This window comes from Citrobacter sp. Ca225 (assembly GCF_030337175.1).
Classification (GTDB): Bacteria; Pseudomonadota; Gammaproteobacteria; order Enterobacterales; family Enterobacteriaceae; genus Citrobacter_A; species Citrobacter_A amalonaticus.
This window is the reverse complement of sequence record NZ_JAOWCD010000015.1, coordinates 1-94,383: the sequence shown is the minus strand read 5'-3', so window position 1 is coordinate 94,383 and position 94,383 is coordinate 1. Positions and strand designations below refer to the sequence as shown.

The following is a 94,383-nucleotide window of genomic DNA, read 5'->3' as shown; positions in this document are numbered from 1 at the left end:
AAATCGGCCCAGATCCGCGAAATTTTAATCAGCGAGTCAGCTTGGGAAGAAATGACCTGCTTATTCGCACCTTCCCTAAGTGACTGGGGTGAACGAACGTAGCCAACAAAGAAACAGCTTGAAAGTCGAAGGGTAATAATAATAAACGGAGACGCTATTACGATTAAATAAACGCATTCTGTACCCGCACCTATAAATAACAGATCAACTTGTTTTGGTGATAGCGAATTACACCAAGGCGGGATGGTTATTATCTTAAAATAAATTAATGCGCACATCTCTTCAGAATGCTCAATGCAAACTGAAGGATAAAACGTAAATGAGATAACCATGAACATGATAAAAAAACTTCCATTAGCCATGGCGGTCGTGGCCGCGCTTTGCCCGATTTCTGTACTCGCACAGGAATTTACGCAGGAACAAATCGACGCCATTGTCGCCAAAGCCGTAGACAAAGCCCTTGCGGAACGTCAGGCGAAAATGGACGCTGCTGTGGCGAAAAAAACCGATGTGATTGTTGAGCCGCAAAGCGCCGCGCAGTCACCCGATATGGCCATCCCGTTCGGTGTGAAATTCAGCGGCTATGCGCGTTACGGCGCGCACTTCCAGAGCGGCGATCAGAAGTACGTCGGCGTGGACGGTTCCTATAACGGCGCGTCCGCCATTGGTCGTCTGGGTAACGAAGGCAACGGCGGCGAATTCCAGCTTTCCAAAGCATTCAAAGGCGACAACGGTGCGATCTGGGATATCAACGTGATGATCGACCACTGGGGCGACGAGGTGAACCTCAAAAAGGCCTACGCAGGGGTGACCAACGTTCTGGAATCCAACCCGAACGCCTATATCTGGGCGGGGCGCGACTTCCACCAGCGTCCGCAACAAGGGATCAACGACTACTTCTGGATGAACCACGACGGCCAGGGCGCCGGGGTGAAGAACTTCGATATTGGCGGCGTGCAGTTTGACGTGGCGACCGTGGCCGCCGTGGAATCGTGCAGCCCGGAAGTGATGGAAGATGAGGCCAACCCGTCACGCATCACCTGTACCGGCGGTTCCGGCACCGGTGACAAAGGCAACTACGCCGTGACCTCAAAAATCCACGGCATGAAACTCGGTCCGTTAGATCTGGAAATTTACGCCAACTACGGCTTTGACTCGAAAGCGGTCGATAGCGACGATCGCCTGAAGGCCTGGCAGGGCGCGTTTGTCGTCAGCCACACCAATGACAGCGGCGTCAACAAAGTGATCGCCCGTTACTCTGACAACTCCGACAACAGCGTCTACAACAAAACCGACGATCTGACGGCGATTTACGCCAGTTTCGAAGGGAGTCATAAATTCACGCAACAGGCGCAGGTTGAATACCTGTTGGCATTCCATGACTACGACAACAGCGCCGATCAGAGTGAAAATCGCAAGAACTATGGTGCTATTGTGCGTCCAATGTACTTCTGGAACGACGTGCACTCCACCTGGCTGGAAGCGGGCTATCAGCGTGTCGACTATGATAACGGCGGCGATAACAAAGGCTGGAAGCTGACGCTGTCGCAGAACATGTCGATTGCAATGGGGCCGGAGTTCCGCCCGATGCTGCGCTTCTACGTCACCGGCGGCAAAGTGGATAACGACCGCACCGCTCGCGTGAACGGCACGGATGACGAAACGCTGGACGATTTCAACGTCGGCGCGATGTGGGAAGCGTGGTTCTGATGAGCCATATCGCGTTATGCCGGAAGGCGGCATAAATGCCTTATCCGGCCTACAGGTCTCCGTACCGTAGGTCGGATAAGCGCAGCGCCATTCGACAAACAGAGTGTGAGATCATTGCATACCCTTTATGCGAACTTTCGCTGCCACCAGAAGCGCCGTCAGCAGCATCAGGCTGCCGGAGAGCATCAGGGGCGACAGCAGGCCAAGGTTATCGAGTGCATAGCCTCCCACCGCGGCCCCACAGGTATTGGCAAGCTGGATCACGGCGACCTGGACGGATCCAGCCTTTTCTGCCTGATCGGCAAGCGACCGGGTAATCCATGTCGACCACCCCACCGGCACCAGCGCAAACGCCAGTCCCCAGATAATCGCAATACCCGCCGCCACAATCTTGTCGCTGCCCCACAACGTAAGCACCAACGCACTCAACGCCAGTACCAGCGGCGCACCGGCTAATGCCAGCTTGACCGAGCGTTTAAGAATCACAGACGACAGCGAGGTGCCAACAAAACTGGCGATGCCAAAGCTCAGCAGCACCAGCGTCAGGCCATCGACATCAAAGCCCGCCAGATTCATATACACCGGGCGGATATAAGTGAAGAACGCAAACTGGCCGGCAAAGGACATAAAGATGGCGATCATCCCTGCCGCAACACCGGGACGATTCAACAAGCTGAACATGTTTTGCTTCTGATGAGAAGGCTCACCGGGCAGCGACGGCAGTGATTTCACCACCCAGACCATACACAGCAAGCCCATCACCGCTGCGGCGTTAAAGACGTGACGCCAGCCAATAATGCCGCCTAAAAAACTGCCCAATGGCGCAGCAATCACCAGCGCGATAGAAACCGCGCCGAAAATCACTGACAGCGCTTTTGGCACGGTACGCGGCGGAACCAGGCGCATGGTCAGCGACGCCGACATCGCCCAGAATCCACCCAGCGCCAGTCCCAGACAGGCGCGTCCCACCAGCAATAACGCAAAGGAGTTGGCAAAAGAGACCAGCAGGCAGGAGAGGGTCAGTAACACGGAGAACAGAATCACCACATAACGACGATCCGTTGCCTGAATGATCTGCGTGATAAACAGGCTGGCAAACATGGCGACAAACGCAGTGACAGTCACCGACTGTCCGGCAACGCCTTCAGAAATCCCCAGGTCCTGCGCCATTGGCGTCAACAGACTAACAGGTAAAAACTCGACGGTAATCAAGCAAGCGACACAGAACGCCACGGCAAATACCGCCGACCAGTTCGGGCGGGCGACAACGTCAGCGCGGGTTTTCTCTTCGATACATTCACTCATTTATGCGACCTGCGTGGTGTTCTGGTGGAAAAGTCACGCAGTGTAACATTTTAATTGTGACGCATTTAACGTTTTGGCAACTATTTGTCCGATGGCTACACCTGCCTTACGCTTCACTTGCGTAACAACATTCGTATCCATATTGCTCTTAATGCAGCCAGTGCACGCCGTCTTCAGGCTGAAAAAAGGCGTTGTAGCGCATCTGGAAGGCGTTGATGTCCTGCATATCCGGATCAACCTCGCGTAAGAAACCGAGTGCCAGACGTACCTGCGCATCGGTGACTGGCGCAGCCAGCCTGGCCTTTTGCAGCAGGCGATGCCACTGCAACAGGTTCTGCTCGCTGCCGTCCACAATGACGCTCTGCCAGATCAACAAAACCTGAGCGGCATTTTGCAGATGTGACTCGTCGTGGCGATGGAGATAATGCATAAATGCCTCACCCTGCACTTTTCCCATCTGATCGATCATCGATTCTACCGCCACCACATCAATATTCAGGCGCTCGCTCAAGCGGCGAATCGCCCGCCGGGATCCGGAAGTGAGTACCCGAAACCCGATAACAAACACCACCGCCAGTGTGGCCAGCATTATCCAGATCATGCGTTCTCCTGCTTTATCAGCGCTCATGATATCTGGAAACGGTCCGTGAATACTAATCCACCAGAATGATTTTCAGCGCAAAAAGCACCGCGACCACAACGACGCACAGGTTCAGTTCCCGCCAGCGTCCGGTAAACACTTTCATGATGCAGTACGACATAAAGCCAAGCGCGATCCCCTCAGTAATGGAAAAACTAAAAGGCATCATCACCGTGGTGATAAACGCAGGAACCGATTCGGTTAAATCATCCCAGTTAACGCGGGAAAGGCTGGAGGTCATCAGCACACCGACAAAGATCAGCGCGCCTGCCGTTGCATAAGCGGGAACCATACTCACCAGCGGAGAAAAGAACATCACCAGCAGGAAGAGCACACCAACCACCACCGCCGTCAGGCCGGTACGCCCGCCAACCGCCACGCCCGAGGTACTCTCAATATAAGCCGTCACAGACGAGGTGCCGATAAACGCCCCAGCAACCGAGCTCACACTGTCGACATACAGTGCCCGCCTCATACCAGGAAACTTACCGTCGCTACCGATTAACCCGGCTTTATCCGTCACACCAATTAATGTTCCTGATGAATCAAACAAATTGATGAGCATGAAAGAAAAGATAATCCCTGCCAGATTAAGCGATAAAGAACCACTTAAATCGACCTCACCCATCACTCCGCTAATACTGGGAGGCACAGAATAAATGCCGCTAAAATGGACATCACCGAAAAATAACCCACAGCAGGAGGTGACGACAATAGAGACCAGCACCGCAGCATGAAAATGACGTGATGACAGCACGGTAATAATAAAGAAACCTAAAATACCCAGTAATACGCTGTGGGAGCTTAAGTTACCAATGGTCACCAGGGTGTCTTTATTTGCAATAATGACGCCCGAATTTTTTAATCCCATCAACGCAATAAATAAACCAATACCACTGGTGATGCCGATACGTAAATTAATCGGGATATTGGAAATCATCCAGTAACGGATGCGAAAAAGGGTGAGTAAAAATAGTCCGACCGCCCCCCAGAAGATAGCCCCCATTCCCGTTTGCCAGCTTACCCCCATTGCTCCCACCACCACAAAGGCAAAAAACGCGTTCAATCCCATCGCCGGCGCTAATGCAACGGGAAGGTTAGCGACGAGGCCCATCGCGATGCTGCCAATACCGGCGATGAGACACGTGGTGACAAACACCACTTTGGGGTCCATCTGCGCGGCCCCAAGTATTTGCGGGTTAACAAAAACAATGTACACCATCGTTAAAAACGTCGTCATCCCGGCAATCGTTTCGGTCCGCACGTCGGTGCCATGCTGGCGGAGTTTAAATAATCGCGAAAGGTGATTTGAATCATGCTGCACGTCATCACTGATATCATTATTCATTTTTCTCATCCATTTATGAAGATATAAGCAGGCCTCATTTAAAACATCTCCTGTCTTTAATTCAGTGATTGTAATCACAATGCAAATGCCCGTTAATCGATAAACTTAAAATAATTACCAGGTATTTCTTAATGATAAATAATAATCAAATTGATAAAATCAAAATGAGAAAAATATGAATAACAGCATAAGTCATAAATTTCATTATATTAGCCGTCAGGAACAGCAAGAATTGTTAGCCGTTGCACGCGGCGAAGCGGTTGCTGATTATATTATTGATAATGTCATCCTTCTCGATATTATCAATGGCGGAGAAATGACTGGCCCTATTGTGATCAAAGGGCGGCATATCGCGGGCATCGGGGCGGAGTATCGTGACGCTCCGGCATTACGGCGCATCGACGCCGACGGCGCAACGGCGGTACCCGGCTTTATCGACGCTCACCTGCACATTGAATCCAGCATGATGACGCCAGTGACCTTTGAAACCGCGACGCTGCCGCGCGGGCTCACCACCGTCGTGTGCGATCCTCATGAAATCGTCAATGTGATGGGCGAAAAAGGATTCTCCTGGTTTATCCGCTGCGCCGAACAGGCGAAGCAGAATCAGTATCTGCAGGTGAGTTCCTGCGTTCCCGCTCTGGAGGGATGTGATGTGAATGGCGCACATTTCTCCCTCGACCAGATGCTGGCCTGGCGCGATCACCCGCTGGTCGCCGGACTGGCCGAAGTGATGGATTACCCAGGCGTCATTGCCGGACAAGATGCGCTGCTCGACAAAATGGACGCTTTTCGCCATCTGACGCTGGACGGCCACTGCCCAGGACTGAGCGGTAAAGCGCTCAACGCCTACATCGCCGCCGGGATCGAGAATTGTCACGAGAGCTACACACTGGAGGAGGGGCGTCGCAAGTTGCAACGCGGGATGACGCTGATGATCCGCGAAGGTTCCGCCGCCCGCAACCTCGACGCGCTGGCACCGCTGATCAACGCTTTTAACAGCCCACAGTGCCTGCTCTGTACCGACGATCGCAATCCCTGGGAAATTGCGCATGAAGGGCATATCGACGCCCTGATTCGCCGGCTGATTTTACAGCATAACATCCCGCTACACGTCGCTTATCGCGTCGCCAGTTGGTCTGCCGCTCATCATTTTGGCCTGCGCCATCTTGGCTTGCTGGCCCCCGGCAAACAGGCGGATATTGTCCTGCTCAGCGATGCCCGCAACGTGACGGTACAGCAGGTGTTTGTCAAAGGAGAACCCGTTGACACCGAACGTCTGAAAGCCGACGAACCGGCAAGGCTGGCGCAAACCGTTCCGCCGTATGGCAATACCATTGCGCGCCACCCCGTTTGCGCCAATGACTTCCCGCTGCATTTCACCCCCGGCAAACGCTATCGGGTGATCGATGTTATCCCTAACGAACTGGTGACAGGCGCCAGTGACTGCGAGTGCACCGCGGAGGGCTTCGATCGTCATGATATTTGCTATATCGCTGTGCTTGAACGCTACGGTCGCCAGTCGCCCCCGGCCTGTAGCTTATTAGGTGGATTCGGACTGCGTGAAGGCGCGCTGGCGGCCACGGTCAGCCATGACAGTCATAATATTGTGGTGATCGGTCGCAGCGCTGAAGAGATAGCTCTGGCGGTTAATCAGGTGATTGACGATGGCGGCGGGCTTTGCGTCGTTCGTAACGGCCAGGTGCAATGCCACTTGCCGCTGCCGATTGCCGGGTTAATGAGCACCGACACCGCCGATTCGCTGGCGGAGCAGATCGATGCGCTAAAAGCAGCAGGGCGCGAATGTGGCTCTCTGCCCGACGAGCCGTTTATCCAGATGGCGTTTCTCTCCCTGCCGGTGATCCCCGCGCTAAAACTCACCAGCCAGGGGCTGTTTGACGGTGAAACGTTTACCTTCACTTCCCATGAGATCGCTGACTGATACCAGCCAACCATCGCCAAACACATGCATAAAAAAGCCCAGCGCGCAGGCTGGGCAAAATGTTACCAATTACACACTTAAGCGGTTCTTAACTGCTGAATTTTTCTTTCCCGGCGTATTTTGCGCTCTTCCATAACCGCAACCATCGCCATCAGGCAGATACAGCCGATAGCGGCGGCGTCCAGCGCAGCGAAGGTACCCGCCCAGCCGGTCAAACCAAACACTGGCGTACCGTCGGCAATCATCCCCAGACCTAACTTGGCAAAGCTATCGCCGATCAAGTACGCAAAGGTACCCTTGATACCGTCCGCCGCGCCAATGGCTTTTTTCGGAACAAAACCCACCGCCGCCACGCCAATCAACAGTTGCGGGCCAAACACCAGGAAGCCGAGCGCAAACAGTGACGCGAGATAGACATACTGGTTGCTGGCATGTTGGTACACGCCAAGCGTCGCGATGATCAGCGCCAGCGCCACGCAGGCCACCAGCGCACGGCGACCGTTCGCCAGATCCGAGAGCCAACCCCACAGCAGCGTACCGACCAGCGCCCCCACCTCAAACAAGGTAAAGCCCTGAATTGCCACCTCTTTGGACAGTTTCAGCTCCTGGAAAGCGTACACGGTAGACCACTGATCGATGCCGATACGCACCACGTACAGGAAGATGTTCGAGAAACAGAGCAGCCAGATCACTTTGTTTTTCAGCACGTATTCAACGAAGATCTGCCATTTGGTCATGTCATTTTCTTCGGTCTCTTTATCCTCTTCACTGATCTCTTCGCCGAACAGTTCTTCAGCTTTACCGAGACCATACGATTCCGGCGAGTCACTACCAAAGCGCAGACCGATAAAGCCAACAATCAGAGCGATAATCGACGGGAAGATAAACATCCCAATCACGTGTCCGTCGAACAGCACGTTCGCACCGAACAGCGCCACGCCTGCCGCACCTGCGCCGCCAAGGTTATGAGAGATATTCCAGAAGCCGAGGAAAGTGCCGCGCTTACGGCGAGGCGTCCATTTGGTGATAGTGGAATAGCTGCACGAGCCGCCGGTGCTCTGGAAGAAACCACTCAGGGCATAGAAGGCGATCATCAGGAACAGGCTTACGGAACCCGTTCCCATGCTGGCGCTGAAGCCGAGCATACAAATTGCAGAGAGGATCAGCATAAACGGCAGGAACTGCTTGGTGTTTTTGCCGTCCGCATAATAGGAAACCAGCGTTTTACCCACGCCGTAGGTGATGGAGAACCCCAGACCAATCATCCCCAGTTGCGTCATGCTCAACCCGTAGGTGGAAATCATATCGTTCTGGGCGATGTTAAAGTTCTTTCGGATCAAATACATAGTCAGGTAGCCGATGAAGACCACCAGATAAGACTGCATGAACGGTTTGAACCACATCTTGCGCCGCACATCGAGCGGCAGATCCAGGGTCGGTTTACGCACCTGGTTTAGAAAAGCCAGCATAGGACACTCCCGGGCTAATTTTTATACCTGCGAATGGCAGGCATTGTAAAAATCAGTCGGGAGACATGCCTGAGACAGCGTCCAGGCGAAACCGGGAAAATTTCTTAGTTTTGCCCCACTCGCGGTAAAAAAGTGAACTGCATCACGCTTCGCTGGCCTCACGTGGAGCCTGGGCGTTGAGGAATGGCAGTAACAGCAGGGCGGAGATCCCGGCAGCGATAGCGATGACCACGAAGAAACCGGTCCAGTGCCAGGTTTCCAGTACCTGCGCCAGCGGCCAGCCGGAAAGCGATGCACCGAGATAAGCAAACAGCCCAACAAACCCGGTAGCTGCCCCTGCCGCCTCTTTGTGCGAACACTCCGCCGCCGCCATACCGATCAGCATCTGCGGGCCAAAGACAAAGAATCCGGTGGTGAAGAAGCAGGCCGCCTGCATCACATAACTGGCAAACGGCATCAGCCACAGTGAACCCACCGAAAGCAAAATTCCGGCGGCAAAAATCAGGTTCATCGGCCCGCGATTGCCGTTGAACAGTTTGTCTGACCCCCAGCCCGCCACCAGCGCGCCGATAAATCCGCCCAGCTCGAACATCGTCACCGCCATGTTGGCGGACACCAGATCGACACCCAGCGTCTCGGACATATACAGATTGCCCCAGTCGTTGATGGCGGCGCGCACCACGTACACCAGCACATAACAGAGTGATAGCAGCCAGATATAAGGGTTGAGCAGCACGTATTTCGTGAGGATCTCTTTACGGGTCAGTCCCGCGCCCTCCTGTTGCTGAGCAATTTCCAGGGCATCGTGCTGCCAGTCGCCTACCGGTGGCAGCCCCACGGCCTGCGGACGGTCGCGCAGTCGCCAGCAAAGAAAAATCCCGACGACGATCGCCAGCATTCCGGCCATCATCATCCCGGCACGCCAGCCATAATGCAGTGCCGCAGCAGCCATGACGATCGGAATCAACGCACCGCCAACGTTGTGGGCGGTATTCCAGATAGCCCACCAGCCGCCGCGCTCGTTGCGCGAATACCATGCTGTCAGCAGACGTGCGCACACCGGCGCGCCCCATCCCTGGAAGAAAGCGTTCAGCGCCCACAGCAGGGCAAACGCCCAGAGCGAAGTGGAAAAACCAAACAGAATATTGACGATGCCGGTGGCAATCAGCCCTATCCCCATAAAATAGCGGGCGTTAGAACGATCGCTGACGATGCCGGAAACGAATTTCGACACGCCATAGGTGATGTAAAACAGCGTCGCCAGCAGGCCAATATCGCTGCGGGTTAACACGCCGTTGGCGAGAATGTCCGGGACGGCGGCGTTAAAACTTTTCCGCGTGAAATAGAACAGAGCGTAGCCCAGCCAGATGGTCAGCAGAATATGGCGACGCCAGTAGCGATAAAGATCGTCGATCTCGCGCTTGTCCGTTAACTGCGGCGCATTCGCCGGGGCGTTAAAAAAGGTTAGCATTGCCGCTCCTCAAACGTAACGCAGGGGTAGCGAGACGCTGACTCGCGTACCGTGCGTGCAGGAAATCGTCAGCGAACCGCCGAGCGCCGTAACGCGCTCGCGCATCCCGGTCAGGCCAAAACCCTGCTGACCGGAGCCCGGCGGCAGACCGCTGCCGTCATCCTCAATCACCAGCATCAGCCGCTCGTCCTGCTGCCAGCCCTGCAGCGTCACCGCGCTGGCGTTGGCATGTTTCACTATATTGTTCAGCCCTTCCTGACAGACGCGAAACAGCGTCACCCGCAAACCCTCGCTGAGCGCCGTCTCGTCGATCCGCCAGTCGAGATGGCTGACGATGCCGCGACTTTCCAGCTCCATTTCCCGCATCAACGAGCGGATCGCCTGTTCCAGCGTTAAATCATCCAACTGGCGCGGACGCAGGCGTCCCAGCAGGCGGCGCACGGAATCATAGACGCCCAGCGAAAGCTGTTCGATAAGCTGTCCGCTCTGCTTCACGCCGCCGTTTTCAACCGCCAGCCGCTGCACGATTCCGGCCTGAGTACGGATCGCGGTGATGGTCTGGCCGATATCATCGTGCAACTCACGCGCCACGTCGCGGCGTACGCTCTCTTCCGTTTCCAGCAGGCGCTCCGCCAGCCGGTGATTGCGCGCCAGTTCGTTTTGCAGCGACTGGTTCAGCTCGCGCAGACGCTGAATACCCGCGCCAAGCAGCAGTCCGGTCAGGCTTTGCGCCAACAGGGAGAGCAATAAATCTACGGGGTGATCGTGCCAGGTCTGGCTGGCAATCAGCGCGATAGCGTTCATCAGGGTTGCGATCAGTGCCCCCTGCCAGCCGTAATGCCAGGCCAGCGCAATAATCGGCAGCGCCAGACAGAAGGGGGTAAATCGCGAAAGCTCTGCGGGTAATCCCAACTGGAGCCACAGACTGACGCTAAACAGCAGCAGATACCAGATCAGGTGCCGACCGCGCCAGTTCACCGGTTGCGACACCAGCGCCGGACCCAACGGCAGCCAGGTCGTACTGGTCAGATAGTGCCAGAACACCAGGCAGATCGGTGCCAGCGTCAATCCGCCGGTCAGGGTCAGCAGCAGCGCATTCCAGGCTTCTTCCCCCTGTCCCAGCCAGGGTAGCGACTGCAACAGCGCTGCCGCCGTCAACGCCGCGCCCTGAAGCAGCAGCGTTCGCCAGTCACGCTGATGGCGATAACGGGAGATCAGCGCCACGGGCAGCAGCGTCAGCAGGCCGCCAATCAGCAAAAGGGGAAGATGCTCCAGCGCCACTTCCTGCGCCAGCCAGAAGGTCAGCAGCCATTCCGCGCCCAGCAATACCGGCCAATAGCCGCGTGGACATTGCAGCATCAGCCCCAGGCGCAAACCAAACGGGAACAGCAGTACCGCCAGTTCCGGACGCTCAACCAGATGCAGGCTGATGCTCCACAGACAAAACCAGGCGGCAGAGAAAATAAAAAAACAGGCGAGAACGGTGATAAACCGTGACAACAGGGTTTTCATTGCCAGCCGTCAAACATGCGCCGCGCCAGCTCAACGTCATTGCTGACGCCCAGTTTTTCCATCAGGTTTGCGCGATGGACGTGCACCGTTTTCGGCGATAGCCCCAACTCGACAGCAATCTCTTTTACCGCCATCCCCTGCGCCAGTTTTTCCGCCACCTGGCGCTCGCGCCGGGTCAGCGGATCCTGGCGGCCAGCCGCCAGTTTGACGGCGATTTCTGGCGTCAAATAACAGCCGCCGGTAGCCACGGTATGTACTGCGGCAATCAGTTCATCCGGGCTGCAGCGTTTGGAGAGAAAGCCGCGCGCCCCGGCGTTCAGCGCCTGTTCCACCAGCGCCGGGCTGTCGTGTACCGAGAGCATGATGGTCGCCATCCCTTTTGGCAACTGGCTCAACAGCTCCAGACCGGAGATATCCGGCATCGAGATATCGCAAATACACACCTGAACACCGCGTCCCGGCAATCCCGCCAGCGCCTCACGCCCCGAGCCAAACTCGGCGACCACCTGTAAATCGGCCTCCAGCCCAAGCAATTGGGCAAAGCCGGAGCGAACGATAAGGTGGTCGTCTATAAGGGCAACGGTAATCATGGCTCTGTCCTGGCGGGTAAAAAAAACGCGCTTACCTTAACGATAAGCGCGTTGCTGTTCAAGCCTTGAGCGATCAGGCGATACCCGTGGTGACCGTAAAACTCCGCGTTTGCTGCGGCGGCACGTCAAGTAATGAGCCATTTCGCTGGGCGGCGAGAAAGCCTTCCGGACGGCAGGTGGCGGGCAGGGCGAATGCTGCGACCTGCTGATCGCCGTTATACAGGATCCAGCGGGTGACATAGTTGAGTTCCGAACTGGCGAAACGGGTGACAAACGTGGTGCCATCCGGGGCGATCATGCGGAATTCGGGTCTATCCGTATACCTGTCCAGTTTGTCGGCAAAGAAGACGATTTCCGGATCGTAAAAGTCAGGTTCATTGAGCGCGGCCAGCGACGCGTCGCCTTGTAAGATCCGCTGATTAAACGCCAGCCACTGTGCGGTGGGTTTCACATGCGCCGGGACCGATTCGCGAAGCCGCAGCGCCTCATCCGGGATATTCTGGCTGAAAGTGGCTTCCGGTACGTACGCATAGTTCATGTGGCACATGTACTGTAACGGCATCGCGACGGATGCGAGGTTAGTGACGGCCATCTGAATATCAAACAGCGCGCTCGCTTTATGCATCACCACCGCAGGCTGCGCCTGATAATGATGACCGAATCCCATCACATACTCGTAGCGTCCGGTCACGCGCAGACTGTCGCCGTCCAGTTCCAGCCAGGCCTCGTCCATCGCGGCGCAGGCCATTTCACCGTGCAACGGGTGCGTATCTTCCGGCGACGGGCAGCCATTGGCCAGCAGGCCGGAATGGAAGGCAAAACAGCCATAGGTCGCCACGACTTCCGTTGCGGGTTTCGGCTGGCGGAACATGTTGCGCATGGTCAGATCGTGACCATCAAACCGGGCATCCCAGATCATCTGCCCCATCCAGGGCAGAATCACCAGATGACCACGACTGTTCTGCACCTTCAGCCCTTCCACACCGCTGGCATAACGAAAGGCAGTGACCGTGAAATCACAGTTCTCCAGCAGGACTTGAGGATGTTCACCAAAGAGCGTCCGCCACAGCGTAATACGTGTTGTCATCATCGTTCTCCTCAGGATGCAGTCGCTTCAGCCAGGCTGCGCACTTTGCTTTCACGCCAGAAGTAAACCCCTACGTAAACGAAGCACAGCATGGAGACGAGGAACGAGAGTTGTAGCGAGTGGAACATATCCGCCACATAACCCTGAATCGCCGGAACCACGGCGGCGCCAACGATGGCCATCACAATCACCGCACCCGCCATTTCAGTATGTTCGTTATCGACCGTATCCAGCGTACCGGCATAGATGGTCGCCCAGCAAGGTCCAAACAGAATGCTCACCAGTACCGCGACGTATACCGCGCTAAAGCTCGGAGCCAGCGAAACATAGGCAAGGAACAGCGCGCCGATAATGGAGTAAAGGATCAGCACCTTTTCCGGATTAAAACGGGTCATCAGGATGTTGGCGATAAACTTACCGATAAAGAAGCAGGCAAAGCTATAGACCATGAAGTTAGAAGCATCACGCTCGTTGATATCGCCCAACTCCAGCGCCAGACGGATGGTGAATGACCACACGGCAACCTGCATTCCCACGTACAGAAACTGCGCCACAATACCGCGGCGGAAACGGGCATTGCTCGCCAGATAGCGCAATGTGTCCATCGCTGACGGGCGTTTATGGTTGGCGGTTTGCGCTACTTTGCAGGTCGGGAAGCGGGTCAGCAGGAACAGTACCATCACCACCACCAGAACCATAATCATGTACTTATACGGCTCAAGGGTGTTTTCCAGCATCAACACTTTAAAGTTATGGATCTGCTCGGCATTCATCCCCGCCATCTGTTTTTCCAGACTGTCGCCTTCGGAAAAGACCAGATATTTACCCAGCAAAATGCCGGACGCCGCGCCAATCGGATAGAAAGTCTGACTGATATTCAATCGTAAGGTGGCGTAGGCTTTTGGACCGATCATCGAACTGTAGGTGTTCGCCGCGGTTTCCAGGAAGCTCAGACCAATGGCAATCGCGAAGATCGCCGCAAGGAACATGGTGTAAGTGGCCATGTGTGAGGCCGGGAAAAAGAGCGTACAGCCGACGATATACAGCGTCAGGCCGATTAATATCGCTACTTTATAACTGGTCTTTTTAATCACCAGGGATGCCGGAATCGCAATTAAAAAATAACCGCCATAAAAGGCGCTCTGAACTAATGCTGAGGCAAAGTTGCTGAGTGAAAATACGCTTTTGAATTGCGTAATCAAAATATCATTTAATGCGGCTGCGCATCCCCATAACGGGAATAAACAGGATAACAAAATAAACTGGAACAGAGGGGTCTTATTCAGATATCCATCGGGCATCTGAATGATGTTTTTATCGTTCATAGTGCTACCTTTTACAGTGCAGGAGTATTATTCGTTTAGGGTAAGAAATTCATTAAATTGTTCGATACTCGGATAAGAGGATTGTGTGCCTTTCCCGGTAACGCTAAACGCAGCGAAAAGGACGGCTTTCTTCATCGCGGCTTCGACATCTCCGCTCTGGACATAGTAATGGGCAAAGCAACCGATAAAAGCATCGCCTGCGCCACTGGTATCAACAGCATTAACGCGAAACGCCGGAACATGAACTTCCTGGTCACGCGTCATCCATAACGCACCTTTTTCGCCCATGGTGACAATAATATTGTTTAACCCTTTATCCACCAGGGATCGGGCGGCGGCACGAATATGATCATACGAGTCCACCGACATGCCGGTTAATATTTCCAGCTCGGTTTCATTCGGTACAAAGAAATCACATTTACAGGCGTACGACATATCTAATTCCCGCAATGCCGGAGCGGGATTTAATAACACTTCAATGCCATGTTTTTTGCCAAATTCAATGGCGTGATAAACCGTCTCCAGCTGAACTTCCAGTTGCAAGACAATAAGCTGACATTTTTTTAAATCTTCCGCAGCGCGATCGATATCTTCCGGAGAGAGGAATTTGTTCGCCCCTTTAATAATAAGAATGCTGTTACTGGAGTTCGCATTCACAAAAATCGGCGCCACGCCGCTACTGGTGCACGGGACTTTTTCGACATAGGTGGTGTTGATGCCCCAGGATTCGAGATTGCGAATCGTGTTATCCGCAAAGATATCGTCACCGACTTTGGTCAGCATCAGCACTTTCGAATTGAGTTTCGCCGCAGCAACAGCTTGATTCGCACCTTTACCACCGCAGCCGATTTTAAACGCTGGCGCTTCCAGGGTTTCCCCTTCTTTGGGCATCTGATTGGTGTAGGTGATGAGATCCACCATGTTAGAGCCAATAACCGCGATATCCATTTTACTACCTCTCAGAAACAATCACACAACAATGATATTAAAATAACATTATCATGTTACTTCCGTATCATTTGTGACTACGATCGCGATTGGAAGATCATTTCACTGTTTATTTATTAGGCGCATTATGCACATGCAATCACCCTTCCCCATCCATAAATAGTTACAATTAACTGAAATTAAACTAGTTATAATCAAAGAAACGCGAACGAACGCGCTTTTAATTCCTGCCTGCCGGACGTATAGTAATGCAGCAACATAATGTTCCAGTGAACACAAAAATGTTACTGATGGAACATACGCAACATGAATCGCGGAGAAGGTGAATGGAAACCAAGCAAAAAGAACGTATTCGACGTCTGATGGAACTGTTGAAGAAGACCGACCGCATCCATCTGAAAGACGCCGCGCGGATGCTGGAGGTTTCCGTGATGACCATCCGCCGCGACCTTAGTCAGGATGACGAACCGTTACCCCTGACGCTGCTCGGCGGCTATATCGTCATGGTGAATAAACCAGCCGCGTCCTCTCACGCCCCGCTGCCTGCGGTTAAAACCCATCATCGCGACGATTTGCCTGTCGCGATCCTGGCGGCCGGTCTGGTGAGCGAAAACGATCTGATCTTTTTTGATAATGGTCCGGAGATGCCGTTGGTGATCAGCATGATCCCGGACGAGATCACCTTTACCGGGATCTGCTACTCGCACCAGGTTTTTATCGCGCTCAATGAAAAACCCAACGCCACAGCAATCCTCTGCGGGGGAACCTATCGGGCGAAGAGCGATGCGTTCTACGATGCCAATAACCCGTCACCACTGGATTCACTGAATCCGCGGAAAGTCTTTATCTCCGCCAGCGGCGTACACGAGCACTTCGGCGTCAGTTGGTTTAACCCGGACGACCTTGCCACTAAGCGCAAAGCGATGGAGCGCGGACTACGTAAAATTTTACTGACGCGTTACGCCCTGTTCGATGAGGTCGCTCCCGCCAGCATCGGCCCGCTTTCCACCTTTGATGTCCTGATATGCGATCGTCCGTTACCGGCAGATTACGCCACCCACTGCCGGAACGGTTCTGTCAACGTGATTACCCCTGATTCAGACGGCGATTAATTTACTCAAAGAACACGGCAATTTTGTTGAACATCGTCGGGTCTGACTGATTACGTACCACTTTCACCACATCTTCCAGCTTATCGATTTGGCTAATCATCTGCTCCAGACGCTGATCGTCGTTGACCAGAAGCCAGATGCGGCTCTGGTCGCTACTCTGAATCGGCAGACAGAGGATGCCCTCGACGTTAAATGCACGGCGGGCAAAGAGTCCGCAGACGTGGGTCATAACGCCTGGGTGGTTGCGGACGGTGAGTTCCAGAATGACGTTCTCATGTGATTGTTTCTGCATGGCTTATTCCCCCACCATCTCTGTATTTGCCGCGCCTGGCGGTACCATTGGATACACTTTTTCTTCCGCATCAATGCGGACATGGATCAGCGCCGGTCCCGGCCGACTGATGATCTCCTGCAATGCCGCCTGCGGGTCCGCTTCGTTATTCAGATCGCAGGTATGCAAACCAAATCCGGCAGCAATCTGCATGAAGTTGATGGTTCCCGGATAGGTCGCCGCAAAAACGCCCTGCTTGTAAAACAGACTCTGCTGTTGATGCACCAGCCCCAGCGCTTCGTTATTCATCAGGATGATTTTCACATCCAGTTGGTTTTCGCTGGCGGTCGCCATCTCCTGAATGTTCATCATCAGACTGCCGTCGCCGGAGAAGCACAGTACTTTCTTATCCGGGTTCGCCAGCGCCGCGCCAATTGCCGCCGGCAGACCAAATCCCATGGTGCCCAGCCCGCCAGAGGTCAGCCACTGGCGTGGACGGTTCAGCGGATAGGCCTGCGCCGCCCACATCTGATGCTGGCCCACGTCGGTAGTGATAATCGCGTTGTCGTCCACACAGGCCGCCACGGCGTTGATCAGACCATAATGACTGAGTGGGTCGCTTTCCTGTGGAATGGTACACGGAAATTCACGTTGCAAATCGCTGACCAACTGGTGCCACTCTGCGCGCGGTTTCGCCTCAATTTGTGGAATCAGTTGCGCCAGCACGTCATCCACATCCGCCTGAATCGCGATGTGCGGCTGCTTGATTTTACCCAGCTCCGCGCGGTCGATATCGACGTGGATAATTTTGGCGTTCGGGCAGAACTGCTCGGTTTTGCCTATCGCCCGGTCATCAAAACGCGCGCCCAGCACGATCAGCAGATCCGCCTCTTGCAGGATGAAGTTGGTGCTGCGTGCGCCGTGCATCCCTAACATGCCTAACGACAACGGATGCGCTTTCGGCAGCATTCCCAGCGCCATCAACGTCATGGTGGTCGGCAACTGCGCCTTTTCCGCCAGTTCACGCACCCGCTGTGGCGCATTAATCACCCCGCCACCGAGGTACAACACCGGGCGCTGTGCAGCGTTAATCATTGCGGCTGCGTCACGAATGCTGTCTGCACTGAATTCCGGCGTCGCCATTTTCTGTGCCGGTTCTGGCATCTCGTCAATCTCGAGGACCGCCATCTGGATATCCTTAGGTATGTCTATCCACACCGGGCCAGGACGTCCGGACTGAGCAAGACGAAATGCGTCGCTCATCACCTGCGGGAGTTCATCGATATGTCTGACCAGATAGTTATGTTTTGTGATGGGGATAGAGATGCCGTAGGTGTCCACTTCCTGGAAGGCGTCGGTGCCGATCATGGAGGCCGGAACCTGCCCGGTGATACACACCATAGGGATAGAATCCAGGCGCGCATCGGCGATAGCGGTCACCAGATTGGTCGCGCCCGGCCCGCTACAGGCCATGCACACCGCCGGTTTGCCGTCGGTGCGCGCCATGCCCTGCGCAATGAACCCCGCTCCCTGCTCGTGGCGCGCCAGAATATGGCGGATTTGCGTGCTCTGACTTAAGGCATCATAGACGGGGAGAATCGATCCACCGGGAATCCCAGTGACAATCTTAATGCCCTGACGTTCCAGAAAATGAACGATGAATTCAGCGCCCGTAAAACGCGTACGCTGGGATGTTGATGTTGTGCCCGAACTTGCCATGCTCCAGTCCTTTTGTTCTGGGCCGACGCTCCGGACAGGTCTCTTAAACGAAAAACCCCGCCCGGTTTGCGCCGGCGGGGTTTTGGAATCGTGTGTTGTTCCGGACCCTACGGCGCATTGCCGACGACCACCACCACACGCACGACGACCGCTGCGCGAGATGGCGCAGTGTTTAGTAGGGTCGCAGTCAGCATGGAAGGGTTCATTAGGGACCTTGTCTGTTTAATGATTAACAGGATTTATACAAGCACAGCTTTCATAACCTGACAACGGAAAAATTTTCATCTGCGTAAAAATGCGTCGACGATCACGTTTCGCTAATAAAAACCCCTGAAAACAAAAAACCCCGCCGGAGCGAGGTTTTTTCAGCGGGATGCGGTTGGTTGCCGCAAAGCACACTGTGTTATGTCAACAGCAAAAGTATACGCGTTCTGCGAAGAACACGCAATTTCGGCACGGATTTTGACGCTTTTGAGTATGGATCAGAAGTTCGGTACTGTCCACAAATACCTGTTCATTCATACAGTATTTATCTATAATATCTCCGTACGCAGTGTGTCAGGTGGGGCCGCATCGTAAACCGGCGCAACAAAGTCCTGGCTGAAACGGGTGGTGCCGTCAGCGCCTTAACCCCCCCGGTGAGCACACTGTGTTATGTCAACAAAGGTGCTGATAACAGGCGGCGGAAAGGCACGTCAGCACCGTGCTCCTTTGCTAAAGGAGACGCGTATGAGCCTCGTGGATATCGCTATTCTTATCCTGAAACTCATTGTTGCAGCCATGCAACTGCTTGATGCTGTTCTGAAATACCTGAAGTAATTCAGATTCAAGTCGCACTAAAGGGGAGCGGGCAACCGCTCCCCTTTTACATCGCAGATGCTTATGCGGTGATGATATGTTACGTTTTTATGACATTCCCTGATGACGTCTGCGCTATGACCCTTACTGTTTTCTGCATTTTGCTGTTCGCCGCACTGCTGCACGCCAGCTGGAACGCCATTGTGAAAGCCGGGAACGACAAACTCTACGCCGCCATCAGCGTCAGCGGTTCCGCCGCCATTATGGCGCTCCTGTGCCTGCCCTTTGCGCCACCACCCTCAACCGCCAGCATCCCGTTTTTAGCGGCCTCGACCGCATTACAGGTGGTCTACACCGTACTGGTCGCCAGAACGTATACCGTTTCCGATATGAGTCAGACCTATCCGCTGATGCGCGGGACGGCGCCGCTACTGGTGGCCATCATCAGCGTACTTTTTCTTGGCGACAGCCTGTCCGCCCTGGCCTGGACGGGTATCGCGGTGATCTGCGCCGCCATCCTCGGCATGGCCTTTAACGGTCGGACTCGTTCGCAGCAAGGTATTGTGCTCGCCCTGATTAACGCCTGTTTCATCGCCGGATATACGCTGGTCGACGGCACCGGCGTCAGGCTCTCGGAAACCGCGCTGGGATACACGCTCTGGACCTTCTTTTTGAACGGTTCCTGCCTGCTGGGATGGGCGATGATGGCCCGTCGCCGTGAGGCATTGCGCTATCTGACGCAGCACTGGAAGAAGGGGATTTTTGGCGGCATTGCCACCATGGGCTCTTACGGACTGGCACTCTGGGCAATGACTCTCGCGCCGCTGGCTGTCGTCGCTGCACTGCGTGAAACCTCAATCCTGTTCGGCGCGCTGATTGCCTGGCTGCTGTTGAAGGAACGAGTGGTGGGGTTGCGCCTGGTGGCTGCTGGCGGAATTGCCGCTGGCGCCATTCTGTTACGCCTGTCCTAGAACTCAAACTCGGCAACATTTGTTGCCGCTTTTTGTTTACATATCCTGCCGTTCACTCCTTTTCCATTCCCGCTCACCATCTGGCCTTCTTTTTTTAGTGTGGTAGATTTCACTCGCATTTATGGGAATGCGTAGCACCTTATTCTTATTTTTTCTCTTTTTGAAAAGTATTCAGCGAAATGAAAAGGCAGAGAAACGTCAATTTGTTGTTGATGTTGGTATTACTTGTGGCTGTGGGTCAGATGGCACAAACCATTTATATCCCTGCCATTGCTGATATGGCACGCGAGCTTAACGTTCGCGAAGGGGCCGTGCAAAGCGTGATGGCAGCTTATCTGCTGACCTATGGCGTATCGCAACTGTTTTATGGCCCTCTGTCCGACCGCGTCGGACGCCGCCCGGTGATCCTCGTCGGGATGTCGATTTTTATGCTTGCCACGCTGGTCGCGATTACGACTCACAGCCTGACGGTGCTGATCGCCGCCAGTGCGTTGCAGGGAATGGGGACCGGCGTCGGCGGGGTAATGGCTCGAACCTTACCGCGCGATCTGTACGAAGGCACACAGCTGCGCCACGCCAACAGCATGTTGAATATGGGCATCCTGGTCAGTCCGCTGCTGGCCCCGCTGATTGGCGGGCTGCTGGATACAATGTGGAACTGGCGCGCCTGTTACGTTTTCCTGCTCGTGCTCTGTGCGGGCGTCACTTTCAGCATGGCGCGCTGGATGCCGGAAACGCGTCCTACCGGCGCGCCGCGCACGCGGCTGATTGCCAGCTATAAAACCTTGTTTGGTCACAGCGCGTTTAACTGCTATCTGCTGATGCTGATTGGCGGACTGGCAGGGATCGCGGTGTTCGAAGCGTGCTCCGGCGTGCTGATGGGCGCAGTGTTAGGGCTGAGCAGTATGGTGGTGAGCATCCTGTTTATCCTGCCGATTCCGGCGGCGTTTTTCGGCGCATGGTTTGCCGGTCGCCCGAATAAGCGCTTCTCCACGCTAATGTGGCAGTCGGTGGTGAGTTGTCTGCTGGCCGGGCTGATGATGTGGATTCCCGGTTGGTTTGGCGTGATGAATGTCTGGACGCTGCTGATCCCCGCCGCGCTGTTCTTCTTCGGTGCCGGGATGCTGTTCCCGCTGGCAACCAGCGGCGCAATGGAGCCGTTCCCGTTCCTCGCCGGTACAGCAGGTGCGCTGGTAGGCGGCCTGCAAAACATTGGCTCCGGCGTACTGGCGTGGCTTTCCGCGATGCTGCCACAAACCGGACAGGGCAGCCTCGGCCTGCTGATGACGCTTATGGGGCTGCTGATTTTACTGTGCTGGCTACCGCTGGCGGCGCGTTTTTCACACCAGGGACAGGCGATTTAATGACCGTGTGGCCGGGCGTTTCGCAGTCCGGCGCAATCATCGCCAGTAACAGCGGTTCGAGCGCGGGCCGCCATGCCCCCTCTTCCCCGTCGTAAAATTGCGTATCGGCGTTGATCGCATAGGGAATTTTCGCTTTCTTCAACTCGCAGGCCATAAACGTGGCAAAGGCCAGCTGTGAAGAGGACGGGGGATTCTTACTGGTTTCTCCCGTGGCCCAACCGCCAACCCAGCTGACATGCCCGCTTTTTTGTTGCCAGTGCACCGCGCTAGCGATGCGCGCGCGAATCGCCGCTTTCTCTGTCGCCGTCCCCGACGTCCAGGGGTATTTACCGTTATTTTTCACCGGTCCCCACGGGAAGATATGCCATTCCGCCAGGACATAGTTCTGGCTTTGCGGCGGCAGGCGTAGATTCGGCAGCTCTTCCGGCGCGGCGCGCAGACGCGGCGCGACAAAAATCATCCGTTGCGGATCAATAGCATGGATAGTGCGAATGGTCTTTTCGTACACCCGGTTCAGGGAGGCCAGATTATGATTCAGCTTACCGGCCGGTTCGTAAATCAGATCAAACCCCAGCAGCGGCGCGCGGTGAGCGAAATAGTGCGCTACTGCGACCCACCAGTTGGTCACCTCTTTTTCGTTGCTCGCACTGGGATCATTTTTATACTCGTCGGCCTGGTAGGCGATAACCGGAATGACGCCATACTGCTCGCAAGCTTCCACCAGCTTGCGCAGATGAATAAGCCGCGCCTCGGTGGGTTCTCCCGCCACCCGAATGCGTACATGGGTAATCCCTTTGGCGTGGAAGTCCCGCACCACCAGCGGGTCAAACTCCCGGATACCCTGTTCCGTGCGTGCCCAGTCGACGTCCATCCCCACACCGAGCTGCTGCGCATAATGTGTTGCCGTCAGCGGCGGTTGCGCTGCCCCCAGGGCGAAACTGACCAACACGAAGAGCGAGACGAGCGGTTTAATCACGATGACCCTCAGTAATGTTGCAAGCGCTATCTCGTATTTAGCACGCTTTTTTAGTTATCGCGTAGCAGTTTCGCTTTGGGTAAACGGCTTCGCCTGCTCACGCAGCCAGGTGATAAAGGCATCAATTTTCGGCCATTGTCTGCCGGGTAACGTCGTCATGTAGTAATGCTGATGACAGGTCAACGCCATCTCACCAAACGGGGCGACCAGCTCACCGCTTTCGAGCCGCTTCTGTACCAGCCGTTTACGCCCCATCGCCACGCCGATATGGTTCATGGCGGCAATCACCGCTAAATCAGAACGATCGAAGCCAATTCCTGACGATGTCGGCAAATTCACTGAAAAATGTTGTGCCCAACTATGCCATTCATCGGTTCCTGAATCATTGCTCCAGGCCTGACGGTCATGCAGCAGCGTGCAGTGCGGCAAATTCACCAGCGAGCCCATTAAATCAAAACGCCGGGCATAATCCGGGCTACAAACGGGAAGAATCGCTTCATCCATTAAAAAGTGATGTTCCAGTTGGGCAGATGGCGCATCGTCAAAGTAGAGTGCCAGATCGACCCCGGCGCGCTGCAGGTTTACGTTGTCGTTGCCGGTTAAGATCGTGAGCGAGATTGATGGATAGCGGCGGGTAAAGTCACCCAGCGCAGGCACCAGCCAGCACTGCGCGATAGACGGGCGAGAATAGACGGTCAACGTCCCGGAGAGTTCCTGATTTTTGATATCGAGGATCTCCTGGTTCAGCGTATCCAACGACGATTTCAGCGCCCAGAACACCCGCTTACCTTCATGGGTAAGTTCCACTTTGCGGTGCGAACGGACGAAAAGCTGGATCCCCAACTCCTCTTCCAGTTGGTTAATGCGGTGGCTGATAGCGCTGGGACTCAGCGACAGTTCGTCTGCGGCCATCGCAAACGACTGATGTCGCGCGGCCACTTCAAACGTGTACAGTTTCGATAATTGCCAGCCATTGAGGAGATGGTTTCTGACTTCGCGAAGGGGTTCCATTTATACCTCGGTGACTTCAGCTTCAGTCCGGCGAAGTGTAAAAAAAATCGCAGAAAAAATCAGCATAAAGATGAATGAGGGTGAACCATATCGCAAAATTGCGCGAATATTCGATGTAAATCACCTCTTTGATTCAATCTGATTCATGTGAGTGAGGATTTATATCGTTTGTCAGCCCACGCCGAATTTTTGTCCAATAGGGACAGGTTAATCACAGGGCAAGGTGAGATATGCACTCTCAAATCTGGGTTGTGAGCACGCTGCTAATTAGCATTGTGTTAATTGTATTGACCATCGTGAAATTCAAATTCCACCCGTTCCTGGCACTGCTGCTCGCCAGTTTCTTTGTGGGAACCATGATGGGCATGGGGCCGCTGGATATGGTCAACGCCATTGAGAGCGGGATTGGCGGTACGCTGGGCTTTCTCGCCGCCGTCATCGGTCTGGGTACGATTCTCGGCAAAATGATGGAGGTTTCCGGCGCAGCAGAACGCATCGGCTTAACGCTCCAGCGCTGTCGCTGGCTCTCTGCTGACGTCATTATGGTGCTGGTGGGGCTGATTTGCGGGATCACGCTGTTCGTTGAAGTTGGCGTGGTGCTGTTAATTCCGCTGGCGTTCTCCATCGCGAAAAAAACCAACACCTCGCTGCTGAAACTGGCAATCCCGCTGTGTACCGCGCTGATGGCCGTTCACTGCGTCGTACCACCGCACCCGGCAGCGCTGTTTGTCGCCAATAAACTGGGCGCGGATATTGGTTCAGTGATCGTCTACGGCCTGTTGGTTGGCCTGATGGCGTCGCTGATCGGCGGCCCGCTGTTCCTGAAATTTCTCGGCAATCGCCTGCCGTTCAAACCGGTTCCCGCTGAGTTTGCAGACCTCAAGGTACGCGAAGAAAGCACGCTGCCGTCGCTGGGCGCAACGCTGTTTACCGTCCTGCTACCGATTGGTTTAATGCTGGTGAAAACCGTTGCTGAACTGAACATGACCAAAGGCAGCACGCTGTACACCCTGCTGGAATTTATCGGTAACCCGATCACCGCGATGTTTATTGCCGTCTTCGTGGCGTATTACATCCTCGGTCTGCGCCAGCATATCGGCATGAGCACCCTGCTCACCCATACCGAAAACGGTTTTGGTTCTATCGCCAATATTCTGCTGATTATCGGGGCGGGCGGGGCATTCAACGCCATCCTCAAAAGCAGCGGTCTGGCAGACACGCTGGCGGTGATCCTTTCCAATATGGATATGCACCCGATTCTGCTGGCCTGGCTGGTGGCGCTGATTCTGCACGCGGCAGTCGGTTCAGCCACCGTTGCGATGATGGGCGCCACGGCGATTGTCGCGCCGATGCTGCCGCTTTATCCCAACGTCAGTCCGGAGATTATCGCCATTGCCATCGGTTCCGGTGCCATTGGCTGCACGATCGTCACCGACTCCCTCTTCTGGCTGGTTAAGCAATACTGCGGCGCCACCCTGAATGAGACGTTCAAATACTATACGACCGCGACATTCATCGCCTCGGTCATTGCACTGGCTTGCACATTCCTGCTTTCCTTTATCATCTAAGCGCAAAGAGACGTCCTATGGAAAACATACAAAAACTCATCGCCCAGTATCCTTTGGTGGAGGATCTGGTGGCTTTGCGAGAAACGACCTGGTTCAATCCCGGAACGACCTCTCTGGCGGAAGGTTTACCCTATGTAGGGCTGTCGGAACAAGACGTTAAGGGTGCCCACGCCCGTCTGGCGCGCTTTGCGCCGTATCTGGCCAAAGCCTTCCCGGAAACCGCTGCGAGCGGGGGAATTATTGAATCTGAGGTTGTTGCCATTCCGGCCATGCAGCAGCGTCTGGAAAAACAGTACGGCCAAAAAATCAGTGGCGAAATCCTGCTGAAAAAAGATAGCCATCTGCCCATTTCCGGCTCGATCAAAGCGCGCGGCGGCATTTATGAAGTGCTGACGCACGCCGAAAAACTGGCGCGGGAAGCCGGGATGCTGACCCCAGACGAGGATTACAGCGTTCTGCTTTCTCCGGAGTTCAAAGCCTTCTTTAGCCAGTACAGCATCGCGGTGGGGTCAACCGGCAACCTGGGGCTTTCTATCGGCATTATGAGCGCCCGCATTGGCTTTAACGTCACAGTGCATATGTCTGCGGATGCCCGGGCGTGGAAGAAAGCCAAACTGCGCAGCCACGGCGTCACGGTTGTTGAATATGAAGAAGATTATGGCGTGGCGGTTGAACAGGGCCGTAAAGCGGCGGAGTCCGATCCGAACTGCTTCTTTATCGACGATGAAAACTCCCGCACGTTGTTTTTAGGCTATGCCGTTGCGGGGCAGCGTCTGAAAGCGCAATTCGAACAGCAAGGCCGCGTGGTGGATGCCGATCACCCATTATTTGTTTACCTGCCGTGCGGCGTGGGCGGTGGCCCCGGCGGAGTGGCGTTTGGTCTGAAACTGGCATTTGGCGATAACGTACACTGCTTCTTTGCTGAACCGACGCATTCCCCTTGCATGCTGCTGGGTGTGTATACCGGTCTGCATGATGCGATCTCCGTGCAGGAGATCGGTATCGATAACCTGACGGCGGCAGACGGCCTGGCGGTAGGGCGGGCATCAGGCTTTGTCGGCAGAGCGATGGAACGCCTGCTCGATGGGTTATATACCCTCAGCGATCAGTCCATGTATGACATGCTGGGCTGGCTGGCACAGGAAGAGAACATCCGTCTGGAACCGTCAGCGCTGGCGGGAATGGCGGGACCTCAGCGTGTTTGTGCATCCACTGACTATCAGCAAATGCAGGGGATTAGCGCTGAGCAGCTCAATAATGCAACGCACCTGGTCTGGGCGACGGGCGGCGGCATGGTACCAGAAGCAGAAATGGCGCAATACCTGGCGAAAGGGCGCTAACGCCCGGCACGCAGCATCGCCATCAGCTCTGCCGGTGAGCGATGCTGCCTGATCAGATCACGCATCACGCGCATGTGCGGCGCGCTATGACGGATAAAGTCGCGGTATCCGGCGCACAGCATGCTTTTCCCGCTCTCATCCCGATGTTTAGGGCAATCACCATGACAAAAGCGCAGCAGCGAACAGGCCTGACATGCTGCGCTTAACGTGGTTCTTTTCAGCTCCCCAAAAGCTTTCGCCTGCGGACTGGCATTGAGCGCCTTCAGCGGCGTGTGATGAATGTTGCCCAGCCGGTACTGCGGATAAACATAATGATCGCACTGATACAAATCACCATTGGCTTCCAGCGCGAAAGCGTGACCACAGTCCTGACTTAGCGCGCACATCTGCGACGGATAGCCGCACCACACGCCCAGCGTCGAGTCAAAGAGCTGAATATACACACGGCCAATATCTTCCCGTACCCAGATATTAAATACCGATTTAAGAAACTGCCCCCATGCCTGTGATTCGACCGATTCCTCCGTCAGCCTGCCGTGCTCATCCAGCTCAACGAGCGGAATAAACTGTAAAAAAGGCGTCCCTAGCTGGCGAAGATAGTGATACATCCGCTCCGGCTGGTTGCTGTTGAGGCGATTCACCACCACCAGCAGGTTGAACTCCACGCGGTATTCGACCAGTTTTTGCAGCGCAGTCATCACTTTTTGATGGGTTGGATTGCCGCGACGACTGACGCGAAAGGCATCATGCAAATCAGCAGGACCGTCCAGTGAGAGTCCCACCAGCCAGTTATTGTCGTGCAGAAAGCGACACCATGCGTCATTGAGCAAAATACCGTTGGTCTGAAAAGCATTCTGGATCTGCTTTCCCGCGCCGAACTGCTTTTGCAACGCCACCACACGATGAAAAAAATCCAGACCGCAGAGCGTCGGTTCTCCTCCCTGCCAGGCAAACAGAACATCTGGCCCTGGCTGTGCGGCAATATGCTGCTGAATAAACGTCGATAACGTGATGTCATCCATCACCGGGTGGGCGGGTTTATCAATGTAAAAGCAGTAACGACAATCCAGGTTACAACGTGAACTGGCCGGCTTGGCCATGACCTGACATCCTGTCATGCTAAATTCCCGAGAAATACGATAAGTTGGCGAACGTGCGTTACAGCAAACAGTATTGCGAGAGATAACACCGCGAGGGAGATCATAAATTTGTCACGAACCGCGCGTGACTGGACAAAATCAATATGCGAGACATCCATCAGATTACGCTTGCGCGTATAGCGCCAGAGGATCACAACCACGATAGCCAGCACCGCGATAGAGACCCAGAACAAGAATCCCGCCTGATGCCAGTGATGTTTTATCGCCAGCGCCATCAGCGCACCGTAGCCCAGCAGCGTGCGAAACCATGCCAGCGATGTGCGCTCCGGCTGCAGTCCCGGATCGGACAGGCGACGGGCCTTACGGCTATCCGGCATACAGCACCAGCGCCATGACCACAATCGCCACAATGGTCAATATCAGACTGATGATCAGCAGGCTTCGGGTATAGGGCAAATCCTCTTTCAGCCGCATCGCCTTTTCATTGCGCAGCCAGCGCAGATAACCGTAAATCGCCAGACCGCCAGCGAACAAACAGAGCAGCAGCGCCAACAGCTCGCGGATCACCGGCGTGGCGAAGTCCGGCGCCAGTTGGTCAAGCCCAACGCCGGCGGCCAGGAAACCCAGCGCGGTGCGGATCCACGCCAGAAAGGTACGCTCGTTTGCCAGTGAGAAGCGGTAATCCGGGGCTTCTCCGAGGCGGGAAATCTTCATTTAACCCCCTACTGAATGCGTAAAAGTGCGTATGAAATAACCGCAATATTACCTGAGCACCTGGATAAATAGCATTAATAAACTCTGTAACTCAGGTCGATGCATGTAGCGTTTGCGAAACCAGTTTCATTTCTTCCATGGTGAATCGACAGAAGCATCTGGCGATGAATACGCAGTACCGCCACCGCAAAACCCTGGCGTTATCGCACGGCTAAAATGGGGATTGTGCACCTGTTGGCTGAAAATGACGTACTACGAGCATTTTCAACACCTGGGTGTGGAAAAACCGGACACCACAACGGGTTAGTAAGAAAGCGTGATGTGTTGAACGATGCTGACCGGCAACCCGATGGATGCCGGTCGATATGAGCAGATCTAACTTAATCCCCAGAAAATCACCGCCAGCAGTTGAGGCGTGATAATCCGCAGGAACATCACCAACGGATACACCGTCGCATACGACAGCGCCGCCGCGCCGCTGGTGGCATGAAGGTTGTTTGCAAACGCCAGCGCCGGTGGATCGGTCATCGAACCGGCCAGCATCCCGCACAGCGTCAGGTAGTTCATTTTGGCAAAAATACGCGCCAGTAAACCGACGGTGATAAGCGGGATAGCAGTAATAAAAATACCGTAGCCCACCCAGCTCAGACCATCGCCCTGCGTCAGCGTATCGATAAAATCACCACCTGATTTCAGCCCCACCACGGCCAGGAACAGCACAATCCCCAGCTCACGCAGCGCCAGGTTCGCACTTGGCGGCATAAACCAGTACAGCTTACCAATGCTACCGATACGCCCCAGAATCAGCGCCATAATCAGCGGTCCGCCCGCCAGCCCCAGCTTTAACGCCACCGGAAAGCCGGGAATAAAAAGCGGAATAGACCCCAGCAACACCCCCAGACCGATGCCAATAAACACCGGCAGCATCTGCACCTGCTGCAGTTTTTGCTGGGCGTTACCGACAACATTGGCAACGGCATCAATCGAGGCAGGTCGTCCCACCAGATTAAGGATGTCACCAAATTGCAGGCTGGCATCGCTGCTGGCCACCAGTTCAACGCCCGCACGGTTCAGTCGAGAAATCACCACGTCGTAACGCTCTTTAAAGTGCAAATCACGGATGCGTTTGCCGAGCACTTTTTCGTTGGTGACCACGACGCGTTCGACGCGCAAATCGGTGCCGCGGGTGGACAGTGAGGTGTCCACCTCCTGACCTATCACCAGTCGTGCGTTATGCAGATCGCCCGGCTGACCAACGAGGTGCAGCAAATCACCCAGTTGAATCACCGTTCCCGGCGACGGCACCATCAGCGTCTCTTCACGCTTCAGTCGTGAGCAGATGATTTTATCGCTGTTAAGGATCGGCACATCCTGAATCGCCATATTGTTGAGATTGGGGTTCTCAACGCGGATATTGATGGTCTGAATCAGCGAGTGACCGTTGGTGAGCGTCGATTCATGCTGTTGCGCTTCCGCTTCCACATTGACGCGAAATATCATGCGCATCAGCCACATGGTCAGCAAAATACCGCAAATCCCAAACGGATACGCCATCGCGTAGCTCATCCCCATCTGGTCCACCAGCTCCATTGGCGTACCCAGATCGCGCAGGATTTGTTGTCCCGCCCCCAGCGCCGGAGTATTGGTGACCGCACCGGAGAAAATCCCCAGCACCACCGGCAGCGGAATAGCAAACACTTTATGCAGGATAGCGGTAACCAGTCCTCCGATGATGACGATCAGAATCGCAAACAGATTGAGACGCAGGCCAGAAACCCGCAGAGAGGCGAAGAACCCTGGCCCCACCTGAATCCCAATGGTGTAGACGAACAGAATCAGGCCAAATTCCTGGATAAAGTGCAGCATATCGCCGCTCAGCGTCACCCCAGCCTGATCAACGAAGTGGCCGACGATAATGCCGCCGAACAACACGCCGCCGATGCCAAAGCCGACACCCCGCACCTTGATGTTGCCGATCCACAATCCGACAACCGCCACCAACGCCAGAACGCTGACCGTCAATGCTATATCACTCATTTTTTATTCCCTGTGAATAACATTTCAATTTACATGGATTATGACTGAACCGTTCAGGCATAGATGCAAGATGGCGCACATTCTCATGCTGCCGAAACGGTAAAGCACCCTTATGATGGGCGTTTCTTCCCCCTTTTTTCTTCATCGTAACCTGACGTTGCTGAATGCTTTCTTCTGGTAAGGGCATCATACCCTAAAACCCGGTGTTATCTTCGTGCACAAAAAAGCCCCGTCATTTCTGGCGGGGCAAAGGCAAGGAGCTAAATTAGCTATTTAATGCGGGACGTTCGCTGATGGCGATACGTTGCGGAGCAACCGCTTCCGGGACATTACGGGTCAAATCGATGTGCAACAACCCGTTGGTAAATGTCGCGCCGGACACCTCCATATTTTCAGCCAGGGTAAAGCTCAGGCTGAACGACTGGGTGACCAGCCCCTGATGCAACCATTTGGTCTCTTTTTCAGGCTGCTGCGGTGTGCCTTTTACGGTCAGGCGGGTGCCTTCCAGCTGAATATCCAGGTCTTCCTGACGGAAACCGGCCAACGCAAGCGTAATGCGATAGTGGTTATCGTCACTTTTTTCAATGTTATAGGGTGGGAAGCTCTGGCTTTCACCGGTGTTTTGTAACGCGTTGGCCAGTTTGTCAAAACCGATCCATTGACGCAGCAGCGGGGATAAATCGTAGTTACGCATAATCATTCTCCTTCTAAGAAGCGAGTTTTCACTACACCCTGCAACGCAAGCGGTTTAGGGCATAGTCGTACCTGCAAATCCGTAGATTTGCATAGGCCCCCTGTCGGCGAGCCCGGGATAACAGGCCGCGCAACGCGGCCCGTCAGAATTAATTGATTTCGATACGACGCGGTTTGTTCGCTTCCGGAATCACGCGCTCAAGATCGATGTACAGCAGACCATTGACCAGATTCGCGCCGCGAACATGGATGTTCTCAGCTAACTGGAACTTACGCTCAAAGTTGCGCTCCGCGATACCCTGGTAAAGGTAGGTCCGTTCTTTTTGCTCGTCCGCATGTGCGCCTTTCACCACCAGCAGGTTGTCTTGTGCGGTAATTTCCAGCTCGCTCTCGGCGAAACCGGCAACGGCGATGGCAATGCGGTAATGGTTTTCGTCTACCAGCTCAACGTTATACGGAGGGTAGCCGCCGTTACTCTGGCTCTGATTGCTTTCCAGCAGGTTAAACAGGCGGTCAAAACCAATAGCAGAACGGTACAGCGGGGATAAATCAAAGTTACGCATAATCAATAGCTCCTGAAATCAGCGAGAAGTTAAATGACCTTCCATCATGGACAGGTCCGGTAGTCAGAACACCCATCAGGCGTGCTCTTCATTTGCCTACACCATCAAAATGGGTCTGAATACGCACATTTCAAGCCGTCCAGGCTGACTTTTTTTTGCAGTTTGCTGTCTATTGCATAGACTGGGTGGGGACAGCACTAATCGTTAAAGTGCGATAGCCGCCACAGTGCGATGTGATGAGGATGTTATTTCTGGCAAGGGATCGCTATAACTCATCATGCAAACACCGATGATCAACAGATGAATAAATCATGATAAGAAATGTGTTGTTAACGCTGATGATGTGCAGTGGGATGGTTTTACTGAGTGGTTGCTCCAGCGTAATGTCACATACCGGTGGTAAAGAGGGAACTTATCCTGGCACCCGCGCCAGCGCCACGATGATAGGTGACGATGAGACAAACTGGGGTACCAAATCGCTGGCGATACTGGATATGCCCTTTACGGCAGTAATGGACACGATCCTGTTACCGTGGGATCTGTTCCGTAAAGACAATTCAGTCAGATCGCGTGTCGAAAGAAGCGAGGAGAGAACACGGATAACCAACTCCGTGATCCCTCCGGCGAAAATGCCCGCCCCCTGATTACCGCCCGGTTTCTGTCATCCACAGTTGACGGAAACCGTCTACATCTTCCATCCACGCCACAAACTGACCATCAGGCGAGAAAACCACAGCATCCCCAGAAGGCGGAGTGCCGTGATTCTGCGTTAAAAACGTGATCTCTCCGCTGCGCGCATCACAGCAGGCAATGCGGTTATCCACCACGCATCCCAGCCATTTTCCTGACGGATGCCAGTTAAACGCGGACTGAATCCCGGTAGCGTGATGGGTCAACTGGCGGGGCTCCCCGCCCTGTGGCGAAATCAACCACAGTTGCACGATACCAGCCTCATCGCGCATCAGGAACGCAATCTCCGTCGCCTGCGGATTACTGCGCACCCAATGACGCGGAACCGTTGCCAGTCCTGGGAAACGACGTGCATGGGTGAACGTCAGGCGGCGCTGTGTCACTCCGCGCGGCGGTGCGGGCAGCGTGGAATCCGTACCTTCCAGCGGGGCATCACCTGGCATTTTCCAGCCCGCCTCCGTCTGCGGGAGTTCAACCAGAAACAGCTCCGGTATTTTCTCGCCCTTTTCAGACATTGTGTCGCCGATAAACGCCAGCGCATGATTTCCCACCCAGCCCTCTTCGTAGGCGCGAGAAATCTCATCGCTGCCCGGCGTGGGTTCGGGCGTCGTCTGGCTGACCAGCACGCACCAGTGGCTGCCGCTGTATTCTCTTGGATGCTGCGCCGACACCGTCACCGGCCCATAAGGCAGTGCGACGCCCACGTTGCGTAAATCCAGCGCCAGCTCGCGTTCATGCATGACATGATCGTTGTAGGTAAAGCTGACAAACTCACCGTTCGGGCTGAAAACATGAACATGGCTGCCGCCGCGCAGTGCACCCGGCGTGTACGGTGAAGTGATATCCATCGCGTCCAGATTCGTCACTTTCCCCTGTTCGGCAATCACGCCGCGACGATGATGAAAGTCATAGTGCCACGTCGCATCCGGGTTTTCAGGCCCATGAATAAATACATATTTCTCCGCCAGCGGATGCACCGTTACCACACCGACATGCGCTCCCTGCGTCGCGCGATAAATCACCTCCTGCTCACCGGTATGGACATTCACCCTTTCAATGGTTTCGCCAGTGAAAGACGCTCCTGACGGGCGAACGTCAAACACCAGCCAACGGCTGTCCGCCGTCCAGGCCCGGGTATTGGTAAGCTGATGATTACGCGGCGTAAAGGTGATTTGCTTCATGGGATACTCAGGTCAGGAACAATTTCATCAATCATACTTCACAAGGACTTCACTTTCAGGCATTAGCGTAGTGCCATCTTCATTTTTTGCGGACAAAAAGATGGAACATTTCGACGTAGCGATTATCGGTCTCGGCCCGGCCGGCGCAACGCTGGCGCGTAAATTGAGCGGTAAAATGCGCGTGCTTGCGCTGGATAAAAAACGTCACTGCGGCAATGAAGGGTTCACCAAACCCTGCGGCGGTTTACTGGCACCGGATGCACAGCGTTCGTTTATTCGCGACGGCATTACGCTGCCGGTGGACGTCATCGCCAATCCGCAAATTTTCAGCGTTAAAACGGTGGATGTCGACACCTCACTGACGCGCAACTACCAGCGCAGCTATATCAACATCAACCGTCATGCCTTTGATTTATGGATGAAATCGCTGATCCCGGATGAGGTACAGGTGTATCACGACAGCCTGTGTCGAAAAATCTGGCGAGAAGAGGGGAAGTGGCACGTGATTTTTCGCGCCGACGGTTGGGAGCAACAGATTACCGCCCGCTATCTGGTGGGGGCCGACGGAGCAAATTCGCTGGTGCGTCGCTATCTTTATCCGGAACATCAGATTCGCAAATATGTCGCCATCCAACAGTGGTTCGCAGAAAGTCATCCGGTCCCGTTTTATTCCTGCATTTTCGATAACGCTGTGACGGATTGTTACTCCTGGAGTATCAGCAAAGACGGCTATTTCATCTTTGGCGGCGCTTATCCCATGAAAGACGGCCTGGCGCGCTTTGACGCGCTAAAAGAGAAAATGGCGGCCTTTCAGTTCCGCTTCGGCGAGCCGATGAAAAGCGAGAAATGTACTGTACTCTTTCCGTCACGCTGGGCAGATTTCGTCTGCGGTGAAGATAACGCATTTCTGATTGGCGAGGCCGCCGGGTTCATCAGCGCCAGTTCACTGGAGGGGATTAGCTACGCCCTGGATAGCGCGGAGATCCTCAAGGCTGTTCTGCTGCTGGATGCGCCGGAGAGGAACCGCGCTTACCGGAAGGCCACCCGCCAACTGCGCGTTAAACTGTATGGCAAAATCCTGAAGAGTCGTTGTTTGACTGCGCCCGTATTGAGAAGCGCGATTATGCGAAGCGGCATCGCGCATATCCCGCTAAGCCAGGATGATCAGCCCACCACAACGTCTGGCGGGCTGGTAAAGGAGTATTAACCTACGCGTTTTACATCACCCACCAGCAGGATGTAAGAGAGCGCGCCAATCAGGGCAACGGCTGAGATATAAACCAGCGCGGGACCAAAGCCATAGTCCTGCGCAAGGTAGCCAATCACCAGCGGAACCGTAATCCCGCCCAGTCCACCAACAAAGTTAAAAACGCCACCGGTCAGGCCGATGAGGCGCATCGGCGCCAGCGAAGAGACCAGTGACCAGGTGATGGAAGCAAAGCCGTTACCGAAGAACGCCACCGCCATCAGGGTCATAATCCACACCGGATCGTTGGTGTAGTTTGCACCCATGATGCAGGTGGAGATTAACAGACCACAAATAATCGGCGTTTTACGCGCCACGCCCAGCGAAAAGCCTTTTTTCACCAGCTTATCCGCCAGCCATCCGGAAAGCAGTACGCCAAAGAACGCCGCGAGGAACGGTACGGTGGTCATAAAACCCGCCTTCAGCGCGGTAATGCCTTTTTCCTGTGTCAGGTAGTTCGGGAACCACGTCAGGAAGAACCACAGCGTCGAGGTGACGGCAAACTGGCCCAGATAAACGCCCACCAGCTTACGGTGGAACACCAGTTTCCAGTCCGCTTTGGTCAACGGCTGACGCGCCTCTTTCTTAACGGGTGCATCACCATCCACCAGGCCGCCGCCGTCGCGAATATAGTCCAGTTCCGCTTTGGTGATACTTTTGGTCAGACGAGGCGGTTGATACACTTTAAACCAGACCAGCGACCAGATAATGCCAATCCCCCCGGTGACAATGAACACCCAGTGCCAGCTCAGCATCTCCTGGATCCAGATCAACAGCGGGGTCAGGAACGCCAGGCCGACAAACTGTCCGGAGGTATAAAAACCGACGGCGGAGGCACGTTCATGCTCAGGGAACCAACTCGTCACCATGCGGTTGTTGGTAGGGAACGCCGGGGCTTCGAATATCCCGGTAATGGCGCGCAGGCCAATTAACGACATCAACCCCGTGGCGAAGCCCTGGAAGAGGGTTGCCACCGACCAGCCAAATATCGCGATAAAGTAGGTCAGACGGGAACCGACGCGGTCAAGGAACCAGCCGCCCGGGATCTGGCATAGGGTATACAACCAGGCAAAAGCCGAGAAGACATAGCCCATTTCCGCTTTCGTAATACCAAACTCTTCCTGAATATGCGCCGACGCCACCGCAAGGTTGGCGCGGTCGACATAACAGATAACCACGGTAATAAAGATCATAATCAGCGTCAGGTAACGGCGACGCCCGGTTTTTGCAGCACTAACTGGAATATCCATCGCAATCTGTCTCCAGATTTAGGGCATAGCGAAGCCGCTCACCATGCCCGGTAATTTACAGAGGGTGTTTGTTTTATTTTTAAAATTAAAAAATTACGCTAATGCGCTAAATAATTCGTGCTGGGGGAAGGCGGCTAGTTTTCGCATCCCCGGGAGCATACAAAAGTATGTGACCGGGGTAAGAAAACGCAGCCAACGCACCACCAGCGCGAAGTATGACGCGCATTTACCACTCGGCGACCGAACCATCCTCATGACGCCACAGCGGATTACGCCAGTCCGGCGCATTTTTGCTTAGCTCAATGACTTTGGCTTCATCAATATCCACGCCAAGGCCCGGCTTCATTAATGGTTTAAAGAACCCGCCTTCCATGTTGAAATCGTCTTTGTTTTTCACAAAGTCGAGCAGTTCCGCGCCCTTGTTATAGTGAATCCCCATGCTCTGTTCCTGGAACACGGCATTACGTGAAACAAAGTCGACATGCAGACACGCTGCCAGCGCAATCGGTCCCAGCGGACAGTGCGGAGCCAGCGCCACATCATAAGCTTCCGCCATTGCGGCAATTTTGTAACACTCGGTAATACCGCCCGCATGTGACAGGTCCGGCTGCAAAATCGCCAGCCCGCCCGCTTCCAGTACCCGTTTAAACTCGAAGCGCGAGAACATACGTTCACCCGCCGCGATCGGAATATGGGTCTGTTCCGCCAGTTTCGGGTAGTACTCTGCCTGTTCCGCCAGCACCGGCTCTTCAATAAACAGCGGGCGATAAGGCTCCAGCTCTTTAATCAGCACTTTCGCCATCGGCGCGCTGACGCGTCCGTGGAAATCCAGACCAAACTCAATTTCATTGCCAAAGGCTTCGCGGATTTGCGCCACGGTGTTGACCGCGCGATCGACCGCCCGTGAATTATCAATCACGCCCATCTCTTCGCAGCCGTTGAGCTTGAAGGTGTCAAAGCCGATATTCCGCAATTGCTTAATGCCGTCGATCACTTCCGCAGGACGATCGCCGCCAACCCAGCTGTAGGCTTTGATTTTGTCGCGTACCAGGCCGCCCATCAGTTGCCAGACCGGCGCGTTCAGCACTTTACCTTTGATATCCCACAGCGCCTGGTCGATGCCAGCGATGGCGCTCATCAGTATCGGGCCGCCGCGGTAGAAACCTGCGCGATACATTACCTGCCACAGGTCATTAATGCGCGCCGGGTCCTGACCAATCAGGTAATCGCCCAGTTCATGCACCGCCGCTTCGACGGTACGGGCGCGGCCTTCAATCACCGGCTCGCCCCAACCAACAACGCCTTCGTCGGTTTCAATTTTCAGGAACATCCAACGTGGAGGTAAACGGTACGTGGTGAGTTTGGTTATTTTCATTTCACTGCCTCTCGATATGCCTTAACAAATGCTGCCGCCTGCTGCGCGGTGCGCGCTACGGACTGCCCGGCGCGATACAGATCGCTGCCCAGTCCCGCACCCACACACCCGGCTTTCATCCACTGCGCCAGGTTGTCTGGCGTTACGCCGCCCACGGCAAAGACCGGTACACTGGCGGGTAATACCGCTTTCAGCGCTTTGATGTAATCCGGTCCAAAGGCCGATGACGGGAAAATTTTCAGCGCCTGCGCGCCAGCATCCAACGCGGTAAAGGCTTCTGTGGCGGTGGCGCATCCCGGACAGACCGTCATGCCGTAACCCACCGCACGGCGAATGACCTCCGCATTGATATTTGGCGTCACAATGAGCCGACAGCCCATCTTCGCCAGGCGATCCACCTGCTCCGGTTGTAATACCGTTCCGGCACCGATCAGCGCGTTATCGCCAAACGCATCCACCACGGCCGGAATGCTCTTTTCCCACTCGGGGGAGTTAAGCGGGATCTCCACCGCGTCAAATCCGGCGTCGATCACTGCGCCAACGTGCTCAAGCGCCTCCTCGGGGGTAATGCCGCGCAAAATCGCAATAAGCGGAAGATTAGTTTGCCACTGCATGGGCGATGCTCCTTATACCTGCCTGAAATGCCGTATCGCCGGGGACCGCGGAAACGTCACGCCCCATGGCGTGGAACGCCTGCTGATAGCGTGATGTCAGCGATGCGCCTGCGACAATCGTGATGGCCTGCTCGTGCGCGATGAAATCACGCATGCTGGCGACCTCTGCGCCAATCAACAGGCCAGAGAGAAACTCACTGACCTGCTCGCGCGGGAGATTTCCCAGCACGTGCGAGGCACGAACCTCAAAAAGTTGTGGCAAAACGGCAGGGGAGTCGATCCCGCGCGCAAGCCCGGCGGCAAAGGCGTCTGAAGAGGTTTGCTGTTCCGGCAAACCAGCGCCCACCAGCGAGTGTTGCAGGAGCAAATGGTGTAGTTCACCGGTCATCACGGTACGAAAATCGTGAATTTGCTCTGCGTCAGCCTGCACCCATTTGCAGTGCGTCCCCGGCATGACATAGACAGAAGAAGGAGAAAGCGTGCGTGCGCCGAGCAGTTGTGTCTCTTCGCCGCGCATCACATTGTGGTTATCGTCGCGCGAAACACACAAGCCAGGAATAATCCAGACATTGTCGCCAACGGGCGTTAACTGCTCACCAATGGCAGCGAAAGAGGCAGGAACCGGCAGATACGGGGCAATCTTCCAGCCCACGTTGCTACCGACCATTCCGGCCATAACCACCGGTGTGGCGCTGTCGCGCCAGTTTTGTGTGACTTCTGCTAACACCGCCTCGGGGGATTTACCGTTCAGACGCGTAACGCCTGCTTCTGATTGCCTGCTTTCCAGGCATTTGTCGCCCTGGTAAAGCCAGGCGCGCAAATTGGTCGATCCCCAGTCAATTGCGATGTAGCGAGCTGTCATGTGATTTCCTTCAACCTTCGTGTCGAGCTGGCGATCATGGTCAGGGCCGCCTGCTCTGCCGCATTGCTATCCTGATGCCGTATCGCATCGAATAGCGCCTTATGTTCCTGGAGCGTTTTTGGCATGTTGGCTTCATCGCCCATCCAGGTCCGTTCAAATACCGCCCGCTGAAGCGAAGTGATTGCCACGCTCAGCTGTTGCAAAACCGGGTTATGCACTGACTGCAATACCGCCTCGTGATAGCGGATATCCGCTTCATTAAAGGCCTCCCGATCCTGGTTGTTGGCGATCATGTCATTGAGCGCCGATTCAATTTCAGCCAAATCACTCGAGGTCGCGCGTTCCGCTGCCCAGCGGGCAATCGCGGGTTCCACCAGATTTCGGACCTCGCTCATCGCACTGATGAGCCGCGGGTCGTAATCGTTTTCCAGTACCCATTGCAACACGTCGGTATCGAGGTAATTCCACTGATTCCGCGATGTGACAAAGGCACCGCGATAACGCTTCATTTCAATCAGCCGCTTTGCCATTAGCGAGCGGAACACTTCGCGAATGATATTGCGTGAGGTTTCAAACTCCTCACACAGCTCCGCTTCAGCAGGGAGTGCGGCACCCGGTACGTATTTACCGCTGACAATCTGTTTGCCCAGCGTGATCACGATGCGATCGGTTTTATTGAGAGTCATGGAGAGTCCTTGTGCTCTGGATGGTCCTCTCTACTTTACCGTTATCGCTGAAATTCGCCTCATTTTTGTAGTACTAACGTGATGCTATACAGTGTTGTTATGCACTCAATGTAGTACAACATAGATATGTTGTACTACAATTTAGATCACAAAAACGACAATTGGTAATAAAAATGTTATGAGGAGTAAACGGCGGGGATAAAAAAACCCGCGATCAACGCGGGTCATGGCAAACCATCCAGAGGGATTACTTCAGGACGTGCTGCTCAATGGCATACGCAACGCCATCGTCCAGATTTGATTTGGTGACAAAGTTGGCAATCTCTTTCACCAGGGGAATGGCGTTATCCATCGCTACCCCAAGCCCGGCATACTCGATCATCGCGATGTCATTTTCCTGATCGCCAATCGCCATAATTTCTTCCGGTTTGATGCCCAGCGCATCAGCCAGTGATTTCACACCAGTGCCTTTATTGACGCGTTTATCGAGGATTTCGAGGAAGTACGGCGCACTTTTCAGCACGGTATATTTCTCTTTCACTTCTGCCGGAATACGGGCGATGGCCTGATCGAGGATCGCGGGCTCATCAATCATCATCACTTTCAGGAACTGGGTTTGCGGATCCATCTTTTCCGCTTCGCAGAACACCAGTGGAATGGTCGCGACATAGGATTCATGTACGGTGTAATAGCTGATATCACGGTTTGCGGTATACAGCGTGGTACGGTCCAGCGCGTGGAAGTGCGAGCCGACCTCGCGGGAGAGTTTTTCCAGATAGCGGTAATCGTCATAGCTCAGCGCGGTTTGTGCGACAGTGCTACCATCGCCCGCTTTCTGCACCAGCGCACCGTTATAGGTAATGCAGTAGTCGCCGGGTTGTTCCATATGCAGCTCTTTCAGATAGCTGTGTACACCCGCATACGGACGACCGGTGGTCAGTACCACGTTTACCCCTTTTTCACGGGCTGCGGCAATCGCACGTTTAACCGCCGGTGAAATGGTGTGATCGGGTAACAGAAGGGTGCCATCCATATCGATAGCAATGAGTTTGATAGCCATGAATTCCCCGCATTCAATGAGTCCTGACTCATGCTAACGCGATTCCGCTCAAAAAACAGCAGCGAAAAGGGGGATAAGAAGGGGAATCACGATTCCCCTTTTGACGATCAATTGTAGGCCTGATAAGCAACGCGCCATCAGGCATCACGCAGGATCTTGCCGGATGGCGGCGTAAAACCGCCTTATCCGGCTTATAGACAGGGATTAGATATCGATATTTGCCGCTTTCAGGGCGTTCTCTTCGATAAACGCACGACGTGGTTCTACCGCGTCGCCCATCAGCGTGGTGAACAACTGGTCAGCAGCAATCGCATCCTTCACGGTAACGCGTAACATGCGACGGCTTTCCGGATCCATGGTGGTTTCCCACAGCTGATCCGGGTTCATCTCGCCCAGACCTTTATAACGCTGAATAGCCAGACCACGACGTGACTCTTTCACCAGCCAGTCCAGCGCCTGTTCGAAGCTGGCAACCGGTTGACGACGTTCACCGCGTTCGATGAAGGCATCTTCTTCCATCAGGCCGCGCAGTTTTTCACCCAGCGTGCAGATACGGCGGTATTCCGCCCCCGTTACAAACTCGTGATCCAGCGCGTAGTCGGTGTCCACACCGTGGGTACGCACACGCACGATCGGTTCAAACAGATTCTGTTCCGTATTGTGCTGGATATCGAATTTCCACTGGCTACCGTGCTGCTCTTTCTCGTTCAGCTCGGTAATTAACGCGTTCACCCAACGGGTCACGGTCTGCTCGTCTGAAAGATTGTCTTCAGTCAGCGTCGGCTGATACACCAGCTCTTTCAGCATTGCTTTCGGGAAGCGACGCTCCATACGACCAATCATTTTCTGCGTGGCGTTGTACTCAGAAACCAGTTTTTCTAACGCTTCACCAGACAGCGCCGGTGCGCTGGCGTTGGTGTGCAGCGTTGCACCGTCCAGCGCGATGGAGATCTGGTACTGGTCCATCGCCTCATCATCTTTAATGTACTGTTCCTGCTTGCCTTTCTTCACTTTATACAGCGGCGGCTGGGCAATGTAGACGTGGCCACGCTCAACAATTTCTGGCATTTGACGATAGAAGAAGGTCAACAGCAGCGTACGAATATGCGAGCCGTCGACGTCCGCATCGGTCATGATAATGATGCTGTGATAGCGCAGTTTGTCCGGGTTGTACTCGTCACGACCGATACCGCAACCGAGCGCGGTGATCAGCGTCGCCACTTCCTGCGAAGAGAGCATCTTGTCGAAGCGCGCTTTCTCTACGTTGAGGATCTTACCCTTCAGCGGCAGAATCGCCTGGTTCTTGCGGTTACGCCCCTGTTTTGCAGAGCCGCCCGCGGAGTCCCCTTCCACAAGGTACAGTTCGGACAGCGCCGGGTCGCGTTCCTGACAGTCCGCCAGTTTGCCAGGCAGACCCGCCAGATCCAGCGCCCCTTTACGACGCGTCATTTCACGCGCACGGCGGGCTGCTTCACGGGCACGGGCCGCATCAATAATTTTACCGACCACGATTTTGGCGTCAGACGGGTTTTCCAGCAGGTATTCGCTCAGCAGTTCGTTCATCTGCTGTTCTACCGCCGATTTCACCTCAGAGGAGACCAGTTTATCTTTGGTCTGCGAGGAGAACTTCGGATCCGGCACCTTCACGGACACCACAGCAATCAGACCTTCACGGGCATCATCACCGGTAGCGCTGACTTTCGCTTTTTTGCTGTAGCCTTCTTTGTCCATGTAGGCGTTCAGGGTACGGGTCATCGCCGCACGGAAACCTGCCAGGTGCGTACCGCCGTCACGCTGCGGAATGTTGTTAGTAAAGCAGTAGATGTTTTCCTGGAAGCCGTCGTTCCATTGCAGTGCAACTTCCACGCCGATACCGTCTTTTTCGGTGGAGAAATAGAAGATATTCGGGTGGATTGGCGTTTTGTTCTTGTTCAGATACTCAACGAACGCCCTGATGCCACCTTCATAGTGGAAATGGTCTTCTTTACCATCGCGCTTGTCTTTCAGGCGAATAGAGACGCCAGAGTTCAGGAACGACAGTTCGCGCAGACGCTTCGCCAGAATCTCGTATTCGAACTCCGTGACGTTAGTAAAGGTTTCGTGGCTCGGCCAGAAACGCACCATCGTACCGGTTTTATCGGTATCGCCAGTGACTGCCAGCGGTGCCTGCGGAACGCCGTGCTCGTAGATCTGACGGTGGATTTTGTTATCGCGCTGGATAACCAGTTCCAGTTTCTGCGACAGGGCGTTCACCACGGAGACACCCACACCGTGCAGACCGCCGGAGACTTTATAGGAGTTATCGTCGAATTTACCGCCTGCGTGCAGAACGGTCATGATCACTTCCGCCGCCGATACGCCTTCTTCCGGGTGAATACCGGTCGGGATGCCGCGTCCATCATCCTGTACGGAGACAGAGTTGTCGGCATGGATGGTGACAATAATGTCTTTACAGTGACCCGCGAGCGCTTCGTCGATAGCGTTATCTACCACCTCGAATACCATGTGGTGCAGACCGGTGCCGTCATCCGTATCGCCGATATACATACCCGGGCGCTTACGCACCGCATCCAGTCCTTTCAGGACTTTGATACTGGAGGAGTCATAAGAATTCGACATCAACGTTTCTCGCTCATTTAAACTTGGGTTAATCCGTTATTTTACCCTTTTCCACGGTGAACATCTTCGAATTTTTGTCCGACATGTCCAGAACGTGTTCAGCGCTGATTGCGCTGACAAAGACCTGTGATTGTGTCGCTTTTAATCGACTGGCTAACAGTCCGCGACGCGCATCATCAAGCTCTGAGGCAAAATCATCTATCAGGTAGAGACACCGCCGCCCGCTTTCACGGGTGAGGAACTCCCCTTGCGCCAGACGTAAGGCGCACATTAGCAGCTTTAACTGCCCACGCGACAAGGTATCTTCTACCGGCGCACCGTCGGCGCGAATGCGGAAATCCGCTTTATGCGGGCCGTGCGCGGTGTAAGCCAACATGCGGTCGCGTTCAAAACCACGTTCCAGCACCTCGGCATAATCAGTCTCTTTCTCCCAGCCGCGCTGAAAAGAGAAGGAGAGAGAAAATTCAGGAAGAAACTGCTGGCAAGTATCCGCCATATCCTGTGCGATACCGGCGCTGTACTCCGCGCGCCAGGTGCTGATTTGTTCCGCCAGCGGGATCAGTTCTTTATCCCACGGACGCAGTTGCTCGTAACGACTCACCTGGCGCAGCGCCGCATTGCGCTGCTTGAGCAGACGCTTCAGGTTGCTCCAGGCGGTGAAGAATCCAGCTTCATTGTGAAAGCATCCCCAATCGAGGAACGCTCTTCTGTATTTGGGGCCGCCGTTGAGTAAAGTAAACCCCTCAGGGGTGATCAGTTGCATCGGCATCAACAGCGCCAGCTCCGCCACCTTGTGGCCGTCAGTGCCGTCGATACGCACTTTACTGTCACCCAGCTTATCTTTGGTTAACCCAATCGAGGTTTCCCGCTCATTCCCCTGCAATCGCCCATGAAGAACAAACGACTCCTGCTCGTGACGAATGACGCGACCAATCTGCAAACTGCGAAACGCCCGGCCGTGGCCGAGCGTATAGATGGCTTCCAGAACGCTGGTTTTACCGCTGCCGTTCGCGCCAACCAGGAAGTTAAAGCCGGGGGATAACGCGAGATCCGCATTTTCAATATTGCGGAAATCTTTGATTAAGAGTCGGGATAGCGACATATTTCAGAGCATCATCCAGGGGGCGTGAGTGTCGCAGCCAGTTCGTTTACCGCCAGCGCGCAGAAAGCGGAGCGTACACGAAGTACGTGAGCATTTCGAGCACTGCCGGGAAACGAAATGGCAAGTAAACCAGCCCCTTTCAGATTCTACAATCTCATTGGCATAACAACGTAAGCCGCACTTTGCGACGCCGCATCTTCAATTTGTACGCTCGACACGGAGTCAGTCAGCATGATGCGCACGTTTTCACACTTCAGCGCATTCAGGACATCTAATACGTAGCTGACGTTAAAGCCGATCTCCATTTCAGTCCCCGGGTAGGTGACATCCAGAATCTCTTCGGCTTCCTCCTGTTCCGGGTTGTTCGCCGTGATTTTGAGCTGATTTTCACTCACATACAGACGCACGCCGCGGAACTTCTCGTTCGACAGGATCGCCGCGCGGGCAAAAGCCTGTTTGAGGATATCGCAGCCGGCTTCCAGATGTTTATCCGGATTCTTCGGCAGTACGCGACGGTAATCCGGGAAACGGCCGTCCACCAGCTTAGACGTAAAGATAAAGTCGCCAACGTGTGCGCGGATGTTGTTGCTGCCAATCTGCACGCGCAGCGGGTTATCGCCGCCGTCGAGCATACGCATCAGTTCAATCACACCTTTACGCGGCACGATCACCGAATGGTTGGGCAGCGACTGACCAACAGGCATAGAGCAAACCGCCAGACGGTGACCATCAGTTGCCACGGTACGCAACTCTTCACCTTCGGTCTCAAACAGCATGCCGTTTAAGTAGTAACGCACGTCCTGATGCGCCATGGAGAACTGCGTGGCTTCAATCAGACGCTTCATCGTCGCCTGCGGCAGGGTGAATTCTACCTCGCTCTGCCAGTCATCCAGATTCGGGAAGTCGGCGGCAGGCAGCGTGGACAGCGAAAAACGACTGCGGCCCGAACGTACCAGCATGCGATCGCCTTCCAGCTGGACGGCGATTTCCGCCCCTTCCGGTAGGCCACGGCAGATATCAAAGAACTTCCGCGCCGGGACAGTGGTGGCGCCGGGCTCATGCGGCTGAATCAACGCAACGCGGGCCACCATTTCCATTTCAAGATCGGTACCCGTCAGCGAAAGCGCACCGTCAGCCACCTGCAGCAACAGGTTGCCAAGAATAGGCAGCGTAGGACGACCACCCAGCGGACCGCTGACCTGCTGAAGCGGCTTTAATAAATGTTCACGTTCAACGGTAAATTTCATAGCGTCACGAAGATAATGTTCTGATTAAGTTTGAGAAATCTTCTTTAATATCATGGCTTTCTTCACGCAACTGCTCAATCTTACGGCAGGCATGAAGCACCGTAGTGTGGTCGCGGCCACCAAACGCATCGCCAATTTCCGGCAAGCTGTGGTTGGTGAGCTCTTTCGCCAACGCCATGGCCATCTGACGCGGACGCGCTACCGAGCGAGAACGACGCTTGGACAGCAAATCCGCAATTTTAATTTTGTAATACTCCGCCACCGTCTTCTGAATATTGTCGATGGTGACCAGTTTTTCCTGTAACGCCAGCAGATCGCGCAGCGCTTCGCGAACGAAGTCGATGGTAATCGCCCGACCGGTAAAGTTGGCGTTGGCAATCACACGATTCAGTGCCCCTTCCAGCTCACGCACGTTAGAGCGTAGACGCTTGGCAATAAAGAAGGCCACTTCACCCGGCAGACGAATATCATTTTCGTCTGCCTTTTTCATCAGGATCGCCACGCGCGTTTCCAGTTCTGGCGGTTCGATCGCCACCGTCAACCCCCAGCCGAAGCGGGATTTCAGACGATCCTCAACGCCGTTGATCTCTTTTGGATAACGATCCGAAGTCAAAATGATCTGCTGATTACCTTCAAGAAGGGCGTTAAAGGTGTGGAAAAATTCTTCCTGAGATCGTTCTTTATTAGCGAAGAACTGGATGTCATCGATGAGGAGGGCGTCGACGGAACGATAATAGCGTTTAAACTCTTCGATCGCGTTGTTTTGCAGGGCTTTTACCATGTCCTGGACAAAGCGTTCGGAGTGCATATACACCACTTTGGCATTAGGTTTGCGCGCCATAATGCCGTTTCCCACCGCGTGCAACAGGTGGGTTTTACCCAGACCGGTGCCGCCATAAAGGAACAGCGGGTTATAGGCGCCACCAGGATTGTCTGCCACCTGACGCGCCGCCGCGCGAGCCAACTGGTTGGATTTACCTTCAACGAAGTTATCAAACGTGTGTTTGACGTTAACGTTAGAGCGATAGGTGGGTTCTGCCGGCGCAGGCACATTGTCCCAGCCAGGACGCGCCGCGACAGGCGACGCGCGCTGCGGCTGAACCTGGTGCGCCACCTGAGCCGGTGCGGCGACGTTGTTGTTCACGGGCGCCTTCAGCGTCTGGCTGACGGGCTTCGTCCCGACCTCAAAACGCAGTTGCGGGGCATCTGCGCCGCAGAAGTTATTCAGCAGCCCATTGATATTGTTAAGGTACTTGTCTCTTACCCAATCGAGCACAAAACGGTTTGGCGCATACAAAGCCAGCGTGTTATCGCTCAGTTCCGCCTGCAAAGGGCGTATCCACATACTGAATTCTGTGGCTGGTAACTCATCCTGCAATCGGGCAAGACACTGCTGCCAAAGCGAAAGTGACACGGCGGACTCCACTCGAACAAAAGTCGATAAATGACAAAGGCTGAAACATTCATGATTGTTGACGCACGTCGGCTAGACCCTATGCAAAGGGTGACGTGCGAATTGCTATCTGCAATTTTAACCCGATCAGGATCCTTTGAAACGATCGGGACCGCGGATCATAGCGTAAACTGCGCAAGAGATCTTCTGTTTCTCACAGATTCTTCCCGATTTATCCACAGGCCTTCACAGGACCGGATAAGTGTAAACGATCCTGGAGAAGTGCTGCACGATTTCGCCCGCATATTGGAAAAATTAATGAGTAAAGACGCTATACTGCTAAAACGATCTCATAAAGATCCCGAGCGATCCTTGCGCTTTGTTCATCAGCCCGTATAATCTTTCCCCCGTCGCGCGATGCCCGTAACACGGTGTCAACGCTGCCTGTTTTTCACGCGAAAACGTGCGGAAATACGCGGGAAATAAGGAAAGAGAATTGACTCCGGAGTGTACAATTATTACAATCCGGCCTCTTTAATCACCCACGCTGAGGCGTTAGTCGTTCGAAACTCGTTCGGGTATACGCAAAAGTCAGTGAATTTATTCAAGTTTAGGTAGAAATCGCCATGAAACGCACTTTTCAACCGTCTGTACTGAAGCGCAACCGTTCTCACGGCTTCCGTGCTCGTATGGCTACTAAAAATGGTCGTCAGGTTCTGGCACGTCGTCGTGCTAAAGGCCGCGCTCGTCTGACCGTTTCCAAGTAATAAAGCTAACCCCTGAGTGGTTAAGCTCGCATTTCCCAGGGAGTTACGTTTGTTAACTCCCGCTCATTTCACTTTCGTCTTCCAGCAGCCACAACGGGCTGGCACGCCGCAAATCACCATCCTCGGCCGCCTGAATTCGCTGGGGCATCCCCGTATCGGTCTTACTGTCGCCAAGAAAAACGTTCGACGCGCGCATGAACGCAATCGGATTAAACGTCTGACGCGTGAAAGCTTTCGTCTGCGTCAACACGAATTGCCAGCAATGGACTTCGTAGTGGTGGCGAAAAAAGGGGTTGCCGACCTCGATAACCGTGCTCTCTCGGAAGCGTTGGAAAAATTATGGCGCCGCCATTGTCGCCTGGCTCGCGGGTCCTGATAGCCCTTATTCGGGTCTATCAACGCCTGATCAGTCCGCTGCTTGGGCCGCATTGCCGTTTCACTCCAACGTGTTCAAGCTACGGAATTGAGGCATTGCGCAGGTTTGGAGTGATAAAAGGCAGTTGGTTGACGGTGAAACGCGTATTAAAATGCCACCCTTTACACCCTGGTGGTGACGATCCCGTCCCGCCCGGACCATTTGATACCAGAGAACACTAACGATGGATTCGCAACGCAATCTTTTAGTCATCGCTTTGCTGTTCGTGTCTTTCATGATCTGGCAAGCCTGGGAGCAGGATAAAAATCCGCAACCTCAGACCCAACAGACCACGCAGACAACGACCACCGCAGCGGGTAGCGCCGCCGACCAGGGCGTACCGGCCAGTGGCCAGGGGAAACTGATTACGGTTAAGACTGACGTGCTTGATCTGACCATTAACACCCGTGGTGGTGATGTGGAACAGGCCCTGCTGCCAGCTTACCCGAAAGAACTCGGTTCCAGCGAACCGTTCCAACTGCTGGAAACCACGCCGCAGTTTATCTATCAGGCTCAGAGCGGTCTGACAGGTCGTGACGGCCCGGATAACCCGGCTAACGGCCCACGTCCGCTGTACAACGTCGAAAAAGACGCCTTTGTACTGGCTGATGGTCAGAACGAACTGCAGATCCCGATGACCTATACGGATGCCGCGGGTAACACCTTTACCAAAACGTTTGTCCTCAAACGTGGCGACTATGCGGTTAACGTTAACTACAGCGTGCAGAACGCCAGCGAGAAACCGCTGGAGATCTCCACCTTTGGTCAGCTGAAGCAATCCATCAATCTGCCGTCTCATCGCGACACCGGAAGCAGCAACTTCGCGCTGCATACTTTCCGTGGCGCTGCGTATTCCACGCCAGATGAGAAGTATGAAAAATACAAATTCGACACCATCGCGGATAACGAAAACCTGAACGTCAATGCGAAAGACGGTTGGGTGGCGATGCTGCAACAGTATTTTGCAACGGCATGGGTGCCACGTAACGACGGTACCAATAACTTCTATACCGCGAACCTGGGTAACGGCATTGCCGCTATCGGCTATAAATCTCAGCCGGTACTGGTTCAGCCGGGTCAGTCTGGCGCGATGACCAGCACCCTGTGGGTTGGCCCGGAAATTCAGGACAAAATGGCGGCCGTTGCACCGCACCTGGATCTGACCGTGGATTACGGTTGGTTGTGGTTCATCTCTCAGCCGCTGTTCAAACTGCTGAAATGGATCCATAGCTTTGTCGGTAACTGGGGCTTCTCCATTATCATCATCACCTTTATCGTTCGTGGCATCATGTACCCGCTGACTAAAGCGCAGTACACCTCCATGGCGAAGATGCGTATGCTGCAGCCGAAGATTCAGGCAATGCGTGAGCGTCTGGGCGATGACAAACAGCGTCAGAGCCAGGAAATGATGGCCCTGTACAAAGCTGAGAAGGTTAACCCGCTGGGCGGCTGCTTCCCGCTGATCATCCAGATGCCTATCTTCCTGGCGTTGTACTACATGCTGATGGGCTCCGTGGAACTGCGTCATGCGCCGTTCGCCCTGTGGATCCATGACTTGTCTGCACAGGACCCGTACTACATCCTGCCGATCCTGATGGGCGTAACGATGTTCTTCATCCAGAAGATGTCGCCGACCACCGTGACCGACCCGATGCAGCAGAAGATCATGACCTTTATGCCGGTCATCTTTACCGTGTTCTTCTTGTGGTTCCCGTCAGGTCTGGTGCTGTACTATATCGTCAGCAACCTGGTGACGATCATCCAGCAGCAGCTGATTTACCGTGGTCTGGAAAAACGTGGCCTGCATAGCCGCGAGAAGAAAAAGTCCTGATACTCTTCATTCTTCAAGCCGCAGGCGCGTTGGCTGCATTTGCTTGCCCCAGTCACTTACTTCAGTAAGCTCCTGGGGCTCACAAACTTGCCGCCTTCCTGCAACTTGAATTATTTCGAGTATTCACGGTAAAGTTAATGCCAGAGAAGGCGGTCATTAGACCGCCTTTTTTACATTTACGAAGAGACATATCATGAGCCATAACGACACTATCGTCGCCCAGGCAACCCCACCGGGACGCGGTGGTGTGGGTATTCTGCGCATTTCCGGCCTGAAGGCGCGTGAGGTGGCCGAAGCTGTTCTGGGCAAGCTGCCCAAACCCCGTTACGCCGACTATCTGCCGTTTAAAGATGCCGACGGTACCGCGCTGGACCAGGGGATCGCCCTGTGGTTTCCCGGCCCGAACTCGTTTACAGGTGAGGATGTGCTGGAACTTCAGGGACACGGCGGCCCGGTCATTCTCGACCTGCTGTTAAAACGCATCCTGACGCTGCCCGGCCTACGCATTGCCCGCCCCGGCGAGTTCTCTGAGCGCGCGTTTCTCAACGATAAACTCGACTTAGCCCAGGCCGAAGCGATTGCCGACCTGATTGATGCCAGTTCTGAGCAGGCGGCTCGTTCAGCGTTGAACTCATTGCAGGGAGCGTTTTCCACCCGCGTAAACCATCTGGTGGAAGCACTCACTCACCTGCGCATCTACGTAGAAGCGGCCATCGACTTTCCGGATGAAGAGATCGACTTCCTGTCGGATGGCAAAATTGAAGCGCAATTGAATGGCGTGATTGCCGATCTCGATGCCGTTCGCGCTGAAGCGCGTCAGGGCAGCCTGCTGCGTGAAGGGATGAAGGTGGTCATTGCAGGACGCCCTAACGCCGGTAAATCAAGCCTCCTGAATGCGCTGGCGGGCCGTGAGGCGGCCATTGTCACCGACATCGCCGGTACCACGCGCGATGTGCTGCGTGAGCACATCCATATCGATGGTATGCCGCTGCACATTATCGATACCGCCGGTCTGCGTGAGGCCAGCGACGAAGTGGAGCGTATCGGTATCGAACGGGCCTGGCAGGAAATTGAGCAAGCGGATCGCGTGTTGTTTATGGTCGATGGCACTACCACGGATGCCGTTGACCCGGCTGACATCTGGCCGGACTTTATCGCCCGTTTACCGTCAAAACTGCCCATTACCGTGGTACGGAACAAAGCGGATATCACCGGCGAACCGCTGGGCATCAGCGAGGTGAATGGTCACTCACTGGTTCGTCTTTCGGCGCGCACCGGTGAAGGCGTGGACGTACTGCGCAACCATCTCAAACAGAGCATGGGTTTTGATACCAACATGGAAGGAGGCTTCCTGGCCCGTCGTCGTCACTTACAGGCGCTGGCCGACGCCGCTGAGCATCTCCAGCAGGGCAAGGCCCAACTGTTAGGTGCATGGGCCGGTGAGCTACTGGCTGAAGAGCTCCGTCTGGCGCAGCAAAGCTTAAGTGAGATCACCGGTGAGTTTACCTCCGACGATCTGCTGGGAAGAATTTTCTCCAGCTTCTGTATCGGTAAGTAATCCCGTAGCCCTGAATTGACGGTTAATTCAGGGCATTATCGTTTTATAAGAGGGTCTCTTTTTATGGAACATAAACGTTTACTTGACTGTAGTGCTTCTGATTTCGTGTGCATGGACAAAACGGCGCTGCTGTACGCAATCCGCGCCAGTGAAGGCCGCGTCCTGGTCAGTGAAACCATCGCCATTACCCAACCATTGCTCAATAACGTCACTAATGCCGAACTTGCCGCGTCGCAGGGGGCGGACATTCTGCTGATCAACATGTTCGATAGCAAAGCACCGCTAATCCAGGGAATGCCTGCCGGTACTGCACCGGATCAGACGTTGCATGAACTGCAGCGCCTGACCGGACGCATCATAGGCGTCAACCTTGAGGCCGTCGATCCTGAATTTGCCAGTGCGCATGATGACATCTGGAAGATGAAACCAGGCCGTGCCGCAACCGCAGAGAATGCTCGCAAACTGGTAGAAATGGGAGCGAAGATCCTGGTACTGACGGGAAATCCCAACAACGGCGTTAGCAATCTCGCTCTGGGAAAAGCGGTGAAAACGATCCGTGAGGCCGTTGGCGACAAGGCCATTATCATCACCGGTAAAATGCACGGCGCAGGGATTGTGCGGGAAAGCGGCAGCGCAATTATCAGTGAAAGTGACGTCGCCGCCTTTGCCGGACAGGGCGCAGATATCGTGCTTATTCCGGCACCAGGAACAGTACCGGGTATGAGCCAGCAAAAAGTAGAGTCGCTGATCGCGTGTGCACACGCGCACGGTGCGCTGGCAATGACGGCAATCGGCACCTCTCAGGAGGGCGCAGACGTCAGTACAATTCGCCAGATAGCCCTGATGAGTAAAATGGCAGGGGCGGATCTCCATCATATTGGCGATACTGGCTATATGGGAATGGCGTTGCCGGAAAATATACTGGCCTACAGCGTGGCGATTCGTGGCGTCAGACATACTTATACACGTATTGCCCGTTCGGTAAATCGCTAGCGGAATATTGTATTTTCTTGAATGATCCTTAATTAATTAAATGTTAATTTAACTGTGATTTTTATCACAGTTAAATTATTCTCTCATAGACAAATATTTTCATTGCCATAATGTAGCACTGTGTCTACAGAGGATAACTCAATCATGATTATCTTACATGCATACATCATTTCAAAATGGTTTAATGTTGACAATAAAATTGTCAATCATCACCCTTAAATTTCCCTGCCTTTATTTTGCCAGAACATAGGCTATTCGTAGTCTGTTCATTTGGCACATCTCAAACATAGCTCAATTTCTCATTGTGGTTGCATATCGCAACGCCACGTATGCCTGTTCGTTTTTTAAAACGAAAATACAGTCATGACTGGAATAAATGAGAGATGAATTATGCCGGGTATATTTATACCCGCGTGCAGACGTATTGAGTCAATACAGTGAAATAAATTAAAGGATTATGTCATGGATAACTTTAAACATTTACCAGAACCCTTCCGTATTCGTGTTATTGAACCGGTAAAACGTACAACGAGAGAACATCGGAATAACGCAATTATTAAATCCGGGATGAACCCTTTCCTGCTGGATAGTGAAGATGTCTTTATTGATCTGCTGACCGACAGCGGTACTGGCGCAGTGACACAGAATATGCAAGCAGCCATGCTACGTGGGGATGAAGCCTACAGCGGCAGCCGTAGCTATTATGCGTTATCTGAAGCAGTGAAAAACATTTTTGGTTATCAATATACAATTCCAACGCACCAGGGCCGCGGTGCAGAACAAATTTATATTCCGGTTCTCATCAAAAAACGTGAGCAGGAAAAAGGGTTAGACAGAAGTAAGATGGCGGTTTTCTCCAACTACTTCTTCGATACCACTCAGGGACACAGCCAAATCAACGGCTGCGCCGTGCGTAACGTGTACATCAAAGAGGCATTTGATACTGGTGTTCGTTATGACTTTAAGGGAAATTTCGATCTCGATGGATTAGAGCGCGGCATTCAGGAAGTCGGCCCCAACAACGTTCCGTATATTGTGGCGACCATTACCAGTAACTCTGCAGGCGGGCAACCGGTTTCATTAGCCAACCTGAAGGCCATGTATAATATCGCTAAAAAATATGACATTCCGGTAGTCATGGACTCCGCGCGCTTTGCCGAGAATGCGTATTTTATCCAGAAACGCGAAGCAGAATACCGGGACTGGAGCATCGAAGAAATTACCCGCGAGACTTACAAATATGCCGATATGTTGGCAATGTCCGCGAAAAAAGATGCGATGGTGCCAATGGGCGGCTTACTGTGCATTAAAGACGACACCTATTTTGACGTCTATACCGAGTGCAGAACCCTGTGCGTCGTACAGGAAGGCTTCCCGACATACGGTGGTCTGGAAGGCGGGGCAATGGAGCGTCTTGCGGTGGGTCTGGTGGATGGTATGAACCAGGACTGGCTGGCCTATCGTATCGCGCAAGTGCAATATTTAGTCGATGGCCTCGAGGCGATTGGCGTCACTTGCCAACAAGCTGGCGGCCACGCGGCCTTTGTCGATGCGGGTAAATTATTGCCGCACATTCCGGCAGAACAGTTCCCGGCTCAGGCTCTCGCTTGCGAACTCTATAAAGTGGCCGGTATCCGCGCCGTTGAGATTGGTTCATTCTTATTAGGCAGAGATCCTAAAACCGGTAAGCAATTACCTTGCCCGGCCGAGCTTCTGCGTCTAACCATCCCAAGAGCAACGTATACGCAATCTCATATGGACTTCATTATTGAAGCCTTTGAACACGTCAAAGAAAACGCGATGAATATTAAAGGGTTGACCTTCACCTACGAACCGAAAGTATTACGTCACTTCACCGCTAAACTGAAAGAAGTTTAATTATAAGCATCAGGGGGTTATACGATGTAACCCCCCAGCGATAAATCCACTTCCTTTATATTGTTGCATAATTAAAACCTTATAGGTTCACTATAATTAATGAGGCATCATGGAAGAAAATTCGAATGCTAAACACTCCTCCTTTTGGGGGATTATGGTCATAGCCGGTACGGTGATTGGTGGGGGGATGTTTGCTCTCCCCGTTGATTTGTCCGGCGCGTGGTTTTTTTGGGGGGCGTTTATTTTAATAATCGCCTGGTTTTCAATGATGCATTCCGGACTCCTGTTATTAGAGGCAAATTTAAATTACCCCGTTGGATCCAGTTTTAATACCATTACTAAAGATCTTATTGGCAACAAATGGAACATTGTGAGTGGATTTACCGTTGCCTTTGTTCTCTACATTCTCACGTATGCCTATATTTCTGCTAATGGCGCCATCATTAGCGAAACGATCTCCATGAATATGGGATATCGCGTTAACCCCCGAATTGTCGGAATCTGTACTGCCATTTTTGTCGCCAGCGTGTTGTGGATCAGTTCACTGGCAGCCAGTCGAATTACCTCCTTGTTCCTCGGGATTAAAATCATCTCTTTTATTATCGTTTTTGGGTCATTCTTCTTCCAGGTCGATTTTTCTATACTGCGGGATACGGCAGGCCAGGCTCAAAACAACGTCTCTTACTTCCCCTATATTTTTATGGCATTACCGGTATGCCTGGCTTCATTTGGCTTTCACGGAAACATTCCCAGTCTGATCATCTGCTATGGCAAAAGAAAAGATAAATTAATTAAAAGCATTGTCTTTGGTTCTTTGCTGGCGCTGGTGATTTATCTGTTCTGGTTGTATTGCACCATGGGTAACATTACACGGGAAAGCTTCAGTGAGATCATTGCGTCGGGCGGTAATGTTGATTCATTAGTAAAATCATTTCTCGGCACCAGGCAAACCGGAATCATCGAATTTTGTCTGCTGGTTTTTTCAAACCTGGCCGTCGCCAGTTCCTTTTTTGGCGTGACTCTGGGGCTATTTGATTATCTTGCGGATCTGTTCAAATTCGACAATTCGGCAATGGGACGTTTTAAAACCGTCTTGTTAACCTTCCTGCCTCCGGCGCTTTTATACTTAATCTTCCCGAACGGTTTTATCTATGGCATCGGCGGCGCAGGGCTGTGCGCAACGATATGGGCCGTGATCATCCCTGCGGTACTGGCCCTGAAAGCCCGCCAGAAGTTCCCCAATAAAATGTTTACCGTCTGGGGCGGTGTCTTTATCCCGACTATCGTGATCCTGTTCGGCGTAGCGGTTATTGTTTGCTGGTTCGGCAACGTCTTCAACCTGTTACCCCGATTCAGTTAAATTGCTGTTCCTCCATGCTGACATGCCGCCTCATTCAGGGCGGCATGTCAGTCAGGAATTCACTGTTGTCCAAATGGCAATTCGCCTTCTTCCCTGGGAGACCATCAAACAACCTCTCCTGACGCAAAAACAGCCAATCCGTACCAGGAAATGTAAATGCGCGTAAGGGAGGCTGATTCATTCGTACTTTTTGGCTATTTACTCTGTCTATAAACCGAGTAAATGTTACTCTCGTCATTATCACCGACCATTAATCATGGAGAGAAAAATGGCGACCCATTTTGCCAGAGGGATCCTGACGGAAGGACACTTGATTTCGATGCGCCTTCCGTCATCCTGCCATCATGAAGCACGAAGACTCCCCACACATCGCCAGACCCGTTTTCTGGCATCCCGAGGACTTCTCGCCGAGCTGATGTTTATGCTGTATGGCACGCTCGAGTTACCGGAAATCGTATACAAAGCCAAAGGTAAACCGGCATTTCGCGATAAAAATCTACCCAGCTTTTCCATCGCCTATGCCGGTAATATGGTCGGTGTGGCGCTGACAACCGAAGGGGAATGCGGACTGGATATGGAACTCCAGCGCGCCCCCCGTGGATTTATTAGCCCCCATACCGCCGACGTCCCAACCTTCTCCAGCAACGAAAGCCTGTGGATCAGCAAGCAAAACGATCCGGACGAAGCGCGCGCACAGATGATCACCTTACGCCAGAGCGTCCTGAAACTGACGGGTGACGTCCGCAACAACGATCCGCATGAGCTGCAATTGCTGCCAGTCTCCGGGCGTCTGAAATGTGCCCGTGTTGCTCAGATTGAGGCTATTTGCGATGCCGAAGACCTGCTGGTGTGGTCGGTTGCGGTTACGCCAGCCATTGATAAACTTCAACTTTGGGAGTTTGATGTTAAGCAGGGCTGGAAAAGCCTGCCTGATATCCAGACCCGCGCGAATGCGCCGACGGGTCGTCTGATGCGATTCGCGCAATTATCTGCCGCGACGTCTTATACGCACAACTGATGGAGTTACCATGTCTGAAACGTTGAATGTTGTTACGTTACTGGGAAGCCTGCGCAAAGGTTCGTTTAACGGTATGGTTGCCCGTACGCTGCCGAAAATCGCCCCGGCGGGTATGAAAATCAGTGCGTTACCGTCTATCGGTGATATCCCGCTTTACGATGCTGACGTGCAGCAGGAAGAGGGGTTTCCGGCAAGCGTCGACGCGCTGGCTGAGCAAATTCGCCAGGCTGATGGCGTGGTTATCGTTACGCCGGAATATAACTATTCAGTGCCGGGTGGTCTGAAGAACGCCATCGACTGGCTGTCACGCCTGCCCGATCAGCCGCTTTCAGGCAAACCGGTGCTCATCCAGACCAGCTCGATGGGGGCGATTGGCGGCGCGCGCTGCCAGTATCATCTGCGTCAGATCCTGGTTTTCCTGGATGCCATGGTCATGAACAAGCCGGAATTTATGGGTGGCGTGATACAGAACAAAGTAGACCCGCAGACGGGTGAAGTGATTGACCAGAGTACGCTGGACCATCTAACCGGCCAGCTCACCGCGTTTGGTGACTACATCCAGCGCGTGAAGGCGTAAGCCAGAAACAAAAAACCCGGTAGCGTGATGCTTACCGGGTTTTTTTATGTCCTGACGGACTTAGTGCGCGTCGATAAACACAATCTTCAGCACAAACAGCAGCGCCACAACGACCACGCACGGGCTCAGCTCACGCAGACGACCGGTACCGATTTTCATCACACAGTAAGAGATAAAGCCCAGCGCGATCCCTTCGGTAATGGAGAAGCTGAACGGCATCATCACGGCAGTGATAAACGCCGGTACAGATTCAGTGAGATCGTCCCACTTCACGCGCGCCAGACTGGACGTCATTAACACGCCGACGTAAATCAGCGCGCCTGCAGCCGCATAGCCCGGTACCATCCCCGCCAACGGAGAAAGGAAGATCACCAGCAAGAACAGCAGACCAACCACCACCGCGGTCAGGCCAGTACGCCCCCCAACAGAAACGCCGGAAGAGGACTCGATATAAGCAGTGACGGAAGACGTACCGATAAATGCCCCGGTCACAGAGGAGACGCTATCGACAAACAGCGCCTGCTTCATGCGCGGAAATTTCCCTTTTTCATCCGCCAGACCGGCTTTATCAGTTACGCCGATCAATGTGCCGGAGGAGTCAAACAGGTTAACCAGCATGAAAGAGAAAATCACCCCAGCCAGACCAATGTTAAACGACCCCGCCAGATCGACATGCCCAATCACCGATGAGACGCTCGGCGGCGCAGAGACAATGCCGTTATAGTGCACATCACCCAGCATCCAGCCCAACAGCGTAGTGACGATGATGGATACCAGCACGGCGGCGTGAATATTACGTGACGCCAGGATAGCGATGATAAAGAAACCGAGCACGCCCAGCAGGACGCTATGGGAGGTCAGATTACCAATGCTGACCAGCGTTTCCGGATTCGCAACGATGACACCCGCGTTTTTAAGCCCCATCATGCCGATGAATAGACCGATACCGCTGGTGATCCCCACGCGCAGACTGACCGGGATATTGGCAATCATCCAGTAACGCACGCGGAAAATAGTCAGCAACAGCAGACCGACGGCGCCCCAGAAAATCGCCCCCATACCGACCTGCCACGACAGGCCCATCGCGCCAACCACAACGAAGGCAAAGAACGCATTCAGCCCCATCGCGGGCGCCAGTGCCACCGGCAGGTTAGCGAACAGCCCCATCAGAATGCTGCCGAACGCGGCAATCAGACAGGTGGTCACGAAGACAGCGCTGGTGTCCATGCCAGCAACGCCCAGAATTTGCGGGTTAACAAAAACGATGTAAACCATCGTCAGGAAGGTGGTAAAACCGGCGATCACTTCGGTTCGTGCCGTTGTGCCATGTTCGCGCAGTTTGAACACGCGTTCCAGCATCCCCTGACCAGACGTCTGGGTTGTGTGTTGTTGACTCATTATCAATTTCCAAACAAGGAGGGAAAATTCGTCGCTATCCTATACCAAAATGCGACAATAGGGGGTGATTGTGTGAGGTTTTTTTCATTGAATTTGCTTATACGGCAACGATTGCGTTGCACAATCAGGCAGTACGTAAACGTTAAACTAGTGAAAAGGGAAAGGCATGTCCGGAATTGAAGCGGTATTTTTTGACTGTGACGGTACGCTGGTCGACAGTGAAGTGATCTGTTCCCGCGCGTACGTCGCAATGTTCCAGGAATTCGGTATCACCCTCGATCTTGAAGAAACTTTTAAACGCTTTAAGGGCGTAAAACTCTACGAAATCATTGATATCATTAACGAGGAGCATGGGGTGACGTTGGCCAAAGCCGACTTAGAACCCGTCTACCGCGCCGAGGTCGCACGCCTGTTCGACTCGGAACTGGAAGTGATCCCTGGTGCGAATACCTTGCTGGACAGCATGACGGTGCCGATGTGCGTGGTCTCTAACGGTCCGGTCAGCAAAATGCAACACTCGCTGGGTAAACTGGGCATGCTGCATCATTTCCCGGACAAACTGTACAGCGGCTACGATATTCAACGCTGGAAGCCCGATCCGGCGCTGATGTTCCACGCAGCAAAAGCGATGAACGTCAACGCACAGAACTGCATTCTGGTCGATGACTCTTCCGCTGGCGCGCAGTCAGGGATTGATGCGGGAATGGAAGTGTTCTACTTCTGTGCCGATCCGCACAACAAGCCTATCGAACATCCCAAAGTGACGACTTTTACCGATTTGGCACAGTTGCCGGCGTTGTGGAAAGCACGCGGCTGGAATATTACCCGGTAATTTTTGTAGGCCCGGTAAGCTTGCGCCACCGGGCAATTGCCGGATGGCGCTAACGCTTATCCGGCTTATTTTCTACGTTTTATCACTCTTTTGGATCTTTACCCGCCAGCAACTTATCCAGCTCATCGCCGCCCACGTGACGGAAATCCTGGCCCTTCACGAAGTAGAAGATGTATTCGCAGATATTCTGGCAGCGGTCGCCGATACGCTCGATAGAGCGCGCGCAGAACAACGCGGTTAACACGCTGGGAATGGTGCGGGAATCTTCCATCATGTAGGTCATCAGCTGACGCACGATCCCTTCGTATTCCTGGTCCACTTTCTTGTCTTCACGGTAGATACGCACTGCTTCATCCAGATCCATCCGCGCAAAAGCATCCAGCACGTCGTGCAGCATCTGTATGGTGTGACGCCCCAGTGACTCCAGGCTCACCAGCAGCGGCTGATGTTGCTGGGAGAACTTCTCCAGCGCGGTACGACAGATTTTATCCGCCACGTCGCCAATACGTTCCAGTTCGGCGATGGTTTTGATGATCGCCATCACCAGACGCAGATCGCTCGCCGTCGGCTGGCGCTTGGCGATGATGCGAACACAGGCTTCATCAATCGCCACTTCCATCATATTGACGTGCTTATCGCCATCAACAACGCGTTTCGCCAGCTCGCTGTCCTGATTGTGCATCGCGGTGATGGCATCAGAAAGTTGCTGCTCGACCATGCCGCCCATCGTCATTACCTGAGTGCGGATACTTTCCAGTTCGGCGTTGAACTGACCGGAAATGTGTTTATTAAGGTTTAAATTGTCCATCATTTCTCCAGATGCCCGGGCATATCAACCGTAGCGGCCAGTAATGTAATCTTCGGTTTGTTTCTTCGCGGGCTTGGTGAACAGGTCGTCCGTGTTGCTGAACTCAATCAACTCGCCCAGGTACATAAACGCCGTATGATCGGAACAACGCGCAGCCTGCTGCATGTTGTGGGTCACGATCACCACGGTGTAATCCTGTTTCAGCTCGGTAATCAGCTCTTCGATACGACCGGTTGAGATCGGATCCAGTGCTGAGCACGGCTCATCCAACAGCAAGACTTCCGGGCGAATGGCGATACCTCGCGCGATGCACAGACGCTGCTGCTGACCACCGGAGAGAGAATATCCGCTCTGGTGCAATTTATCTTTGGTTTCATTCCATAGTGCGGCCTTGGTCAACGCCCACTGCACGCGCTCGTCCATATCCGCCCGGGACAGTTTCTCAAACAGACGCACGCCAAAGGCGATGTTGTCGTAAATAGACATCGGGAACGGCGTCGGCTTCTGGAACACCATCCCGACTTTGGCACGCAGCAGGGCGATATCCTGGGTATTGGTGAGAATATTGTCACCATCGAGCAGAATTTCACCTTCCGCACGCTGTTCCGGGTAGAGTTCAAACATCTTGTTGAACGTACGCAACAGCGTCGATTTACCGCAGCCAGAAGGCCCGATGAATGCCGTTACCTGGTTCTTTGCAATATCCAGGTTGATGTTCTTCAGGGCATGGAATTTGCCGTAGTAGAAGTTCAAATCACGAACCTGAATCTTACCCGGAGCAGTATCAACCATACTCATTTTACTCTTTTCCTTATCATGCCTGATGGCGCTTCGCTTATCAGGCCTACAACAAATAGGTTCAACCGTAGGCCGCACGCCGCCATCCGGCAACGTGTTAACCGTGTTTGCTCTTGGCGAAAATTACGCGCGCCAGAATGTTCAGCAGCAATACGCACAGCGTGATAATCAGCACCCCGGCCCACGCCAGTTGCTGCCATTCCGCAAACGGGCTCATCGCAAATTTAAAGATGGTGACCGGCAGGTTGGCGATCGGCTGCATCATGTCGGTACTCCAGAACTGATTGGAGAGCGCGGTAAACAGCAGCGGAGCGGTTTCACCTGCGATACGCGCAATCGCCAGCAGGATACCGGTCATGATCCCGGAGACAGACGCTTTCAGCGTAATCGCGGAGATCATTTTCCATTTCGGCGTCCCCAGCGCATAAGCCGCTTCACGCAGACTATCCGGCACCAGCTTCAACATGTTTTCGGTGGTTCGAATCACGATAGGCACCTGCAGCAGCGCCAGCGCAATCACGCCCGCCCAACCGGAGAAGTGCTCCATCTGCGCCACCACAATGGTGTACACGAACAGACCAACCACAATAGACGGGGCGGAAAGCAGAATGTCATTGATGAAGCGAATCACTTCCGCCAGCCAGGATTTGCGACCATATTCCGCCAGATAAATCCCGGCCATGATGCCCAGCGGCGTACCAAACACGGTTGCCCAGAGGATCAACAGACCACTGCCCGCCAGGGCGTTCGCCAGACCGCCACCCGCCGTGTTCGGCGGCGGCGTCATTTCGGTGAACAGCGCCAGCGACATCCCGTCGATACCACGGGAAATGGTGGACATCAGGATCCAGACGAGCCAGAACAGACCAAACGCCATCGTCGCCATAGAAAGCGTCAGGGCGATGCGGTTTTTCATCCGGCGCTTAGCCTGCATTTTGCGGCGGGATTCCGCCAGTTCCGCGCTGGTTTGCATTTCAAGCGTAGCCATTAGCGTGCCCCCTCGTTCTTCGCAAGGCGCAAAATCATAAACTTAGACGCTGCCAGCACGATGAAGGTAATCACGAACAGAATCAGACCCAGTTCCATCAACGCCGCAACGTGCAGGCCAGACTCCGCTTCCGCAAATTCATTCGCCAGCGCCGAGGTGATGCTGTTACCCGGCATATACAGCGATGCGCTGTCGAGCTGGTAGGTGTTGCCGATGATGAAGGTCACCGCCATCGTTTCACCCAGTGCTCGTCCCAGACCCAGCATGATGCCGCCAATTACCCCATTTTTGGTGAACGGCAACACGATGCGCCAGATAACCTCCCAAGTGGTACAGCCGATACCGTAGGCAGACTCTTTCATCATCACCGGCGTCTGTTCAAATACATCACGCATTACAGCTGCAATGTAAGGGATGATCATGATGGCGAGGATCACGCCAGCCGCCAAGATACCGATACCAAACGCCGGGCCGGAGAACAGCGCGCCAACAAACGGAATGTTGGAAAGGATATTACCGACCGGTTCCTGAAAATAAGTGGCAAACAGTGGAGCAAAGATAAACAGGCCCCACATGCCGTAGACGATACTCGGGATCGCCGCCAGCAATTCAATCGCAATCCCCAGCGGACGACGCAGCCAGCCTGGCGCGAGTTCGGTCAGAAACAGGGCAATGCCAAAGCTCACCGGAACGGCGATCAGCAGTGCGATAAAAGAGGTGACCAGCGTACCGTAGATCGGTACCAGCGCCCCGTAGATATCGTTTGGCGCGTCCCAGTCTTTGGTCCACAGGAAAGAGAAACCAAATTTCTCAATGCTGGGCCAGGAGGAGATGATCAGAGAGACAATAATGCCACCCAACATCAATAGCACAATCAGCGCAGCCAGTTTTACCAGCGCGCTGAAGATTTTGTCACCCTTTTTACCCGGTGGGTTAAAAGCAGGCTTGGTTGCAGCCATAAATCACTCTTTAAGTTTGGGCCAGGAAGCGCGCATTTTATCGCGCTTCCTGGCTAACGTAATGCCATACCCTAAATAATTCGAGTTGCAGCAAGGCGGCAAGCTTGTGAATCCCCAGGAGCATAGATTCACTATGTGACTGGGGTGAACAAACGCAGCCAACACAGCTGCGGCTCGAAGTATGACGGGTATTTAGTACAGCGCTTTACCGCTGCTGTCTTTCACATTGGTCTTCCATGCTGCACGGATCTGCTCTACCACGCTGTCCGGCAGGCTGGCGTAATCCAGGTCATTAGCCTGTTTGCCGCCATTTTTGTATGCCCAGTCGAAGAATTTCAGCACTTCAGCACCCTGCTCAGGTTTCTTCTGCTCTTTATGAATCAGAATAAAGGTGGTGGAGGTAATCGGCCACGCATCATCACCTTTCTGGTTCGTCAGATCCTGTGCGAAGGATTTACTCCAGTCAGCGCCTTTCGCGGCGTTAGCGAAGTTCTCTTCAGTCGGACTAACCGGTTTACCGTCAGCAGAAACCAGTTTGGTGTATGCCAGGTTGTTCTGCTTAGCGTAAGCGTATTCAACGTAGCCGATGGAACCTGGCAGACGCTGTACGAACGCGGCGATACCGTCGTTACCTTTACCGCCCAGACCGGTTGGCCAGTTAACGGTAGAGCCAGCGCCCACTTTGGTTTTCCACTCTTCGTTCACTTTCGCCAGATAGCTGGTGAAGACGAAGGAGGTACCAGAACCATCGGCACGACGCACAACGGCGATGTTCTGAGAAGGCAGTTTCACGCCTGGGTTCAGTTTGGTGATGGCTTCATCATCCCACTTCTTGATTTTACCCAGGTAGATGTCACCCAGCGTTTTACCATCCAGTACCAGTTCGCCAGACTTCAGACCAGGGATGTTCACCGCCAGTACCACGCCGCCAATCACGGTCGGGAACTGGAACAGGCCTTCCTGATTCAGTTTTTCGTCAGACAGCGGCGCATCAGAGGCACCGAAATCAACAGTATTCGCTGTAATTTGTTTAACACCACCGGAGGAGCCGATACCCTGGTAGTTAACTTTACTACCGGTCTCTTTCTGATAAGTATCAGCCCATTTGGCATACACCGGCGCAGGAAAAGTTGCACCTGCGCCTGTCAGACTTGCTGCTGCTAATGCAGAGAAAGCGCTCATAGATAAGGTCGCGGCGACAACAGTTGCGACAGTGGTACGCATAACTTTCATAATGTCTCCTGCAAGATTTTCGTAAATCATTGTTAAGTGGCTACGATGAGCAAAATAGGACAAACAGGTGACAGTTAAATGTACGAAATATGACAGTTTTATGACAATGAAAATTTCCGTTAAATCAGAATGATTTTTTTCCTGTTTATCATTAAGTTAAATGAAAATATGACAATAGCTTTTCAGGAAAATTTTCTTTTTGTGACACTGAAAAAAGTAGCTGAAGATGACGATTTGTCACAGTAAAACGGCGGGAAAATTGATTAAAAACAGCACAGGAATGAAAAAAATGCCCCGCTTTCGCAGGGCATGAGCGTTTTACTCGACGGTAACTGATTTTGCCAGGTTACGCGGCTGATCCACGTCGGTACCTTTAATCAGCGCCACGTGATAAGCCAGCAGTTGCAGCGGCACGGTATAGAAGATCGGTGCAATCACCTCTTCCACATGCGGCATCTCAATGATGTGCATATTGTCGCTGCTGGCAAAACCGGCGTCCTGATCGGCGAAGACATACAGCTGACCGCCACGGGCGCGCACTTCTTCAATGTTGGACTTCAGTTTTTCCAGCAGTTCGTTGTTTGGTGCAACAACGATAACCGGCATATCGGCATCAATCAGCGCCAGCGGGCCGTGTTTCAGCTCACCTGCCGCATAGGCTTCTGCGTGTATATAGGAGATCTCTTTCAGCTTCAACGCGCCTTCGAGAGCGATCGGATACTGATCGCCACGGCCCAGGAACAGGGCATGGTGTTTGTCAGAGAAATCTTCAGCCAACGCTTCAATGCGTTTGTCCTGAGAGAGCATTTGCTCGATACGGCTCGGCAGCGCCTGCAGGCCATGAACAATGTCATGCTCAATGGACGCATCCAGACCTTTCAGACGCGCCAGTTTCGCCACCAGCATCAGCAGAACGGTTAACTGAGTGGTAAAGGCTTTCGTCGACGCCACGCCGATTTCCGTGCCGGCATTGGTCATCATCGCCAGATCCGATTCACGTACCAGAGAAGACCCCGGAACGTTACAGATGGCGAGTGAACCCAGATAGCCCAGTTCTTTCGACAAACGCAGGCCTGCCAGCGTATCCGCCGTTTCACCCGACTGAGACAGCGTGATCATCAGGCTATTACGGCGTACTGCTGATTTGCGGTAGCGGAATTCAGAAGCGATTTCGACGTCGCACGGAATACCGGCCAAAGATTCAAACCAGTAGCGAGAAACCATCCCGGAGTTGTAAGACGTGCCACACGCGATGATCTGGATATGCTCAACCTGAGACAACAGCTCGTTAGCTTTTGGCCCGAGTTCGCTTAAATCCACTTCGCCATGGCTGATGCGCCCGGTCAGAGTGTTTTTAATCGCATTCGGCTGTTCGTAAATCTCTTTCTGCATGTAGTGGCGATAGATACCTTTATCACCCGCGTCATATTGCAGATTAGATTCGATATCCTGACGCTTCACGTCCGCGCCCGTTTTATCAAAAATCGCGACGGAACGGCGAGTCACTTCCGCAATATCGCCTTCTTCCAGGAAGATAAAGCGACGGGTCACCGGCAGCAGCGCCAACTGATCGGAAGCGATAAAGTTTTCGCCCATTCCCAGACCGATAACCAGCGGGCTACCTGAACGTGCAGCCAGCAACGTATCTGGATGACGGGTATCCATGATTACCGTACCGTACGCGCCGCGCAGTTGCGGGATGGTACGCAGCACAGCATCACGCAGCGTACCGCCCTGTTTCAGCTCCCAGTGCACTAAGTGAGCAATTACTTCGGTGTCGGTTTCTGAAACGAAGGTATAGCCACGCGCTTTAAGTTCTTCACGCAGTGGTTCATGGTTTTCGATGATGCCGTTATGCACCACCACAATGTGTTCAGAAACATGCGGATGCGCGTTTGCTTCTGAAGGTTCGCCATGCGTAGCCCAACGGGTGTGAGCAATACCAGTACCGCCATGCAGCGGATGTTCTTCCGCAGCCTGAGACAGCATCTGTACTTTACCCAGACGACGCAGACGGGTCATATGACCTTCTGCATCTACCACGGCCAGACCCGCAGAGTCGTAACCACGGTATTCCAGACGACGTAAACCTTCGAGAAGGATTTCAGCTACATCACGTTGCGCGATAGCGCCAACAATTCCACACATAGTTTTTTATTCCGAATCAAGGCATTATGCCTGTCGTTGTCTTTCGACCTGTATGCCCGTATTTTCGGGCGCCCCGAGCCTTGTAGAGAGTGGGGTTATTTTTATAGGTACTGCTGGGGGGAAATACATTTTTATTTCCTCACCCGGGTTGGCCTGATGCAGGCAACGCCTTATCCGGCCAACAAAACATCACTGAACGTAGACCGGATAAGCGAAAGCGCCATCCGGCAAAAATATCTACTTTTTCTTCACCGGGCGTTTCCAGCCCTGCTTATTCACCTGCGGAACACGGCTGATGACCAACTCATTATCAGCCACGTTACGGGTGACGGTGGTCCCGGCAGCGATGGTTGCCCCATGGCCTACGGTCACCGGCGCCACCAACTGAGTATCGGATCCGACAAACACATCGTCGCCAATAATGGTTTTAAACTTGTTCGCGCCGTCGTAGTTGCAGGTAATGGTGCCTGCGCCAATGTTCACGTTGTCGCCAATTTCCGCATCGCCCAGATAGGTCAGGTGACCGGCTTTTGAACCTTTGCCGAGACGCGCTTTCTTCATCTCGACGAAGTTACCGACGTGAGCACCTTCCATCAGTTGCGCACCAGGGCGCAGACGAGCAAAGGGTCCAATGGTGCAGGCCGCGTCCAGATGGGCATCTTCCACTACGCTGTACGGGCTGATTTCACAGTCATCACCAATAACGCTGTTTTTAATGACGCAGCCCGCGCCAATCTTCACGCGATGGCCCAACGTGACCTGACCTTCGATGATAACGTTAGTATCAATTTCAACATCTCGCCCGTGAACGAGCGTTCCGCGCAGGTCAAAACGCGCCGGATCGCGCAGCATCACGCCCGCCAGCAGCAGTTTTTCTGCCTGCTCGGACTGGTAAACACGCTCCAGGCGGGAGAGCTGAAGACGGTTATTTACCCCTTCAGTTTCGCTAATACGCGCCGGATGTACCGCCGCAATCTCACGCCCTTCCTGGTAGGCCATCGCAATGATGTCGGTGATGTAGTATTCACCCTGCGCGTTGTTATTGGTCAGTTTAGACAGCCAGCGTTTCATGTCCGCGCCATTGGCAATCAGGATCCCGGTGTTGATCTCCTGAATCCTGCGCTGTTCCTCGCTGGCATCTTTATGCTCAACGATGCCGGTCACTTTGCCGTTTTCACGGGTGATGCGACCATAGCCGCTCGGATCGTCCAGCACGACGGTCAACAAACCGATGCCGCCCTGGGGTTTAGCTTCACGCAGGCGAGTCAGGGTTTCAACGGAGATCAGCGGGACATCACCGTAGAGCATTAAAATGTCTTCATCATCGCCAAAGAACGGCGCTGCCTGCTGCATAGCATGGCCGGTGCCCAACTGCTCCGCCTGCAGCACCCAGTTCAGGTTGTCTTCTTTCAGGCTTTCTTTAAGCAGATCGCCACCGTGGCCGTAGACCAGATGCACCTGAGAGGAGCCTAATTCATTTGCTACATCAATGACATGCTGAACCATCGATTTCCCGGCAAGGGTGTGCAGCACTTTTGGAAGATCGGAATACATACGTGTGCCTTTGCCTGCGGCAAGGATCACTACGCTCATCGCTTTATTCAACATACGCGCCCTGACTGTAATTTGAGAACGAATTTATACCGTTTCACGTTGAAAATACTACATTTTTTTCGTCGTGAAATGGGCAGAGGATAAAACACACAATCGCGAATTTTCCCCAACGAAGATAGAGACATTTTCGTCCATTGCTGCGACTTTTGTCTTCTTAAATGTCACCTGATATCGCGATTAACGCGCCAGGCTAATGTTTTTGCTCTTTTTTTGTTCCCTAAAGAAAGATGACGCAAACAGCACATTAATGACAGGCAAAAAAAAACCAGCCTGAAATCAGACTGGTTTTCATTTTTTCAACCCGGTGTTACATCGCTTTTTTGGTCAACTCGATAACGCGCAGTTTCGCGATCGCTTTGGCCAGTTCCGCAGATGCCTGAGCGTAATCCACGTCACCATGAGAGCTCTTAATGTGCTCTTCAGCCTTACGTTTCGCTTCCAGGGCTCTCGCTTCATCGAGATCCTGCCCGCGAATCGCGGTATCAGCCAGTACGGTCACGCTGCCAGGTTGCACTTCAAGAATGCCGCCAGACAGGTAGATAAACTCTTCATGACCGAACTGTTTAACGATGCGGATCATACCAGGCTTAATGGCGGTGAGCAGTGGGGCGTGCCCTGGGAAAATACCCAGTTCACCTTCACTACCCGTTACCTGGATTTTCTCGACCAGACCAGAGAACATTTGTTGCTCTGCGCTGACGACGTCCAGGTGGTAAGTCATTGCCATATCACCCTCCGATTAAGGCGTTAAAGTTTTTTGGCTTTTTCTACGGCTTCGTCGATAGAACCAACCATGTAGAACGCCTGCTCTGGCAGGTGGTCATACTCGCCTTCCATGATGCCTTTAAAGCCACGGATGGTGTCTTTCAGGGAAACGTATTTACCCGGAGAACCGGTGAATACTTCCGCAACGAAGAACGGCTGGGACAGGAAGCGCTGGATCTTACGCGCACGTGCTACCACCAGTTTGTCTTCTTCAGACAGTTCATCCATACCCAGGATGGCGATGATGTCTTTCAGTTCCTGGTAACGCTGCAGCAGGGACTGTACGCCACGCGCGGTGTCGTAGTGTTCCTGACCAACCACCAGAGGATCCAGCTGACGGCTGGTAGAATCCAGCGGGTCAACGGCTGGGTAGATACCCAGAGACGCGATCTGACGGCTCAGTACCACAGTTGCATCTAAGTGAGCAAAGGTGGTGGCTGGCGACGGGTCAGTCAAGTCATCCGCAGGTACGTATACCGCCTGAACGGAAGTGATAGAACCGGTTTTGGTAGAAGTGATACGTTCCTGCAGAACCCCCATCTCTTCCGCCAGGGTCGGCTGGTAACCTACCGCTGATGGCATACGACCCAGCAGTGCGGAAACTTCCGTACCGGCCAGGGTGTAACGATAGATGTTATCGACGAACAGCAGTACGTCACGACCTTCGTCACGGAATTTCTCTGCCATGGTCAGACCGGTCAGTGCAACGCGCAGACGGTTTCCCGGCGGCTCGTTCATCTGGCCATATACCAGGGATACTTTATCCAGAACGTTGGAGTCGGTCATTTCGTGGTAGAAGTCGTTACCCTCACGAGTACGTTCACCTACGCCCGCAAACACGGAGTAACCGGAGTGCTCGATCGCGATGTTACGGATAAGCTCCATCATGTTTACGGTTTTACCTACACCCGCACCACCGAACAGACCAACTTTACCGCCCTTCGCGAACGGACACATCAGGTCGATAACTTTGATACCGGTTTCCAGCAGTTCCTGAGAGCTGGACAGCTCTTCATAGGACGGTGCTGCGCGGTGGATAGCCCAACGCTCTTCTTCACCGATATCGCCTTTCATGTCGATCGGGTGACCCAGGACGTTCATGATACGACCCAGGGTTGCTTTACCTACCGGGACTTCGATCGGGTGCTCGAGGTCTTTGACTTCCAGACCACGACGCAGACCGTCGGAAGAACCCATTGCGATGGTACGTACGATACCGCCGCCGAGCTGCTGTTGAACTTCCAGCACCAGACTCTCTTTACCATTCATAACCTCAAGAGCATCGTACACGCGCGGTACGGCATCCTGAGGGAATTCGACGTCAACCACGGCGCCGATTACCTGGACAATTTTTCCAGTAGCCATCTTGAATCCTCTACGAATTAACCTGGTTATACCGCGGATGCACCACCGACGATCTCGGTGAGTTCCTGAGTAATGCTGGCCTGACGAGCTTTGTTGTATACCAACTGCAGCTCTTTAATCAGGCTGCCGCCATTGTCGGTCGCGGCTTTCATCGCCACCATACGTGCGGCCTGCTCGCTGGCCAGGTTTTCTACCACGCCCTGATAAACCTGAGATTCAACGTAACGACGCAGCAGGGTATCCAGCAGCGGTTTCGGATCAGGTTCATACAGGTAATCCCAGGCTTTTTGTTTTAACTCTTCATCTTCTGATGCCGGTAATGGCAGCAGTTGAGTCAGCGTCGGAACCTGAGACATGGTGTTGATAAATTTGTTACTGACAACGTACAGTCTGTCCAGACGACCTTCATCGTAAGCCTGCAGCATCACTTTAACCGGACCGATCAGTTCGGACAGGGAAGGGTTATCCCCCATACCGGTTACCTGCGCAACCACATTACCGCCAACGGAATTAAAGAAAGACACGCCCTTAGAGCCGATCATTGCGATGTCGCACTGAACGCCTTTATCGGACCATGTTTTCATATCCGCCAGCAGCTTTTTGAACAGGTTAATGTTCAAGCCACCACACAGACCACGGTCAGTCGACACCACCAGGTAGCCCACGCGTTTAACGTCGCGTTCTTCCAGGTACGGGTGCTTATATTCCAGATTACCATTCGCAAGGTGACCAATCACTTTGCGCATGGTCTCTGCATAAGGACGGCTGGCCGCCATGCGATCCTGCGATTTACGCATTTTGGAAGCGGCGACCATCTCCATCGCTTTAGTGATCTTCTGCGTGTTCTGGACGCTTGCGATCTTACTACGTATCTCTTTTGCGCCGGCCATGAGCTTCTCCTCAATGCCTTGCGGCCTGTCCTAAGACAAGCCGCCAGACGTTACCAGGACTGGGTTGCTTTGAAGGAATCGAGGATAGCTTTCAGCTTGCCTTCGATTTCGTCGTTATAGTTACCAGTCTGGTTGATTTCTTGCATCAGCGGAGCATGGTCACGGTCGACATAAGCCAGCAGAGCGGCTTCGAAGCTACCGATTTTCGCCAGTTCCACATCTTCGAGGTAACCGCGTTCAGCCGCGAACAGAACCACACCCTGTTGTGCTACAGACATAGGGGCATACTGTTTCTGCTTCAGCAGCTCAGTCACTTTCTGACCGTGGCTCAGCTGTTTACGGGTTGCTTCGTCCAGATCGGATGCGAACTGAGAGAACGCAGCCAGTTCACGATACTGTGCCAGCGCGGTACGGATACCACCGGACAGTTTCTTGATAATCTTGGTCTGAGCAGCACCACCTACACGAGATACAGAGATACCCGGGTTAACCGCCGGACGAATACCGGAGTTGAACAGGTTAGTTTCCAGGAAGATCTGACCATCGGTAATAGAAATTACGTTGGTCGGAACGAACGCAGAAACGTCACCCGCCTGGGTTTCGATAATCGGCAGAGCGGTCAGGGAGCCGGTTTTACCTTTCACTTCACCCTTGGTGAAGTTCTCAACGTATTCCGCGTTAACGCGGGATGCGCGCTCCAGCAGACGGGAGTGGAGGTAAAACACGTCGCCCGGGAATGCTTCACGTCCTGGCGGACGACGGAGCAGCAGGGAAACCTGACGGTAAGCAACAGCCTGTTTAGACAGGTCATCATAAACGATCAGCGCATCTTCACCGCGATCACGGAAGTATTCGCCCATTGCGCAACCGGCATACGGCGCCAGGTATTGCAGTGCGGCAGATTCAGACGCGGTCGCTACCACAACGATGGTGTTAGACAGGGCGCCGTGTTCTTCCAGTTTACGAACCACGTTAGAAATGGTGGACGCTTTCTGGCCGATAGCCACGTACACACATTTAATGCCGGAATCACGCTGGTTGATGATGGCATCGATTGCCATCGCGGTTTTACCGGTCTGACGGTCACCGATGATCAATTCACGCTGACCACGACCGATTGGGATCATGGCATCAACGGATTTATAACCAGTCTGCACCGGCTGATCGACGGACTGACGTTCGATTACGCCTGGTGCGATAACTTCGATTGGCGAGAAGCCATCGTTATCAACCGGACCTTTACCGTCAATCGGAGAACCCAGTGTGTTAACCACACGGCCCAGCAGGCCACGGCCAACCGGAACTTCCAGAATACGACCCGTACACTTAACCTTCATACCTTCGGCGAGGTCAGCGTATGGACCCATCACCACTGCACCCACGGAGTCGCGCTCCAGGTTCAGTGCGATAGCGTAACGGTTACCCGGCAGGGAAATCATCTCACCCTGCATACAATCGGCCAGGCCGTGAATGCGGATAACACCGTCACTTACAGAAACAATAGTACCTTCGTTGTGAGCTTCACTCACAACATTGAACTGAGCAATGCGCTGCTTGATCAGTTCGCTGATTTCGGTGGAATTCAGTTGCATGCTCCAGTCCCCTTAAGACTGCAAGACGTCTGCAAGACGTTCAAGACGGCCGCGTACGCTACCATCAATGACCATATCACCCGCACGGATGATTACGCCCGCCATTACAGACTTATCGATTTTGCAATTCAGCTTAACTTTGCGTGACAGACGTTTTTCCATCGCAGCGCTAATCTTCGCAAGCTGTTCTTCACTCAGTTCGTTCGCGGAAGTGACTTCTACCTCAGAGATAGACTCACTCGCGGCACGCAGGTGAATAAACTGCTCAAGAACATCCGGGAGCGCGTTCAGACGGTTATTCTCAGCCATCACCTTAATCAGGTTCTGACCGTTTTCGTCCAGTTGCTCACCGCAAACTGCGATAAACGACCCGGCGAGCGTTTCCGGCGCCAGTGCGCCAGAGAGAAGCTCTGCCATTTGTTCGTTCTTAGTCACCTCGGCGGCAAACGCCAGCATGTCCTGCCAGCGCTCTACACTTTGGTGTTCGACGGCAAAGTCAAAAGCTGCTTTGGCGTAGGGGCGAGCTACCGTAACAAATTCAGACATCAGCCCCTCCCTCCTTACAGTTCAGCGACAAGTTTATCCACGATGTCGCTGTTAGCAGCTTCATCCACGGAACGTTCGATGATCTTCTCGGCGCCAGCAACAGCCAGGATAGCAACTTGCTTACGCAGCTCTTCACGGGCACGTTTACGCTCGGCATCAATTTCCGCCTGCGCCTGGGCCACGATTTTAGTACGTTCCTGTTCTGCTTCCGTTTTGGCTTCGTCCAGGATCTGAGCGCGACGTTTGTTCGCCTGCTCGATGATTACCTGAGCTTCCGCCTTCGCTTTTTTCAGCTGGTCGGTCGCGCTGGCCTTTGCAAGGTCAAGATCCTTGTGTGCGCGTTCAGCAGAAGCAAGACCGTCAGCAATTTCTTTTTGACGCTTCTCGATGGCAGCCATTAACGGCGGCCATACATACTTCATGCAGAACAGAACAAACAGGACAAACGCGATGGCCTGGCCGAGGATTGTTGCGTTAAGATTCACAGCACAATGCCTCTATCTAGTTAACGTTCTGATATTGCTCTTAATTCAAGCAACGCTTACTACGCGACAGCGAACATCACGTACAGACCCAGACCTACAGCGATCATCGGGATAGCATCCACCAGACCCATAACGATAAAGAACTGAGTACGCAGCAGAGGAATCAGATCAGGTTGACGCGCTGCGCCTTCCAGGAATTTACCCCCGAGGATGCCGATACCGATCGCAGCACCGATTGCCGCCAGACCCATCATCACAGCGGCAGCCATGTACAGCAGATCCATATTCAGGTTTTCCATGACAGTCTCCAGTTTGTTTCAGTTAAAACGTAGTAGTGTTGGTAAATTAATGCTCTTCAGACGCCATCGACAGATAGACGATCGTCAGAACCATGAAGATGAAGGCTTGCAGCGTAATAATCAGGATGTGGAAAATGGCCCACGGCACATTCAGGATCCACTGTGACCACCACGGCAACAGACCAGCAATCAGAATGAAAATCAGCTCACCGGCATACATGTTGCCGAACAGTCGCAGACCGAGAGAAACCGGTTTAGACAGCAGACTTACCCCTTCAAGGATTAAGTTGACAGGGATGAACGCCCAGTGATTGAACGGCTGCAGCGTCAACTCTTTCGCGAAGCCACCGATGCCTTTCATTTTGATGCTGTAGAACAGAATGAGGATAAATACGCCGAGCGCCATGGACAGGGTAACGTTCACGTCAGCAGACGGAACCACGCGCAGTGCAGGCAGACCGAAGATATGCTCGCCGATGTACGGCAGCAAGTCGATTGGCAGTAAGTCCATCAGGTTCATCAGGAATACCCAGACGAAGATCGTCAGGGCCAGTGGTGCAATCAGCTTGCTTTTGCCATGGTACATGTCTTTCACGCTACCATGCACAAAGCCGATTATCAGCTCAATCGCGGTCTGAAACTTGCCTGGTACGCCGCTGGTCGCCTTTTTGGCCACGCTGCGGAACAAAGCCAGGAACAACAGACCCAGCACCACCGAGAAAAACATGGAGTCAATATTGAGCGTCCAGAAGGTGGCTGGGGGGTTATGCGGATCCACCAGCGAGAATGTACGCAGGTCCAACTGAAGGTTGTTCAGATGGTGTCCTATGTAATCCTGCGGCGTCATATTTTCTGAAGCCATGATGCCTTTTACCCTTTGTTGTTAATTACAGCCGGCGCCAGTATCTGAACCACCAGCACCAAAACCCACGTAACGATCAGCGGCAAAAATACCGCCTTGAAAACCGCCAGCGCCACCACCAGCAAAATCAGCATCGCTAACACCTTGAAGGCTTCGCCGAAGGCGAACGTCCAGGCCACTCGGCCTTTAGCAGGTGTATGCGCCTGGTGACGCCAGGCAAATATCATAAACAACACGTTAGGCAGAAAGACTGCCATACCTCCGCATATTGCGGAAGTGCCCCAGAAGAGGTCTTTGAGGCTGAACAGCAATCCACTTGCTACTACCGCCAGAAACTGAATGAACAGAAGCTTACGAGCAACGTTTCGACTCAAGAGCGACACAGACATCACGTTTTTAACTCCTGCTCCCTTCGAGGTATGCCGCGTGTCGTATAAAACGTTCTTTGAGGCTTAGAGTCAAGCATCAAAAAGCGGTCAAATTATACGGTGCGCCCTCGTGATTTCAAACAATAAGTAGCTAAAAGGTGAATAAATGTTTAAATATTTTTCCCTGGCCCACATTTATGACTTTTAGCCAAACTGTGAACGATCATGCAAAACTGCAAATAGCGCGTAAACACTGGTGTTAAAGCGTGCTTCAGATCACATATTGAGCATATTCGCCCCGACGGTATTTATTTACTTGGCAAATGATGCCTTTTCAACTTTCTGATATTTAAGCCTAAAATCACTCACTCTTTTAAAAACGACCGATTACATCTCAAAAACCAACCATTGACATTTTTAATAAAAATTCAACACTCGAGAGTGATTCTACGCCTGGATTTTTAGCAGCCTGATATTTTCAGTGTTGACTAATTTTGTCTTTAGCCAAAAAAGCCACGTTGCCCTGTTGATAATAGACAGTAAATGTGGCGTTAAGTGTGACGACTTATATCGGCAAAAATGTCTCAGTGTTTTAACAATAAAAAGACCGATTTTTCTCTATTTTTTTTGATAAATATTAAATTTTGTTTGGCTTAATCACCACCAGATGGCGCTCACCTTCCAGATGCGGAACCTGCAGTTTAACTACCGATTCAACACAAAACGCAGGAGGAAGCGACGCTATTTCGTCTTCCGGTAGCTGGCCTTTCAGCGCATAAAAACAGCCCTTCTCGCCCGGAAGGTGGTGACACCAGCTCACCATGTCATTGAGTGAAGCGAACGCCCGGCTGATCACGCCATCAAACGGTGGCTCTGCGGGAAATTCTTCCACACGACTTTGCACTGGCGTGATGTTAGCCAGCTTCAGCTCATGCTGGACCTGACGCAGGAAACGCACGCGTTTACCCAGACTGTCGAGCAGGGTGAAATGCGCTTGCGGACGCACAATGGACAACGGAATGCCCGGCAACCCCGGTCCAGTTCCGACATCAATAAAACGCTCACCCTGCAAATGCGGTGCCACGATAATACTGTCGAGAATGTGACGAACCAGCATCTCGTTGGGATCCCGCACAGAGGTCAGGTTGTACGCTTTGTTCCATTTGTGCAGCATTTCAACATACGCAATCAGCTGATTTTTCTGGTGATCAGTAAGCGAAATGCCGGCGTCTGCCAGCAGGCGTGAGAGTTTGTTGAGCACGGTGATTACCTGTTTTAACTAATTTGCCCGGTAAGCAATGCGCCACCGGGCAACGTTCAACACATTAAGCGCTGCGGCGCAGCATACCCTGTTTTTTCAGCCACACCAGCAGAATGGAGATAGCGGCAGGCGTGACGCCAGAGATGCGCGATGCCTGGCCGATCGAAACCGGCTTGTGATCGTTTAGCTTGGCAATCACTTCGTTCGACAGGCCAGATACCTGGCGGTAATCCAGCGTGGCAGGCAGCAGCGTGTTTTCATTGCGCAGCTGTTTTTCAATCTCATCCTGCTGACGAGCGATATAACCTTCGTACTTCACCTGGATTTCAACCTGCTCAGCAGACTGCGCGTCTTCCAGTGCGGGGGCAAACGGCGTCAGCCTCGTGAGCTGTGCATAGGTCATTTCCGGACGACGCAGCAGATCTTCACCACTGGCTTCACGAGACAGCGGCGCAGTAAGGTGAGCATTCACTTCGTTGGCCGATTCCGCCGCAGGCGTCACCCAGGTAGATTTCAGGCGCTGGCGTTCGCGTTCGATGTTCTCCAGCTTCTCGTTGAAGCGAGCCCAACGCACGTCATCCACCAGCCCCAGTTCACGCCCCATTTCGGTCAGACGCAGATCGGCGTTGTCTTCGCGCAGCATCAGACGGTATTCGGCACGCGAGGTGAACATGCGGTACGGTTCTTTGGTACCCAGCGTGCACAGGTCGTCGACCAGTACGCCGAGATAGGCCTGAGAACGCGCCGGTGCCCACCCTTCTTTGTCTGCGGACAGACGCGCGGCATTGAGCCCAGCAAGCAGGCCCTGGGCAGCAGCCTCTTCGTAGCCGGTGGTACCGTTAATTTGTCCGGCGAAGAACAGGCCCTGGATAAATTTGCTTTCCAGCGTCGGTTTCAGGTCGCGCGGGTCGAAAAAGTCATACTCAATGGCATAACCCGGACGGACGATTTTCGCGTTCTCCATCCCTTCCATTGAGCGGACAATCTGCATCTGCACGTCGAAAGGCAGGCTGGTGGAGATCCCGTTCGGGTAAATTTCATTTGAGGTAAGCCCTTCCGGCTCCAGGAAGATCTGGTGCTGGTTACGATCGGCAAAGCGCATCACTTTATCTTCGATCGACGGGCAGTAACGTGGTCCGATCCCTTCGATCACGCCTGCATACATCGGGCTACGATCGAGGTTATTACGGATCACGTCATGGGTTTTCTCGTTGGTATGTGTGATATAGCACGGCACCTGTTGTGGGTGCTGGGCAGCATTGCCCATGAACGAGAAGACCGGCATTGGGTTGTCGCCATGCTGCTGCGCCAGCACGCTGAAATTAATCGTGCGTGCATCGATACGCGGCGGGGTGCCGGTTTTAAGACGGCTTACGCGCAGCGGCAGTTCGCGCAGACGGCGAGAGAGCGGAATGGACGGCGGATCGCCAGCACGGCCACCGCTGTAATTATCCAGACCAATATGAATTTTGCCGTCAAGGAAAGTTCCAACGGTCAACACTACCGCTTTGGCGCGGAATTTCAGCCCCATCTGGGTCACTGCGCCAACGACACGATCGTTTTCAACAATCAGATCTTCAACCGCCTGCTGGAAGATCATCAGGTTGGGTTGGTTCTCCAGCGCGGTACGCACCGCCTGACGGTACAGCACACGATCCGCCTGAGCACGGGTAGCGCGAACCGCCGGTCCTTTGCTCGCGTTTAGTATCCTAAACTGGATGCCTGCATGGTCGATTGCTTGGGCCATCAGCCCGCCGAGCGCATCCACTTCTTTTACCAGGTGTCCCTTCCCAATACCGCCAATCGCCGGGTTGCAGCTCATCTGCCCCAGCATGTCGATATTGTGTGTCAAAAGCAGGGTTTGTTGACCCATACGCGCTGCGGCCATCGCGGCCTCAGTGCCTGCATGACCCCCGCCAATGATGATGACGTCAAAAGGATCCGGATAAAACATGGTGATTGCCTCGCATAACGCGGTGTGAAAATGGATTGAAGCCCGGGCGGTGGATTCTACTCAACTTTGTCGGCTTGAGAAAGACCCCGGGATCCTGGCTATTAAAAAGAAGATCTTTTTATTTAGAGATCTGTTCTATTGTGATCTCTTATTAGGATCGCCATTGGCTGTGGATAAGCCGGATCCCGGTATTAAGATCAATACCTTGGTAAGGATCATTAGCTGTGAATGATCGGTGATCCTGGTCCGTATAAGCTGGGATCAGAATGAAGGGTTATACACAACTCAAAAACTGAACAACGGTTATTCTTTGGATAACTACTGGTTGATCCAAGGTTCCTGACAGAGTTATCCACACTCGATCGCACGATCTTTACACTTATTTGAGTAAATTAATCCAGGATCCCAGCCAGGCTTCAGCCGGATCTTCCGGAATATCGTGTTCAAGGATGTTGATCTTCAGCGTTTCGCCGATCTGTCTGGCTCCGGAATGCTTCAGTTCAGCTTCGATCTTCTCGATAGCGCCACAGAAGGTGTCATATTCGCGACTGCCGATACCGATCGCGCCGAAACGAACCTGCGACAGATTTGGTTTTTGCGATTGAAGATCTTCATATAAAGGAACAAGGTTATCCGGAATGTCTCCCGCACCGTGCGTGGAGCTGATGACTAGCCAGATCCCGGAGGCAGAAAGATCCTCTAACAGCGGGCCGTGCAGGGTTTCAGTAGAAAAACCGGCATCTTCCAGCTTTTCAGCCAGGTGTTCTGCAACATATTCAGCGCCGCCGAGGGTGCTGCCGCTAATAAGAGTTATGTCAGCCATACAAGCCCATCCTGTTAAAGAAGGGCTATTGTACGCTGTGAGTGAGCTGGGATCTACCTGTGGAAAAATGTGGGATTAAAAAAGGCGATCACGGCTTGATGGTACGCATAATCGGGTTTTGCAGGACGATCAACGTCTCGGTGGACTGAATTTCATCAATTGTTTGGATCTTGTTGATAAGTACATGCTGGAGGGCATCGATCGACCGGCACATGACCTTAATAAAGATGCTGTAGTGGCCCGTGGTGTAGTACGCCTCAGTGACTTCATCCAGGCTTTCCAGTCTGGCCAACGCCGAAGGATAGTCTTTGGCGCTTTTGAGAATGATGCCGATAAAGCAGCCGACGTCATAACCGAGTTGCTTCGGGCTGACGTCAATGCGCGCACCGGTGATGATCCCCGCCTGTTTCATTTTCTCCACACGCACGTGAATGGTCCCCGGACTGACGCCAAACTGTTTTGCCAGTTCGGCGTAGGCGGTACGGGCATTTTCCATTAAGGCATCAAGAATGCCGCGGTCCAGATTGTCGATCTGATAATTTTCCATCGCTTTTTCTTATGTGTATTAATGATTCATTCTATTTTAGCGGTTAATTTTAATGAATCAAAATTGAATACGGCTTTTTGTTTGTTGATTATTGAATATTGCCCCCATTTTGTTGCTTAATCATAGGCAACAGGACGCAGGAGTAAAAAAATGAAAACCGCTTACATTGCCAAACAACGCCAAATTAGCTTCGTGAAATCTCACTTCTCTCGTCAACTGGAGGAGCGTCTGGGTCTGATTGAAGTCCAGGCACCGATCCTCAGCCGTGTAGGGGATGGCACGCAGGATAACTTGTCGGGCTGTGAAAAAGCGGTGCAGGTGAAAGTGAAAGCGCTGCCAGATGCCCAGTTCGAAGTGGTTCATTCGCTGGCGAAGTGGAAGCGTCAAACACTGGGACAACACGACTTCAGCGCTGGCGAAGGGCTCTACACGCACATGAAAGCCCTGCGCCCGGATGAAGATCGTCTCTCCCCGCTCCACTCAGTGTATGTCGATCAGTGGGACTGGGAACGCGTGATGGGCGACGGTGAGCGTCAGTTCTCCACTCTGAAAAGCACGGTAGAGGCTATCTGGGCGGGAATTAAAGCGACCGAAGCAGCGGTAAGCAAAGAATTTGGTCTGGCACCGTTCCTGCCAGAGCAGATCCACTTTGTTCACAGCCAGGAATTACTGAGCCGTTATCCGGGTCTTGATGCAAAAGGTCGTGAACGTGCGATCGCCAAAGAGTTAGGCGCGGTCTTCCTGGTGGGGATCGGCGGTAAGCTCAGCGATGGCCACCGCCATGACGTTCGTGCGCCGGACTATGATGACTGGAGTTCCGCATCCGAGTTGGGGTATGCCGGTCTGAACGGCGATATTCTGGTCTGGAACCCGGTGCTGGAAGATGCGTTTGAACTCTCTTCCATGGGCATCCGTGTCGATGCCGACGCGCTGAAACATCAGCTTAAGCTTACCGGTGATGAAGATCGTCTGAGTCTGGAATGGCACCAGGCGCTGCTGCGCGGTGAAATGCCGCAGACTATCGGCGGCGGCATTGGTCAGTCGCGCTTAACCATGCTGCTGCTGCAACTGCCGCACATTGGTCAGGTTCAGTGCGGCGTATGGCCTGCACAGGTCCGTGAAAGCGTAGCTTCGCTGCTGTAATCTTATCGCCGCCAGCGTCTGAGCAGGCGGCTTCGCATCCCGGTATCAAAGCGCCAGATATGATCGAAAATGCGCATGATGCCGGGTTTGCCATGTGCTGACATCGCCACCGCGTGAAAGCGATGTTGATGAACCCGTTGCAGCTCTCCGACTTTACTCACCACTTCGTCAGGCAACCGCTGGGCGATAAAATCTGAAATCACCACCGCATCGGCATCAAACCACTCTCGTCCCTGCATGCGTTCAATAATGGCGCGAAAACAGCTGGCGATATCCGTACCGCCGCGAAAGCGTTGGCTCAGAAAGCGGATAGCCTGCTCAATGCCTTGTTGGCCGGAAAGCTCATAGCGCACCACTTCGGTGGAAAACAGCATGATGAAGCAACGACGGTTATCGGCAAGGGCAATGCGCATCAGGGCCAGGCAAAAGGCCTTTGCGCACTGTTCATTAAAGCCCCCCATTGAGCCGGAGGTGTCAACGCACACAATGAACGGCCCGCGCGGCTGTTCATCGAAATCCTGATGAATCACCGGTCGTTCAGTGACCTTCTCGCGCCAGGCTTCACCGTGCAGACGATAAGTGAGCAGTTGTTTTTCCACCAGCCGCCGGTAGAACTCATATTCCAGTTCTGTTATGCCGAGCGTGGCCAGTTCCGGTGGCAACAGACGCAGAATATCGTCACTTTGCTGAATACCATCAACCTGCTCAGGCACCGTGGCGGGCTCGCGCACCAGCGTGCGAAAGGTCTCCATCGGCGCATCTTTTCGCGGAACGGATTTGGCTTCTCTGGAACGCCCCAGTTGCTCTGCCAGTCGCATCAACTCCGGCTGTTCGCGCAGAAAATCACCGTACTTAACGATCAGTTGATAATCACCGCGTCTGAGCTGACCGGCGCTCATATCCCACAGGCGGCCTGCGGCGGTTTCGTTTTCTGCCAGAACCGGATCCAGTTGCCCGCTCAGGGTCATTCGTTCCTGAACTTCACTCAGTAACTGTTCACGCTCTTCTTCAAGCAATTGCTGATTCAGTGTCGTGGTCTGCACCACCAGACTTAAGCGCCAACGCTGTAAAAAGAGCGTATGCAGAGCGGGGGTGAATATCGTGTTGCTGTCCACCAGTTGCTGCGCCTGTTCGGCATACGGCGAGTGCAGCCGGTGTAATAGCGTCAATATTTGCGGAAGCTGGACGATGAACTGCGCGGTAGAGAGAAGTTGGCTCTGCTGGTAGCACATCACCTCTTCCGTCAGCTCAGGCGGTACGCGTGCATCTTTAAGCCGCCGACGAAGCGCTTCGCGCCAGCGCGGCAGATCGTCCGTGATTGCCGCTTTCAGACGGGGAAATTTTTCAAAAAAGACCGCCAGCTGTGGCGAGGCCAGCAGCGCGAGGATCATCTCTTCGATCATCCCCTCTTCACTGACGGCTAACATGACATTAAGTGTATCCAGTGTCAGCATTGTTGCGCCTGACGGATCTGCTCACCGACATCCTGAAGGCTGGCCTCAATACGACCTAACCAGTCGCTATGAATAAACAGGCACTTTTGCTGTTCGCTAAAGCGGGTATGCTGCTGGCGCCAGTCGTTTTCCAGCGCCTCCAGCTGCTGCTTGATTTCGCCGGGCATGGCTTCTTCCGACGAACCAGGAAGCGCCAGGCGCGTGCCCTGTAGACTCACATCGCGCACAACCAGATGCTGGGCGCTATCGACTTCCATATTCAGCGTCTGAGCAAACCCGATCCCGTTAAGTTTACCGCGGATCTCGCCCCCTTTCGCCAGCCATTGCTCCAGCGCGCTGCGATCAAAAGCGATGTGGATCACTTCCATATCATGCAATTTCAATGGTTTTTGCAGAAGTAGTGTCAGAGTTGTCGCAGTGACCTCAGCGGGCAAATCGTAATGCGGACGACGGCTGAACATGCCACCCTGACGCAGCACGGTAAACGCGGTTTTATCGCTTTGTTGCTGCTGTAACTGAATGCGTTGCTGGACGATACCGCCGAGGCGTGTCAGCATGGTTTGCTGTTGCCAGGCGTGTCCGGTCATCAATATTTCGAGCTGTTGCTGCATCAGGTTCAGGCTCTGGGCGTCGTACCACAGGCAGTCCTTTAGCAGAATGAGATCGATAGGGGCAACGGCGTCACGCCCGCTAAAGAAGGCGCTGGCCTGTAACAGACGAATCGCTTTTTTCCAGCGACGGTCTGAGACGTAAGGCGCATTCGGCAGATTATCCAACTGCTGGCGCAGCGTAAAAATCAGCTCAAAAACATGATCGGGCAGCGTAATTGCGCCAATGTCTTTCTGCCAGCGGTAATACTCTTCATCGCTCACCTGTAGTGAGGCGGGAACCGGGTTTTCGCTTTCGTCCTGTTGGCTTACCAGTAAGGAGCGAAAGTTAGCTTTGTCCTGCACTTTGTCCAGCCACAGACGGATCAGCATACGGTCGTACAGCGCTTCCAGACTGCTGTCTGCTTCCGGTAGTTCGTTGGAGGCGGCCACCAGCAGGCGCATAGGGATTTTTTCTTCGTGCGCGCCGTTGCGAAAGTGACGTTCGTTAATTGCAGTCAGCAGGGTATTGAGGATTGCCGGACCCGCTTTCCAGATTTCATCAAGAAAGACGATTTCCGCTTCGGGAAGATAACCGGCGGTTAAGCGTTCGTAACGACCTTCATCTTTAAGCGCCTGAATAGAGAGTGGGCCAAAAACCTCTTCCGGCGTGGAAAAACGCGTCATCAGATATTCAAACGCCCGCGCATTCTGGAAGGCAAATTTCAGCCGACGGGCAATCAGGCTTTTGGCGATCCCTGGAGGGCCAAGTAAGAAAACGCTTTCGCCGCTCAGGGCGGCCAGCAGGCAAAGCCGAATGGCGTGACTGCGCTCATAGAGACCTTTTTCCAGCGCGCTGCTCAGGCGGGAAATTCTTTCCGCTAATAAATGTGGGTGAGCCATAATAGAGTGGCGTCCTTTCATAAATGTACTGCGTTAACAGCGAGTATAGACGTTTCGGTTCACAGGCTGAACTTGTTCGGGAGGCTGTTTATTTTTCTTTGAGCCAGGTTAATCTGGTCTCATTTAGGGGTACGATTTTGCTTGGAATCGTGCATACTGTGCGCTTTTTGTGGGCCAAGGGACTACGCACACATTTCTTTATATATGAAAGACTAGTCTATGAGCACTGATAATAAGCAATCATTGTCTGCGATTACCCTCGCAGCCATTGGGGTTGTCTACGGTGATATTGGTACCAGCCCACTTTATACACTTCGTGAATGTTTGTCCGGTCAGTTTGGTTTTGGCGTTGAACGCGATGCCGTTTTTGGTTTTTTGTCGCTGATTTTCTGGCTACTCATCTTTGTTGTTTCGATTAAGTATCTGACTTTCGTCATGCGTGCTGATAACGCTGGTGAAGGGGGGATCCTGACGCTGATGTCGCTGGCGGGGCGTAATACCTCCGCGCGAACGACCTCTATGCTGGTCATCATGGGCTTAATCGGCGGCAGCTTCTTTTATGGTGAGGTGGTGATCACCCCGGCCATCTCGGTGATGTCGGCCATTGAGGGTCTGGAGATCGTTGCGCCACAGTTGGATACCTGGATTGTCCCGCTGTCGATAATCGTCCTGACGCTGCTGTTTATGATTCAGAAGCACGGTACCGGGATGGTGGGGAAATTATTTGCGCCTATCATGCTGGCCTGGTTTTTGATTCTGGCCGTGCTTGGCCTGCGCAGCATTATTGCCAACCCCGAAGTGCTGCAGGCGTTGAACCCGATGTGGGCGGTGCATTTCTTTCTGGAATATAAAACCGTCTCCTTTGTTGCGCTTGGCGCGGTGGTTCTGTCGATTACCGGTGTCGAAGCGCTGTATGCCGATATGGGGCACTTTGGTAAGTTCCCCATCCGTCTGGCGTGGTTCACCGTGGTACTGCCTTCGCTGGTGCTCAACTACTTTGGTCAGGGCGCGCTGCTGTTAAAGTATCCGGAAGCGATTAAAAACCCGTTCTTCTTGTTGGCGCCGGACTGGGCGTTGATTCCGCTGCTGATCATTGCGGCGCTGGCGACGGTGATCGCCTCTCAGGCGGTGATTTCAGGCGTCTTTTCGCTGACGCGTCAGGCGGTTCGCCTGGGATATCTGTCGCCCATGCGTATCATTCATACGTCAGAAATGGAGTCCGGGCAGATCTACATTCCGTTCGTCAACTGGATGCTTTATATCGCAGTGGTCATTGTGATTGTCAGCTTCGAACACTCCAGTAACCTGGCGGCGGCGTATGGGATTGCCGTGACCGGCACGATGGTGCTGACCTCGATTCTCTCAACCACCGTGGCGCGTAAAAACTGGCACTGGAATAAGTATTTCGTAGCGCTGATTCTCGTCGCGTTCCTGTGTATTGATATTCCGTTGTTCTCGGCAAACCTCGACAAACTGCTGTCTGGTGGTTGGTTACCGTTATCGCTGGGTCTGGTGATGTTCACCATCATGACCACCTGGAAGAGCGAACGTTTCCGCCTGCTGCGTCGTATGCACGAGCACGGTAATTCTCTGGAAGCGATGATTGCCTCGCTGGAGAAATCCCCGCCGGTACGCGTACCGGGAACTGCGGTATATATGTCTCGCGCGCTGAATGTGATCCCCTTTGCTCTGATGCACAATCTCAAGCACAACAAGGTATTGCATGAGCGAGTGATCCTGCTGACGCTGCGGACTGAAGATGCGCCGTACGTGCATAACGTCCGTCGTGTGCAGATTGAACAGCTGTCGCCAACCTTCTGGCGCGTCGTTGCCAGCTATGGCTGGCGTGAAACGCCGAATGTTGAAGAAGTCTTCCATCGCTGTGGTCTGGAAGGGTTGAGTTGCCGGATGATGGAAACGTCGTTCTTTATGTCGCACGAGTCGTTAATCGTCGGCAAACGCCCCTGGTATTTGCGTCTGCGTGGCAAGCTGTATCTGCTTCTCCAGCGTAACGCGCTGCGCGCGCCTGACCAGTTTGAGATCCCGCCTAACCGCGTGATTGAACTGGGGACACAGGTCGAGATTTAACGTGCTCATCCAGCCGGGCAGCGCAACGCTTGCCCGGCATTTTTCTTCCCGTCCAGCTCTGCTTTGTCTCTCTTGCCATTTCACTTAGCGAAACGTTTCGACGGTGATCACAAATCTGTTACGTAATGATGGTTATTTGCTCACTTCTCAGACTACACTCAATACCAGCGAAACGTTTCGCTAGTGGAGTAAGAAAATGAAGAAAGGCACTGTACTCAATTCAGAGATTTCATCGGTGATCTCCCGTCTGGGGCATACCGATACGCTGGTGGTGTGTGATGCAGGTTTACCCATCCCGAACAGAACTACGCGTATTGATATGGCATTAACCCAGGGCGTACCTTCTTTTATGCAGGTACTGGATGTGGTGACCCGTGAAATGCAGGTTGAGTCGGCCATTCTCGCGACGGAAATTAAACAACATAATCCGCAGCTCCACGAAACGTTGCTCAGCCATATCGAGCAACTGCAACAACACCAGGGAAATACCATAGAAATTCGTTACACCACGCATGAACAATTTAAAAAACAAACCGCAGACAGTCAGGCGGTAATTCGCAGCGGGGAGTGTTCCCCGTATGCGAATATCATTCTCTGTGCTGGCGTCACTTTCTGAGGCTGTCATGGACGCATTACTGCAACTCAAAGGGATCGATAAAGCGTTCCCTGGCGTGAAAGCGCTATCCGGCGCCGCACTCAATGTTTATCCCGGCCGCGTGATGGCGCTGGTGGGGGAAAATGGTGCCGGCAAATCCACCATGATGAAAGTGCTGACCGGTATCTATACCCGTGATGCGGGTTCGCTGTTGTGGCTGGGTAAAGAAACCACCTTTAATGGCCCTAAATCGTCCCAGGAAGCCGGTATCGGCATCATCCATCAGGAACTTAACCTGATCCCACAGCTCACCATTGCGGAAAATATTTTCCTCGGCCGCGAATTCGTTAACCGCTTTGGCAAGATTGACTGGAAGAAAATGTATGCCGAAGCGGATCTCCTGTTAGCTAAACTCAATCTGCGCTTTAAGAGCGACCGCCAGGTTGGTGAATTGTCGATTGGCGACCAGCAGATGGTCGAGATCGCCAAAGTGCTGAGCTTTGAGTCGAAAGTCATCATTATGGATGAGCCAACGGATGCGCTCACCGATACCGAAACCGAATCCCTGTTCCGCGTGATCCGCGAACTGAAGTCGCAGGGGCGCGGTATTGTCTATATTTCTCACCGCATGAAAGAGATCTTCGAGATTTGCGATGACGTGACCGTTTTCCGCGACGGGCAGTTTATTGCCGAACGTGAAGTGGCCTCGCTGACCGAAGACTCCCTGATAGAGATGATGGTGGGACGTAAGCTCGAAGAGCAGTATCCGCGCCTGGATAAAGCGCCTGGCGACATCCGTCTGAAGGTCGATAACCTGTGCGGACCCGGTGTGAACGATGTCTCTTTTACTCTGCGTAAAGGTGAAATATTAGGGATCTCGGGCCTGATGGGAGCCGGGCGTACCGAACTGATGAAGGTTCTGTATGGCGCGCTGCCACGCACCAGTGGTTATGTCACGCTCGACGGGCATGAAGTGATCACTCGTTCTCCGCAGGACGGACTGGCGAACGGTATCGTCTATATTTCTGAAGACCGCAAGCGCGACGGTTTAGTGCTCGGTATGTCGGTAAAAGAGAATATGTCGCTGACCGCGCTGCGCTATTTCAGTCGCAGCGGCGGCAGTCTGAAGCATAAGGATGAGCAACAGGCGGTAAGCGATTTTATCCGCCTGTTCAACGTGAAGACGCCGTCGATGGAACAGGCTATCGGTCTGCTGTCCGGTGGCAACCAGCAAAAAGTGGCGATTGCCCGTGGGTTGATGACCCGTCCGAAGGTGCTGATCCTCGATGAGCCTACCCGCGGCGTGGACGTGGGGGCCAAGAAAGAAATTTATCAGTTAATTAACCAGTTTAAGGCCGACGGCCTGAGCATCATTCTGGTCTCCTCTGAGATGCCAGAAGTATTAGGCATGAGCGATCGCATTATCGTCATGCATGAAGGGCATCTCGGCGGTGAATTCACTCGCGAGCAGGCCACCCAGGAAGTTCTGATGGCTGCCGCTGTAGGCAAGCTTAATCGCGTGAATCAGGAGTAAAAAAGATGACTACCCAGGCTGTTTCTGGTCGCCGTTATTTCACCAAAGCGTGGTTGATGGAGCAGAAGTCGCTCATCGCCCTGCTGGTGCTGATCGCGATTGTCTCGACGTTGAGCCCTAACTTTTTTACCGTCAATAACCTGTTCAACATTCTTCAACAGACATCCGTGAACGCCATTATGGCGGTGGGGATGACGCTGGTGATCCTGACATCGGGTATCGATCTGTCTGTCGGTTCCTTGCTGGCGCTCACCGGCGCGGTGGCGGCTTCAATTGTAGGGATTGAAGTTAACGCGCTGGTGGCCGTTGCTGCTGCTCTGGCATTAGGTGCCGCTGTTGGCGCAGTCACAGGTGTGATTGTGGCGAAAGGCCGCGTGCAGGCGTTTATCGCCACGCTGGTCATGATGCTACTGCTGCGCGGCGTGACAATGGTGTACACCAACGGGAGTCCGGTTAATACGGGCTTTACCGATAATGCCGATCTGTTTGGCTGGTTCGGTATCGGTCGTCCGCTGGGGGTTCCAACGCCGGTCTGGATCATGGGTATTGTTTTCCTGGCGGCATGGTACATGTTGCACCACACTCGTCTGGGTCGCTATATCTATGCGCTGGGTGGTAACGAAGCGGCAACGCGTCTGTCTGGCATTAACGTCAGTAAAATCAAGATTATCGTCTATTCACTGTGTGGGCTGCTGGCATCGCTGGCGGGCATCATTGAAGTGGCGCGCCTCTCCTCTGCCCAGCCGACTGCCGGTACGGGTTATGAGTTGGATGCCATCGCAGCCGTTGTGCTGGGTGGGACCAGTCTGGCGGGCGGCAAAGGTCGTATTGTTGGGACCTTGATCGGCGCATTAATTCTGGGTTTCCTCAATAATGGTTTGAATTTGTTAGGTGTTTCCTCCTATTACCAGATGATCGTCAAAGCGGTGGTGATTTTGCTGGCGGTACTGGTAGACAACAAAAAGCAGTAACAACGACTACAGGACATCTTAAATATGAACATGAAAAAACTGGCTACCCTGGTTTCTGCTGTTGCGCTAAGCGCCACCGTGAGCGCGAACGCAATGGCGAAAGATACCATTGCGCTGGTGGTCTCCACGCTTAATAACCCGTTCTTTGTCTCGCTGAAAGACGGGGCGCAGAAAGAGGCTGACAAGCTGGGTTACAACCTGGTGGTACTGGATTCTCAGAACAACCCGGCGAAAGAGTTGGCGAACGTTCAGGATTTAACCGTACGTGGTACTAAAATTCTGCTGATCAACCCGACGGATTCCGACGCGGTGGGTAACGCAGTGAAGATGGCGAACCAGGCGAATATCCCGGTGATTACCCTTGACCGCCAGGCAACTAAAGGTGACGTCGTCAGCCATATCGCATCTGATAACGTGCTGGGCGGGAAAATCGCCGGTGATTACATCGCCAAAAAAGCCGGTGAAGGCGCAAAAGTCATTGAACTGCAAGGTATTGCCGGGACTTCCGCGGCGCGTGAGCGTGGTGAAGGTTTCCAGCAGGCCGTTGCGGCACACAAATTTAACGTTCTGGCCAGTCAGCCGGCAGATTTCGACCGCACTAAGGGTCTGAACGTTATGCAGAACCTACTGACTGCGCATCCGGACGTGCAGGCTGTTTTTGCACAGAACGATGAAATGGCGCTGGGTGCGCTGCGTGCTCTGCAAACCGCAGGTAAATCTGATGTGATGGTGGTCGGATTTGACGGTACGCCTGATGGCGAAAAAGCGGTAAATGATGGCAAACTGGCTGCGACTATCGCACAGTTACCGGACCAGATCGGCGCGAAAGGCGTTGAGACAGCGGATAAGGTGCTGAAAGGCGAGAAAGTTCAGGCCAAATATCCAGTTGACCTGAAGCTGGTCATCAAGCAGTAACTGGCGATTCAGGCGACCGCGTGTCGCCTGAGGGACTAAATATAAAGAAAAGTGTGGCATACGCCACCGGGTAATACCGGTGGCGATCTCAGATGGACACCCCGAAAATGAAAACCGCAGGCAGTCTTGTCGTTCTAGGCAGCATTAATGCCGACCATATCCTGAACCTTGAAACATTCCCTACGCCAGGCGAAACCGTCACCGGAAATCACTATCAGGTGGCTTTTGGCGGTAAAGGGGCGAATCAGGCGGTGGCTGCGGGTCGCAGTGGGGCTAATATTGCGTTCATTGCCTGTACGGGCGATGACGATATCGGAAGTAACATCCGTAAACAGCTTGTCAGTGACAACATTGACGTCGATTCGATCAGTGTCATTAGCGGTGAGTCCACCGGCGTGGCGCTGATTTTTGTGAACGGCGACGGTGAAAACGTTATTGGTATTCATGCTGGCGCTAATGCGGCGCTTTCCCCTGCATTCGTTGAGGCGCAGCGTGAGCGCATTGCTCAGGCATCTGCATTGTTGATGCAACTGGAGTCGCCGATAGAAAGCGTGTTGATGGCCGCGAAGATCGCAAAGCAAAACAATACGATTGTGGCGCTGAACCCGGCTCCGGCGCGTGAGTTATCCGACGAACTGCTGGCGCTGGTGGATATCATCACCCCCAACGAAACCGAAGCGGAAAAGCTGACGGGGATCCGTGTCGAAACTGATGCTGACGCAGCGAAAGCATCCCAGGCACTGCATGCAAAAGGCATTCGTACCGTATTGATTACATTAGGAAGCCGGGGTGTCTGGGCCAGTGTGAATGGCGAAGGCAGTCGGATACCTGGATTTAAAGTTGACGCTGTCGATACTATCGCTGCGGGCGATACCTTCAACGGCGCGCTGATCACCGCTCTGCTGGAAGAAAAACCGTTGTCTGACGCAATCCGCTTTGCGCATGCCGCTGCGGCAATTGCGGTGACCCGTAAAGGAGCACAGCCTTCCGTGCCGTGGCGTGAAGAAATTGAGGCGTTTTTAGGTCAGCAGAGGTAACGCTTGGCTACCATGAAGGATGTTGCCCGCCTGGCGGGCGTTTCCACTTCAACCGTTTCGCATGTCATTAATAAGGATCGCTTTGTCAGTGAAGCGATAACTCAAAAAGTCGATGCGGCGATCAAGTCATTAAATTACGCCCCTTCTGCGCTGGCGCGCAGCCTGAAGCTGAATCAGACGCGCACCATCGGCATGCTGATTACAGCGAGTACCAACCCCTTTTATTCCGAACTGGTGCGTGGCGTTGAGCGCAGCTGTTTTGAACGCGGCTACAGCCTGGTGTTATGCAATACTGAAGGCGATGAGCAGCGCATGAACCGTAATCTGGAAACCCTGATGCAAAAGCGGGTGGATGGTTTATTGTTGCTCTGTACCGAAACACACCAGCCATCGCGTGAGATCATGCAGCGCTATCCTTCTATCCCTACTGTTATGATGGACTGGTCGCCTTTTGATGGCGATGGGGATAGCGATCTTATTCAGGATAACTCGTTGCTTGGCGGCGACCTGGCTACACAGCATTTGATTGATAAAGGTTTTACCCGTATCGCCTGCATTACCGGGCCATTGGATAAAACCCCGGCGCGATTGCGTCTGGAAGGGTATCGCGCAGCGATGAAGCGTGCCGGGCTGGATATCCCGGACGGTTACGAAATTACCGGTGATTTTGAATTTGGCGGTGGGTTTGAGGCCATGCAGAAACTGCTTTCGCATCAACATCGGCCCCACGCTGTGTTTACCGGCAATGATGCCATGGCCGTCGGCGCCTATCAGGCGTTGTACCAGGCCGGATTGCGAATTCCGCAGGACATGGCGGTGATTGGCTACGATGACATCGAACTGGCGCGTTACATGACGCCGCCGCTTACCACGATTCATCAGCCGAAAGATGAACTGGGTGAGCTGGCCATCGATGTTCTGATTCATCGGATGGCGCAACCCGCCCTACAACAGCAGCGTTTGCAACTTACTCCTGTTTTGATGGCGCGGGGTTCCGTGTAGGTTTGTGTCGCTCTTTGATCAGGTTGCGGCCATCTTTGGCTCTCAGCAACATGAACATCAGGGCTGACACGATCGTAATCGCACCCATCGTTATAAAGGTGTAGTGGAACTGTTCGACCGTATTGGTTCCTTCCATCCCTTCATAAATGCGTAACACCGCCGCGCTTATCGCTACCCCTAAACTGATGGACAGTTGTTGCGTAACGGCCAGTACGCTGTTGCCACTGCTGGCGTTATCATCGGTCAGATCGGCCAGCGTAATGGTGTTCATTGCGGTGAATTGCGTCGACATCGCCATCCCGAGAATGAATAACGGCAGAATCAACATCCAGACGGGCATGGCGGGAGATTGCAGAGAAAACTGCGCAATCATCAATCCGATAAAGACCGTAATGCCCACCAGGGTGGTTCGATAACCCAGACGGCGCAGTACCTGCGTCACCATCGACTTCGCCAGTATTGAACCCAGCGCGGTGGGCGCCATCATGCAACCGGCAATCAGCGCCGGAAAGCCAAATCCTACCTGTAGCATCAATGGCATCAGGAACGGCACACATCCTGTTCCCAGACGGGTTGCCAGGTTACCGGAAATGCCGACGGAGAAAGTGCGCGTCTTAAATAGTGACAACGAAATAAGCGGGGTGGGATGGCGTCGCGCATGACGAATATAAGCCAGCAGTAACACAATACTCAGCAGAATAATGGTCAGTGCTATCCAGGTGGCGACAATTTTCTCGCCAAATAACTCCATCCCGCTGGAAAAGAGCACCAGACTCAGGCCGAAAAGAAAGAAGCCAGTCATATCAAATTTGCGCCGAGGGGTGGTGAAGTTCGGCATATATTTGCGCGCATATAAAATACCGGCGATTCCTATCGGAATATTGATCAGGAAAATCCAGTGCCAACTGGCCCAGGTGACCAGAACGCCTCCCAGTACGGGACCCAGAATGGGGCCGACCAGTCCAGGCATCGTCACAAAATTCAGCACCGGCAGCAGTTCACTGCGTGGGTAAGCTCTTAATAATGCCAGGCGAGCAACGGGCATCATCATTGCGCCACCAATCCCCTGAATCACGCGAAAGATAACCAACTCCGGTAACGTACTTGAAAGCGCACAGGCTAGTGAGCCGAGCGTGAACAAGCTCACAGCGATCATGAATACGCGTCGGGTACCAAAGCGATCGGCCAGCCATCCGCTCACCGGAATTAGCATGGCTACCGTCAGGGTATAACTGATAATTGCGGACTGCATTGCCAGTGGGGAGCGATTGAGACTCTGGGCAATGGCGGGTAAAGCGGTATTTAGAATAGTGGCGTCCAGTGCCTGCATGAAGAAAGCCATTGCCGCTATCCACGGCAATCCGGCCATACTGCGTGCTTTTTTGTTGGTCATGCACAATCCTGGTTATTTTCTGGACGTTCATTTGGGGCGAACAGTAGCGCCTGACAGGCCTTAAACGCACCGTCACCGTCGCTTTGTGCAATGGCATCGACAATCGCCTGATGCAAATCCAGCTTCACAACGGTGTTGTAAGTAATTGAATTAAAATAGGTATGGTAGACAGAATGAAACAACGAGGCAAAAGAGGTTAAGAACGGGTTCGCGCTCATTTCATAAATGTGCTCATGCCAGGCCATGTCCACTTCAATCCAGCGTTCGCGCTTAAAGTTTTTTTTCAGCGCCACCATCTCTTCCATCAATGTATTCAGATGCGCTTTTTGTTCTGCGGTACCGATTGTTGCCGCCAGCGAGCACGCCTGAGGCTCCAGGCTGATACGCATCACCAGAAAGTGTTCAATAACCTGCTGAAAATTCTCTTCAGTCATCCACCAGGTGAGTAATTCCTGATCGAGGAAATTCCAGTTTGCCTGTGGCATCACTCGGGTGCCAATGCGAGGGCGCGGCAGCACCATCCCTTTGGCCGTTAATGTTTTAACTGCTTCCCGAACGGCGGTCCGACTCACACCAAACTGTTCGCCAAGCTCAATTTCGCCAGGAAGAATGGCGCCAGGGGCATATGCACCTTTGAGGATCTGCTGCGCCAGCTTCTCAGCCAGGACATAGGAAAGGTTTTTCTGTGCAGCCAACTGTTGTGCGCTTAAAGGCATGACTCTTTGTCCTTTATCTTTTTCTTACTCATTAGTATGCCACCAGGAAGTGTGATTGCGGCTGCAAAAACAGCAAAACGCTTATTTTATGGCACGTTAATACCGGTTTTGGTGAAAAAAAGAACACTCGGAAAATTATTTTAAATTTCCCCTTGTCAGCCCGAAATAACTCCCTATAATGCGCCTCCACTGACACGGAACAAC

The 94,383-nt window shown here is 53.4% G+C and carries 89 protein-coding genes and 1 other annotated feature; of the genes, 31 read left to right on the top strand and 58 right to left on the bottom strand.

Annotation, left to right across the window (positions count from 1 at the left end):
• The coding region (locus OGW13_RS00515; RefSeq protein WP_287115458.1) for a hypothetical protein at nucleotides 1-338 on the bottom strand (338 nt) is incomplete at its 3' end.
• Between OGW13_RS00515 and OGW13_RS00510 the strand changes: the two genes are divergently transcribed.
• A complete protein-coding gene (locus OGW13_RS00510) occupies nucleotides 331-1,710 on the top strand; it encodes a carbohydrate porin (protein WP_042998694.1) in 1,380 nt (459 codons plus the stop codon). The two genes, OGW13_RS00515 and OGW13_RS00510, sit on opposite strands and share 8 nt — an antisense overlap.
• Before the next feature lie 111 nt (nucleotides 1,711-1,821).
• Here the strand turns inward: OGW13_RS00510 and nepI are convergent, their stop codons facing one another.
• The 3 genes from nepI to OGW13_RS00495 all read right to left on the bottom strand — a co-directional run bounded on the left by nepI (nucleotide 1,822) and on the right by OGW13_RS00495 (nucleotide 5,003).
• Nucleotides 1,822-3,015 carry a purine ribonucleoside efflux pump NepI gene (gene nepI / locus OGW13_RS00505; protein WP_104445844.1) on the bottom strand — a complete coding sequence of 398 codons (1,194 nt, stop codon included), beginning with the start codon at nucleotides 3,013-3,015 and terminating at the stop codon, nucleotides 1,822-1,824.
• 148 nt (nucleotides 3,016-3,163) lie between these two features.
• Nucleotides 3,164-3,616 (bottom strand): DUF1198 domain-containing protein, encoded by a 453-nt coding sequence (locus tag OGW13_RS00500; RefSeq protein ID WP_287115457.1) that lies wholly within the window; start codon nucleotides 3,614-3,616, stop codon nucleotides 3,164-3,166.
• Nucleotides 3,617-3,668: 52 nt separating this feature from the next.
• A complete protein-coding gene (locus OGW13_RS00495) occupies nucleotides 3,669-5,003 on the bottom strand; it encodes an NCS2 family permease (protein ID WP_042998697.1) in 1,335 nt (444 codons plus the stop codon).
• Nucleotides 5,004-5,178: 175 nt separating this feature from the next.
• Between OGW13_RS00495 and adeD the strand changes: the two genes are divergently transcribed.
• Entirely contained in the window at nucleotides 5,179-6,945 is a 1,767-nt protein-coding gene (adeD, locus tag OGW13_RS00490) for an adenine deaminase (protein ID WP_130097573.1), read from the top strand.
• Nucleotides 6,946-7,022: 77 nt separating this feature from the next.
• Here adeD and uhpT read toward each other — a convergent pair whose 3' ends face one another.
• The 7 genes from uhpT to rbsK (OGW13_RS00455) all read right to left on the bottom strand — a co-directional run bounded on the left by uhpT (nucleotide 7,023) and on the right by rbsK (OGW13_RS00455) (nucleotide 15,347).
• Nucleotides 7,023-8,414: a hexose-6-phosphate:phosphate antiporter UhpT gene (gene uhpT, locus OGW13_RS00485; RefSeq protein WP_042998701.1), complete on the bottom strand. Its 1,392-nt coding sequence runs from the start codon at nucleotides 8,412-8,414 to the stop codon at nucleotides 7,023-7,025.
• 142 nt (nucleotides 8,415-8,556) lie between these two features.
• Nucleotides 8,557-9,885, bottom strand: a complete 1,329-nt coding sequence (locus tag OGW13_RS00480) for an MFS transporter (RefSeq protein ID WP_044326829.1) — start codon at nucleotides 9,883-9,885, stop codon at nucleotides 8,557-8,559.
• Between the two features lie 9 nt (nucleotides 9,886-9,894).
• A complete protein-coding gene (uhpB, locus tag OGW13_RS00475) occupies nucleotides 9,895-11,397 on the bottom strand; it encodes a signal transduction histidine-protein kinase/phosphatase UhpB (protein WP_044256147.1) in 1,503 nt (500 codons plus the stop codon).
• On the bottom strand, nucleotides 11,394-11,987 hold the full coding sequence (gene uhpA / locus OGW13_RS00470) for a response regulator transcription factor UhpA (RefSeq protein ID WP_042998704.1): 594 nt from the start codon (nucleotides 11,985-11,987) through the stop codon (nucleotides 11,394-11,396). Before uhpA ends, uhpB begins: the two co-directional genes overlap by 4 nt.
• Nucleotides 11,988-12,060: 73 nt before the next feature.
• The gene (locus tag OGW13_RS00465) at nucleotides 12,061-13,074 is read right to left on the bottom strand and encodes an aldose 1-epimerase family protein (protein WP_054177163.1); all 1,014 of its coding nucleotides are present in this window, start codon (nucleotides 13,072-13,074) and stop codon (nucleotides 12,061-12,063) included.
• Nucleotides 13,075-13,085: 11 nt separating this feature from the next.
• Entirely contained in the window at nucleotides 13,086-14,399 is a 1,314-nt protein-coding gene (gene fucP / locus OGW13_RS00460) for an L-fucose:H+ symporter permease (protein WP_042998706.1), read from the bottom strand.
• A 27-nt stretch (nucleotides 14,400-14,426) separates the two neighbouring features.
• Complete coding sequence (gene rbsK / locus OGW13_RS00455; RefSeq protein WP_042998707.1) at nucleotides 14,427-15,347, bottom strand: ribokinase; 921 nt, start codon at nucleotides 15,345-15,347, stop codon at nucleotides 14,427-14,429.
• A 326-nt stretch (nucleotides 15,348-15,673) separates the two neighbouring features.
• Here rbsK (OGW13_RS00455) and OGW13_RS00450 point away from each other — a divergent pair, with 326 nt between their 5' ends.
• Entirely contained in the window at nucleotides 15,674-16,459 is a 786-nt protein-coding gene (locus OGW13_RS00450) for a DeoR family transcriptional regulator (protein WP_042998708.1), read from the top strand.
• Nucleotide 16,460: 1 nt separating this feature from the next.
• Here the strand turns inward: OGW13_RS00450 and ilvN are convergent, their stop codons facing one another.
• The 3 genes from ilvN to ivbL form a co-directional block, all read right to left on the bottom strand.
• On the bottom strand, nucleotides 16,461-16,751 hold the full coding sequence (ilvN, locus tag OGW13_RS00445; protein WP_042998709.1) for an acetolactate synthase small subunit: 291 nt from the start codon (nucleotides 16,749-16,751) through the stop codon (nucleotides 16,461-16,463).
• A gap of 3 nt (nucleotides 16,752-16,754) precedes the next feature.
• Nucleotides 16,755-18,449, bottom strand: coding sequence for an acetolactate synthase large subunit (gene ilvB, locus OGW13_RS00440; protein WP_042998710.1), 1,695 nt, complete (start codon nucleotides 18,447-18,449; stop codon nucleotides 16,755-16,757).
• Nucleotides 18,450-18,556: 107 nt separating this feature from the next.
• On the bottom strand, nucleotides 18,557-18,655 hold the full coding sequence (gene ivbL, locus OGW13_RS00435; protein ID WP_042998711.1) for an ilvB operon leader peptide IvbL: 99 nt from the start codon (nucleotides 18,653-18,655) through the stop codon (nucleotides 18,557-18,559).
• 523 nt (nucleotides 18,656-19,178) lie between these two features.
• Between ivbL and tisB the strand changes: the two genes are divergently transcribed.
• The 3 genes from tisB to emrD all read left to right on the top strand — a co-directional run bounded on the left by tisB (nucleotide 19,179) and on the right by emrD (nucleotide 21,582).
• Complete coding sequence (gene tisB, locus OGW13_RS00430; RefSeq protein ID WP_042323479.1) at nucleotides 19,179-19,268, top strand: type I toxin-antitoxin system toxin TisB; 90 nt, start codon at nucleotides 19,179-19,181, stop codon at nucleotides 19,266-19,268.
• A 116-nt stretch (nucleotides 19,269-19,384) separates the two neighbouring features.
• Nucleotides 19,385-20,218: an EamA family transporter gene (locus OGW13_RS00425; RefSeq protein ID WP_054177161.1), complete on the top strand. Its 834-nt coding sequence runs from the start codon at nucleotides 19,385-19,387 to the stop codon at nucleotides 20,216-20,218.
• Nucleotides 20,219-20,397: 179 nt separating this feature from the next.
• On the top strand, nucleotides 20,398-21,582 hold the full coding sequence (gene emrD, locus OGW13_RS00420) for a multidrug efflux MFS transporter EmrD (protein WP_042998713.1): 1,185 nt from the start codon (nucleotides 20,398-20,400) through the stop codon (nucleotides 21,580-21,582).
• On the opposite strand, the gene OGW13_RS00415 is transcribed toward emrD, so the two are convergent.
• Both OGW13_RS00415 and dsdC read right to left on the bottom strand, forming a co-directional pair.
• On the bottom strand, nucleotides 21,509-22,558 hold the full coding sequence (locus OGW13_RS00415; protein ID WP_099433254.1) for a cellulase family glycosylhydrolase: 1,050 nt from the start codon (nucleotides 22,556-22,558) through the stop codon (nucleotides 21,509-21,511). The two genes, emrD and OGW13_RS00415, sit on opposite strands and share 74 nt — an antisense overlap.
• 54 nt (nucleotides 22,559-22,612) lie before the next feature.
• A complete protein-coding gene (gene dsdC, locus OGW13_RS00410) occupies nucleotides 22,613-23,569 on the bottom strand; it encodes a DNA-binding transcriptional regulator DsdC (RefSeq protein ID WP_042998715.1) in 957 nt (318 codons plus the stop codon).
• 230 nt (nucleotides 23,570-23,799) lie between these two features.
• Between dsdC and dsdX the strand changes: the two genes are divergently transcribed.
• Nucleotides 23,800-25,137, top strand: a complete 1,338-nt coding sequence (gene dsdX, locus OGW13_RS00405; RefSeq protein ID WP_042998716.1) for a D-serine transporter DsdX — start codon at nucleotides 23,800-23,802, stop codon at nucleotides 25,135-25,137.
• Between the two features lie 17 nt (nucleotides 25,138-25,154).
• A complete protein-coding gene (dsdA, locus tag OGW13_RS00400) occupies nucleotides 25,155-26,477 on the top strand; it encodes a D-serine ammonia-lyase (RefSeq protein WP_099433253.1) in 1,323 nt (440 codons plus the stop codon).
• On the opposite strand, the gene OGW13_RS00395 is transcribed toward dsdA, so the two are convergent.
• From OGW13_RS00395 to ibpA, 6 genes are all read right to left on the bottom strand, one after another.
• Nucleotides 26,474-27,595 (bottom strand): anaerobic sulfatase maturase, encoded by a 1,122-nt coding sequence (locus OGW13_RS00395; protein ID WP_287115456.1) that lies wholly within the window; start codon nucleotides 27,593-27,595, stop codon nucleotides 26,474-26,476. The two genes, dsdA and OGW13_RS00395, sit on opposite strands and share 4 nt — an antisense overlap.
• Complete coding sequence (locus OGW13_RS00390) at nucleotides 27,592-27,954, bottom strand: DUF202 domain-containing protein (protein ID WP_042998719.1); 363 nt, start codon at nucleotides 27,952-27,954, stop codon at nucleotides 27,592-27,594. Before OGW13_RS00390 ends, OGW13_RS00395 begins: the two co-directional genes overlap by 4 nt.
• Nucleotides 27,944-28,291 carry a YidH family protein gene (locus OGW13_RS00385; RefSeq protein ID WP_042998720.1) on the bottom strand — a complete coding sequence of 116 codons (348 nt, stop codon included), beginning with the start codon at nucleotides 28,289-28,291 and terminating at the stop codon, nucleotides 27,944-27,946. The genes OGW13_RS00390 and OGW13_RS00385 overlap by 11 nt, the downstream gene beginning before the upstream one ends.
• A gap of 375 nt (nucleotides 28,292-28,666) precedes the next feature.
• Complete coding sequence (locus tag OGW13_RS00380; RefSeq protein ID WP_042998721.1) at nucleotides 28,667-30,328, bottom strand: putative transporter; 1,662 nt, start codon at nucleotides 30,326-30,328, stop codon at nucleotides 28,667-28,669.
• 265 nt (nucleotides 30,329-30,593) lie between these two features.
• A complete protein-coding gene (ibpB, locus tag OGW13_RS00375; RefSeq protein ID WP_042998722.1) occupies nucleotides 30,594-31,022 on the bottom strand; it encodes a small heat shock chaperone IbpB in 429 nt (142 codons plus the stop codon).
• Between the two features lie 148 nt (nucleotides 31,023-31,170).
• Complete coding sequence (gene ibpA, locus OGW13_RS00370; RefSeq protein WP_042998723.1) at nucleotides 31,171-31,584, bottom strand: small heat shock chaperone IbpA; 414 nt, start codon at nucleotides 31,582-31,584, stop codon at nucleotides 31,171-31,173.
• Nucleotides 31,578-31,652 (bottom strand) — a sequence feature (ROSE (Repression Of Heat Shock gene Expression) occurs in the 5'-region of heat shock genes and acts as an RNA thermometer to modulate expression.). (Overlaps the previous gene by 7 nt.)
• A gap of 243 nt (nucleotides 31,653-31,895) precedes the next feature.
• Between ibpA and OGW13_RS00365 the strand changes: the two genes are divergently transcribed.
• Nucleotides 31,896-32,228 (top strand): YceK/YidQ family lipoprotein, encoded by a 333-nt coding sequence (locus tag OGW13_RS00365; protein WP_042998724.1) that lies wholly within the window; start codon nucleotides 31,896-31,898, stop codon nucleotides 32,226-32,228.
• Here the strand turns inward: OGW13_RS00365 and OGW13_RS00360 are convergent, their stop codons facing one another.
• Nucleotides 32,229-33,455: a YidR family protein gene (locus OGW13_RS00360; RefSeq protein WP_287115455.1), complete on the bottom strand. Its 1,227-nt coding sequence runs from the start codon at nucleotides 33,453-33,455 to the stop codon at nucleotides 32,229-32,231. It abuts the gene before it with no gap.
• 100 nt (nucleotides 33,456-33,555) lie between these two features.
• Between OGW13_RS00360 and cbrA the strand changes: the two genes are divergently transcribed.
• On the top strand, nucleotides 33,556-34,662 hold the full coding sequence (gene cbrA, locus OGW13_RS00355) for a colicin M resistance lipid reductase CbrA (RefSeq protein ID WP_090050771.1): 1,107 nt from the start codon (nucleotides 33,556-33,558) through the stop codon (nucleotides 34,660-34,662).
• On the opposite strand, the gene OGW13_RS00350 is transcribed toward cbrA, so the two are convergent.
• The 10 genes from OGW13_RS00350 to dnaA all read right to left on the bottom strand — a co-directional run bounded on the left by OGW13_RS00350 (nucleotide 34,659) and on the right by dnaA (nucleotide 46,930).
• Entirely contained in the window at nucleotides 34,659-35,951 is a 1,293-nt protein-coding gene (locus OGW13_RS00350) for an MFS transporter (protein WP_061069408.1), read from the bottom strand. The two genes, cbrA and OGW13_RS00350, sit on opposite strands and share 4 nt — an antisense overlap.
• A 226-nt stretch (nucleotides 35,952-36,177) precedes the next feature.
• Entirely contained in the window at nucleotides 36,178-37,326 is a 1,149-nt protein-coding gene (gene dgoD / locus OGW13_RS00345) for a galactonate dehydratase (protein ID WP_042998727.1), read from the bottom strand.
• Complete coding sequence (locus OGW13_RS00340) at nucleotides 37,323-37,940, bottom strand: 2-dehydro-3-deoxy-6-phosphogalactonate aldolase (RefSeq protein WP_042998728.1); 618 nt, start codon at nucleotides 37,938-37,940, stop codon at nucleotides 37,323-37,325. Before OGW13_RS00340 ends, dgoD begins: the two co-directional genes overlap by 4 nt.
• Entirely contained in the window at nucleotides 37,924-38,802 is an 879-nt protein-coding gene (locus OGW13_RS00335; protein ID WP_042998729.1) for a 2-dehydro-3-deoxygalactonokinase, read from the bottom strand. The genes OGW13_RS00340 and OGW13_RS00335 overlap by 17 nt, the downstream gene beginning before the upstream one ends.
• Nucleotides 38,799-39,488 (bottom strand): D-galactonate utilization transcriptional regulator DgoR, encoded by a 690-nt coding sequence (gene dgoR / locus OGW13_RS00330; RefSeq protein WP_042998730.1) that lies wholly within the window; start codon nucleotides 39,486-39,488, stop codon nucleotides 38,799-38,801. The genes OGW13_RS00335 and dgoR overlap by 4 nt, the downstream gene beginning before the upstream one ends.
• 247 nt (nucleotides 39,489-39,735) lie before the next feature.
• Nucleotides 39,736-40,548, bottom strand: a complete 813-nt coding sequence (yidA, locus tag OGW13_RS00325; RefSeq protein ID WP_109739728.1) for a sugar-phosphatase — start codon at nucleotides 40,546-40,548, stop codon at nucleotides 39,736-39,738.
• A gap of 204 nt (nucleotides 40,549-40,752) precedes the next feature.
• Complete coding sequence (gene gyrB / locus OGW13_RS00320) at nucleotides 40,753-43,167, bottom strand: DNA topoisomerase (ATP-hydrolyzing) subunit B (RefSeq protein ID WP_042998732.1); 2,415 nt, start codon at nucleotides 43,165-43,167, stop codon at nucleotides 40,753-40,755.
• Between the two features lie 28 nt (nucleotides 43,168-43,195).
• Nucleotides 43,196-44,269 carry a DNA replication/repair protein RecF gene (recF, locus tag OGW13_RS00315; RefSeq protein ID WP_287115454.1) on the bottom strand — a complete coding sequence of 358 codons (1,074 nt, stop codon included), beginning with the start codon at nucleotides 44,267-44,269 and terminating at the stop codon, nucleotides 43,196-43,198.
• Nucleotides 44,270-44,415: 146 nt separating this feature from the next.
• On the bottom strand, nucleotides 44,416-45,516 hold the full coding sequence (gene dnaN / locus OGW13_RS00310; RefSeq protein ID WP_042998734.1) for a DNA polymerase III subunit beta: 1,101 nt from the start codon (nucleotides 45,514-45,516) through the stop codon (nucleotides 44,416-44,418).
• Between the two features lie 4 nt (nucleotides 45,517-45,520).
• Nucleotides 45,521-46,930 carry a chromosomal replication initiator protein DnaA gene (gene dnaA, locus OGW13_RS00305; protein ID WP_042998735.1) on the bottom strand — a complete coding sequence of 470 codons (1,410 nt, stop codon included), beginning with the start codon at nucleotides 46,928-46,930 and terminating at the stop codon, nucleotides 45,521-45,523.
• Nucleotides 46,931-46,960: 30 nt separating this feature from the next.
• On the opposite strand from dnaA, the gene OGW13_RS25795 reads away from it, so the two are divergent.
• The 12 genes from OGW13_RS25795 (at nucleotide 46,961) to OGW13_RS00255 (ending at nucleotide 57,306) form a co-directional block, all read left to right on the top strand.
• Nucleotides 46,961-47,308, top strand: coding sequence for a hypothetical protein (locus tag OGW13_RS25795; RefSeq protein WP_418225362.1), 348 nt, complete (start codon nucleotides 46,961-46,963; stop codon nucleotides 47,306-47,308).
• 227 nt (nucleotides 47,309-47,535) lie between these two features.
• The gene (gene rpmH / locus OGW13_RS00300) at nucleotides 47,536-47,676 is read left to right on the top strand and encodes a 50S ribosomal protein L34 (RefSeq protein ID WP_000831330.1); all 141 of its coding nucleotides are present in this window, start codon (nucleotides 47,536-47,538) and stop codon (nucleotides 47,674-47,676) included.
• 16 nt (nucleotides 47,677-47,692) lie between these two features.
• Nucleotides 47,693-48,052: a ribonuclease P protein component gene (gene rnpA, locus OGW13_RS00295; protein WP_000239725.1), complete on the top strand. Its 360-nt coding sequence runs from the start codon at nucleotides 47,693-47,695 to the stop codon at nucleotides 48,050-48,052.
• Nucleotides 48,016-48,273, top strand: a complete 258-nt coding sequence (yidD, locus tag OGW13_RS00290; RefSeq protein ID WP_001307474.1) for a membrane protein insertion efficiency factor YidD — start codon at nucleotides 48,016-48,018, stop codon at nucleotides 48,271-48,273. Before rnpA ends, yidD begins: the two co-directional genes overlap by 37 nt.
• Nucleotides 48,274-48,275: 2 nt before the next feature.
• On the top strand, nucleotides 48,276-49,922 hold the full coding sequence (yidC, locus tag OGW13_RS00285; protein WP_042323526.1) for a membrane protein insertase YidC: 1,647 nt from the start codon (nucleotides 48,276-48,278) through the stop codon (nucleotides 49,920-49,922).
• A gap of 193 nt (nucleotides 49,923-50,115) precedes the next feature.
• The gene (mnmE, locus tag OGW13_RS00280; RefSeq protein WP_042998736.1) at nucleotides 50,116-51,480 is read left to right on the top strand and encodes a tRNA uridine-5-carboxymethylaminomethyl(34) synthesis GTPase MnmE; all 1,365 of its coding nucleotides are present in this window, start codon (nucleotides 50,116-50,118) and stop codon (nucleotides 51,478-51,480) included.
• A 63-nt stretch (nucleotides 51,481-51,543) separates the two neighbouring features.
• Entirely contained in the window at nucleotides 51,544-52,473 is a 930-nt protein-coding gene (locus OGW13_RS00275; protein WP_287115453.1) for a DUF7916 family protein, read from the top strand.
• Between the two features lie 144 nt (nucleotides 52,474-52,617).
• Nucleotides 52,618-52,692, top strand: coding sequence for a tryptophanase leader peptide (gene tnaC / locus OGW13_RS25655; RefSeq protein WP_099433256.1), 75 nt, complete (start codon nucleotides 52,618-52,620; stop codon nucleotides 52,690-52,692).
• 243 nt (nucleotides 52,693-52,935) lie between these two features.
• Nucleotides 52,936-54,351 carry a tryptophanase gene (gene tnaA / locus OGW13_RS00270; protein ID WP_042998738.1) on the top strand — a complete coding sequence of 472 codons (1,416 nt, stop codon included), beginning with the start codon at nucleotides 52,936-52,938 and terminating at the stop codon, nucleotides 54,349-54,351.
• A 109-nt stretch (nucleotides 54,352-54,460) separates the two neighbouring features.
• The gene (gene tnaB, locus OGW13_RS00265) at nucleotides 54,461-55,711 is read left to right on the top strand and encodes a low affinity tryptophan permease TnaB (RefSeq protein ID WP_044256168.1); all 1,251 of its coding nucleotides are present in this window, start codon (nucleotides 54,461-54,463) and stop codon (nucleotides 55,709-55,711) included.
• A 268-nt stretch (nucleotides 55,712-55,979) separates the two neighbouring features.
• Complete coding sequence (locus OGW13_RS00260) at nucleotides 55,980-56,729, top strand: 4'-phosphopantetheinyl transferase family protein (RefSeq protein ID WP_044268139.1); 750 nt, start codon at nucleotides 55,980-55,982, stop codon at nucleotides 56,727-56,729.
• Between the two features lie 10 nt (nucleotides 56,730-56,739).
• Complete coding sequence (locus tag OGW13_RS00255; RefSeq protein WP_130097585.1) at nucleotides 56,740-57,306, top strand: NADPH-dependent FMN reductase; 567 nt, start codon at nucleotides 56,740-56,742, stop codon at nucleotides 57,304-57,306.
• Between the two features lie 60 nt (nucleotides 57,307-57,366).
• Here the strand turns inward: OGW13_RS00255 and adeP are convergent, their stop codons facing one another.
• Nucleotides 57,367-58,704 carry an adenine permease AdeP gene (gene adeP, locus OGW13_RS00250; RefSeq protein WP_042998744.1) on the bottom strand — a complete coding sequence of 446 codons (1,338 nt, stop codon included), beginning with the start codon at nucleotides 58,702-58,704 and terminating at the stop codon, nucleotides 57,367-57,369.
• A gap of 166 nt (nucleotides 58,705-58,870) precedes the next feature.
• Between adeP and yieH the strand changes: the two genes are divergently transcribed.
• Nucleotides 58,871-59,536: a 6-phosphogluconate phosphatase gene (gene yieH, locus OGW13_RS00245; protein WP_042998745.1), complete on the top strand. Its 666-nt coding sequence runs from the start codon at nucleotides 58,871-58,873 to the stop codon at nucleotides 59,534-59,536.
• 82 nt (nucleotides 59,537-59,618) lie between these two features.
• Here the strand turns inward: yieH and phoU are convergent, their stop codons facing one another.
• The 20 genes from phoU to asnC form a co-directional block, all read right to left on the bottom strand.
• Nucleotides 59,619-60,344 (bottom strand): phosphate signaling complex protein PhoU, encoded by a 726-nt coding sequence (gene phoU, locus OGW13_RS00240; RefSeq protein ID WP_042998746.1) that lies wholly within the window; start codon nucleotides 60,342-60,344, stop codon nucleotides 59,619-59,621.
• A 24-nt stretch (nucleotides 60,345-60,368) separates the two neighbouring features.
• Nucleotides 60,369-61,142, bottom strand: coding sequence for a phosphate ABC transporter ATP-binding protein PstB (gene pstB, locus OGW13_RS00235; protein WP_042998747.1), 774 nt, complete (start codon nucleotides 61,140-61,142; stop codon nucleotides 60,369-60,371).
• 97 nt (nucleotides 61,143-61,239) lie between these two features.
• Nucleotides 61,240-62,130, bottom strand: coding sequence for a phosphate ABC transporter permease PstA (pstA, locus tag OGW13_RS00230; RefSeq protein ID WP_042998748.1), 891 nt, complete (start codon nucleotides 62,128-62,130; stop codon nucleotides 61,240-61,242).
• The gene (gene pstC, locus OGW13_RS00225) at nucleotides 62,130-63,089 is read right to left on the bottom strand and encodes a phosphate ABC transporter permease PstC (protein WP_042323550.1); all 960 of its coding nucleotides are present in this window, start codon (nucleotides 63,087-63,089) and stop codon (nucleotides 62,130-62,132) included. Before pstC ends, pstA begins: the two co-directional genes overlap by 1 nt.
• Before the next feature lie 192 nt (nucleotides 63,090-63,281).
• Entirely contained in the window at nucleotides 63,282-64,322 is a 1,041-nt protein-coding gene (pstS, locus tag OGW13_RS00220) for a phosphate ABC transporter substrate-binding protein PstS (RefSeq protein ID WP_044268157.1), read from the bottom strand.
• 318 nt (nucleotides 64,323-64,640) lie between these two features.
• Entirely contained in the window at nucleotides 64,641-66,470 is a 1,830-nt protein-coding gene (gene glmS, locus OGW13_RS00215; protein WP_044256178.1) for a glutamine--fructose-6-phosphate transaminase (isomerizing), read from the bottom strand.
• 237 nt (nucleotides 66,471-66,707) lie between these two features.
• The gene (gene glmU / locus OGW13_RS00210) at nucleotides 66,708-68,078 is read right to left on the bottom strand and encodes a bifunctional UDP-N-acetylglucosamine diphosphorylase/glucosamine-1-phosphate N-acetyltransferase GlmU (RefSeq protein WP_044256180.1); all 1,371 of its coding nucleotides are present in this window, start codon (nucleotides 68,076-68,078) and stop codon (nucleotides 66,708-66,710) included.
• 313 nt (nucleotides 68,079-68,391) lie between these two features.
• Nucleotides 68,392-68,811 carry a F0F1 ATP synthase subunit epsilon gene (locus OGW13_RS00205; RefSeq protein ID WP_003023809.1) on the bottom strand — a complete coding sequence of 140 codons (420 nt, stop codon included), beginning with the start codon at nucleotides 68,809-68,811 and terminating at the stop codon, nucleotides 68,392-68,394.
• A gap of 20 nt (nucleotides 68,812-68,831) precedes the next feature.
• Nucleotides 68,832-70,214, bottom strand: a complete 1,383-nt coding sequence (gene atpD / locus OGW13_RS00200) for a F0F1 ATP synthase subunit beta (RefSeq protein WP_003023806.1) — start codon at nucleotides 70,212-70,214, stop codon at nucleotides 68,832-68,834.
• A 26-nt stretch (nucleotides 70,215-70,240) separates the two neighbouring features.
• Nucleotides 70,241-71,104 carry a F0F1 ATP synthase subunit gamma gene (gene atpG, locus OGW13_RS00195; RefSeq protein ID WP_005121458.1) on the bottom strand — a complete coding sequence of 288 codons (864 nt, stop codon included), beginning with the start codon at nucleotides 71,102-71,104 and terminating at the stop codon, nucleotides 70,241-70,243.
• A 50-nt stretch (nucleotides 71,105-71,154) separates the two neighbouring features.
• Entirely contained in the window at nucleotides 71,155-72,696 is a 1,542-nt protein-coding gene (atpA, locus tag OGW13_RS00190; protein WP_042998753.1) for a F0F1 ATP synthase subunit alpha, read from the bottom strand.
• Nucleotides 72,697-72,708: 12 nt separating this feature from the next.
• A complete protein-coding gene (atpH, locus tag OGW13_RS00185) occupies nucleotides 72,709-73,242 on the bottom strand; it encodes a F0F1 ATP synthase subunit delta (RefSeq protein WP_042998754.1) in 534 nt (177 codons plus the stop codon).
• A 14-nt stretch (nucleotides 73,243-73,256) separates the two neighbouring features.
• A complete protein-coding gene (gene atpF, locus OGW13_RS00180; protein ID WP_003827022.1) occupies nucleotides 73,257-73,727 on the bottom strand; it encodes a F0F1 ATP synthase subunit B in 471 nt (156 codons plus the stop codon).
• 59 nt (nucleotides 73,728-73,786) lie between these two features.
• Nucleotides 73,787-74,026 carry a F0F1 ATP synthase subunit C gene (gene atpE, locus OGW13_RS00175; protein WP_000429386.1) on the bottom strand — a complete coding sequence of 80 codons (240 nt, stop codon included), beginning with the start codon at nucleotides 74,024-74,026 and terminating at the stop codon, nucleotides 73,787-73,789.
• Between the two features lie 46 nt (nucleotides 74,027-74,072).
• The gene (gene atpB / locus OGW13_RS00170; RefSeq protein WP_042998755.1) at nucleotides 74,073-74,888 is read right to left on the bottom strand and encodes a F0F1 ATP synthase subunit A; all 816 of its coding nucleotides are present in this window, start codon (nucleotides 74,886-74,888) and stop codon (nucleotides 74,073-74,075) included.
• A gap of 8 nt (nucleotides 74,889-74,896) precedes the next feature.
• Complete coding sequence (gene atpI, locus OGW13_RS00165) at nucleotides 74,897-75,277, bottom strand: F0F1 ATP synthase subunit I (protein WP_042323565.1); 381 nt, start codon at nucleotides 75,275-75,277, stop codon at nucleotides 74,897-74,899.
• A 616-nt stretch (nucleotides 75,278-75,893) separates the two neighbouring features.
• The gene (gene rsmG, locus OGW13_RS00160; RefSeq protein ID WP_042998756.1) at nucleotides 75,894-76,517 is read right to left on the bottom strand and encodes a 16S rRNA (guanine(527)-N(7))-methyltransferase RsmG; all 624 of its coding nucleotides are present in this window, start codon (nucleotides 76,515-76,517) and stop codon (nucleotides 75,894-75,896) included.
• Nucleotides 76,518-76,581: 64 nt separating this feature from the next.
• The gene (gene mnmG / locus OGW13_RS00155) at nucleotides 76,582-78,471 is read right to left on the bottom strand and encodes a tRNA uridine-5-carboxymethylaminomethyl(34) synthesis enzyme MnmG (RefSeq protein ID WP_287115452.1); all 1,890 of its coding nucleotides are present in this window, start codon (nucleotides 78,469-78,471) and stop codon (nucleotides 76,582-76,584) included.
• A gap of 379 nt (nucleotides 78,472-78,850) precedes the next feature.
• Nucleotides 78,851-79,294, bottom strand: coding sequence for an FMN-binding protein MioC (mioC, locus tag OGW13_RS00150; protein ID WP_058587337.1), 444 nt, complete (start codon nucleotides 79,292-79,294; stop codon nucleotides 78,851-78,853).
• 88 nt (nucleotides 79,295-79,382) lie between these two features.
• A complete protein-coding gene (gene asnC / locus OGW13_RS00145) occupies nucleotides 79,383-79,841 on the bottom strand; it encodes a transcriptional regulator AsnC (RefSeq protein ID WP_042323573.1) in 459 nt (152 codons plus the stop codon).
• Between the two features lie 150 nt (nucleotides 79,842-79,991).
• Between asnC and asnA the strand changes: the two genes are divergently transcribed.
• Nucleotides 79,992-80,984 (top strand): aspartate--ammonia ligase, encoded by a 993-nt coding sequence (gene asnA, locus OGW13_RS00140; RefSeq protein ID WP_044268167.1) that lies wholly within the window; start codon nucleotides 79,992-79,994, stop codon nucleotides 80,982-80,984.
• Between the two features lie 2 nt (nucleotides 80,985-80,986).
• On the opposite strand, the gene viaA is transcribed toward asnA, so the two are convergent.
• Nucleotides 80,987-82,438: an ATPase RavA stimulator ViaA gene (viaA, locus tag OGW13_RS00135; RefSeq protein ID WP_044256201.1), complete on the bottom strand. Its 1,452-nt coding sequence runs from the start codon at nucleotides 82,436-82,438 to the stop codon at nucleotides 80,987-80,989.
• The gene (gene ravA, locus OGW13_RS00130; RefSeq protein WP_042998761.1) at nucleotides 82,432-83,928 is read right to left on the bottom strand and encodes an ATPase RavA; all 1,497 of its coding nucleotides are present in this window, start codon (nucleotides 83,926-83,928) and stop codon (nucleotides 82,432-82,434) included. The genes viaA and ravA overlap by 7 nt, the downstream gene beginning before the upstream one ends.
• A gap of 219 nt (nucleotides 83,929-84,147) precedes the next feature.
• Between ravA and kup the strand changes: the two genes are divergently transcribed.
• From kup to rbsR, 7 genes are all read left to right on the top strand, one after another.
• Complete coding sequence (gene kup, locus OGW13_RS00125; RefSeq protein WP_109739686.1) at nucleotides 84,148-86,016, top strand: low affinity potassium transporter Kup; 1,869 nt, start codon at nucleotides 84,148-84,150, stop codon at nucleotides 86,014-86,016.
• A gap of 196 nt (nucleotides 86,017-86,212) precedes the next feature.
• On the top strand, nucleotides 86,213-86,632 hold the full coding sequence (rbsD, locus tag OGW13_RS00120; RefSeq protein WP_042998763.1) for a D-ribose pyranase: 420 nt from the start codon (nucleotides 86,213-86,215) through the stop codon (nucleotides 86,630-86,632).
• A 7-nt stretch (nucleotides 86,633-86,639) separates the two neighbouring features.
• Entirely contained in the window at nucleotides 86,640-88,145 is a 1,506-nt protein-coding gene (gene rbsA / locus OGW13_RS00115; protein WP_061069422.1) for a ribose ABC transporter ATP-binding protein RbsA, read from the top strand.
• Between the two features lie 5 nt (nucleotides 88,146-88,150).
• Nucleotides 88,151-89,116, top strand: coding sequence for a ribose ABC transporter permease (rbsC, locus tag OGW13_RS00110; RefSeq protein WP_287115451.1), 966 nt, complete (start codon nucleotides 88,151-88,153; stop codon nucleotides 89,114-89,116).
• Between the two features lie 24 nt (nucleotides 89,117-89,140).
• Complete coding sequence (gene rbsB, locus OGW13_RS00105) at nucleotides 89,141-90,031, top strand: ribose ABC transporter substrate-binding protein RbsB (RefSeq protein ID WP_042998766.1); 891 nt, start codon at nucleotides 89,141-89,143, stop codon at nucleotides 90,029-90,031.
• Nucleotides 90,032-90,138: 107 nt separating this feature from the next.
• Complete coding sequence (rbsK, locus tag OGW13_RS00100) at nucleotides 90,139-91,068, top strand: ribokinase (protein ID WP_287115459.1); 930 nt, start codon at nucleotides 90,139-90,141, stop codon at nucleotides 91,066-91,068.
• A gap of 3 nt (nucleotides 91,069-91,071) precedes the next feature.
• Nucleotides 91,072-92,070, top strand: coding sequence for a ribose operon transcriptional repressor RbsR (gene rbsR, locus OGW13_RS00095; RefSeq protein ID WP_080721904.1), 999 nt, complete (start codon nucleotides 91,072-91,074; stop codon nucleotides 92,068-92,070).
• Here rbsR and mdtD read toward each other — a convergent pair.
• Entirely contained in the window at nucleotides 92,036-93,463 is a 1,428-nt protein-coding gene (mdtD, locus tag OGW13_RS00090) for a multidrug transporter subunit MdtD (RefSeq protein ID WP_044268176.1), read from the bottom strand. The two genes, rbsR and mdtD, sit on opposite strands and share 35 nt — an antisense overlap.
• Nucleotides 93,460-94,179: a FadR/GntR family transcriptional regulator gene (locus tag OGW13_RS00085; protein WP_042998769.1), complete on the bottom strand. Its 720-nt coding sequence runs from the start codon at nucleotides 94,177-94,179 to the stop codon at nucleotides 93,460-93,462. The genes mdtD and OGW13_RS00085 overlap by 4 nt, the downstream gene beginning before the upstream one ends.
• Nucleotides 94,180-94,383 lie beyond the last annotated feature (204 nt).

Bases quoted from the DNA above. Each gene is read 5' to 3' on its own strand.
- OGW13_RS00510 (WP_042998694.1), top strand. From the start codon at position 331: ATGAACATGATAAAAAAACTTCCATTAGCCATGGCGGTCGTGGCCGCG.
- nepI (WP_104445844.1), bottom strand. From the start codon at position 3,015: ATGAGTGAATGTATCGAAGAGAAAACCCGCGCTGACGTTGTCGCCCGC.
- OGW13_RS00500 (WP_287115457.1), bottom strand. From the start codon at position 3,616: ATGATCTGGATAATGCTGGCCACACTGGCGGTGGTGTTTGTTATCGGG.
- OGW13_RS00495 (WP_042998697.1), bottom strand. From the start codon at position 5,003: ATGAATAATGATATCAGTGATGACGTGCAGCATGATTCAAATCACCTT.
- adeD (WP_130097573.1), top strand. From the start codon at position 5,179: ATGAATAACAGCATAAGTCATAAATTTCATTATATTAGCCGTCAGGAA.
- uhpT (WP_042998701.1), bottom strand. From the start codon at position 8,414: ATGCTGGCTTTTCTAAACCAGGTGCGTAAACCGACCCTGGATCTGCCG.
- OGW13_RS00480 (WP_044326829.1), bottom strand. From the start codon at position 9,885: ATGCTAACCTTTTTTAACGCCCCGGCGAATGCGCCGCAGTTAACGGAC.
- uhpB (WP_044256147.1), bottom strand. From the start codon at position 11,397: ATGAAAACCCTGTTGTCACGGTTTATCACCGTTCTCGCCTGTTTTTTT.
- uhpA (WP_042998704.1), bottom strand. From the start codon at position 11,987: ATGATTACCGTTGCCCTTATAGACGACCACCTTATCGTTCGCTCCGGC.
- OGW13_RS00465 (WP_054177163.1), bottom strand. From the start codon at position 13,074: ATGACAACACGTATTACGCTGTGGCGGACGCTCTTTGGTGAACATCCT.
- fucP (WP_042998706.1), bottom strand. From the start codon at position 14,399: ATGAACGATAAAAACATCATTCAGATGCCCGATGGATATCTGAATAAG.
- rbsK (WP_042998707.1), bottom strand. From the start codon at position 15,347: ATGGATATCGCGGTTATTGGCTCTAACATGGTGGATCTCATCACCTAC.
- OGW13_RS00450 (WP_042998708.1), top strand. From the start codon at position 15,674: ATGGAAACCAAGCAAAAAGAACGTATTCGACGTCTGATGGAACTGTTG.
- ilvN (WP_042998709.1), bottom strand. From the start codon at position 16,751: ATGCAGAAACAATCACATGAGAACGTCATTCTGGAACTCACCGTCCGC.
- ilvB (WP_042998710.1), bottom strand. From the start codon at position 18,449: ATGGCAAGTTCGGGCACAACATCAACATCCCAGCGTACGCGTTTTACG.
- ivbL (WP_042998711.1), bottom strand. From the start codon at position 18,655: ATGAACCCTTCCATGCTGACTGCGACCCTACTAAACACTGCGCCATCT.
- tisB (WP_042323479.1), top strand. From the start codon at position 19,179: ATGAGCCTCGTGGATATCGCTATTCTTATCCTGAAACTCATTGTTGCA.
- OGW13_RS00425 (WP_054177161.1), top strand. From the start codon at position 19,385: ATGACCCTTACTGTTTTCTGCATTTTGCTGTTCGCCGCACTGCTGCAC.
- emrD (WP_042998713.1), top strand. From the start codon at position 20,398: ATGAAAAGGCAGAGAAACGTCAATTTGTTGTTGATGTTGGTATTACTT.
- dsdC (WP_042998715.1), bottom strand. From the start codon at position 23,569: ATGGAACCCCTTCGCGAAGTCAGAAACCATCTCCTCAATGGCTGGCAA.
- dsdX (WP_042998716.1), top strand. From the start codon at position 23,800: ATGCACTCTCAAATCTGGGTTGTGAGCACGCTGCTAATTAGCATTGTG.
- dsdA (WP_099433253.1), top strand. From the start codon at position 25,155: ATGGAAAACATACAAAAACTCATCGCCCAGTATCCTTTGGTGGAGGAT.
- OGW13_RS00395 (WP_287115456.1), bottom strand. From the start codon at position 27,595: ATGACAGGATGTCAGGTCATGGCCAAGCCGGCCAGTTCACGTTGTAAC.
- OGW13_RS00390 (WP_042998719.1), bottom strand. From the start codon at position 27,954: ATGCCGGATAGCCGTAAGGCCCGTCGCCTGTCCGATCCGGGACTGCAG.
- OGW13_RS00385 (WP_042998720.1), bottom strand. From the start codon at position 28,291: ATGAAGATTTCCCGCCTCGGAGAAGCCCCGGATTACCGCTTCTCACTG.
- OGW13_RS00380 (WP_042998721.1), bottom strand. From the start codon at position 30,328: ATGAGTGATATAGCATTGACGGTCAGCGTTCTGGCGTTGGTGGCGGTT.
- ibpB (WP_042998722.1), bottom strand. From the start codon at position 31,022: ATGCGTAACTACGATTTATCCCCGCTGCTGCGTCAATGGATCGGTTTT.
- ibpA (WP_042998723.1), bottom strand. From the start codon at position 31,584: ATGCGTAACTTTGATTTATCCCCGCTGTACCGTTCTGCTATTGGTTTT.
- OGW13_RS00365 (WP_042998724.1), top strand. From the start codon at position 31,896: ATGATAAGAAATGTGTTGTTAACGCTGATGATGTGCAGTGGGATGGTT.
- OGW13_RS00360 (WP_287115455.1), bottom strand. From the start codon at position 33,455: ATGAAGCAAATCACCTTTACGCCGCGTAATCATCAGCTTACCAATACC.
- cbrA (WP_090050771.1), top strand. From the start codon at position 33,556: ATGGAACATTTCGACGTAGCGATTATCGGTCTCGGCCCGGCCGGCGCA.
- OGW13_RS00350 (WP_061069408.1), bottom strand. From the start codon at position 35,951: ATGGATATTCCAGTTAGTGCTGCAAAAACCGGGCGTCGCCGTTACCTG.
- dgoD (WP_042998727.1), bottom strand. From the start codon at position 37,326: ATGAAAATAACCAAACTCACCACGTACCGTTTACCTCCACGTTGGATG.
- OGW13_RS00340 (WP_042998728.1), bottom strand. From the start codon at position 37,940: ATGCAGTGGCAAACTAATCTTCCGCTTATTGCGATTTTGCGCGGCATT.
- OGW13_RS00335 (WP_042998729.1), bottom strand. From the start codon at position 38,802: ATGACAGCTCGCTACATCGCAATTGACTGGGGATCGACCAATTTGCGC.
- dgoR (WP_042998730.1), bottom strand. From the start codon at position 39,488: ATGACTCTCAATAAAACCGATCGCATCGTGATCACGCTGGGCAAACAG.
- yidA (WP_109739728.1), bottom strand. From the start codon at position 40,548: ATGGCTATCAAACTCATTGCTATCGATATGGATGGCACCCTTCTGTTA.
- gyrB (WP_042998732.1), bottom strand. From the start codon at position 43,167: ATGTCGAATTCTTATGACTCCTCCAGTATCAAAGTCCTGAAAGGACTG.
- recF (WP_287115454.1), bottom strand. From the start codon at position 44,269: ATGTCGCTATCCCGACTCTTAATCAAAGATTTCCGCAATATTGAAAAT.
- dnaN (WP_042998734.1), bottom strand. From the start codon at position 45,516: ATGAAATTTACCGTTGAACGTGAACATTTATTAAAGCCGCTTCAGCAG.
- OGW13_RS25795 (WP_418225362.1), top strand. From the start codon at position 46,961: ATGACAAAGGCTGAAACATTCATGATTGTTGACGCACGTCGGCTAGAC.
- rpmH (WP_000831330.1), top strand. From the start codon at position 47,536: ATGAAACGCACTTTTCAACCGTCTGTACTGAAGCGCAACCGTTCTCAC.
- yidD (WP_001307474.1), top strand. From the start codon at position 48,016: ATGGCGCCGCCATTGTCGCCTGGCTCGCGGGTCCTGATAGCCCTTATT.
- yidC (WP_042323526.1), top strand. From the start codon at position 48,276: ATGGATTCGCAACGCAATCTTTTAGTCATCGCTTTGCTGTTCGTGTCT.
- mnmE (WP_042998736.1), top strand. From the start codon at position 50,116: ATGAGCCATAACGACACTATCGTCGCCCAGGCAACCCCACCGGGACGC.
- OGW13_RS00275 (WP_287115453.1), top strand. From the start codon at position 51,544: ATGGAACATAAACGTTTACTTGACTGTAGTGCTTCTGATTTCGTGTGC.
- tnaA (WP_042998738.1), top strand. From the start codon at position 52,936: ATGGATAACTTTAAACATTTACCAGAACCCTTCCGTATTCGTGTTATT.
- tnaB (WP_044256168.1), top strand. From the start codon at position 54,461: ATGGAAGAAAATTCGAATGCTAAACACTCCTCCTTTTGGGGGATTATG.
- OGW13_RS00260 (WP_044268139.1), top strand. From the start codon at position 55,980: ATGGCGACCCATTTTGCCAGAGGGATCCTGACGGAAGGACACTTGATT.
- OGW13_RS00255 (WP_130097585.1), top strand. From the start codon at position 56,740: ATGTCTGAAACGTTGAATGTTGTTACGTTACTGGGAAGCCTGCGCAAA.
- adeP (WP_042998744.1), bottom strand. From the start codon at position 58,704: ATGAGTCAACAACACACAACCCAGACGTCTGGTCAGGGGATGCTGGAA.
- yieH (WP_042998745.1), top strand. From the start codon at position 58,871: ATGTCCGGAATTGAAGCGGTATTTTTTGACTGTGACGGTACGCTGGTC.
- phoU (WP_042998746.1), bottom strand. From the start codon at position 60,344: ATGGACAATTTAAACCTTAATAAACACATTTCCGGTCAGTTCAACGCC.
- pstB (WP_042998747.1), bottom strand. From the start codon at position 61,142: ATGAGTATGGTTGATACTGCTCCGGGTAAGATTCAGGTTCGTGATTTG.
- pstA (WP_042998748.1), bottom strand. From the start codon at position 62,130: ATGGCTACGCTTGAAATGCAAACCAGCGCGGAACTGGCGGAATCCCGC.
- pstC (WP_042323550.1), bottom strand. From the start codon at position 63,089: ATGGCTGCAACCAAGCCTGCTTTTAACCCACCGGGTAAAAAGGGTGAC.
- pstS (WP_044268157.1), bottom strand. From the start codon at position 64,322: ATGAAAGTTATGCGTACCACTGTCGCAACTGTTGTCGCCGCGACCTTA.
- glmS (WP_044256178.1), bottom strand. From the start codon at position 66,470: ATGTGTGGAATTGTTGGCGCTATCGCGCAACGTGATGTAGCTGAAATC.
- glmU (WP_044256180.1), bottom strand. From the start codon at position 68,078: ATGTTGAATAAAGCGATGAGCGTAGTGATCCTTGCCGCAGGCAAAGGC.
- OGW13_RS00205 (WP_003023809.1), bottom strand. From the start codon at position 68,811: ATGGCAATGACTTACCACCTGGACGTCGTCAGCGCAGAGCAACAAATG.
- atpD (WP_003023806.1), bottom strand. From the start codon at position 70,214: ATGGCTACTGGAAAAATTGTCCAGGTAATCGGCGCCGTGGTTGACGTC.
- atpG (WP_005121458.1), bottom strand. From the start codon at position 71,104: ATGGCCGGCGCAAAAGAGATACGTAGTAAGATCGCAAGCGTCCAGAAC.
- atpA (WP_042998753.1), bottom strand. From the start codon at position 72,696: ATGCAACTGAATTCCACCGAAATCAGCGAACTGATCAAGCAGCGCATT.
- atpH (WP_042998754.1), bottom strand. From the start codon at position 73,242: ATGTCTGAATTTGTTACGGTAGCTCGCCCCTACGCCAAAGCAGCTTTT.
- atpE (WP_000429386.1), bottom strand. From the start codon at position 74,026: ATGGAAAACCTGAATATGGATCTGCTGTACATGGCTGCCGCTGTGATG.
- atpB (WP_042998755.1), bottom strand. From the start codon at position 74,888: ATGGCTTCAGAAAATATGACGCCGCAGGATTACATAGGACACCATCTG.
- atpI (WP_042323565.1), bottom strand. From the start codon at position 75,277: ATGTCTGTGTCGCTCTTGAGTCGAAACGTTGCTCGTAAGCTTCTGTTC.
- mnmG (WP_287115452.1), bottom strand. From the start codon at position 78,471: ATGTTTTATCCGGATCCTTTTGACGTCATCATCATTGGCGGGGGTCAT.
- mioC (WP_058587337.1), bottom strand. From the start codon at position 79,294: ATGGCTGACATAACTCTTATTAGCGGCAGCACCCTCGGCGGCGCTGAA.
- asnC (WP_042323573.1), bottom strand. From the start codon at position 79,841: ATGGAAAATTATCAGATCGACAATCTGGACCGCGGCATTCTTGATGCC.
- asnA (WP_044268167.1), top strand. From the start codon at position 79,992: ATGAAAACCGCTTACATTGCCAAACAACGCCAAATTAGCTTCGTGAAA.
- viaA (WP_044256201.1), bottom strand. From the start codon at position 82,438: ATGCTGACACTGGATACACTTAATGTCATGTTAGCCGTCAGTGAAGAG.
- ravA (WP_042998761.1), bottom strand. From the start codon at position 83,928: ATGGCTCACCCACATTTATTAGCGGAAAGAATTTCCCGCCTGAGCAGC.
- kup (WP_109739686.1), top strand. From the start codon at position 84,148: ATGAGCACTGATAATAAGCAATCATTGTCTGCGATTACCCTCGCAGCC.
- rbsD (WP_042998763.1), top strand. From the start codon at position 86,213: ATGAAGAAAGGCACTGTACTCAATTCAGAGATTTCATCGGTGATCTCC.
- rbsA (WP_061069422.1), top strand. From the start codon at position 86,640: ATGGACGCATTACTGCAACTCAAAGGGATCGATAAAGCGTTCCCTGGC.
- rbsC (WP_287115451.1), top strand. From the start codon at position 88,151: ATGACTACCCAGGCTGTTTCTGGTCGCCGTTATTTCACCAAAGCGTGG.
- rbsB (WP_042998766.1), top strand. From the start codon at position 89,141: ATGAACATGAAAAAACTGGCTACCCTGGTTTCTGCTGTTGCGCTAAGC.
- rbsK (WP_287115459.1), top strand. From the start codon at position 90,139: ATGAAAACCGCAGGCAGTCTTGTCGTTCTAGGCAGCATTAATGCCGAC.
- mdtD (WP_044268176.1), bottom strand. From the start codon at position 93,463: ATGACCAACAAAAAAGCACGCAGTATGGCCGGATTGCCGTGGATAGCG.
- OGW13_RS00085 (WP_042998769.1), bottom strand. From the start codon at position 94,179: ATGCCTTTAAGCGCACAACAGTTGGCTGCACAGAAAAACCTTTCCTAT.